101 protein-coding genes and 1 tRNA gene (2 of these 102 running past the window's edge) are annotated in these 115,343 nt (G+C 48.8%); 61 read left to right on the top strand and 41 right to left on the bottom strand.

Annotation, left to right across the window (positions count from 1 at the left end; translation table 11 throughout):
- On the bottom strand, positions 1 to 557 hold the 5' portion of the coding sequence (ruvA, locus tag B7991_RS01015) for a Holliday junction branch migration protein RuvA (protein WP_088629194.1). 52 nt of this gene lie to the left of the window's left edge; 557 of the gene's 609 nt are visible here — the first part of the coding sequence; the start codon lies at positions 555 to 557; its stop codon lies beyond the left edge, outside the window.
- A 324-nt stretch (positions 558 to 881) separates the two neighbouring features.
- Between ruvA and B7991_RS01005 the strand changes: the two genes are divergently transcribed.
- From B7991_RS01005 to B7991_RS00990, 4 genes are all read left to right on the top strand, one after another.
- Positions 882 to 1,073: a hypothetical protein gene (locus B7991_RS01005; RefSeq protein WP_088629192.1), complete on the top strand. Its 192-nt coding sequence runs from the start codon at positions 882 to 884 to the stop codon at positions 1,071 to 1,073.
- Positions 1,074 to 1,204: 131 nt separating this feature from the next.
- On the top strand, positions 1,205 to 1,390 hold the full coding sequence (locus B7991_RS01000) for a hypothetical protein (RefSeq protein WP_254917791.1): 186 nt from the start codon (positions 1,205 to 1,207) through the stop codon (positions 1,388 to 1,390).
- Positions 1,391 to 1,463: 73 nt separating this feature from the next.
- The gene (locus tag B7991_RS00995) at positions 1,464 to 2,174 is read left to right on the top strand and encodes a type 1 glutamine amidotransferase (protein ID WP_072830128.1); all 711 of its coding nucleotides are present in this window, start codon (positions 1,464 to 1,466) and stop codon (positions 2,172 to 2,174) included.
- A gap of 285 nt (positions 2,175 to 2,459) precedes the next feature.
- A complete protein-coding gene (locus tag B7991_RS00990) occupies positions 2,460 to 3,002 on the top strand; it encodes a hypothetical protein (protein ID WP_088629191.1) in 543 nt (180 codons plus the stop codon).
- A gap of 824 nt (positions 3,003 to 3,826) precedes the next feature.
- Here B7991_RS00990 and B7991_RS00985 read toward each other — a convergent pair.
- A complete protein-coding gene (locus B7991_RS00985; RefSeq protein ID WP_088629190.1) occupies positions 3,827 to 5,116 on the bottom strand; it encodes an FISUMP domain-containing protein in 1,290 nt (429 codons plus the stop codon).
- A 674-nt stretch (positions 5,117 to 5,790) separates the two neighbouring features.
- Here B7991_RS00985 and B7991_RS00980 point away from each other — a divergent pair.
- On the top strand, positions 5,791 to 7,311 hold the full coding sequence (locus B7991_RS00980; RefSeq protein WP_088629189.1) for a hypothetical protein: 1,521 nt from the start codon (positions 5,791 to 5,793) through the stop codon (positions 7,309 to 7,311).
- Positions 7,312 to 7,403: 92 nt separating this feature from the next.
- Here B7991_RS00980 and B7991_RS14940 read toward each other — a convergent pair whose 3' ends face one another.
- Together B7991_RS14940 and B7991_RS00970 are read right to left on the bottom strand one after the other, a co-directional pair.
- Positions 7,404 to 8,051 carry a hypothetical protein gene (locus tag B7991_RS14940; protein WP_088629188.1) on the bottom strand — a complete coding sequence of 216 codons (648 nt, stop codon included), beginning with the start codon at positions 8,049 to 8,051 and terminating at the stop codon, positions 7,404 to 7,406.
- A 1,095-nt stretch (positions 8,052 to 9,146) separates the two neighbouring features.
- Complete coding sequence (locus tag B7991_RS00970; RefSeq protein WP_217898020.1) at positions 9,147 to 10,805, bottom strand: fibrobacter succinogenes major paralogous domain-containing protein; 1,659 nt, start codon at positions 10,803 to 10,805, stop codon at positions 9,147 to 9,149.
- A gap of 323 nt (positions 10,806 to 11,128) precedes the next feature.
- On the opposite strand from B7991_RS00970, the gene B7991_RS00965 reads away from it, so the two are divergent.
- A complete protein-coding gene (locus B7991_RS00965; RefSeq protein WP_088629186.1) occupies positions 11,129 to 16,264 on the top strand; it encodes an InlB B-repeat-containing protein in 5,136 nt (1,711 codons plus the stop codon).
- A gap of 213 nt (positions 16,265 to 16,477) precedes the next feature.
- Here B7991_RS00965 and B7991_RS00960 read toward each other — a convergent pair whose 3' ends face one another.
- On the bottom strand, positions 16,478 to 18,820 hold the full coding sequence (locus tag B7991_RS00960; RefSeq protein WP_088629185.1) for a DUF748 domain-containing protein: 2,343 nt from the start codon (positions 18,818 to 18,820) through the stop codon (positions 16,478 to 16,480).
- A gap of 108 nt (positions 18,821 to 18,928) precedes the next feature.
- Here B7991_RS00960 and B7991_RS00955 point away from each other — a divergent pair, with 108 nt between their 5' ends.
- Positions 18,929 to 20,596, top strand: a complete 1,668-nt coding sequence (locus B7991_RS00955; protein ID WP_088629184.1) for a glycoside hydrolase family 9 protein — start codon at positions 18,929 to 18,931, stop codon at positions 20,594 to 20,596.
- A 145-nt stretch (positions 20,597 to 20,741) separates the two neighbouring features.
- Here the strand turns inward: B7991_RS00955 and B7991_RS00950 are convergent, their stop codons facing one another.
- The 4 genes from B7991_RS00950 to B7991_RS00935 form a co-directional block, all read right to left on the bottom strand.
- Positions 20,742 to 21,743, bottom strand: a complete 1,002-nt coding sequence (locus tag B7991_RS00950; RefSeq protein WP_159462295.1) for an ElyC/SanA/YdcF family protein — start codon at positions 21,741 to 21,743, stop codon at positions 20,742 to 20,744.
- Positions 21,744 to 21,748: 5 nt separating this feature from the next.
- Positions 21,749 to 22,177 (bottom strand): ribosomal protein S18-alanine N-acetyltransferase, encoded by a 429-nt coding sequence (gene rimI / locus B7991_RS00945; protein ID WP_088629182.1) that lies wholly within the window; start codon positions 22,175 to 22,177, stop codon positions 21,749 to 21,751.
- A gap of 102 nt (positions 22,178 to 22,279) precedes the next feature.
- Entirely contained in the window at positions 22,280 to 22,909 is a 630-nt protein-coding gene (gene tsaB, locus B7991_RS00940; RefSeq protein ID WP_088629181.1) for a tRNA (adenosine(37)-N6)-threonylcarbamoyltransferase complex dimerization subunit type 1 TsaB, read from the bottom strand.
- Between the two features lie 2 nt (positions 22,910 to 22,911).
- Complete coding sequence (locus B7991_RS00935) at positions 22,912 to 23,946, bottom strand: D-alanine--D-alanine ligase (protein WP_073424506.1); 1,035 nt, start codon at positions 23,944 to 23,946, stop codon at positions 22,912 to 22,914.
- Positions 23,947 to 24,173: 227 nt separating this feature from the next.
- On the opposite strand from B7991_RS00935, the gene B7991_RS00930 reads away from it, so the two are divergent.
- Positions 24,174 to 25,094, top strand: a complete 921-nt coding sequence (locus tag B7991_RS00930) for an NAD(P)-dependent oxidoreductase (protein WP_088629180.1) — start codon at positions 24,174 to 24,176, stop codon at positions 25,092 to 25,094.
- A 178-nt stretch (positions 25,095 to 25,272) separates the two neighbouring features.
- Here the strand turns inward: B7991_RS00930 and purF are convergent, their stop codons facing one another.
- Complete coding sequence (gene purF, locus B7991_RS00925) at positions 25,273 to 26,658, bottom strand: amidophosphoribosyltransferase (protein ID WP_088629179.1); 1,386 nt, start codon at positions 26,656 to 26,658, stop codon at positions 25,273 to 25,275.
- A 232-nt stretch (positions 26,659 to 26,890) separates the two neighbouring features.
- Complete coding sequence (locus B7991_RS00920; protein ID WP_088629178.1) at positions 26,891 to 27,856, bottom strand: UbiA family prenyltransferase; 966 nt, start codon at positions 27,854 to 27,856, stop codon at positions 26,891 to 26,893.
- 204 nt (positions 27,857 to 28,060) lie between these two features.
- Here B7991_RS00920 and B7991_RS00915 point away from each other — a divergent pair, with 204 nt between their 5' ends.
- The 15 genes from B7991_RS00915 (at position 28,061) to B7991_RS00845 (ending at position 39,729) form a co-directional block, all read left to right on the top strand.
- Complete coding sequence (locus B7991_RS00915; RefSeq protein ID WP_088629177.1) at positions 28,061 to 28,324, top strand: hypothetical protein; 264 nt, start codon at positions 28,061 to 28,063, stop codon at positions 28,322 to 28,324.
- On the top strand, positions 28,314 to 29,522 hold the full coding sequence (gene rsgA / locus B7991_RS00910; RefSeq protein WP_088629176.1) for a ribosome small subunit-dependent GTPase A: 1,209 nt from the start codon (positions 28,314 to 28,316) through the stop codon (positions 29,520 to 29,522). The genes B7991_RS00915 and rsgA overlap by 11 nt, the downstream gene beginning before the upstream one ends.
- Before the next feature lie 4 nt (positions 29,523 to 29,526).
- The gene (locus B7991_RS00905; RefSeq protein WP_088629175.1) at positions 29,527 to 29,937 is read left to right on the top strand and encodes a hypothetical protein; all 411 of its coding nucleotides are present in this window, start codon (positions 29,527 to 29,529) and stop codon (positions 29,935 to 29,937) included.
- A gap of 1 nt (position 29,938) precedes the next feature.
- On the top strand, positions 29,939 to 30,577 hold the full coding sequence (locus B7991_RS00900; protein ID WP_088629174.1) for a hypothetical protein: 639 nt from the start codon (positions 29,939 to 29,941) through the stop codon (positions 30,575 to 30,577).
- A 21-nt stretch (positions 30,578 to 30,598) separates the two neighbouring features.
- Positions 30,599 to 31,228, top strand: coding sequence for a nicotinate-nicotinamide nucleotide adenylyltransferase (locus tag B7991_RS00895; RefSeq protein WP_088629173.1), 630 nt, complete (start codon positions 30,599 to 30,601; stop codon positions 31,226 to 31,228).
- A 22-nt stretch (positions 31,229 to 31,250) separates the two neighbouring features.
- Complete coding sequence (locus B7991_RS00890; protein WP_254917790.1) at positions 31,251 to 32,195, top strand: RluA family pseudouridine synthase; 945 nt, start codon at positions 31,251 to 31,253, stop codon at positions 32,193 to 32,195.
- Between the two features lie 262 nt (positions 32,196 to 32,457).
- Positions 32,458 to 33,255, top strand: a complete 798-nt coding sequence (locus B7991_RS00885; protein WP_073424496.1) for a DUF3450 family protein — start codon at positions 32,458 to 32,460, stop codon at positions 33,253 to 33,255.
- A complete protein-coding gene (locus B7991_RS00880; protein ID WP_254917789.1) occupies positions 33,255 to 34,814 on the top strand; it encodes a MotA/TolQ/ExbB proton channel family protein in 1,560 nt (519 codons plus the stop codon). The genes B7991_RS00885 and B7991_RS00880 overlap by 1 nt, the downstream gene beginning before the upstream one ends.
- The gene (locus tag B7991_RS00875; protein WP_088629171.1) at positions 34,814 to 35,446 is read left to right on the top strand and encodes a MotA/TolQ/ExbB proton channel family protein; all 633 of its coding nucleotides are present in this window, start codon (positions 34,814 to 34,816) and stop codon (positions 35,444 to 35,446) included. Before B7991_RS00880 ends, B7991_RS00875 begins: the two co-directional genes overlap by 1 nt.
- Positions 35,443 to 35,847 carry a biopolymer transporter ExbD gene (locus B7991_RS00870; RefSeq protein WP_012819885.1) on the top strand — a complete coding sequence of 135 codons (405 nt, stop codon included), beginning with the start codon at positions 35,443 to 35,445 and terminating at the stop codon, positions 35,845 to 35,847. The genes B7991_RS00875 and B7991_RS00870 overlap by 4 nt, the downstream gene beginning before the upstream one ends.
- A gap of 11 nt (positions 35,848 to 35,858) precedes the next feature.
- Positions 35,859 to 36,500 carry an energy transducer TonB gene (locus tag B7991_RS00865; RefSeq protein ID WP_088629170.1) on the top strand — a complete coding sequence of 214 codons (642 nt, stop codon included), beginning with the start codon at positions 35,859 to 35,861 and terminating at the stop codon, positions 36,498 to 36,500.
- Positions 36,501 to 36,636: 136 nt separating this feature from the next.
- On the top strand, positions 36,637 to 37,563 hold the full coding sequence (locus B7991_RS00860; protein WP_254917516.1) for a lipopolysaccharide assembly protein LapB: 927 nt from the start codon (positions 36,637 to 36,639) through the stop codon (positions 37,561 to 37,563).
- Positions 37,564 to 37,619: 56 nt separating this feature from the next.
- Complete coding sequence (locus B7991_RS00855; protein ID WP_088629169.1) at positions 37,620 to 38,378, top strand: hypothetical protein; 759 nt, start codon at positions 37,620 to 37,622, stop codon at positions 38,376 to 38,378.
- An 89-nt stretch (positions 38,379 to 38,467) separates the two neighbouring features.
- On the top strand, positions 38,468 to 39,001 hold the full coding sequence (locus B7991_RS00850) for a hypothetical protein (protein WP_217898019.1): 534 nt from the start codon (positions 38,468 to 38,470) through the stop codon (positions 38,999 to 39,001).
- Positions 38,998 to 39,729 carry a hypothetical protein gene (locus B7991_RS00845; RefSeq protein ID WP_088629167.1) on the top strand — a complete coding sequence of 244 codons (732 nt, stop codon included), beginning with the start codon at positions 38,998 to 39,000 and terminating at the stop codon, positions 39,727 to 39,729. Before B7991_RS00850 ends, B7991_RS00845 begins: the two co-directional genes overlap by 4 nt.
- A gap of 113 nt (positions 39,730 to 39,842) precedes the next feature.
- Here the strand turns inward: B7991_RS00845 and B7991_RS00840 are convergent, their stop codons facing one another.
- Together B7991_RS00840 and B7991_RS00835 are read right to left on the bottom strand one after the other, a co-directional pair.
- A complete protein-coding gene (locus B7991_RS00840) occupies positions 39,843 to 42,488 on the bottom strand; it encodes a U32 family peptidase (protein WP_088629166.1) in 2,646 nt (881 codons plus the stop codon).
- A 145-nt stretch (positions 42,489 to 42,633) separates the two neighbouring features.
- Complete coding sequence (locus B7991_RS00835) at positions 42,634 to 42,981, bottom strand: hypothetical protein (protein WP_088629165.1); 348 nt, start codon at positions 42,979 to 42,981, stop codon at positions 42,634 to 42,636.
- Between the two features lie 32 nt (positions 42,982 to 43,013).
- Between B7991_RS00835 and B7991_RS00830 the strand changes: the two genes are divergently transcribed.
- Complete coding sequence (locus tag B7991_RS00830; RefSeq protein ID WP_012819879.1) at positions 43,014 to 43,232, top strand: hypothetical protein; 219 nt, start codon at positions 43,014 to 43,016, stop codon at positions 43,230 to 43,232.
- A gap of 293 nt (positions 43,233 to 43,525) precedes the next feature.
- Positions 43,526 to 44,152 (top strand): hypothetical protein, encoded by a 627-nt coding sequence (locus B7991_RS00825; protein ID WP_088629164.1) that lies wholly within the window; start codon positions 43,526 to 43,528, stop codon positions 44,150 to 44,152.
- A 58-nt stretch (positions 44,153 to 44,210) separates the two neighbouring features.
- Here the strand turns inward: B7991_RS00825 and B7991_RS00820 are convergent, their stop codons facing one another.
- The 6 genes from B7991_RS00820 to B7991_RS00795 form a co-directional block, all read right to left on the bottom strand.
- Positions 44,211 to 44,474 carry a Txe/YoeB family addiction module toxin gene (locus B7991_RS00820; RefSeq protein WP_088629163.1) on the bottom strand — a complete coding sequence of 88 codons (264 nt, stop codon included), beginning with the start codon at positions 44,472 to 44,474 and terminating at the stop codon, positions 44,211 to 44,213.
- Positions 44,474 to 44,743, bottom strand: a complete 270-nt coding sequence (locus B7991_RS00815) for a type II toxin-antitoxin system RelB/DinJ family antitoxin (protein WP_088629162.1) — start codon at positions 44,741 to 44,743, stop codon at positions 44,474 to 44,476. The genes B7991_RS00820 and B7991_RS00815 overlap by 1 nt, the downstream gene beginning before the upstream one ends.
- Positions 44,744 to 44,914: 171 nt before the next feature.
- Complete coding sequence (locus B7991_RS00810; RefSeq protein ID WP_073424490.1) at positions 44,915 to 46,234, bottom strand: SPFH domain-containing protein; 1,320 nt, start codon at positions 46,232 to 46,234, stop codon at positions 44,915 to 44,917.
- Between the two features lie 36 nt (positions 46,235 to 46,270).
- The gene (locus B7991_RS00805) at positions 46,271 to 47,170 is read right to left on the bottom strand and encodes an alpha/beta hydrolase fold domain-containing protein (protein ID WP_088629161.1); all 900 of its coding nucleotides are present in this window, start codon (positions 47,168 to 47,170) and stop codon (positions 46,271 to 46,273) included.
- A gap of 124 nt (positions 47,171 to 47,294) precedes the next feature.
- A complete protein-coding gene (gene rpiA, locus B7991_RS00800; RefSeq protein ID WP_254917788.1) occupies positions 47,295 to 47,984 on the bottom strand; it encodes a ribose-5-phosphate isomerase RpiA in 690 nt (229 codons plus the stop codon).
- Entirely contained in the window at positions 47,984 to 48,616 is a 633-nt protein-coding gene (locus tag B7991_RS00795; RefSeq protein WP_012819868.1) for a peptidylprolyl isomerase, read from the bottom strand. Before B7991_RS00795 ends, rpiA begins: the two co-directional genes overlap by 1 nt.
- A gap of 69 nt (positions 48,617 to 48,685) precedes the next feature.
- Between B7991_RS00795 and B7991_RS00790 the strand changes: the two genes are divergently transcribed.
- Genes B7991_RS00790 through B7991_RS00765 form a run of 6 tightly spaced genes read left to right on the top strand, consistent with a single transcriptional unit; the run spans position 48,686 to position 54,201 of the window.
- A complete protein-coding gene (locus B7991_RS00790) occupies positions 48,686 to 49,414 on the top strand; it encodes a metallophosphoesterase (RefSeq protein WP_012819867.1) in 729 nt (242 codons plus the stop codon).
- Positions 49,415 to 49,876, top strand: a complete 462-nt coding sequence (locus B7991_RS00785) for a 23S rRNA (pseudouridine(1915)-N(3))-methyltransferase RlmH (RefSeq protein WP_012819866.1) — start codon at positions 49,415 to 49,417, stop codon at positions 49,874 to 49,876.
- Positions 49,877 to 49,891: 15 nt separating this feature from the next.
- On the top strand, positions 49,892 to 50,383 hold the full coding sequence (locus tag B7991_RS00780; RefSeq protein ID WP_088629159.1) for a dihydrofolate reductase: 492 nt from the start codon (positions 49,892 to 49,894) through the stop codon (positions 50,381 to 50,383).
- 39 nt (positions 50,384 to 50,422) lie between these two features.
- A complete protein-coding gene (locus B7991_RS00775) occupies positions 50,423 to 52,114 on the top strand; it encodes a GGDEF domain-containing protein (RefSeq protein WP_088629158.1) in 1,692 nt (563 codons plus the stop codon).
- Between the two features lie 46 nt (positions 52,115 to 52,160).
- The gene (locus B7991_RS00770) at positions 52,161 to 53,447 is read left to right on the top strand and encodes an MgtC/SapB family protein (RefSeq protein ID WP_088629157.1); all 1,287 of its coding nucleotides are present in this window, start codon (positions 52,161 to 52,163) and stop codon (positions 53,445 to 53,447) included.
- A gap of 1 nt (position 53,448) precedes the next feature.
- Complete coding sequence (locus B7991_RS00765; protein ID WP_088629156.1) at positions 53,449 to 54,201, top strand: hydroxymethylpyrimidine/phosphomethylpyrimidine kinase; 753 nt, start codon at positions 53,449 to 53,451, stop codon at positions 54,199 to 54,201.
- A 133-nt stretch (positions 54,202 to 54,334) separates the two neighbouring features.
- On the opposite strand, the gene typA is transcribed toward B7991_RS00765, so the two are convergent.
- Positions 54,335 to 56,170: a translational GTPase TypA gene (gene typA, locus B7991_RS00760; protein ID WP_085490571.1), complete on the bottom strand. Its 1,836-nt coding sequence runs from the start codon at positions 56,168 to 56,170 to the stop codon at positions 54,335 to 54,337.
- Positions 56,171 to 56,261: 91 nt separating this feature from the next.
- Here typA and ruvX point away from each other — a divergent pair, with 91 nt between their 5' ends.
- Both ruvX and B7991_RS00750 read left to right on the top strand, forming a co-directional pair.
- Complete coding sequence (gene ruvX, locus B7991_RS00755; protein WP_074208275.1) at positions 56,262 to 56,675, top strand: Holliday junction resolvase RuvX; 414 nt, start codon at positions 56,262 to 56,264, stop codon at positions 56,673 to 56,675.
- Positions 56,676 to 56,746: 71 nt separating this feature from the next.
- Positions 56,747 to 57,205 (top strand): hypothetical protein, encoded by a 459-nt coding sequence (locus B7991_RS00750; protein WP_088629155.1) that lies wholly within the window; start codon positions 56,747 to 56,749, stop codon positions 57,203 to 57,205.
- A 226-nt stretch (positions 57,206 to 57,431) separates the two neighbouring features.
- Here the strand turns inward: B7991_RS00750 and B7991_RS00745 are convergent, their stop codons facing one another.
- Both B7991_RS00745 and B7991_RS00740 read right to left on the bottom strand, forming a co-directional pair.
- Positions 57,432 to 58,679: a lamin tail domain-containing protein gene (locus B7991_RS00745; RefSeq protein WP_088629154.1), complete on the bottom strand. Its 1,248-nt coding sequence runs from the start codon at positions 58,677 to 58,679 to the stop codon at positions 57,432 to 57,434.
- A 163-nt stretch (positions 58,680 to 58,842) separates the two neighbouring features.
- Entirely contained in the window at positions 58,843 to 59,334 is a 492-nt protein-coding gene (locus B7991_RS00740) for a peptide chain release factor-like protein (protein WP_073423952.1), read from the bottom strand.
- On the opposite strand from B7991_RS00740, the gene B7991_RS00735 reads away from it, so the two are divergent.
- The 4 genes from B7991_RS00735 (at position 59,329) to B7991_RS00720 (ending at position 66,074) form a co-directional block, all read left to right on the top strand.
- Complete coding sequence (locus B7991_RS00735; RefSeq protein WP_088629153.1) at positions 59,329 to 60,048, top strand: hypothetical protein; 720 nt, start codon at positions 59,329 to 59,331, stop codon at positions 60,046 to 60,048. The genes B7991_RS00740 and B7991_RS00735 overlap by 6 nt on opposite strands.
- A gap of 35 nt (positions 60,049 to 60,083) precedes the next feature.
- The gene (locus B7991_RS00730) at positions 60,084 to 60,965 is read left to right on the top strand and encodes a hypothetical protein (protein WP_088629152.1); all 882 of its coding nucleotides are present in this window, start codon (positions 60,084 to 60,086) and stop codon (positions 60,963 to 60,965) included.
- 112 nt (positions 60,966 to 61,077) lie between these two features.
- On the top strand, positions 61,078 to 65,202 hold the full coding sequence (locus B7991_RS00725; RefSeq protein ID WP_088629151.1) for a C25 family cysteine peptidase: 4,125 nt from the start codon (positions 61,078 to 61,080) through the stop codon (positions 65,200 to 65,202).
- A 2-nt stretch (positions 65,203 to 65,204) separates the two neighbouring features.
- Positions 65,205 to 66,074, top strand: a complete 870-nt coding sequence (locus tag B7991_RS00720) for a hypothetical protein (protein ID WP_088629150.1) — start codon at positions 65,205 to 65,207, stop codon at positions 66,072 to 66,074.
- 418 nt (positions 66,075 to 66,492) lie between these two features.
- Here B7991_RS00720 and B7991_RS00715 read toward each other — a convergent pair whose 3' ends face one another.
- Together B7991_RS00715 and B7991_RS00710 are read right to left on the bottom strand one after the other, a co-directional pair.
- The gene (locus B7991_RS00715; RefSeq protein WP_088629149.1) at positions 66,493 to 67,374 is read right to left on the bottom strand and encodes a YicC/YloC family endoribonuclease; all 882 of its coding nucleotides are present in this window, start codon (positions 67,372 to 67,374) and stop codon (positions 66,493 to 66,495) included.
- Position 67,375: 1 nt separating this feature from the next.
- Positions 67,376 to 69,160: a homoserine O-acetyltransferase gene (locus tag B7991_RS00710; protein WP_254917787.1), complete on the bottom strand. Its 1,785-nt coding sequence runs from the start codon at positions 69,158 to 69,160 to the stop codon at positions 67,376 to 67,378.
- A gap of 696 nt (positions 69,161 to 69,856) precedes the next feature.
- Between B7991_RS00710 and B7991_RS00700 the strand changes: the two genes are divergently transcribed.
- The 4 genes from B7991_RS00700 to B7991_RS00685 all read left to right on the top strand — a co-directional run bounded on the left by B7991_RS00700 (position 69,857) and on the right by B7991_RS00685 (position 75,983).
- Complete coding sequence (locus tag B7991_RS00700) at positions 69,857 to 70,591, top strand: thioredoxin domain-containing protein (RefSeq protein ID WP_088629147.1); 735 nt, start codon at positions 69,857 to 69,859, stop codon at positions 70,589 to 70,591.
- A 98-nt stretch (positions 70,592 to 70,689) separates the two neighbouring features.
- Positions 70,690 to 73,851: a carbohydrate binding domain-containing protein gene (locus B7991_RS00695; RefSeq protein ID WP_088629446.1), complete on the top strand. Its 3,162-nt coding sequence runs from the start codon at positions 70,690 to 70,692 to the stop codon at positions 73,849 to 73,851.
- Positions 73,852 to 74,039: 188 nt separating this feature from the next.
- Positions 74,040 to 75,359 (top strand): hypothetical protein, encoded by a 1,320-nt coding sequence (locus B7991_RS00690; protein ID WP_088629146.1) that lies wholly within the window; start codon positions 74,040 to 74,042, stop codon positions 75,357 to 75,359.
- A gap of 30 nt (positions 75,360 to 75,389) precedes the next feature.
- Positions 75,390 to 75,983, top strand: a complete 594-nt coding sequence (locus tag B7991_RS00685) for an outer membrane beta-barrel protein (RefSeq protein ID WP_088629145.1) — start codon at positions 75,390 to 75,392, stop codon at positions 75,981 to 75,983.
- Between the two features lie 30 nt (positions 75,984 to 76,013).
- On the opposite strand, the gene glgB is transcribed toward B7991_RS00685, so the two are convergent.
- Positions 76,014 to 78,230, bottom strand: a complete 2,217-nt coding sequence (gene glgB, locus B7991_RS00680) for a 1,4-alpha-glucan branching protein GlgB (protein WP_088629144.1) — start codon at positions 78,228 to 78,230, stop codon at positions 76,014 to 76,016.
- 262 nt (positions 78,231 to 78,492) lie between these two features.
- Between glgB and B7991_RS00675 the strand changes: the two genes are divergently transcribed.
- Entirely contained in the window at positions 78,493 to 78,924 is a 432-nt protein-coding gene (locus B7991_RS00675; RefSeq protein WP_015732505.1) for a thioesterase family protein, read from the top strand.
- A 77-nt stretch (positions 78,925 to 79,001) separates the two neighbouring features.
- Here B7991_RS00675 and B7991_RS00670 read toward each other — a convergent pair whose 3' ends face one another.
- On the bottom strand, positions 79,002 to 80,222 hold the full coding sequence (locus tag B7991_RS00670; RefSeq protein ID WP_088629143.1) for an iron-containing alcohol dehydrogenase: 1,221 nt from the start codon (positions 80,220 to 80,222) through the stop codon (positions 79,002 to 79,004).
- Positions 80,223 to 80,232: 10 nt separating this feature from the next.
- The gene (locus B7991_RS00665; RefSeq protein ID WP_088629142.1) at positions 80,233 to 81,684 is read right to left on the bottom strand and encodes an aldehyde dehydrogenase family protein; all 1,452 of its coding nucleotides are present in this window, start codon (positions 81,682 to 81,684) and stop codon (positions 80,233 to 80,235) included.
- A gap of 113 nt (positions 81,685 to 81,797) precedes the next feature.
- Here B7991_RS00665 and B7991_RS00660 point away from each other — a divergent pair, with 113 nt between their 5' ends.
- From B7991_RS00660 to B7991_RS00630, 7 genes are read left to right on the top strand one after another with little or no spacing between them, the layout of a single operon-like run.
- Complete coding sequence (locus tag B7991_RS00660; RefSeq protein WP_088629141.1) at positions 81,798 to 82,313, top strand: gamma carbonic anhydrase family protein; 516 nt, start codon at positions 81,798 to 81,800, stop codon at positions 82,311 to 82,313.
- Positions 82,306 to 83,271, top strand: a complete 966-nt coding sequence (locus B7991_RS00655; RefSeq protein WP_088629140.1) for a diacylglycerol kinase family protein — start codon at positions 82,306 to 82,308, stop codon at positions 83,269 to 83,271. Before B7991_RS00660 ends, B7991_RS00655 begins: the two co-directional genes overlap by 8 nt.
- Positions 83,268 to 84,290, top strand: coding sequence for a UDP-3-O-(3-hydroxymyristoyl)glucosamine N-acyltransferase (locus tag B7991_RS00650; RefSeq protein WP_254917786.1), 1,023 nt, complete (start codon positions 83,268 to 83,270; stop codon positions 84,288 to 84,290). The genes B7991_RS00655 and B7991_RS00650 overlap by 4 nt, the downstream gene beginning before the upstream one ends.
- A gap of 23 nt (positions 84,291 to 84,313) precedes the next feature.
- Positions 84,314 to 85,246 (top strand): UDP-3-O-acyl-N-acetylglucosamine deacetylase, encoded by a 933-nt coding sequence (locus B7991_RS00645; RefSeq protein WP_088629138.1) that lies wholly within the window; start codon positions 84,314 to 84,316, stop codon positions 85,244 to 85,246.
- The gene (fabZ, locus tag B7991_RS00640; protein ID WP_014545193.1) at positions 85,233 to 85,670 is read left to right on the top strand and encodes a 3-hydroxyacyl-ACP dehydratase FabZ; all 438 of its coding nucleotides are present in this window, start codon (positions 85,233 to 85,235) and stop codon (positions 85,668 to 85,670) included. The genes B7991_RS00645 and fabZ overlap by 14 nt, the downstream gene beginning before the upstream one ends.
- Before the next feature lie 13 nt (positions 85,671 to 85,683).
- On the top strand, positions 85,684 to 86,544 hold the full coding sequence (locus tag B7991_RS00635) for a sugar phosphate nucleotidyltransferase (protein ID WP_088629137.1): 861 nt from the start codon (positions 85,684 to 85,686) through the stop codon (positions 86,542 to 86,544).
- A 3-nt stretch (positions 86,545 to 86,547) separates the two neighbouring features.
- A complete protein-coding gene (locus B7991_RS00630; RefSeq protein WP_088629136.1) occupies positions 86,548 to 87,339 on the top strand; it encodes an RNA methyltransferase in 792 nt (263 codons plus the stop codon).
- Positions 87,340 to 87,396: 57 nt separating this feature from the next.
- Here B7991_RS00630 and B7991_RS00625 read toward each other — a convergent pair whose 3' ends face one another.
- The 3 genes from B7991_RS00625 to B7991_RS00615 all read right to left on the bottom strand — a co-directional run bounded on the left by B7991_RS00625 (position 87,397) and on the right by B7991_RS00615 (position 89,486).
- Positions 87,397 to 87,828 carry an FdtA/QdtA family cupin domain-containing protein gene (locus B7991_RS00625; RefSeq protein WP_088629135.1) on the bottom strand — a complete coding sequence of 144 codons (432 nt, stop codon included), beginning with the start codon at positions 87,826 to 87,828 and terminating at the stop codon, positions 87,397 to 87,399.
- Between the two features lie 98 nt (positions 87,829 to 87,926).
- On the bottom strand, positions 87,927 to 89,015 hold the full coding sequence (locus B7991_RS00620) for a hypothetical protein (RefSeq protein WP_088629134.1): 1,089 nt from the start codon (positions 89,013 to 89,015) through the stop codon (positions 87,927 to 87,929).
- Positions 89,016 to 89,378: 363 nt separating this feature from the next.
- Positions 89,379 to 89,486 (bottom strand): zinc ribbon domain-containing protein, encoded by a 108-nt coding sequence (locus tag B7991_RS00615; protein ID WP_235002952.1) that lies wholly within the window; start codon positions 89,484 to 89,486, stop codon positions 89,379 to 89,381.
- 132 nt (positions 89,487 to 89,618) lie between these two features.
- Here B7991_RS00615 and B7991_RS00610 point away from each other — a divergent pair, with 132 nt between their 5' ends.
- Positions 89,619 to 90,053 carry a dUTP diphosphatase gene (locus B7991_RS00610; RefSeq protein ID WP_088629133.1) on the top strand — a complete coding sequence of 145 codons (435 nt, stop codon included), beginning with the start codon at positions 89,619 to 89,621 and terminating at the stop codon, positions 90,051 to 90,053.
- Between the two features lie 3 nt (positions 90,054 to 90,056).
- Here B7991_RS00610 and B7991_RS00605 read toward each other — a convergent pair whose 3' ends face one another.
- From B7991_RS00605 to B7991_RS00590, 4 genes are all read right to left on the bottom strand, one after another.
- Complete coding sequence (locus B7991_RS00605) at positions 90,057 to 90,905, bottom strand: hypothetical protein (protein ID WP_088629132.1); 849 nt, start codon at positions 90,903 to 90,905, stop codon at positions 90,057 to 90,059.
- A gap of 141 nt (positions 90,906 to 91,046) precedes the next feature.
- On the bottom strand, positions 91,047 to 92,435 hold the full coding sequence (locus B7991_RS00600) for a DUF1302 family protein (RefSeq protein WP_088629131.1): 1,389 nt from the start codon (positions 92,433 to 92,435) through the stop codon (positions 91,047 to 91,049).
- Positions 92,432 to 94,831 (bottom strand): RND family transporter, encoded by a 2,400-nt coding sequence (locus B7991_RS00595; protein ID WP_088629130.1) that lies wholly within the window; start codon positions 94,829 to 94,831, stop codon positions 92,432 to 92,434. Before B7991_RS00595 ends, B7991_RS00600 begins: the two co-directional genes overlap by 4 nt.
- A 20-nt stretch (positions 94,832 to 94,851) precedes the next feature.
- Positions 94,852 to 95,640, bottom strand: a complete 789-nt coding sequence (locus B7991_RS00590; protein WP_088629129.1) for an outer membrane lipoprotein-sorting protein — start codon at positions 95,638 to 95,640, stop codon at positions 94,852 to 94,854.
- Between the two features lie 261 nt (positions 95,641 to 95,901).
- Between B7991_RS00590 and B7991_RS00585 the strand changes: the two genes are divergently transcribed.
- Positions 95,902 to 96,885 carry a diaminopimelate dehydrogenase gene (locus B7991_RS00585; protein WP_073423980.1) on the top strand — a complete coding sequence of 328 codons (984 nt, stop codon included), beginning with the start codon at positions 95,902 to 95,904 and terminating at the stop codon, positions 96,883 to 96,885.
- 186 nt (positions 96,886 to 97,071) lie between these two features.
- Here the strand turns inward: B7991_RS00585 and dnaA are convergent, their stop codons facing one another.
- The gene (gene dnaA / locus B7991_RS00580; protein WP_088629128.1) at positions 97,072 to 98,397 is read right to left on the bottom strand and encodes a chromosomal replication initiator protein DnaA; all 1,326 of its coding nucleotides are present in this window, start codon (positions 98,395 to 98,397) and stop codon (positions 97,072 to 97,074) included.
- A 198-nt stretch (positions 98,398 to 98,595) separates the two neighbouring features.
- Between dnaA and B7991_RS00575 the strand changes: the two genes are divergently transcribed.
- The 6 genes from B7991_RS00575 to B7991_RS00550 all read left to right on the top strand — a co-directional run bounded on the left by B7991_RS00575 (position 98,596) and on the right by B7991_RS00550 (position 105,323).
- Positions 98,596 to 99,174, top strand: a complete 579-nt coding sequence (locus tag B7991_RS00575; protein ID WP_254917785.1) for a hypothetical protein — start codon at positions 98,596 to 98,598, stop codon at positions 99,172 to 99,174.
- Positions 99,175 to 99,179: 5 nt separating this feature from the next.
- Positions 99,180 to 100,268 (top strand): squalene/phytoene synthase family protein, encoded by a 1,089-nt coding sequence (locus B7991_RS00570; protein WP_088629127.1) that lies wholly within the window; start codon positions 99,180 to 99,182, stop codon positions 100,266 to 100,268.
- Between the two features lie 96 nt (positions 100,269 to 100,364).
- The gene (lspA, locus tag B7991_RS00565; RefSeq protein ID WP_088629126.1) at positions 100,365 to 100,937 is read left to right on the top strand and encodes a signal peptidase II; all 573 of its coding nucleotides are present in this window, start codon (positions 100,365 to 100,367) and stop codon (positions 100,935 to 100,937) included.
- A gap of 218 nt (positions 100,938 to 101,155) precedes the next feature.
- Positions 101,156 to 102,433, top strand: coding sequence for an RluA family pseudouridine synthase (locus B7991_RS00560; protein WP_088629125.1), 1,278 nt, complete (start codon positions 101,156 to 101,158; stop codon positions 102,431 to 102,433).
- A 140-nt stretch (positions 102,434 to 102,573) separates the two neighbouring features.
- Complete coding sequence (murC, locus tag B7991_RS00555; RefSeq protein ID WP_088629124.1) at positions 102,574 to 104,001, top strand: UDP-N-acetylmuramate--L-alanine ligase; 1,428 nt, start codon at positions 102,574 to 102,576, stop codon at positions 103,999 to 104,001.
- A 65-nt stretch (positions 104,002 to 104,066) separates the two neighbouring features.
- The gene (locus B7991_RS00550) at positions 104,067 to 105,323 is read left to right on the top strand and encodes an amidohydrolase (RefSeq protein ID WP_088629123.1); all 1,257 of its coding nucleotides are present in this window, start codon (positions 104,067 to 104,069) and stop codon (positions 105,321 to 105,323) included.
- 161 nt (positions 105,324 to 105,484) lie between these two features.
- Here B7991_RS00550 and B7991_RS00545 read toward each other — a convergent pair whose 3' ends face one another.
- The 3 genes from B7991_RS00545 to nadB are packed head-to-tail and all read right to left on the bottom strand — an operon-like array spanning position 105,485 to position 108,884.
- A complete protein-coding gene (locus B7991_RS00545) occupies positions 105,485 to 106,219 on the bottom strand; it encodes a CvpA family protein (protein ID WP_088629122.1) in 735 nt (244 codons plus the stop codon).
- Positions 106,220 to 106,231: 12 nt separating this feature from the next.
- Positions 106,232 to 107,281, bottom strand: a complete 1,050-nt coding sequence (locus B7991_RS00540; protein WP_088629121.1) for a serine/threonine-protein kinase — start codon at positions 107,279 to 107,281, stop codon at positions 106,232 to 106,234.
- A 22-nt stretch (positions 107,282 to 107,303) separates the two neighbouring features.
- The gene (gene nadB / locus B7991_RS00535; RefSeq protein ID WP_088629120.1) at positions 107,304 to 108,884 is read right to left on the bottom strand and encodes an L-aspartate oxidase; all 1,581 of its coding nucleotides are present in this window, start codon (positions 108,882 to 108,884) and stop codon (positions 107,304 to 107,306) included.
- Positions 108,885 to 109,041: 157 nt separating this feature from the next.
- Between nadB and B7991_RS00530 the strand changes: the two genes are divergently transcribed.
- Together B7991_RS00530 and B7991_RS00525 are read left to right on the top strand one after the other, a co-directional pair.
- A complete protein-coding gene (locus B7991_RS00530; protein WP_088629119.1) occupies positions 109,042 to 110,973 on the top strand; it encodes a peptidylprolyl isomerase in 1,932 nt (643 codons plus the stop codon).
- Between the two features lie 107 nt (positions 110,974 to 111,080).
- Positions 111,081 to 111,153, top strand: a tRNA-Glu gene (locus tag B7991_RS00525).
- Between the two features lie 282 nt (positions 111,154 to 111,435).
- Here the strand turns inward: B7991_RS00525 and B7991_RS00520 are convergent.
- Positions 111,436 to 112,488: a hypothetical protein gene (locus tag B7991_RS00520; protein WP_088629118.1), complete on the bottom strand. Its 1,053-nt coding sequence runs from the start codon at positions 112,486 to 112,488 to the stop codon at positions 111,436 to 111,438.
- A gap of 123 nt (positions 112,489 to 112,611) precedes the next feature.
- Between B7991_RS00520 and B7991_RS00515 the strand changes: the two genes are divergently transcribed.
- The gene (locus B7991_RS00515) at positions 112,612 to 113,310 is read left to right on the top strand and encodes an OmpA family protein (protein ID WP_088629117.1); all 699 of its coding nucleotides are present in this window, start codon (positions 112,612 to 112,614) and stop codon (positions 113,308 to 113,310) included.
- A gap of 126 nt (positions 113,311 to 113,436) precedes the next feature.
- Here B7991_RS00515 and B7991_RS00510 read toward each other — a convergent pair whose 3' ends face one another.
- The gene (locus tag B7991_RS00510; protein ID WP_014544884.1) at positions 113,437 to 114,270 is read right to left on the bottom strand and encodes a S1 RNA-binding domain-containing protein; all 834 of its coding nucleotides are present in this window, start codon (positions 114,268 to 114,270) and stop codon (positions 113,437 to 113,439) included.
- Between the two features lie 204 nt (positions 114,271 to 114,474).
- Positions 114,475 to 115,011 carry a DUF5662 family protein gene (locus B7991_RS00505; protein WP_088629116.1) on the bottom strand — a complete coding sequence of 179 codons (537 nt, stop codon included), beginning with the start codon at positions 115,009 to 115,011 and terminating at the stop codon, positions 114,475 to 114,477.
- 268 nt (positions 115,012 to 115,279) lie between these two features.
- Here B7991_RS00505 and B7991_RS14730 point away from each other — a divergent pair, with 268 nt between their 5' ends.
- Positions 115,280 to 115,343 carry the 5' portion of a hypothetical protein gene (locus B7991_RS14730; protein ID WP_176421732.1) on the top strand. The gene runs 77 nt beyond the window's last position, so only the first 64 of its 141 coding nucleotides appear in the window; its start codon is at positions 115,280 to 115,282; the stop codon falls past the right edge of the window.

Raw genomic sequence — 115,343 nt, 5'->3', positions numbered from 1 at the left:
CCAAGAACCTCGACGGCCTTCACGACGGCCTTTTCTGCTGTTGGGTCCTTCACCCCGAGCGTATGCAGAGCCAAAACCGCTTCCATCTTTGCGCCCGTCAAAGCGCCGACACTTGTAATGCCGCTGCCTTCGACATCGCCGAGGGCCTGCAGCATGTTTGAAGCCTTTTCCTTGAGCGTAAGCGTCATCTGTTCGCAAGTCTTTTTGCCGAGCCCCTTGATTTTCCCGAGTGCCGCTTTGTTATCGCTGGCAATCATGTTCAAAAGGTCTGCCGGTGTGCTCCCGCTTAAAATGCGCTGGGCGAGTTTTGGGCCGACACCGTTTACATCCAAAAGCATCAGGAACAGGTTCTTTTCGGTCGTGTCAGCAAAGCCAAACAGCGTCATGGAATCCTCGCGTACCACGAGATTCGTGTGCAATGTGACCTCGGCCCCTTCTTCGGGCAGCTTGCCTGCAGTAAATGCCGAAATATTGATGCCGTAACCGACACCGGCGCATTCTACAACGACAAATGTGGGCGTTTTCTGCACCAGAATTCCACGGATTCGCTCAATCATAAAATCTCCAAATATGCACTTTTGTGCTACTGCACAAATATACAGTTTTTAAAGGGCTCTGTCAAGCCATTTTATACATCTAGGCGGGCTTAGCAAACATTTTCCATTTTGTCAGCCCATCGAAAACTGTATTTTCGCTTCAAAATCGCCGTTTTTAGTCTGTTTTGGCCATTTTTGGTTTCCGCAGCGTTTCCGTAGCCATACGATTTGGTGTGACAGAGCCGTGGTGATTTTTGCAGCCTAAAAACAGTTGGAATGCAGTGACCATGCAATTTTGTAAAAAAATACAGTTTGGCTTGACAGAGCCCCACAAGGAAGTGCAACATGAAAAATTCCGAAGTAATCAAGGTCACCAAGGGCCGCCAAAGAGAAGCCCTCAAAATCGTCAAGAGAATCGAAGCCAGGCTGATGGCATTCCAGACAAACAAAAAAAACAACTGGGGCCACGCCGGTTCCATGGGCGCTCTCTGGGATAAACTCATTGAAACCGAAACCTTCACCGACTTTCTCAAGTAATAGGAGCGACGCCATGACCCTCGAACAAAAGATGGATTTCCTCATTGAGAACGGAATCGCCACCGAAGAAGAAATCAAGCTCGTGACCTGCATCAACGGCTGGAACGACGAAACGTTTGACGACATCTACTATGCCCGCGCCGGCCCACTGCAAGGTCAGCCATTGCTTGCCCGCTCACCGCGGCGAAGAAATCACGGACTCCGTGATGGACAATCTCGACGTGAACATGAGCTTCGAAGAAGCAGAAAACCGCTTGCATGCACACAAGGCTGTGCTGTGGCAGGTCATGAAGCCGACTAGCGAATTCGGTAAGTAATTTTCGGCAGGCAAACCGCCCGCTCAAAAAATTAGCCCGCGAGAAATCGCGGGTCTTTTTTATATTTGCGGTTATGGAAACCTATATTTTTCAGCATGTTGAATACGAAGGTCCGGGAGCGATTCTCCCCTACCTGCAGGCCAAGGGGCACAACGTTCATATCGTGCGCCTTTACGCCGGCGACCCCATTCCTCATGAAGACGACGTGGACTTCGCCATCTTGATGGGTGGGCCCATGAGCGTTCTGGACGAAACAAAGTACCCTCATTTTGTTCGCGAAAAAGAACTTTGCTGCGACATGGTGCAGCTGGGCAAGCCCCTTCTGGGAATCTGCCTCGGTGCCCAGATGATCGCAAGCGCCTTTGGCGCGGCCATCAAGAAAAATCCCGAAAAGGAAATCGGCTGGTTCCCCGTCACCTTCACCGGCGATGCAGTCGAAGAAATGAATTTGCCCGAAAGCCTGGACGTTTTCCATTGGCATGGCGAAACCTTTGACATTCCAGAACTACCGGGCATTGCAGAACCATTCGCCTTTAGTGAAGCCTGCCAGAATCAGGCATTCAAAATCGGCAGCGGAATCGCATTGCAGTTCCATCTAGAAGCCACGCCCGAATCCATGGAAAGCATGTTAAAGAACGGCGACGACGAAATCAAGGCAGGCATTGCCGCAGGTTTTGACTACGTTCAAAACCCGAAGGACATCCGCATTGCCGGTAAGACCGCCATGGGCCCCGCCAACGAATTGCTGGTAAAAATCTTGGATTACCTGTTGGAAGAAAAATAAGCAGGATGATTTTGAATAAAGGCAAATAGGTTCTGTGACCGTTGGCTCTGTCAGGCTAATTCGTACTTTTTTACAAAGACTGCCAAAACGCTGCGAAAATGACCTGACAAAGCCTAACTACCAAGGCCAGTAGAAGAGTGCGACAAGGAAAATGACTCCGATTTTGCCTCATGATGTTCACTTTCTGCAAACACATGCACTCAGCTGCCGTTTAGACGCTCCGCCCGGACCACAACCGCTAGCACCACCAACAAAATAGACGGTCAGATTGCTATTTTATTGAATATGTCAAAGCAATTTATCGTTTCATTTCTTTTTATATGCGCCATCTCAATGGCGTTTGCGCATCCTTACGATGACATAGACTGGGAAAAAGCAAAAGCTCCCAACGGCTGCTTCAACAGTTCAGGAGCATTTTGGTGCGAAGATAAAGCAAAAGGTTTTGTCACAGTCACCATGCCTGCAAAAAGGATGCAATATCTTTATGCAAAGATAGATGGTCATTCAGGGTTCTATGTCAATTATTGTAAAGACCTCATTACCTTGCCGACAAAAACGGACAAACAAGCTGCCGCCGCCCTAAACAAAGGTGATTACGAAAAATTTCATGCCTATCTCACAGAAGCTATGATGACAGGTGATTTTACCTGGACTTGCATGGGTGAGCGAAAAATCAAATCTGTTTTTTGTCTTGGAAATAAAGATTGGAGTGGTAACTATTACATAAAAATTTCCAAGTATGATGAATATGGCATTTTGGACAGCGAAAAAGAAACCAGTACCCCAGAAAAAGATTACTGCAAAAAATTGTTAGACGCTGTTGAATAACTTACGGATTATCTACTGATTGCATACATGCTCACCATTATTTCGAATAATGCAGAATCTCTAAATATGAAAAACTGCTAAAAGCTAAACATCTTCTTTAGATAAAAAATAGGTCGTCAGAATGTGGATTTATAACGTGTGCAAGGTTCGCAAGCCGGAAGGCAACGGATATGAAATCTTGGAAAGGTTCACTGACAGAACCGCGGCGTATATGCTGATGTTCGCCTTGATGAAGGCTGACAAATCAGACTCAGTCTATTTCGTTGAGCGAATCTCGGATAAGAAACTTCGTAAATAGTAGAATAAGTAGTAAGTCATATCATTATATACAATAGTGGACACGAGCTTTTTCCAGGGTTACGAAACGGGTGTAAAAGCCCGTTTTTTCGTTGCTTCTGGCGGTCTTTTTAGGACTATCGAAAGAGACTTTATTTGTGATTCCACGGTGCGATTCTAGGCTGATTTTGGGGCTAAAACCATGTTCAACTATTTGGACTATGTTTCGCGAGTCCAGAAGTGCTCCAAAACGCGAATATGGCGATTCTAGCCTAAAAACGGTGATGGACTATTTTTGACGGGCTAGATATAGTGAACAGAAAGACATTAATAAAAACGGCTCTGTCAAGTCATTTTATACGGTTCCATTGCCATAGCAAAAAATGTCGGTTTCGTAAGCCCCTCCGAAGCTGTTTATTCACTACAGAATTGCAGAATTTAGACTTTTTTGGCCATTTTTGGTTTCCGCAGCGTTTCTACAGCCATACGACCAAGCTTGACAGAGCCCCCAATAAGACTCTGTCGGGTCAGCATTGGATAGGCTTACGCTACTTACAGTACCACATGGCCGCCCAGAACATAGTGTAAAGGTCATCTTCGTTGTTTCCGGCGCTTGTTCTGCTTGTGGATTCTGAATGGGGGTCTTTTATATAAACAGATATTGAGTCACTGTCGTCGATAAAGTACTTGAATTCTTCTTGCTTACTGTTTTTGAAATGCCAGGTGTTTATGTCGTCCATCAGCATTTCGTCGCACTGGTAAATTTTATCTGGATCATGGGGGATGCCTGAATGGGGTGCTTCTTGTTCGGGATAATCCATGAGGCAGCGAATGGAAAAGGCAAATTCCTTATTTCCCATCGACAATGGAAAGACTTTGTCGAGGCTTTGAAATTGTATGGTAGCGATTGATTCCGTTCCCATTTCGTTGGAAGACCAAAAGACTGCATTGTGATCAACCGGATTGAATACATCCGCTCCGTATTTAGGTCCGTTAGGGATCACGCTAAAGCCGTACTTGTCAGTACCTTTTGCTGTGTCGGCCCAAACCTCTGCTGACTTGAGGTCGCGGGCCGCAATGCTTTCACCGCCAACGGCGTTGAAAAGCTTTTGCCATTCCCAGTAAGAGGGTATGTGGAATCCTTCTGGGCAGATGCCTCGCGCTTGGCTTTGTGGCTTGCATAAATAGCCTTGTTGGCAGCTTGTATCAGTCATCGCGATGTCCCAGGTGTACAGGTATCCTCGTTGATTCTGGCTTTGGAATCCTTTTGAGGTGTACCCGTACCATGAATCTTTTGTGTTGGCATATTGGCTAGCTTTGTATCCCAGGTTCTCGGCCATCCAGGTGTAATCGCCGATTTTGACGGTAGCATAGTATTGATTGTCTCTGGAATCCTTGAAACAGCCATACTGAACGTTTGGGTTCAAGTATTTCCAGTTTTCTTTAAGCGCCGGGGCCTCGCTGCAGGGACTGAATAAGCTGGAGGAGGAAACAGTTGCAGACGAAGATTCTTCGGAAGACGATGATTTACCGGAAGAAGACGACTGTGATGACGAAGATATTTTGGAAGATGAAGATTGTCCAGAATGTGAGGATGTTGTTTTTGAACTGCTGCTAGATACAGGACTGCTAGACGTGGGCTTCGTAGAACTGCTACTTTTTGTTGATTGTTCTTTGCGGGAACTTGATACGGCATTGTCTTTGAAAGAGCTGCTACTGGTTTCTTCTGCAGAAGAAAAAGTGGCTATTTGATTGTCCGGTGAAGTAGAAGAATCATCGCCGCAACCCCAAAGGAGGATTGCGCTAGCTGTGTACAAAATGCTCAAAATTTTTTTCATAAGGTTTTCTTTTGTGAGAAAGTTCTTGTTATGTTGTAAAACTAGATAAATTTACTGTTAGCTTAGCCAGTACAACCCGAACTTTTTCCCGAGATTTGCGAAAACACAGCAAAATAGGCCGTTCGGCTCCAGTGAACCCGTAACATTGAAAAAAATACAATTTAGCTTGACAGAGCTCTTTGAAGGGCTCTGTCAAGCCAAATTGTATAAAAAAGCCCCCAAACCGTCATGATTTGGAGGGCTTTCTTGTTTGCCAAGAGCCTATAGCAACCCGCCGCCAGTTGTTGGAGGTTCCGACCCTGATGTTTCCATCAGCTGTGCCTGATGCTTGAGCTCAACCACTTTCACTGTAGGGGTTGAGTATTCCTTTTTCTGGTTACCCAAGCAAGTAAGGCCCGCCCAGTCGCAAGAAGTATATCTGCCAGAGCTGGTTTTGCAAACTCTTTCGCTAGTGCCGTTGATTGTCGCATCACTAAGAGTGACCGTGGCCCCATCGGCGATGGAAATCTTGTAAGGCTGAGATTTTCCTTCAAGCGTTCATACAAATTCTCCCGGTCGTAATGACGCCATTAACGTGTTTCGAGTAAAAAAAAGTTATACAATGAAAAAATAAGTTATTTAAAAGTATTTTGTTTAATACAAACAGACTCACCTAAGAAGGAATCAATTATTTTATGAACAACAAAGGCTTAATCATCACAGCTTCTGACGAACTCTCTTCAGCAAATGGCGATGCTGAAAAAATTAAGAGTTTAAGAAACGAGTACACTCGTCGTGCAGCGAACAGAACAATCATGGAGAACATGTTTAAACGGAACTGCATCACGCCAACTAGCATTCATAACGTAACTCTAGACGTGCTCAAAAGCACCATCAAAGAAACATTTCAAGACGCAACTGATTCAACATACAGTTATATTTACATCAACTGTCATGGATCCACAAATGCTCTGTGGCTATACATGAATGGCGACAGGACGGCCTCTCTTTCTTTTGCAGATTTGCGAGATATTTTGGACGAAATACCAGGAATGAAAGTACTACTTATCGAGTCCTGCCATTCTGGAGCAAGCATCACTCCCAAAAGTACTCTCAGAAAAAAAATCAACATTACCAGAGACGATCTAAGGGCATTCAGTCAATCCATCATTTCTGCATTCAAGCCTCGCGCAAAAGCAGCGATAGCTACAAGATCCGCAACAGTTAAGAAAAGCGCCCTACGATATGGCGAATTCAAAGTAATCACAGCTTGTCAAGCTGCCGAAAGTGCATGGGGTAATTTAAGCGGCAATAGATTCACGAAGCATTGGGCTAAAGGCTGTGGCTGGGACTGGGAAAACAACCGCAGTCAGGACCGTGCCGCAGATACCAACGGCGACAATCTTGTAACCCTCCCAGATTTGGTAGCCTACTCAAGACATGAAGTTATACAACAAAACGAAAACGGAAAAGTCGTAGAATATGATCAAGACGACGCGTGTTATCCAGAAAACGACTTTGAGCCGGTTTTTGGAGACAAACCGCTAAGCGCACGTGACGACGCCATCTACAAATACTACATAAGCCAAGGCGGAGTTGATAGCGTTTACAAGTACCCTATTGGTCCCATAACCAAATCGTCGTCCGGCATTACTTATCAGGAATTCGAAGGCGGTGTTATCGTAGAAAATAAAGATGGTTCCGCAGAAGGATATTCTAAGATTAAATTAGTCCTAAAGCACGTCGCGCAGGCTCACAAAATCAACGACGGCAAAAAGAATACAGATGCCGAATTATTCCTCACGATAAGCATAAAGCAAGATGGCAAAACAATCGTCGATGCTGAACGCTGGCCAAAACTGAGCATAAGAAAACATGGGGGCAAGGCGTTTGACATCGTTTACGAAGGAGCCGGCACTAACGCGCTTCACATTCCTGGTAAGAATGTATTCTATGTTTCTGACATTCTCAACGCCCAAAGCAAAATTGATGTAGAAATTGACGTATGGGATTTTGACTTACACAATCAAGCCGATAAGATCAGTTCTTTCAAGTATTCTCTTGACATGGACAACGGATGGGGATATGGCAAATCTCTAACAACAGATTTCAAAAAAACGGCTTTCAGAGGAGATCGGCGCATTAGAGAATATCTCCGCATGTCAACCGCAAATGATAAAATTCATCTAATTTTTGATATTGAAAAAATAGGCTAATTGATCCAATTAGTATCTCCGAAAATTTATCATACCAAAAAGAGCCGGTGAATGTACATCACCGACTCTTTCTTTAATATAAAACGTTTAATTTACTTCAAAATAACGTTCTTGGCGTTCACCATGCCATTCTGTTCAATTTTCACGACATAGCGGCCGCTCGGCACCATCCCGGCATTCCACTTGATTTGATGGACGCCCGGCTGGAGATTCTTTTCTGTGATGTTTGCGACAACGGCGCCATTGATTCCAGCGATGGAAATCTTCGCGTCACCAGCAGACTGGAGCTCGACTGCCACGGCAGAACGGTTCAAGCCCTTGATTGCCGGAGCGAGCGGAGCAATTGCAACATACGAGCTGTTCACAGAATTGTGCGCGTCGGCAACTTCGGCAGACTTGGCAAGATTCTGTTTTCTAGTAACCAAGTGATAATCTGTATTGTCGTCTCCATCCATAATGATCTTCATTCGGTCTATAATTTTCTTTTCATTGGCTTTATCTTCAGAAAGCTCGTAATAATACCAAGAATCGCTACTTCTCCCACTATCTTCATCATCTACATGAAGAGTACTAACAGCAAGATTTGGTTTGTTCACGTTTGCAAAAACGGATGTATTGTAATCGCTTGTATACGTGCCATCGAGTGGGTACACTCGAGTAGCATTTGGGTCTTTCGGAACAAAGCAGTATTCTAGAGTGACGTCTTTGCCAATGACGTTCGGCCACGCAGGGCCTATCACAGTATTCGAACCATTACTGTTTTCCGTATCATGGGTACGACTAAAAGGGATAGACCCAATGGGGCAGTTTTCGTCTAATCTTAAAACGGCATAATCATAGGAAACCCTAGGAAGTTCGTCAAATTCATAAATACAATATTTGAAATTAACATTGCGTCCCGAAACATAAACACCATTCGGTATCGGACCTGAAATTGCCGAGGTGCAACCAGATTTCTCGGAATTAAGACTTATCATGACATCTTGGAAAACTGTTGTTCCACCAAAAGTATTTCCACCGCTTTTGCATACCGAGCCGTTTTTACTAAGAATTCCAACCCTAGAACGAAGATTCGGATGTTGTCCATCTAAAATTTCTCCGTCCTTCGATTCAACAACGGCATTGTGGAAACCTTTTCCCCAAGGGTAAGGTCTCAGGGCATGATTGTACTTATTTGCTCCATTAATCAACGCCGTAAAGAATACTGTAGGTGATGAAGGATAGTAGCTATTTGAAGGAATATTTGTATTGCTAAAATCTAACATCACTCTCCACACATGCGAAGATACCCTCTGAAGTTCGATTTTTTTTGCATCAGCAGCGTAACCGGTTTTTTCCGGGATGAACAAGGGCATTTCGTTAGCTACATCATTCGAGAAATAAAAATAAACTTTAAATCCGTTCACGCCAAGGCTTCTCTGTGTCGAGATTCTAAAAGACGGTGAGAATATACCACCGCTCGTGCCAACTTGGTCATTAGGGCTGCCAACCACTGTTAACGCAGAGCTCATTGAAACGGCGGCCAATAAGACCGATAAACATAGTTTTTTCATTTTCTTTTCTCCTTGTTAAAGAAAAACTACGTGGTGAAATATAACAAAGACAAATTAAATGTCAATATGTTATCTATAAATTATTACAAATAATTTTATATATATAACGTTTGTTTGAAATAATGGCGTTTGAAAAGTGATATAATACAGTTGTTATACAAAAAGAGCCAAAATTGGTAAATTTTTCAGCAAGTTGCTGAAAAATTAATCCTATTCCCCAAAAAACGCGAAAACCCGCTTAAAAGAGCGGGCCTCGTTGGAATGTCCTTGTAAATTGGATCCTTACGGAATCTTTTTTACCTTGATACAGCGTACGCTAAAGTAATTATTCTTGTACTCATATCCTGTACTTGCGTCAATGCCGTAGTAGCTAGCGAATAGATAGACTCCATTCCAGGAATCGCTTTCAGAGGCGCTCCAAAAATATGTAAAACGGCCTTCGTCGCCCGAGACTCCGTGCATGCTTGTTGCTCCTGCAGCCAAAGCAGTGAAACCGACTGCATCGATACCGTTGCCGGCGTTTTTATAGGGGTCCCAGCCGCTTGTGGATTTCAGTCTGTGACCAGCGAAACCATTTCCGCCTACATCTTCGAGCAGTGTTCTGAATTCGGACGATGTGGGCAGTCTCCATCCATCAGGGCAGATGTCTTTGGCCTTTTCTGTAGAAGTACATTTTTGCTCAAAACCGCAATTGGGGTCGTTTCTAGCGTCCACCCATGTGTAAAGGCGTCCGTACTTATCGCATTTATCCGTTGAATTTTCGTAGCAAATACTTTCCTCTGTCTCGTAATTCAAGTTTTCGGCCATCCAGGTGTAATTGCCGATTTTGATGGTTTTATAGGTTTTTCCATCGCGGGTGTCTTTAAGCGTACCTTCTATAGGCTCTTCTACGAGATCTTTGACGCAGCGGACTGGTTTTGCTGCTTCTCGGGATCTTTCGGTGACATCCCCCCAGTCATCGCCGTCCCTGAAACGCATGGCGTAGACATAGATGTTTGATTCTTCCGTAGAAGACCAGAAATTTAATCCTTCGCTATCGTATGTGCCATCGCTATCCCTATATCCGCTCGGAATTGCGGAAAAACCGTAATCATTCGTGCCTTTTATGCCACCAAAGCCGACCCAGGCTTCCGATTTTAGTTTTGTACTAGCGTAGTCTTCGCCGCCAATATAACTTATTAGTCTTTCCCAGTCGTTTTTGCTGGGTAAACGCCAACTTTCCGGACAGATGCCTTGTACTGGTGCTATAATTTTGCATTCCTTTCCGGCTCCACAATCAATGCCTTTGTCGGAGTACGTCCCGGTAGAATCCATAGCTGCGCCCCATGTGTAGAGCCTTCCTGTGGTATCGCAATTTGCAGGTTCGTCATTTAAGCAGAAGCTGCCACCGCCATCCAGGTATTTGAGGTTTAGGTTTTGCGCAAACCAAATCTGGTCGCCAATGACAACCGTCTTGTAAATTTGCTTGTCTCTGGGGTCCTTGAATTCTCCATAGCTTATGGCCGGATTCAGGAATTTAGAGATGATTGAAGGCTCGGAACTCGAGCTACTCGACTTTTCTGAGCTGCTGGAGCTTGATTTTGCAGAGCTACTAGAACTCGACTTTGTAGAACTGCTGGACTTGTCCGATTTTTTTGAACTGCTAGACTTATCGCTCTTTTCTGAGCTGCTAGAACTCGATTTTTTCGAGCTACTGGACTTGTCCACCTTTTTCGAACTGCTTGATTTTTCGGTTTTCTTGGAACTGCTTGACTTGACGGAAGAAGAACTCTTCACCGGTTCCCTGTCAACAGTCCATTCTCCATCGACGCACGTGTAAACGACGTCATCGACTTCGGCTTCTTCCTTAGAGTCGCAGGAATCTGGGAGTTTCTTGTATTTGGGAATTTCATCCTTGGCGCTGTTGGAACTGTCGTCCCCGCAAGCGATTAGGGTTGCCATAAACAAAACTGCGGAAAAGGAGCAAAGATAAAACTTTGACATAATTCCTCCTTGAATTTTTGTTTGGGATGATACCTTTTTATTAATATATCTTTTTTATTACAAAAATGATAAAAATATATTCCAGTTTGGTATGGCTGCAATACTCCCTTATAGACATTAAATACGTAGGCACAACGCTTTAGCGATCTTATGGCGTTTTAAAACGGCATTTTGGCTGAAAAAAAGAGAGCCAAAATAAAAAACAAAATGCTGTTTTTTTTTATATCTTTCACTTTTTTTTATAAAAAAGCCCCTAAAAAAGACGAAAAAATGGAGTAAATATGGTTGAGAGAAAATGCTCACTTTGGATACTTGTCCTGGTTGTAGCGAACGTTTGGGCCGCTAATGTTTGGGATGGCTCGGTTGCAACAAGCTTTGCTGCCGGTGAAGGAACGGCTGCATCGCCTTATCAGATTTCGAATGGAGCGGAACTAGCGCTTTTCGCTCAGAAAGTCACAGCTGGCGCGACGACTTTGTGCGCTGTGCTTACTGACGATATTTACTTGAATGAAAATAGTGAAAACTATGCGGAATGGGGCGAAAAGCCGCCGGTGAACCACTGGAGTACACCGATTGGTCTTGCTCAAAAACAATATCAAGGTGTCTTTGATGGCAAGGGCCATAAAGTTTATGGTGCGTATTTGGACACGGGCTTTGTGGCTGGATACAACGGTATTGGTTTCTTTGGCACCATCGGTGCTTCGGCAACGGTGAAAAATTTAAGTGTTGAACAGTCCTATTTTGCCGTTCAAGGGGAAATTAATAATAATCCTCATATCGGTATTTTTGTTGGCGTTTTGTCGGGTGGTAAATTGGAAAATGTCAGCGCTAATGGCTTTGTTTATTCCAATGTTAATAACACTACGACTTCAGCTATGTATTCTGAAGTTGGATGCCTTATTGGCTATGCAACAGGCAGTTCCGCTGCGCATTCGGCTGTGAAAAATGCAATCGCAAATTGTAAGATTGTCGCTGCTATTGAAAAGGGCTCGACGGGAGGTAACTATCACAGTATTGGTGGCCTCATTGGTAAGATGGGTGAATTGACCCGCGTCGAGAATGTCTATTCTCGCAGTTCTCTAAAGCATGCTTCGAAAACAGCTGTTGCAGGTTTGTATTATGGTGGAATTGTTGGTAATATGGCCTTGAATACGGACACGCTGTACAATGCTTATTACAACATTAGTGAAGTGGGGGAGACTAATGCCCCGCAGGCTGCAGTTGGTTCAACGGGTGGCGTGAGGAGTAATGTCCTTGGCAAGTTGACGGTTAACATGAAGTCCGAGGATTTCGCGAATGTCTTGGGTACTTCGTTTACCTACACCGCAAAGCAGAATGATGGCTATCCGCAGTTGGTTGTTTTTGAAGGTGATTCTGCATTTGAAGGCGGTGATGGTTCGGAAGATAAACCCTTCCTGGTTGGTTCTGCAAAATCTTTGCGTGCTGTTTCTGGTCTTGTGAATGGCATGAATGATGTGTATGCTTCCAAGAGCTACCGAATGGTTGATGATGTTGTTTTGAATGAAGGCGATGATGCCTCGACAATGACCTATTTATGGGAACCTGTGGGTGTGTCTGATAAAATTACTTTTGAGGGCCGATTTGATGGTGCTGGCAAAAGCATATACGGATTGATTGTCCCGGGAAAATACATTTATGCAGGTTTGTTTGGCGTAATTGGGGCTAATGGCATTGTCGAAAATCTTTCTATCAGGGATTCCAAGATTAGTGGAATTGCTGTTGCTGGTGCCTTTGCGGGTTGGAATATTGGTTTAATTCGTTACTGCTCGAACTACTCCCTCGTTGATTCATATTCTACTACCAGAAGTGTCTATGCGGCAGGGATTGTCGCTGGGATACGTCAAGGTGGGCGCGTAGAGTATTGCTCAAATTATGGAAAAATTCACGCGGATGCGGCTGGGGCAACCTTGCATGGTTATGCTGGTGGTATCGCTTCGGAGAATATAGGGCTTATTTCTCGGAGTATAAATGAAGGCGAAATTGCTTGCGATGCTTATGCTGGCGGTATTGCATCTTACAATTATTTAGGAACCATCGAAAACAGTATTAATACGGGTAAGGTTGATTCTCAAAATAAGGCTTTAGCGGCTAAGTATAATGATTCGAATATGGCAAAGTATTCTTCTGCAGGTGGTATATGTGCCATAAATAAAGCCAATTCCACGGTTGTAAATTCGTACAGCATTTCTAATGCCGTGATTGGATCCAAAATTGCACAAATCGTTGCAGAAAACTCTGGTACAATTGATAATTGCTACTTCGCTTCGGGCAAGGTTTCTGGTGCAAATGTGTATTCTGCTAATTCCGGAACGGTGACCAATAGTGCTGCAGAGCTTGTAGGCCGAATGAAAACGGGAGCATTTGCTTTGGTTCTTGGCAACGCTTATAAACAAGACGATGCCGTTAATGATGGTTACCCGACATTCCTTGCCGAAGGCGAAACGTTTGGCTCTGCAAATCTGTTTGAAGGTGGCGATGGCTCCGAAGGTAAGCCTTTCCTGATTGCCACTGCAACGCAGCTCCGCAATATGGAATACTTGGTGAACAAGAAAAACAAGGAATACGGTGCAAGCCATTATAAGTTAATTGCTGATATTTCTTTGAATGAAAATAGCGAAAACTACATTAATTGGCATAAGGTGGCTCCGGCCAATTCTTGGACTCCGATGGGATCCGATACGACCGTTGGTTTTAAGGGTGTATTTGATGGTAATGAATTTAGCATTGGCGGTATTTATGCAAATGCTAAGTTCAGCGGCCTTTTCGGTGTCATTGATACTGGAGCCGTTGTAAAGAATTTGACCATTAAGGAATCGTATATTACGACGACGAACCGTTCGGGCATGGTGGGAAGTGTTGCTGGCTATGGCAAAGAAGCAACTTTGGAAAATGTTGTCAACGAAGGTGATGTGTTGGGCCTGTATGCTGCAAATGTGGGCTATGATACGTTGAGTTCGGTTGGTGGTATTATTGGACGTATGCATGGTGGCATTATCAAGAATGTTTCTAATAAGGGTAATGTAAAAGGAATGGGAACTGCTTTGAAGTCCAAAGTAAGCAAGGCTCTTTCTAATGTCGGTGGAATCAATGTCGGTGGAATTACAGGCATTGAATATAAAGGTGTGATTGAGAATGCTTCGAATTTCGGAAGTGTTTTAGGCAGAAACTATTCCATGGATACGGTATGCTCGAAGGTTGCAGTAGGCGGTATTACGGGTGGCTTGTACGAAGCTACTTTGAATAATGTTCAAAATTCCGGGGAGCTTTCTATTCAAGGCGCAGATTCTGCTAAAGCTGCTTTGTCTTGGCCTCGCATGGGTGGAATTGCAGGATGTGCATATTCCTCAAAAATAACGAAATGCCTTAATAGCGGAAATATGACAGGCTATGTTTCGACTGCTTTTACGACTTCGGGTACATCGATTGCTTTGGGTGGAATTATTGGTCGTGCTAATAGTGGTGAAAAAGATCTTGTTGTAAGACAGTGCAAAAACGAAGGCGATATCAATTCAACTAGTAAGTATGCATATTCTGCAAACTATGCGGGAGGCCTTGTGGGATTTATTGATAATGCGAAAATTTCAATTGAAAATTCCTATGCGACTGGAAAGTTGAACTTGCAGACAACTGAAACTTCGAATCCTAAAACGGCGGTTGTTTATGCGGGAGGTCTCGTTGGTAATCTTAATAAAGATGGCTACATAAAGGGTTCTTATTTCAGCGGAACCATTTTGAATACTGTCTCTGCATCGACAAAGGATATTCGTGTGGGCGGTGTTGCTGGTACAAATGCTGGCACAATCATTGGCTCTTACTTCGACAAGACCGTTGCTGGAATTACTAATGTGGCAGGAACGAATGCTGGTACGCTTACAAAGGTTCTCGCCCTTACTACAGAAGAAATGCAGACAAACGAGTTTGCTTGGAAGCTCAATACTCTTGGCGGTGATGCAGAAAATGCAGGCGTATTTACTCGCTACAATGATTATCCGGTATTTGCTGATGAATCTTATTTGCCGATTTACCGAGTTGTCTTTGATGATGAGGTGAAAATTTATAACCATTATACGAGTCATAAGGGCTATGTTGATGCCCCTGCTGAACCTGAACCGGCTCCAGGTGAACAGTTCGTGGGCTGGACTGATGGTGACAAGTATATGCTCCAGAACCGTCAAGTCATTAGCAAGGATATGACGCTTTATGCCTTGTTTACCTTGGTGACTGAGCCTGTTTATTTTATCACGTTTGTCGATGGTAGCGATGTCTATGTGAAGGCTACTGAAAATACGGGAATGATCAAGACTTTGCCGACTGCAAAGAACATTCCGATGGGCCATCATTTTGATGGTTGGTTTGATAACGTGACGAATAAGGAAGTGACTACGGAAACAATCTTTACAGGGATTGCGACTGTCGTTGCCAAGTATTCGGCAAACCTTTACAAGATCATGTTCCTTGATTACGATGGCTCTGAAATTTCTAGCCTTGAAGAACCTTATGGCAAGATGCCGACTGTGCCTAAGGCTCCTGTTCGCGAACCTGTCGATGGAACTGGTTACAAGTTTACCGGTTGGGATAGCGAAGTGGCTATTGTGACGGGTGAGGCTTCTTATAAGGCTGTTTATGAGTCTTATGAAATCGTCTCCAGCAGCTCGGCGAAATCTAGCAGTAGCTCGGAAAAGTCGAGTTCTAGCTCTAGCGACGCTAAGTCCAGCAGCAGTTCTGCAAATTCTAGCAGTAGTTCCGAAAAGTCGAGCTCTAGCGACGCTAAGTCCAGTAGCTCAAGCGTTGAATCGAGTAGCAGCGAAACGGTTGTTTCGAGTTCTTCTAGCTCTCGCAAAGACGAAAGCTCTAGTAGCTCGGCGAAATCTAGCAGTTCGAGTGTTGTATCGAGCAGCAGTTCTGAAAAGTTGAGTTCCAGCTCTAGCGAAGCTAAGTCTAGCAGCAGCTCCGTAAAGTCCAGCTCCAGCACGGCCAAGTCTAGCAGCAGCTCCGTAAAGTCCAGTTCCAGCACGGCCAAGTCTAGCAGCAGCTCAGTAAAGTCTAGCTCCAGCTCCAGCACGGCGAAGTCTAGCAGTAGTTCTGTGAAGTCAAGCTCTAGCTCCAGTAAGGCGAAATCTAGTTCTAGCTCTAACAAGGCAAAGTCCAGCTCTAGTAAGAGTAAGAGTGCTTTGCCGGTTATTGCCCAGATGCCGCACCTCAAAATTACAACTCTCGGTCGCGATGTTCAGATATCCGGTGCCAGCGAAGGTGTCGCCTATGATGTACTTGACTTGCAAGGCCGTGTTGTAATGCAGGGCAGCGCCAATGCCGCGAACTTCAACCTCTCCATGCCACGCGCTGGCCACTACTTGGTACGTGTTGGAGCTCGTCAAAAGCTGGTTGCTGTAAAGTAATCCTTAGCGATTTCCATTGAACTCAAAAAAGGTCCCGGCTGATTGCCGAGACCTATTTTGTATAGATTCTACAGTTTTTTAATTTGTTATTTAATTGAAAATTAATCCAAAATTTGGGATTACTTTGACCATATTCTGTTGCGTACAAATACAACAAAAAATGGCGGACAAAAGTCCGCCATGATGCTTTTTATAGCCTTGTGTCTGCGTTTTTTACTGCACGTCTACAGTGACTTTGTACATCGGCTTGCCCTTGTAGCCGCGGAGGCCATCTCTCGGGGCTGTGATGACTTTCAGGTTCTTCTTTGTGATTCCCGGCTGTGCACGCAAGACCTTGAGCAAGTCTGCATTGCGCTGGGCAGCCATCTTGGGGAGGACCTTCATCATGTAATTCTTGTCGATTTCTGCGGAGTGTTCCTTGACGTATGCCTTGAAATCCTTGTCGCTTTCGTCCATCTCGTCGATGGCTCTGTGATCAAGTTCATTCAGTTCAGTCTTGTTGTTCTTTTGCTTGTAGAAATCAATCTTGAGCTGCTTGATCTTGTATTCCCTGGCCGTCTTTCTCGGGTTGTAGTATTGCGTGAATGTGAGAATGAGGTTCGGATCTTTCTTGATCATTTCCGTCATCTTGATGGCTTTGGCGTATTGTTCGCTTGTGAACGTTTCTGTGTTTGCATCGATTATCACTTCATCGTTCTTGCCGAGGTCAAAGCCGAGAGCGTTGGCGCCTGCCATGGCAAGGTTCCCAACGAGTCTGAACGGAGAGATGGCGACCTTCACGAGTAGGTTCACGACGGTCTTCCAAATGATCTTGCCGTAAGAGAATTCCGGGTCGTCCAAGTTGCCCTTGACCGGCACATCGAACTGAATCTTGTCATCCTTGTCCTTCAAGATGTAGAGACCAATCTTCATCGGAACAGTGTATTCCGGGTCGATGTCGTCTACCTTGTCGCCGACGGTGATGTTGTAGATGTCGATTGTGTTTTTGCTATCGAGGTTGCGGTCTACAATCTTGTTCTCGCTAGCGAAGGCGAGCGTACCAGCCTTAAGCGGATAGGCTGTGTAATGCAGAGAATAGTTCGAGAAGTGCTTGAGGGCAAGGTTCTTGATGCTGATGTAAATGTCCATTGTCTTGAGGTTGCTGAGGGCGCCGTGGTACTTGAGCGAGAGGCTGCCACCTTCCGGGAATGCTGCCGTGACGGTCACATTACAAGGCGTGTCGTAGTTGATGTTCTGGCCGCTAACGGTAATGGCGCTCACCTTGTAGTTGAACGGACGGATGATGGTGTGGTCCGTTGCGGTAACGACGGTGTTCTTCACGAGCAACTTGTTAATCTTGGCCTTGAGCTTCTTTGCGGCTGCCGGCTTTTCTGCAGTAGCTGCTGTGCTTGCCGAGTCAGCTACGGCCTTTGTCGTGTCGGCAGATTCTTGCTTTGCAGTTTCTGCGGCCGGTTCTGCTTGCGTAAAGTCGACTGCGGCTGAATCCGTGGTGTTTGCCTGTCCCTTGTTCATCGGGGCGAGGAGCACGTCGAAGTTCGTCTTGCCGTCCTTGTACAAATCGATATGGGCAAATGCTCCATCGACAATGACGGAATCGATGAGGAATTCGTTATCGGTCAAGTTGGCCTTGCCTATGCCGACGGTGACGTTTTCGGCACCGAGCTTGCTTCCGCTTTTTTCGGTGAGGTCCACCTTGTCAAGCTGGACTTGGCCCTTGACGTTAGAAGAAAGGATGCTGTTCAGGTTGCCGCTGATGGCGATGTTTGCAGAGAGGAAACCGGAGAAGTCCTTATAGCTGATGTAGTCGTTCAGGTAGGGTTTGATGCAGGCGAGTGCAAAGCGGTTCAGGTTCAGGTAAATGTTGAAATCGTAAGTCGCCATGTTGGCATCGACCTTCACGTTCAGGTCGCCACCGTCTGCAAACTTGAAGCTCACATCCACGCCGGTTGCGTTATCTTCGAGGTAGATTGCCGGAATGTTGATGGAGAAGTCCTTGAGGTGGAACTTCGAGCCCACTTTTGTGTCTTGGTAAATAATGTTGCCCTTTTCAAAGACGATATTGCGGAGGCTGAGCTTGACCGGGAGCCCGGCTGCGATTTCTGCAGCGCTCTTGCTTGTACTGTCCTGGACCTTCTTTTCGTCCGGGTGTTCGGCGTAATAGAGGCTGTCTTTTGTGGCGAGGTGCTCCAGAATGCTGGAGAAGTTGAATCGCTCACCATGCTGCTTGACGCGCACGTAAAGCGCCTTCATGTAGATGTCGCTAATGTCGAGTGTCCTCGTAAAGAGCTGCATCGGGTTGATGTTGACGCTGAACTTCTCGAATGCGACAAAGGGCGTCTTGTCGTCCGATTCCATGACCGCGAGCGTGTCTACGTCCAAGACGTAGGTGAACGGGTTCAGGCTGATGTCCTTGATGGTGATGCTTCGGCCAATCATTTCCTTGGAGTGCTCTTCGATGTAGCTACGTGCAATCTTGGGCGCTACGAGTAGTGTGACGAAGTAGAGGAGGATCAAAGATCCTATAACGATAAGGGTAATTTTGAGTGGCTTTTTCATAGTATAAAATCTAAATATAATTGTGATAAAAATGTTATGTTCCCTGTAGTAAACACGTCTGTCGAGATTTGTTTTCCGTCTTTGTCCGAAAAAAGTTATTCTTAGGGTATGAACGCGAAAATCCATTATTGTCATCCCGGTTACGTTCCCTCGGCTTCCAAGATTTTTTTAGTGGCTTTTTCGGAGGACGTTTCTTTGTCTTCGGTCAAGTTCAAGATTTTGAACAGCGATTCTCGAGAAGTCTATAAGGGTGCAACCGAAAAAATCTGCCGTTGTGCATATACGGGCGAGTTCTTGTATAAGGGCTTTTTTACAGCCGTTACTGCACCGGGGCGTTACCAGATTGTCCTGGATGACTTTGATGTCAAGTCGCATTGGTTTGAAGTTTCGGATGAATGGCTTGTTCGCGAACTCAAGGCGAATATCAAGTCGTTCTATTACCAAAGGAGCGGTGTCGAATTGCCGGAGCGCTTGGCGGGGATTTGGGCCCGCCCTGCGGCACATTTGGACGATAAGCTGGAATTCCACCCGACGATGGAACGTGCGGGGCTTTGGAACGCTCATGGCGGCTGGTACGATGCGGGCGATTATGGCAAGTACATTGTGAATGGTGGCGTGAGTGTATCGACGCTGATGCTTGGCTGCGAGCTCATGCAGGCTCATTCTCAAAAGTCCTCGATTGTTGGCGGTGCTGCTTTCAAGGAAACGTACGAGCTGCCGGTAAGCTTGCTCGATGAAATCCGTTTTGAACTGGAATTTTTCTTGCGCATGCAAGACGAAGATGGGGGAGTGTTCTTCAAGGTGACGCCATACCGTTGGGATGGCTTTGTAACGCCGTCGGAATCGGATGCTTCACAAAAGCGCTATATCCTTGGCAAGTCTACGTCTTCGGCATTGAATTTTGCGGGTGCACTTGCTCAGGCGCATCACGTTTACGCGAATGTCGATCGCGAATTTGCTGAAAAATGTTTGTTCGCTAGTATCCGTGCTTTCCTATGGGCCGAGAAAAATCCCGAAGTCGATTGGCCGCACAACACCGAAGGCAGTGGTGGCTATGGCGATTCGGATTTAGGCGATGACTTTTTCTGGGCGCGGGCCATGCTGTATCGCGAACTGAAAAATGTTGAAAGTATCGCAGACGTGGGCGTTGCGGGTATGCTCGAACGCATGGAAAGTCAATTGTTGGTGGATATGGATACGTACTTGCCGACGTACGGTTTGCAATGGCGCTCGACGCAGAACTTGGCTTGGTTTGCTTTGGCTACGACGGATTGCAAGTGGAAAGACCGCGCTCGAATGGCGTTCAAGTACACGGCTGATGAAATTTTGCATTTGCAAAATGAAGACCCGTATGGACTTTCGATCCGCAAGTTTATTTGGGGTAGCAATGGTGATATTGCAAACCATGCGCTGACTTTGTATTTGGCGTATGAATGGCTTGATGATTTGAAGTACCGCAATGCGGCAATGGAACAAATTGAATTTATTTATGGCAGGAATCCTGTGGACGTGAGCTTTGTGACGGGCTCGGCCTGGAGTTCTCCGAAGTTCCCGCATCACCGCATTAGCCATTCCGATGGAGTTGAGGCTCCGGTGCCAGGGCTTGTCGTTGGTGGCATTAACGAAGACCGTCAGGATACGCACAGAAACCCGCATTACATGGGCGAATCTCGCGGCATGTCCTATGCTGACGAACAATGCTCTTTTGCAAGCAACGAAGTCGCTATCAATTGGAGCGCGCCTCTCACCGCAGCACTGTTGCTCCTAAGCGTTTAATCCACCGCTTCTTCGTCATCCTGAAGCCGCTTCTCCGTCATGGGGCTTTGCCCCATCCAGTCAATTCTTGTCGTTGCATCGCTAGATTTTACTGGGTTCTTCCACCTTCGGTGTCAGAACGACGTAATAGGGGGTGTCTCTCTAGTTATTTCTTGCCTTGCTTCGCAGGCGTCTTGTTTGGCGCTTTAGCATCAGTTTTCTTTTCCGCAGCCTTGTCCTTCGGCGTTTCTTTAACTGTAGCTTTGGGCGCGTCTTTAGGCTGCTCCTTGACTTTTGCCGGAGCTTTTTCCTGCGCCTTACTTGAATCTTTCACAGCTTCTTTTACAGTCGCTTTTGTACTTGTTGCGACAGAATCCTTGAGGTCTTCTTTCTCCGATTCAACCTTTATCTTTTCTTCGATCTTCGGGAGAATCTTTTGCAAGTTCACCTTGGGGCGCATTTCTTTCTTGTATTCGGCGTAAGAACGGATGGGCTTGTAGTAAGAAGAATCACCTGCGCTAAGCGTATCGATATTGAACAAGTCAAAGTACGAAGCGAATAAAGCAGCCCAGCTACGGAGCCAGTCTTTACGGGATTCTCGGTTGTTGTACCAGCAGGCCGGATTGAAAGTAATGTGTTGAATATTCGTTGTCAGAAATACAGGGCCGTTTCCAGAAAGCTTTTGGAAAATTCTTTTGACGCGGTATGTAGATGTTGCGCTTGTGATGAGAAGAACCGTATCAATATTACGTGCTTTTAACCATGGAATTAATGTGTAAGCTTCGCTGATGGTGGAGGGGTCGTTGTGCGGAACGAGAAAAACGGCATTGCTATCAAATGATCCGAGTTTCATGAAATCGTCCGCGTAAAATTCAGAATTGCTGCGGTCTCTGAAAACGCGACGGCCTAAAAGCAGCACGGAATCCGCTTTGCCTTCTTTTAAAAGATTGGCGGCAAAGTCGCTGCGTTCCAAATCCGATGTCTGACCGTCCAAAACGGCAACCCATTTGACATGCTCAAAGTCGTCATCTTCAACAAGCCACAGGCCACTTTTCTCGAAGATGACATAAGTCAATACTGCGATGACAAGCAAAATGAGCAGCGCTATGCCCACGCTGAAGTTCTTTTTCTTACGATCGTTCTTGTCGGATTTTCGAATTATTGACAAAATAATTACCTGCTGAATTTGTACAATGCGGCGTCTTCGCCATCGGAATAATATTTTTTGCGGACGCTATACAACTTGAATCCGTGCTTCTCGTAAAATGCTCGAGCCTTGGCGTTCCCGTTGCGGACTTCCAAAAAGCATTGATCGCCGCTTTCGGTGAGTTTGTCTAAACCCGCTTTCAAAAGTTGACTGCCGATGCCCTTTCTCTGTTCAGATGAACGAGTCGCAATGCTCAACAGTTCGGAATCAGGTCCGAGCAAATGGAATATGGCATAACCTAAAAGCTTGGCTTCATCTTCACAAACAACGCAGTATGCGTAACTTGCGCGGATTTCCGACAGAAACTGCTTCTCATTCCAATCCTGAAACGCAAGTTCCCGTTGCAATTCGAGAACTTGTGGCAAATCGGATTCTGTCATATTTCGCAGTTTCATTATTGCAATCTCAAGACTTTACTGGATCCTTCGTCGCTTCGCTTCTCAGGATGACGCTTTCATCCTACAGCAAACATTCTTCTGCCTACTGTCTACTTCCTACTACACCTTCAACTTCTCGAAGTACGAGGGCTGGATGTAGTTCGCTTCTTGAATGAGCGAAGGCTTCACTGTATCAAAAAGCGGAGCCCACATGTTGAGCTTCTTGTCGGTGTCGAGAACCGTTGCGATTCCCTTGTCCTTGAACACGGCGACGAGTGCTTCGTCTGCAAGTGCGGCTGCATCGACGACGGCGTTCTTCACAGAACTTGCCTGGAGTCGTGCTACAACGTCTGCGGTTTCGATAAAGCTCTCTTCGTTGTTCAAACGCAAGTACCAGAATCCATTGCGTGCGCGAATTACGACCGCAACAGATTCATCGGGAGCGCCGGCGAAGCAGGCAAGTGCTTGCAATGTCGTCACACCATACAAATTGCGTTTGCCACTAAAGCAAAGTCCCTGGCAGAATGCAACGCCCGTACGCAGTCCGCTGAACGAGCCCGGCCCGACAGTCACCATGACGCGCTTCACGTCATCGAGAGTGGCGCCGACCTTAGCCAAAAGGTTATCCAAGCTTGCGCTCAGGATTTCGCCCTTGGCAGATGGATCGACCATTTCTTCGTACACGGAGTCCGCGCACAGCGCCATTGCAATACCCTTTCGGGATGTGTCTACAAAAAGATCGTAGTTCATGACTAACGCTTAATCTCCAAGCTCTTGTCGATGATGAGGTCGATGAGCTGGCTGTAGGTGATGCCAACGCAAGCTGCCTGTTGCGGCAACAGCGATGTCGGGGTCATGCCCGGGAGCGTGTTCGTTTCAATTGCAAAGAGTTCTCCGTCCTTCGTGATGCGGACGTCCGTGCGGCTGTAGCCTGCGCCGCCCAAAGCGTAGTGGGCATTCTTCACAAGTTCCTGAATGCGTGCGGTGAGTTCCGGTGCAAATTCAGCCGGAGTGACTTCCTGGCATTCGCCGTTGTACTTCGCTTCGAAGTCGAAGTATTCGCGGGTCGTCATGCGCATTTCAGTCGGCGGGAGCGGCTTTTCACCTTCGATGTAGCCGCAGCTAGCTTCGCCACCGGCGATGAACTTTTCGCAGAGCAAACGGTTAGAATCCTTGAACAAGTCCTGTGCAATCTTGCCGGCTTCGTCGAGATTCTTGGCGATACCAATGCCGATGGAAGAGCCTCCCAGCGGGTCCTTGATCACAAGCGGGTATCCGAGTTCGTCGGCAACGCTTACGAGTGTGTCACCGGTAAAGTCGTGCTTCCAGATCACGCGGTAAGGCGGAGTCGGGATGCCGTTTGCACGGTAAATTTCTTTGGACTTGATCTTGTCCATGGCGAGTGCCGATGCCAAAAGGCCGCAACCCGTGTACGGGATGTTCCAGTTTTCGAGCATGGCCTGGATGTGACCGTCTTCGCCCCACTTGCCGTGGAGGGCGAGGAATGCGATGTCAGCCGACGGGAGTTCCGAAAGTGCCGGAGACTTCTTCTTGTTGGCGGCTGAACCTTCGAGGCTGTGGAAATAGTTTGCCGAGAAATTTGCTTTCTGGTACGGAGAAAGTTCACGGGAAGACCAGTGCCAGGTGCCGTCCTTGTCAATGAGCACCGGGTGGATGTTGTACTTTTCCGGATCCATGGCGCGCACAACGCCAGTACCGCTAACGACAGAAACATCATGTTCAGTAGATGGACCGCCCATCAATACCAAAACGCGTAAACGGGACATAAAAACCTCACTAGAATTTTTCCGTGATTTAATCTAGTAAATTAGTTATTGGTCAATAGTTGCTGGTCAATAGTTATTAGTTGATAGCTGGTAGAAATCGCAATGTTAAAATCCCTAAAAACTACCTGAAAAGCTCCCTAAATCAGCAAATAAATTTTTATGAATCTTGCCGGATTGAACTGACATAATCTATATTGAAAAAGATAGGTGTTGAAAAAGGAGTTCTTATGCGAGTTTTTGTAACGGGTGGAACTGGTTTTATTGGCCATTACGTGGTCAAGGCGCTTTTGGAGAAAGGTCACGAAGTTGTTGTCGCAACGCGCCACCCGAACAAGGTGCCGACATTAAGAGCTAATCCGAATGTCTCGTTTGTCGAGGCTGCTCTTACGGATTTTGAAAAAATGGGCGAAGGCCTGATTGGTTGCGACGCCTGCATTCATGTGGCTCTTGGCTGGGGCGATACCCCGAGTGCCATGCTCATGAACGATACGCGTGCAACGGTGGCTCTCCTTGAAATGTCTGCTAGGGCTGGTTGCGACAAGTTTATTATGACGAGTAGCACTTCGGCAATGGGTCGTGTGCGTTCCGAAATGCGTGAAACCACGAGCAATTTGCCGATTGATCTGTACGGTGCAACAAAGGCTGCGGGTGAAGCTTACGTGCTTGGCTTTAGCCACGGTTACGGAAGCCAGTTCCCTGAAGTCAAGATGAAACGCAATATCATTCGTCCGGGCTATACGTTCGGTAATCCGGCGTTCCCCGATGGTTGCTCGCAGCCGGACCGCCGCTTCTTTGAAATGGCTTACGCCGTCAAGGAAAACCGCGATATCAACATCATCAAGAACGACGGTACGCAGTTTATCCATGCTTCCCAGCAAGCTGAAATTTATATGAAATTGCTGGAATCCGACTACAACGAAGAAATCTTCTTGGGGCTCGGTTCCGAATGGATCAGCTGGAAGGAAATCGCACAGAAGATGATTGCTCTCAAGCCGGGCTGCACTTCCAAGATTGTGGAAACCGACATGGGCTGGGGCGATGAACCGATGCTCTATGACGTCCAGAAAATCAGGGATTGTTTCGGTCTTGCGTTTGACGCTCACGATTACTTAGACGAACACATCCGCTGGACTTTCGAAAACGCATAAAAAAAACGCCCCGCTGGGGCGTTTTTTTGTTACTGTCATGCCGGATTTATTCTCTTTGACCACTTAGAACTTTAGTTCTTACGTGGTCATGATCCGCGAATGGGGACGGCATCTCCTTTTACAGTCATCCTGAACCAGCATTTTCGTCACCCTGAGCAACGCGAAGGGTCCAGTTAAATTACCCGCATCTCGTTTTTTCGGCGTGCGCCCCGATGTAGTCGGGGTAGCAGTTGTCAAAGCATGCGGCGCAGTAGTTTTCACCTTCGCCGGTGCAGTTCTTCATGCCTTCGACGCTCAGGTAGCCGAGGCTTTCGACACCGAGCATCTTGGCGATTTCGTCGGGAGTCATGGAGCTTGCGGCAAGTTCGCCCTGGCTCGGGAAGTCCATCCCGAAGAAGCACGGGTGGGCGACCGGAGGTGATGCAATGCGGATGTGCACTTCGAGGGCACCCGCATCGCGCAGCATTCTGGAGAGAATGCGGAGCGTTGTTCCGCGAACGATGGAGTCTTCGACAACACAAACGCGTTTGTTCTTAAGCACACCTTCAATCGGGTTGAACTTTAAGCGGACTTTCTGTTCGCGCACGTTTTGCGTCGGGTCAATGAATGTACGGCCCACGTAATGGTTTCTCAAAAGTCCGATTTCAAAACGGATGCCGCTAGCTTGTGCGTAGCCGAGTGCTGCTGTGGTGGCGCTGTCCGGCACGGAAATAACGATGTCGGCATCGACCGGGCATTCCTTGGCGAGCTGCTTGCCCATCTTGCGGCGAATCTTGTCGCAACTCTGTTCGAAAATCTTGGAGTCCGGGCGGCTAAAGTAGATGTATTCGAAAATGCAGTGGGCGAGGCGGTCTTTTTGCGTAAAGCGTTCGGAATGGAGACCGTTCTTGGTGATGGTCAAGAATTCGCCGGGCTGGATGTCACGAACGTAGTTCGCGCCGAGCAAGTCGAATGCGCAAGTTTCGCTAGCGACGCACCAAGATTTTCCCATGCGGGCAATCGAGAGCGGTCTAAAACCGTAACCGTCGCGGGCGACGTACATCGTGTCTTTGCTTAAGAATACGAGGCAGAAGCTGCCGGTAAATTTGCTGATGGCAATCTTGATGGCTTCGCCTAAAGTGTCCGCCTTGGTGCGGGCGATTTCGTGCAGGAGAATTTCAGAATCGGATGTGGTCTGGAAAATGTGACCGTCGGCTTCCATCTCGGCGCGGAGTTCGGGAGCGTTTGTGATGTTCCCGTTGTGGGCGACTGCGATTTGCCCCCATTTGCAGCTGATCAAAATCGGCTGAGCGTTCGCGAGGGTCGAGGCTCCGGTCGTGCTGTAACGCACGTGTCCAATGCCTGCAAAACCTTGCAGTTCGTCGATATTGTAATCTCTTAAAAGGGTGGAAACCAGACCCATGGACTTGCGGACTCGGACTTTGTCTCCGTCAGAAACAGCGAACCCGGCACTTTCTTGACCGCGGTGCTGCAATGCGTAAAGTCCCATGGCTACATTGCGGGCAACATTATCACCGTTATAGATACCGATGACGCCGCATTCTTCATGCAATTCTTCGAGCATAACGCCTCTTTGAAGTGGAGCCTCCCTTGCCTCGAGGGCCTTAGCTCACCCAAACGGGTGCAAGCGGGGAAGCGGACGCCGCGGATTAGCAAAATACGTGCCATAAACGTAAATCTCGCTTTTTGAGAACTGCGTTACAAAAATTGTAAAACATAAAATGTAAAACATTACATAAAATGAAAAACTCCTCGAAAATGAGGAGTTTCATGGAAATCGTTAATAGCGCGGATTGTTATTGGACTATTGAGCAAAATAGGAGTGAAATGAGCCCGAGTAACATTGCAAATTTTGTGAATGTCTGTGCACGACGGTAATTTTGGCTGCTTGCACTCATGATGACGATGAAGAAACAAGGGGTTAGTGTCGCTGCTGTCATGGCGAGGAAAATCGGCGGATAATTGTGGTTGAAAAGTTTGTCTAAAAAGAAAACCGGGACTGGGAGCGAAATCCACGTGAAAATGATGATATCGCCAGCAAGTCTTCTTGCTACTTTGTCTCCAACAACGAGCGGGAATGTCATAATGCCAGCCTTGAGGTCTCCCGTTTTGTCTTCCAAGTCCTTGTAGATTTCACGGGCGATGGTCAGCAAAAACGCAAATGGAATCGCGGGGATGATGGCCCACATGTGTTCTTCAGGAAAGTCGTGGTTCGAAAAGTTAAAGAAATGTTGAACGGCATACAGTAGCGGAGTTGTGCAAAGGAACGCGACTGTGATGTTCTTGAGTGCTGGAGAACGCTTGAGCGTGCGGTTGTATGCAACGAGTAGTGCGCAAAGCAATGCAAAGAACCACATCGGGAAAGACAAGATGAGTGCGCCCATCCAGCCGAAATCAAGAGCGTGTTCTGGGTCTTTAACAATATCAATGAATCTGATATTTTGTATGACGCTATCGCCAATTCCGCAAAGAAGTGTTATGGCTGCCAAGGTATAGCATGTTATGCGGGCTGCCTTGACCGAAACTTCGCCGGTTGCAAGGGGGCGTTCCGGGTGGCTCAGCTTGTCGCACTCCAAATCGAGAATGTCGTTTTGGATGTTTGCAAATCCAATGGCGGTGGCAAAACCGAGCATTTGCAGGATTAAAACAGGGAGGGTGGGGTTGTGCTGTAGTAAAGTGTAGCCCACGAGAAGTGTGATTATGGCAATCACGATATTCACGGGACGAGTCATCTTAAAAAGCTTATAGATCGTAGAAATCATTGATTTTCCCTTCGATTATAGCAGAATAATAGACAAAAAATACCTCTGTGAAAAGAGTCATGTCTTTAAAATTGCCTTAAATGTGCGAAAAAGTACATCTGTTGGTTCCATCCCTTGCCGATATCTTTCTTCTTCCTACTTCTAACTTTCTACCGTCTACTGATTAACTATCTTTACACTATGCCTTTTTTTACGAAGAGTAATTTGGAAGATTTGAGAAAGGAAGCGGAACAGCTTTCTATTTGTGTCGAGCATTTTCTGTACGCCTCGGAACATATTCCCGAAAGTGACTGGAAAACGAAAGGTTTTTATGACAATTGCATCGAAAAGTGCAATGGCCGCCTGAAGGCGATTCATTTTTTGATGGAATCAATTCGCCGTGGACGCCCGGTGACTGAAGAGGAATTGGAAGAAGCGCGGGAGCTCGAAGACGAAAAACTTTCTAAATTGAAGAAAGATGCGAAATAACGATTTTGATTCCGACGAAAATGAAGCTCCATTGAAGAGTGTTCGCACGTCCAGACGCGAACACAGAAGCCGCCGTATCGACGTGATGCGAGAATTGGAATCGGGAGTCGTTGATGAACGTCCGATCAAGGAGCGTTTCAGCCGCGAATTTAAAAAGGCGAAAATCAAGCGCATCAAGAATCCGGTCGAAAACATCGGTGAAGAAAATTGCGTGGAAGGGCTTGTGCTCGAAGTCCACCGCCGCACCTGCGAAGTGAGATTAAACGAGAAGGAGGTGCCCGCTCAAGGCGGGCATGACAACCTTCCTACTTCCGACTTCCTACCGTCTACTGTTACCGCCATGTACCGTGCGACCACGTCCAAGACGCTCGGGGAATTCCCTGCCGTGGGCGACCGCGTTTTGCTCGGACTCGTGAACGATGCTGATGACGAAGGCGATGGTGTCGGTTCGCAGAAGTATTGCGTTGTGCGAGTGCTCCCGCGAAAGAGCGAACTCAAGCGCCCGGGTCCGCGCGATAGCTTCTACAAGCAGCAGACGCTTGCCGCGAATATCGACCAGGTCGTGATTGTCGCGAGTGTGACGCTGCCGGAATTCAACTACGGGTTCATGGACCGCTTTTTGCTTGCCGCAAACTTGAACGATTTGCCGTTTGTGCTGGTGCTTACCAAGATGGATTTGCTGCCGAATGGCGAAGCGGACCTATCGACGGATATTCGCGACTTTATGAAAATCGTGGACAAGGTGATTCCCGTGAGCGTTAAAAGTGGGGATGGTCTCGAAGTCCTGCGCAATGAACTCGTCGGTAAATCTTCGGTCTTTAGTGGCATGAGCGGTGTCGGCAAGTCTACGCTCATCAATGAGCTTGTTCCGCACGCCGAACTGCGCACGGGAGATGTCCGCGAACGCGACGGCAAGGGTCGTCATACGACGACCTCTTCGAGCTTGTTCGATTTCCCGGGTGGCGGTTACGTGATTGACACGCCGGGTATCCGTAGCATTGGCCTTATGGACATGGAACCCGAAACGCTCGCCAAAATTTTCCCGGGATTTTTTGAAAATGACTTGTTTACATGCAAGTTTAGCAACTGCAAGCATCTCAAGGAACCGGGCTGTGCCGTGCGTGCAGCCGTCGAATCGGGTAAAATCTCCGAAGCCCGTTATGCAAGCTATGTACGAATTTTGAATTCAGGAAAGTAATTCAATGTCTGATTATGTTGTAAAAATTGCGCTCATCGCTTCGATTATTCTGATGGGCTATAATATTTCGGAATTTGTGGCTAGCTATAAGGTCGTTTCTGAAAAAGCAAGCCAGTTCTTGCAAATGGCGAAAGACTCTACGGCTACGGATTTTGAATTACGTCGGTCAAATTTTCTGTTGACTGCAGGCTTGTCTACAGTCTATTGCGTGCTGATTTTCTTTTCAGGTGTGGTCTCCTGGCTTGTTGTTTTGCTGGTCGCTAAATTGCTTCTTTCGGTTTTTATTTCAGATTGGTCCTTGGTTAACGTTTGCCACGAAAGAACGCTTTCGCGTAAGAACTATCTTGTGTCAAAATTCGATGCGCTTTTTAACGCCTTGATGGGCCTTGCTTTTGCCTTGATTTTGGTTTTGTAATATGAAAAATTTATCGACTTTGTTTAAACTCTTCATGAGTATAGCGGTGCTTGCTCTTGTGGGGGCAACGTCTTCTTTTGCGCAGGGACTTCCGATGGGGGGCTCTTCTGCCACAAATCCGCTTGGAGCTTCGGCTCCCGCTAGTGCAGGTGCAGGGACGAATATGCGCTGGCCGTTGATTTTGGGAGGCTCTTTTGGAATTGGCTCTGGAACGGGCGTGGGCGATGGCCACGGTGTCGGTCTTTGCCAAATCAAGCCGATGATTGGTGCCTGGATGCCTGGGCTTGCCTTTATTCGCTTGGGTTACGGCTTTTCGGGCTATCAAGAAAAGGATGATGACGGCAAAAAAAATGAAGTTGAAACTTCGGACTTTAACGTAGACTTGGGTGTTCATTTATTTAGCGAATTTTATGTAATGGGCTCGTATTCTAGATCGAGCGCGCTCAGTGAAAATGGTGACATTGCTTGGAATGAATGGAGCGCAGGCTTTGGTACGTTCTGGATTGTTTTCTCGAGAACGTTCCTGACGCTCGACATTGGTTACCATTGGGTACTTGAACATTACGACCCGATTGTCGATAAAGATGTCTCGGGTGGCCGCTGGCAGATGAATCTCGGATTCTCCGTGTTTGTCTATTAATAAATACTGACGAGTTGTGTTATGAAGAATGTTGCTGTTTTGGGTGGTGCTTTTGATCCGGTCCATAAAGATCACATGCGTGTGGCGCGAACTTGTTTGGACCGAGGTTTTTGTGATGAAGTCTGGTTTATGCCGAGTCCCGACCGTTGGGATAAGCAGCTGAACGCTTCGCCAGAAGACCGCTTTGCAATGCTCGAACTTGCATTCTCGGGCGATAAGCGCTTGTTCCTTTCGAACCTAGAAATCCAGCAGGGCGATTATCGCGGCTCGTACGTGTTCTTGATGAGCCTCAAGGAAAAATTCCCGGATATCAATTTCCGCTTGCTCACAGGTGCCGATACTTACGAAGGTATCCCGCATTGGCGCGACCCCCTGAATTTTTACGGTACGAACTACAACGGCCATTTGCTGCTTCGCGATATTGAACTGATTGTCTTTGCTCGCAATGGTTACCCACAACCGGATATGGAACAACATAAGCGCAATGGTTACGCTCCGCTTTACTGGCTTGGGCCGGAACAGGGCTTTAACGGCGTTTATTCAAGTACCGCCATCCGCAGGTCGCTTTTGCTGAATCGGGGAGTGTGCCCGCAGGGGTTGGAACAGTCCGTTTACGATTACATCATCAAGCACGATTTGTACAGGGAATAAAATGGGCAAGGCTCCGTCAGATATGTTCTTTGAAAGTGAAGTGCGCCCGGAATACGAAGGCCGCCTTTTGCTCGATTCCCTTTGCGACCGTTTCACGTACCACAGCCGTGAAGACTGGGTGGACCGTCTGACGCGCGGACTCGTGACGATTAATGGTGCAACAGCCAATGTTGAGACTGTAGCGCATCGCGGCGACAAGGTCGTTTACCACGTCGAAAACTACAGCGAGCCCGAAGTCCCGACTGATTTTGAAACAGTCTTTGAAGATGATGAATTTATTCTAGTCGCAAAGCCGGCTGGCGTGCCTGTACACCATACGGGTCGCATTTTCTACAACACGTTTGCAGCGATCATCCGCCGTGAATTCGATTCCGAGACGGCAACGCCGATGCACCGCTTGGATCGCGATACGGGTGGACTTATCTTGTTTGCAAGGTATGGCGAAACGGCCGCACGCTTCCAGAAAAATCTGGACCGCATTTTGCTCCGCAAGTTCTACCTCGCTGTCGTGCGTGGAAAGTTCCCGGAAGGCGAAGTGGAATGCCACATGCCTTTGCGTGAAGACCCGGAAGACCCGATTCGCTTGCGCATGCACCACCGCGAAGATGGCAAGGAATGCTTTACGCGCTTTAAGCTCGTGCGCCATTTGGATTGCCCAGAAATTGCGCCGGAGCTTTCGCTTGTCGAGGCGGAGCTCATTACGGGACGTAAGCACCAGATTCGCGCGCACCTCGCTGAGATGGGTTACCCGATTGTGGGGGACCGCCTGTATTACCGCGATGGTGAATTTTACCAGAAGCTCGCGCAGGGCGGTGAACTCACCGACGAAGATATCAAGGTGCTTGGCGCCCACAACCAGATGCTTTTTGCGTACAAGGTTGAACTCCAGCTCCCGTACTGGAAAGAACCCCGCACCTTCGAAAGCCACGCGTACCCTGCTGACATGAAACGACTGCTGGAAAAATAAGACTCCCTACAGCGTCATCCTGCTGCCTTCCTATTACGTCATCCTGCTGCCTTCCTATTACGTCATCCTGACGCCTTCCTATTACGTCATCCTTACCCTTTCTTTTAACGTCATCTTGAGCGAAGCGAAAGATCCAGTTAAGTCTAAAACATAATTGACTGGATTTTTCACCCCTATAAGGGGTTCAAAATGACGAGAAATCTCGATTTTACGTTATTTTTGTAGAAATTCTAAATTTTTTAGGCTAACTTCTTTGTATTTTATGCACATGAAATTTTCATTCCTTCCTAAAGTATTGTTGTGTCTGGGGCTTTCTGGCGTTTTTGCCATGGCCCAAGAAACGGTAGAAAGCGTTCGTCGCCAAATCAAGTCGGTCGAAGCCGAAACCGCTCGCGAAAAATCCATGCACGAAGCCGAAAAAAAGCGCCATGCTGAATTCGTTGAAGTCGGTCGCAAAAAGGTGCAGAACCTCTCGGCCCAGAACAAGTCCTTGAAAGCCGAAATTGATTCGCTCAATGTAGAACTCAAGAAAATTTCTGCTGCTCGCGCCAAAACGAATGGCTCGATTCGCTATTTCGAAAACCGCAAGACGAAGTACGCCGATTCTCTTGCAACGGTCATCGATTCTCTCGTGCCGTTCTTTGAATCGGATTTCCCGTACCGCACGGACGAAGCCGTCAAGAACATCCAGGAAATTGCAAGCATGTTGCACAAGGGCTTGATCGAAACGGACGACGCCTTGAACCGCACGATGGAAGTCTTTTACGACCGCATTCGCCTGGGTTACACCACCGAAGTTTGGAAGGGCTTTTTGCAGGTGGACGCTCGCAACGTGGCCGGAACGTATTTGCGCTACGGTGCAGTCGCTTCGATCTTTGTCAGCAATGACGGTAACGATGTTCTGTTCCTCACTCGTAACGGCCTCGGCTACTCCTGGAAGAACGTTTCTGAAGACCTCACGATGCGCACCATTCTCAAGGACGTGATGAAGGTCGCCGAAGGCAAGACCGCACCAAGACTTGTGACTATCCCAGTATCTTTCCCGAAGGAGGCTAACTAATGAAATTCGAAATTCGGAATTCGGAATTAGGAATTAGCCTCAACCGTCATCCTGAGCGAAGCGAAGGATCCAGTGCACGTTTCTTATTGCCTCTTGTTGTAGCAGCTTTCGCAATTTTTGCACCTGCTTCTCATGCTCAGCAGAACACGACTGTCGATGCCGTCAAGAAGCGCGCCGAACTCAACAGCGCGAAGGCCGACCTCGAAGAAGCTCGCCGCAAGCGCGACATGGCTGTCGCCGCCCGCTGGAAGGACCGCGAAACGTTCAACAAGGAACGTGAACTCTTCAATGAAAAGTATCAGCTCGGCAAGGAGCGCGTGGACGCTTTGATGTCCGAACGCACCCGCTTGCTCGAAGATGTGCGCGTGGCTCGCGAAGACTTGGCACAGGTCAAGCTCCAGGCCGAAAAGGCCCGTGCCGAATACCTCTCGCTCGCTGCAGGTCCGGAACGCTTGGAAATGCTTGCCAAGTTCCAGGAACAGGGTGTGCCGTTCAAGGTTGCCGATCGCGTCGAAGCGCAGAACAAGGTCAAGAAAGAGATGGGGCTCTACCGCGATGACCCGCTCCGCATTGCCCGCTCGATGCTCGACGTTGCCAAGAAAGAAATGAAGTTTACGCGTGAAGTCCGCACTGAAAAGGCGGACCTCATGTTCGGTAGCTCGGTTGCCGAAGGCGACCGCATGCGCTTGGGCGGCCTCTTTGCCATGCAGATGGCGAAGGTCACCGATATCAACGGTTTCCATCCGTCGGCTTTGATGCTCCCGGTGGCAGGCGAAAAGAAGCGTGTCTATAGCTGGCAAGAAAATCTCTCTCCCGAAACGCGCAAGGACGTGGCAAAGGCTTTTGCTGGTGCGAATGATTCCGCTTTCGTGATGGTGCCGGTCGATGTGCTCCTCAGTACTGAACTTTCGAGCGAACTGGCAAATCACCAGGAAACCACGTGGAAAGAAGACTTTGCTGAATTTTTCCATAACGGCGGCATCCTGATGTACCCGATTGCAACGCTCTTTATCCTCGGTCTTATCATCTTCCTAGTGCGCCTCGTTTGGCTCCTCGTCCTTGGCTTTGGTGGTCGTGGTGCCCGCAATGCGGCAAAGGCTCTCGCGAATCGCGACTTGAAACTTGCAACCGCTGAATCTGAAAAGGCTCATGGCGAAGTGGGCAAGGTGTTGCGCTCCGTGCTTGGCAAAAATTTCAAGGACCGCGCGAGTGCCGAAAAGTCTCTCGAAGTCCTGTTCGCTGGCGAAGTGCCGAAGCTCGAAATGGGTCTCAGCTGGATTTCCGTGTTTGCCTCGACGGCGCCGCTCCTCGGTCTTTTGGGTACCGTTATGGGTATGATTGAACTTTTCAATGTCATCACTATGCACGGCACGAGCGACCCGAAACTTTTGGCAGGCGGCATTTCCATCGCCCTCGTGACGACGGAAGCAGGCCTTATCGTGGCTATCCCGCTCCAGCTCTTGCACACGCTCCTCGTGAACATCTCGGATTCTGTCCGTACACGCATGGAAAAGACGGGCCTTGCCGTCCTCAACGCTATCTGGATTAAGGAAAAGTAATGGACGAATATTCCGTCATCGAAGCGACCATGAGCATCCTGCTGCGCGGCGGCTGGGTGTTGCTCCCGCTATTCCTGATTGGGTGGCTGGGCTGGTTCTTGATGTTTGAACGATACGGCTATTATTTTATGCTGAAGGGCACTTCGACCTCGAAGTTCTTCAAGGATTTGGACACGGTGGGCGAGGAGGCTGCTTTTGCAAAACTCCGCAAGCGCCGTTTTGGCTACTTCTTGGCTCTGGTCGAAAACGTGCGGAAGTACCGTAAAGATGGTCCTGTGGCTGTGCGCAATGCGATGCTCGCGACGCGTCACGAACTAGACGTGAGCCTTTCAAAGTCGCTCAAGACGATTGTGACTTGTGCCTCGATTGCTCCGCTCCTTGGACTTTTGGGAACGGTATCTGGCATGGTGCATACGTTCGAGACGATTAAGCAATTTGGTTTTGGAAACCCGGTGCTATTGGCTGACGGCATTTCCGAAGCGCTCCTCACGACGCAGGCGGGCTTGCTTGTCGCGTTCCCGTTGATGCTCGTTTATAACTATCTCGAAAGACGAGTGGATTCTATTGGTGATTTTGCCTGGAGCGAAGCGCTCAAGTTCGAAGAACGCTGCTTTGCCAAGGAGGTTGAATGAGTTTTATCCGTAAACGTTCGAGAAGCGGTGGTGGCATTGATGTCTCTCCGATGCTCGATATGGTGTTCATCCTTTTGATCTTCTTCATCGTGACTTCGACATTCACGCGTGAAACCGGCGTGGATGTGACGAAGCCGAAGGCGAGTACCGCAAAGGAACTTGCGAAGGAAAGCATTTTGATTGGAGTCACCCGTCAGGGGACCATCCACATCAACGAGACGCAGGTGAACCTCTCGACTTTGCAGACCGTGCTCCGCCAGATGATGGCCGAAGCGCCGGACCGTCCGGTGATTATCGTGAGCGACCGTGACGCCCCCAACGGAGTCGTGGTCGACATCCTTGATGAATGTAATTTGGCGAAGGTGAGAAAAGTCTCCATTTCCGCGAATAAGGAGGAGTAGCTCTCGCTCTCATGCTTGACTTTTGTGCGAAATATTTCCGATTCCCGGTGGCGTTTGTGCTCTCGTTTGTCGTGGGCGCAGTGTTCTTTCTTGCGATCCCGGTCATCAACGTTCTGTTCTTCGATAAAGGCGTGAAGTCCGAAAAAGTTCTCGAAGAAGTGACCGAAGTTGAAGTTCTCGTGAGTGAGAAAAAGCCCGAAGTGAAGCAGAAGGTCATCCGTACGGTGGCAACTCCGAATACGTTCAAGGTTTCGGCGCACATGGGCGTTTCTCGTAGCCAGAATTTCCAGATGGATTTGTCGCTTGCCCGTGGTGCCGCTGGCGATGGCGTTGCCGTGGATGTAGGTACGATGGAAAACGTAATTTACGAGGCTGGCGAAGTGGATGAACAGGCGCAAGTGTTGCGTGAAATCCAGCCGAAGTTCCCGGACCGCGCCAAGAAAATGGGCGTTTCGGGTTACGTGAAAGTATTTATTGTGATTGATGTGAACGGTGACGTGGCTCAGGCGCAGGTGCTGACGCAGGACCCGGCTGGCTATGGCTTTGATATCGAAGCGCTCAAGGCTATTCGCCAGTGGAAGTTCTCTCCGGCGCAGTTACGCGGCTTCCCAGTAGCACAAAAAGCTACAAAGGAGTTCCGTTTTGTTAAGTAATTTTAATTACAAATTTGGGAACTCTTTGTGTGGCTGCCATTCCCGACTCGATCGGGAATCTCCTATTTCTTTCGCAAAGAAACGCTTCCGACTTCCTACAGTCTACTTCCTACTGCTCTTTTTTCTTGCACTCCCGTTGCATGCTGCGGATGATTTCTTCTTCAAGGCGAATGAGCTTTACGACCAGGGGCGTTACAAGGAATCGGTGAAGTATTACCGTGCGGCGATTGACGACGGCCGTTATGAGCCGTTTGCTTGGTTCAACTTGGGCAATGCCCTTGTGCAGCTTGGCAAAAAAGAAGTCGCGATGGTTGCTTACAAGCGTACTGTCGAACTCCTTCCGGACTTTGTGAAGGCCTGGATGCTTTTGGGCGATTTGTACTACCTCGCTGAATCTCCGAGCGATGCGATTGTCGCCTACAACCGTGCGATTGAACTCGGGACGGAAACGGACCACATCCATTTTGCCCTTGCGGAATGTTATATGAAGGGTAGCGATTGGACGCTTGCGCAAAAGCATTTTGAACGTGCGCTGGCGTTAAACCCGGACCGCATGGATGCTTGGTATGGCCTTGCCGAAGTCTATGAAAAGCTTGGCGATTATGAGTATGCTGTGAAGACGCTCAAGAATGCGCTCCAGATGACAGCGACCGCTGGCGCCGATGTGCATTACACGCTTTCGTATTACTACCGCAGCATGGATTCGACGCGGCTCGCTCTCAATGAAATGGAAAACGGCATCATGATGGATCCCGAAAACGTTTCCGCTCGCCGCTATCTCGCACAGATGTACGTCAAGAATGAATCCCCGTGGATGGCGATTTTCACGCTCGAAGAAGGCCTCCGCCACAAGAAAGGGATTGCTGATTTGAACCTTGATTTAGGGCAAATTTATTTTACGCAAAAGCGCTACGATGAAGCATTTGAATGTTACATGAAGGCTTGGCGTGCCGGCAATTCTCAGGGCCGCATCGGTGCTGAAAACGTTGGCCACATCTTCTCGAACGCTGGCGACACCGAAAAAGCCGAGGCCCTCTACGCCCGCATCCGTGATAAGAAATAAATGAAGAAAAAAGAATGCATCACTAGGTTTCTGTTTTTTTTGAATTTATTAGCGGTATGTTAAAGATGAATTGGTTACCACTAAGATTATTTTTATTTAGCATATTCTTTGTCTCACTTTCTGTTTTTGCGACAGAATCGTGTGATTATTTTGTAAATGAAGTGAATTCTTTAAAGCCTGAAGATACTCAGGCTTTTTTTAAGGGAAAAATTGATTATTCAAAAGCTTATATAGAGGTCCCTTTTTTAGAAAAAATGGAACCGGGGATATATTTACATGTTAGAGAACGTGTTGTTGTAAATGCTTATATTCCCAAAGAATCGAAAAAAATGTGGATATATAAAGAACCGCTTTTGTATCGTTCTGAAATAGAACGGTTTACTCCTTGTATTGATAAACATGTGAAGGCGAATATGGATTATTTCCTAAAAACATGCCTTTATGATAAAATTCTCTCTCATGAAGATGTATTTGATCAACTTGCTTCATTTATGAGAGAAAAATATGAAGAATTAAGTAATTACTGTAATCGAGAAGATAAAATAAAAGTTGCAATTGTTTATGTGATGGATGATCGAAGTGTTCGAATGAAACAGTTCGACAGTCCGACTTGTTTAGATGATTCCTTCGATGTTGATCCAGTTGTTCGAGAATGGCGTGCTGTAGATTCTCTAGTCAAGGAACTTGTCGAGCCTTTCGATGATAAGTGTGATTGGCGGAATTTAGTTCCGAACCCTAAACAATTTTCGGATGAAAAATATAAACGGGATGGTTGGTCGCTTGTTTTAACAGAAAAGGATTGCCCAGAATTATGAAACATCTAATAGTTTATTTGTTGCTGGCCTGTTCATCTGTCTTGGCTTATAATGATAGTCTTGTTTATTCGTTTTATTCATTAAAGAATATGGTAGCTCCGAATGAATACCGTAAAAACGACTTTTCTGCAGTATTTGGAAATACTGTATTTGAACAAAATGGTTTGTTCATTTTTTACGAACGTTTAGGAATTCAACGTCTGTATGTTAGAAGTGATGAAAATCGTGAAAGGGAATGGAATGTTTATCAGTTGCCTGAAACACATATGCTACCGTGGCTTCATCCTGAAAAATACATGGAAAAAAGAAGTCAATTGCTAAAAGAAAATTTTTTTGTTGAAAAATGTAAGACGCAAATACCTTCAGATGAACTTCTGCTTGCTGATTTAGATTCTTTACATATTGATATGCATCTCTATGTTGTGCCAGGAAAATCGTATAACCGAAATTTAGATTATGTAATAATGGGCTTTTCACAAAAAAACGGGAAACGACGTTATTTTTATTATGTCAAATATAATGACTTTTGGGAAAAGAAAGAAAAACGTTTTGCAGTGTATGCGAATGTGTTCAAAATTATGGAAAATATAGACGAAAAGATTGTTTTCCCGGAGTGTCGATGAAAATATTTTGTTTTGTGCTCTTTGTTTTTTTAATGGCTTCGTGCAGTTTGTTGCCAATTAATACTTACAAAGGCGATTTGTATGAACGAAAATTTTTTGTTGAAAAATTGAAAACAGATTATTTTGAAGAATGGGGTTTAATCCGTACAACAGGATATGGCGTTAATGTGAAATGGAATAAAAAAGTTGTTCCCAATGATTCTTCTGTTAAATTTGTATGTCGAGATGTTTCTGGCATTAAAGGTTTCTTTGCTGGAAGATTGATTCATGATGAAAAAAAAGAAAAAATAATAGTGGAGTGTTTCAGTCAGCCGGAGAAACCTATAAATTCTTATTCTTTTAATGATTTGTTGATAAAAAGAATGTTGAACCAGCATCGTCTCGTATGGACTCTTAAGGATTCGGTTTTCAAGATTCTTTATGGTGGTGATAGTATTCAAATTCTTTCTGGAGAGTATTACAACCATAGATTAGTTTGCTCTGAAAAAGACCCCCAAGAATGTATGTTTGATTCTGATTTTGAAAAAAAGAAAGATGAAATATATTTTGATGGTCCTTTCTACGAAATTTCTTTACCCACAAAAGGTCGTGTTCGTTCTTTGAAAATTCTGAAAGATTTTAAGAATTCTTCCGCTTACGAGCACCTAAAACTCGACCCATCTATTCTCCCGCTCGAAAGCCCTGGCTATAAGAAACTCCGCGAACAGGAAAATGCGTTAATCAAGTAAAAACTTGCGAGATAAAATAAGCGAATAAAATGAGAGCGCACAGCAATTTTTCGATGTTGATGAATATTGTATATTCATTTAGAAAATATTTACTGTCTACTTCCTACTAATCTCTAAACACAACCTTTCTTTCGGTCTTGCCAGACGCTTTGATTGAACAGCTGACCTTCGGAGAGTCCGTACTTTTCTTCGACGCCTGCTTTTGAAATGGCGGTATCAATGTCGAGCTTGCCGCGGATGGCTTGCGTATAAATGTCGATCTTGCGGCGGACGGATTCGGGCTCTTCATCCAAGAGTTCCAAACGGTAGCTGCTCACGTTTTGTGCGATGAGCCTTGGCAAAAGCTTGAGGGCGGATTGCGGCTTGCCGACAAAGAGCGTGTTGCGGCATTCGGCATCGGATTGCAAGAAGTGGCGTTCGCCCTTGTGGTCGAGAATTTCGACTTTGTGCTGTGTGCAAATCTTTTTGCATTCGGGGAAGCGGCGGCCGGTCGTGAGGGCGCGTGCAAAGGCGCAGTATTCCGAGTGGAATGCGGGCATGTACTGGTGCAGAGCGAGTTCGAGCTTGCTTCCGTCAATGTTCTTGAGCAAGTCAAAAAGCTGGGTGCTGTTGAGGTCCCACGACGGGTGCAATTTTTCAAGTCCTTGTGCCAAAAGCCAATCGTAGCTTGCGCTGTTAGTGGCATTTAAGCTGTAGTCGCCGACCATCGGGATTCCGGAATCCTTGAGGAGCGCGAGCGAACCGAGGTTACGCACCAGAGCAAATTCCGGCATGAGCGTAAGAATTTGTTTGATGTAATGGTTTTCGCTTGGCTTGTGGATGCGGAGCGTGGCGATGCCTGCTTCAAAGCCGAGTTTGTGGATGTGTTCGAGCGGTTCGTCGTATTTCACGCCCCAGTCAAAATCCATGACGACTTTGTCGATGTCGAGGCCTTGCAATGCGTCAATTTGTTCGGGACGGCGGACGAGAACGGTTATCGTGCGACGATTCTTGGAAGTGCTCGTAGTGCTGCCGGGAGTGCCCGCGACCATGCTTGTACTGCGTGCGACGCTGTGTAGGAATGCGCGACCATTGTCTGCAGATGGTGCAAGTTCTTTCCACTGCAAGCGTTTTTCGTCAAATGCTTGTACGGCTTCTTGACGGAGTGTGCGCAAAACTTTGCCGGGGAGGAATGCGTTTGCTGGCAACTTAATTTCGAGTTTGTCGAGAACGTAAGCGGTCGCGCTCAATCCTGAAAGTTCTTTCTTGGCGATGGCTTGGAGTGCATCGGGAGCGACTTCGTTGCGGGAGGCATCGAGGATGGCGCCTTCGATGGTGACCGCGCGAGTCTCGTTTGCGGCGGATGCTGCGTTTTCGCAAATCGTGAGCTTGAGCGGTTCGCCAATTTTCCCTTCGAGCGTTATGCAAACAGGAATGTGCTTGGCGAAACTCTTGTCTGTAAAAGTCTTGTGGAGTTCTTTTTCGAGAGCAGGGGAGTCATTGCGGTACACCTTCATGCCGTAGCTGACTTTGTGCAAGTTGAATTCTCGACCGAATTCCAGACGAACTTGTGCACTTGTCACCCCGGCCTTTGTGCCGGGGTCGGTATTTGCGCTTTTTCCTCGTCGTCCAACTTGTTGAAATGTAGCTTTGTACAGTCGACTTCCCGTTTGGCGCGGCTCCGGCTCTGCCCTATATTCCTCAAATAAAATCCCGTCGCCAGGCAATAAAGTACATGAAACAGGCTTGTCTTCAAGTTCTACAATCACGCCGTTGCGGTCTACTTGAACAACGGTTCCGATAAATTCACCGTGATGGTTCGAGAACGATCCATCGACGAGTTCCTGGTGGTTCACTCCATCGAGCCAGCCTGTATTGAGTCCGCGAGAGAACAGGACTTCCAGCGGTTCCAAGTCCTGTGCGGTAAGCTCGGCGGCATTTCCATTCGCACACTCGGCATTTGCTTTATAACCTTTCTCGCTCAGAATTTCCAATGCCTTGCGATACGCGTGCGAAACGGCGGCCACATATTCCGGGCTTTTCAAACGCCCTTCGACCTTGAGCGATTCCACGCCGATTTCCTTGAGCTCTTCAAGCTTCGGGAGCGCACACAGGTCTCGCGTGCTGAACAAGTAGCGAGCCTTCGGGTCCTTCCATTCCTTGCCATCGACGAAAATGCGGTAGGGAAGGCGGCAGCTTTGGGCGCACTGCCCGCGGTTTGCCGAGCGCCCGCCAAAGTTTTCGCTGGTAAGGCACTGGCCCGAGTACGAAACGCAAAGCGCCCCGTGAATGAAAACTTCCAGTTCCAAGTCGGTGAGGCTCTTGATTTGTGCAATCTGCTTAGCCGAAAGTTCGCGTGCCAAAACTGCTCTTGAAAATCCGATGTCCTTGACCAAGTTCACGGCTTCGGAACTCGCGAGCGTCATCTGCGTGCTCGCGTGGATTTCCTGTTCTGGGCTGATGGCCTTGATGAGCCTTGCAAGCCCGATGTCCTGGATGATGAATGCGTCCGGCTTTAACGCAATCAAGCGTTCCAAAAATTCTGGCAATTCCTGAATTTCGCGCTCGAAGATGAGAATGTTCATCGCAAGGTACGTCTTTACACCGCGAAGCCTTGCGTAGCGTATCATTTCTTCGACATCTTCAAATGAAAAATCTTCGGTTCTACCGCGTGCGTTCCAATGGGGCACACCATAGTAAACCGCGTCCGCCCCGTTGTTGATAGCGGATTCCAGCATGTCGCGCGTACCGACAGGCAAAAGAAGTTCAGGATTGTTCATACCCGCAAAAATAGAATTAATTACCTACGAGAAGGAGATTCCCGGTCAAGCCGGGAATGACAATTAAGGCGAGAGACGCGACAGACTGCTTGCAGACTGTCATGTCTGAGCCGTCTGTCATGCGCGAAGCGCAATGACAATGTGATTATACTTCGTCTAAATTGTAGCCGAATTGCACAATGGCGCCGGTATTGGCTTCACGGAAAATGCGCAAGTGGGCAAGCCCTTCGAGGATGGCGTTGTCGAGCGTGTCCTGATTTTGTGCCGCATCGTTCCCAAGTTCAATAGTAGGTATGTCCTGTGAACCCTTGTAACCCTCGTGGATGACTTTCACGTAAGCGTATTCAGGATCCATCTCAAGGATGGCTTCGTGGATATGCTTGTCGTTATAGCCCGGATCGCTCTCGAATGATTGCTCGGAACGGTTACGGATCGTAAGAGAACCGCAATAGCCATCCTGTTTAAATTTCAACCATTTTTGTCCGACTGTCATAATTCCCTCAAAAAATAATCTAATTTTGCGTTATGTTCAAGAAATCCCTTATTTTGTCGTCTTTAGTTTGCATTTCAATGTTTGGATTCTCGGGCTGCTCCAACCAGGAGGCTGAGTACAAAATTGCAACTCTTACCGAAGAAAATGCCCGTCTGGCACGTCAAGTCCTTGTTCTCAAGGCTACTTTGGATTCATTGAACGCCCACAACAAGGCTGTGGATCACTCGCTCAAGTCCCTGGACATGAAATAAGAGAAACTTTGGGCGCATGTGCTCAAAAAAACATACAATTTTCTCTCATTTTCTTACAATAAACCGATTTTCTGCACGAAAAATTTGTTAAATTTGCGCTCGTGACTGGCCCCGGTTTGTCGCCACGGCGAAAACCATTTTTGCTTCCCACGTGAAGCCCCCGCGACCGTCAAGTCTCCAAGGAGGCGCTAGTAAGATGGTCTTTAATTAACCCACACATTCCAGTCACCCCGCTTGCAGGTTATTTTCCAGCCTGCTCGTGTGGTTCAACCCTTACTTTATGAGGTGCCCACATGGAAATAATCGCTCTCGCACTTTCACTCCTCGCAGTGATTCTGTGCATTGTTATCCTTGTTAAGGTTAATAAGCTTCTCACGATGCTTCGTACCCCGATTTTCAAGAAGCTCACCCCGGACATGAACTTGAAGCCGTCCGCCCGTCGCCCGATCAGCGCACAGGAAATGGCTCAGCGTGGTGGCAACAATAAGGAAAATCGCCAGAACAAGGAACGTCCGAACAACAATAATAAGGACAACCGCAATCAGCAGCAGGCTCAGGCTCATGCCCCTGCAACGCGTGATCGCAATGAACAACAACAGCGTCCGGAACGTGGCCCGCGCCGCGAACGCCGCCCGGAACGCCCGCATCGTGAAGCTAACGCTGAAGCTCCTGTTGCTGCTGAACAGGCCGCTCCGGTTGCACCGGCTGCTGAAGCTCCGGTCGCCGAAGCTCGTCGCCCGCTTGCTCCGCGCATTCCGGTTGAAACTCCGGCCGCTCCGGCTGTCGAAGCTGCCCCGGTCGCTCCGGTTGCTGAAGCCCCGGCTGAAGCTGCTGCAGAAACCGCTTTTGATCCGTCCAAGGTCCGCTATGGCCGTCGCAACGTGATCAAGAAGGCTCCGGAACTCTCCGAAGAAGCTTAATTCTCACGAGAATTTGCAAAAAATCCCAGTCCAACCGGACTGGGATTTTTTTTGTATGCTAAACGTTTTCGTAGTGACCTTTGCAAGAAAGAATGTCGATAAATTCACCATTAATTCTGTAGATTAGCCGATTGCCATCGTCAATTCGTCGACTCCAAAATCCGCTGAGGTTTCCTTTCAATGCTTCAGGCTTGCCTAAGCCTTCGAAATGGTTTCGCTCGATGTCTTTTACAAGTTGGTTAACTCTTTTGAGCGTTTTTTTATCTTGGGCTTGCCAATAGAGGTAGTCGTCCCAAGCTTTATCGGACCAAATTTTCTTCATTAGTCGTCAACCTCAATGAGTTCATGTTCAACACCCTTCCCGGCGTTAAGCTGCTCGATGCCTTTCTTAAGAGCTTCGATGTCGTTTGCTTTGGCGTTGTAACGGGCAGAAGGTTCACGGACTTCAAAGGGAATGCGATGCTCATTGATGACGTTCTTGATGAACATGTAGATGGCTGCAGAGGTGGACAGCCCTACGTTATTGCAGAACTCGTCAAAACGTTCTTTGTCTTTGCTGTCGATTCGTGCGGAAACTGTTGCCTGTGCCATAAAATGCTCCTTTTTTATATTACTCAATTTACAAAAATGTAGTGCAAAGTGCAATAGATTGAATTTGATGCTCTGCAAAATAATGCAAATTGCGTGATTTTGCAGAGCTTTCTGCGGCAAAAAATCCCGCCTCGTTGGGCGGGACCTTTGCTTTTTAAACCTTTTCAGCACTTACTTCGAGAGCTTTTCAGTAAGTCCCATAAGCATGTTCAAGCCTACTGCGTCCATGGCTGTGCTTGCGCCGCCCTTGGAGTCGCCGGTCATCATGATTTCCGGAACGAGCGGATGTGCGGACTTGGCGAGTGCTTCAGCAACACCGACCTTGGTCTTGTAATCCCATTCGGCGCGTTCTTGCGGAGTCAAACCGGCGCTGACGAGAGCTCTGTTGGCGGCAGCTTCAGCTTCCTTTTCAGCCTTGATTTTCTTAGCGACTTCGAGAGCTCTCAGAGCTTCGAGGCGGGCGACTTCTTGTTCTTTTTGCGCCTGGAGAACGGCCACGTCGCGTTCCTTTTCGGCCTGCGTCACAGCCTTGATTTTTTCCACTTCCTGGTCGGCCTTGGCCTGGGCGATGCGAGCCTTACCTTCGGCTTCGGCGGTGATGGCGGCCTGCTTTGCGGTTTCAGCGGCGGTGGCGTTAGAGACGCGCTTCATTTCGCGGTCCTTCACGATGTCGAGCTGCTGTTGAGCTTTCTGATCGAGGCGGACGTTCTGGATTTCGAACTGCACCACTCTGATGCCGTAAAGACGGAGTGCCGAGGGCTTTGTCAAGATGCGGTTGCCGTTCTTGTCGAGTTTCAGCTTTGTGACCTTGTATTCTTGCGTTTCGGCTTTCTTGATGATTTTGCCTTCGGAATCGTATTCGTCTTCGCCGGCCTTTTCGGTAAGCACTTCGATTGTGGTGAGGTATTCGCCTTCGGTGAGCTGGTCTTCGGCGATTCTTCTGAATTCAGCAATCTTTGTCACCTTGGCTTCTTCAGCGGTAAAGAGCGGAGCGGTCTTTCTAACGGCGGAGAGCACGGAGTTACGGACAAGGTCATGCTTGAGCTTCTTGTCGGAGCGCTGTTCGCGGTGGATTTTTACGAGGTCTTCGCAGTCCGTGGGGAGTTGGTATTTGAGGTAGCCGCTGATTTCGGCGTTTGCATTTCGGGACAAGGTAACGGAAATATCGTCCTCGTCGTCGTCGCCGCCTTCCCAGCCTTCGCCCTTTACCTTATCGGTAGAGGAGTTGAAGTAGAAGTCCTTGGTTCTGTCGTAAGAGTAGATGCTTGCAAATCCCTTGAAGTAAAAACCGGCGTGGTCGATGCAGGAGAGGGTACCAAACGGAGACTGCTTCACAAGAAGCTGCGTTGCACTATTGTAACCGATATTGCACTTGAGCAAAATAAGAGCGATAACAACGATGACCGCGACAATGATTGCTTTTGTGTAATTCTTTTTGGGAAGCTGTATTTTGGGTTGCACTTTGGGCTGTAATTTGGATTCTGTTTCCATTGTTTTTTCCTTCTTTAGTTTATGCAATAAATATAGTTATTGCATAAGGCTTGTCAGGGAGAACGCCGTCGTTCTTTCGGTGCTGCTCTTGACAATGTCCGCAATCGTCTGGCGGGCTTCCTCGCCTTCGGGGGCGGGGTAGAGGGGGAACACGTGTCCCAGTTCTTCTCCGACGTGGAGCGTGACGGATACGCCTGCAGCCTTCATTTTTTCACCGCAATTGACGATGTCGGGGTAGAATACTTCCCAGGTGCCGACGAAAATGTCGGTGGGCGGGAGCCCTTGCATGTTGCCGTAGATTGGCGAAACCATCGGGTCGTGCGCATCCATGCCGTTAGCCCAAGATAGACCAAATTGATGTAGTTCGTCGATATGAAGCCAGTTGTCGTATTCTGCAATGGTTTCGTCGCCACCCGTGATGTCGACCCAGGGTGAAATTAAGATGAGGTGCATGGGCGAGGGGAGCGATTGCTCTAGGATTTCTTCGGCGAGCGCAAGCGAGAATCCGCCACCGGCACTGTCACCCATGATGATGATTTTGCTGGCGGGGAAGCGTTTCAAGAGTTCGCTGTAGAGCTTTAATACGAGTGTATGGGCTTCGAGCGCCGTATGTTCCGGCAAAAGGGGGTAGTCCGGCATCACCAAGCCGCAACCAGTTGCTTTGGAGAGATCGGCTAGCATTTTCCAATGGAAAAGTTGAAAGCCTTGCCTGTAGCCACCGCCGTGGAGGTAGAGAATGACGGGCTTGGTTTCGTCTGCGGCCGCCATCTCAAGAACTTGCATGCCCTCGATTTGGTATTCTTTTAAGGGGCGCTTGAACTTGACTTGTTTTGGAATTAGCGGATTGCTTTCGCCAAAGTCATAGACGTCCACTAATGAGACGAAAGCTACGAGCGCGAGCAGTAAACAGGGCAAGAATATCTTTGCAAATTTCATACGAGGGGGCAATTACACCAGAGTTCTCGACAATATACTTTTTCCGTCGTGTAAACTCAAGTAAAAAAAAGAAGACCCCGCAACAGTGTGCGGGGCGACAATTCTAATAACTATTGACTAATGACTAGAATTCAATCAAGCCCTTGGCTTCGTCAGCGAGGATGACCTTCGTTGCCATGTTGATGAACAGGCCGTGTCCGACGATACCCACGATGTGTTCCAGATCACGGGCGAGCTTGTCCGGGTCTGCGATGGGGGCGAACTTCGCGTCGGCGATGAGGTTACCGCTGTCGCTAATCACCGGACCGTCCTTGCCAGGAGCGCCCATGCGAACCTTGACTTCGCCACCGAGCTTTTTCACGCGTTCGGTCACGACCGCGATAGCGCCCGGGATGATTTCAAGAGGGACGGCGAACTTGGTGCCGAGCTGCTGCACGGCCTTGCCGGAGTCTGCGATAATCACGTAGTTATCCGTCATAGAGGCGACAATCTTTTCGAGGAGGTGTGCGGCCCCGCGTCCCTTGATGAGGTTGCGGTTCGGGTCAATTTCGTCTGCACCGTCAATCACCATGTCGAGGTGGCTCACTTCACCCATTTCCTTGAGCGGGATGCCGAGGCTACGGCATTGGAGTGTGGTGCTCCAGCTGGTCGAAACGCCCGTCACATGGATGCCTTCGGTCTTGATGCGTTCGGCAAGGCGGTTCACCATGTGAGCTGCCGTGCTGCCTGTGCCGAGACCGACAATCATTCCATCCTTGATCATGTCTGCGGCACGAACGCCTGCAGTCTTCTTGAGTTCATCCATCGATGCCATTAGCGCCATCTCCTTTCGTTTGAGTCAAAATTGTCGTCGCCCATGCGATTGTCGTAACTGTCGTAGTTATCGTATCCATCGTTAAATTCGTCTTCATCCGGGAATCCGGATTCCTGTTCGGTGAAGCTTGCCTCGACGATGTCTACAACTTCGACGTTAAAAATCAAATCCTTGCCTGCAAACGGGTGGTTCCCGTCCACAATCACGGTGTCTTCGAGAATTTCCTTGATGGTGTAAATGCCGTCGCACTGGTCGTCATCGCCATCCAAGTTCAAGTCGTTTACAAATTCCTCGGCGGTGTCCGGCAACTGGAATTCACGCATGTCGTTATCCTGGTACATTTCAAGTTCCATGCCGAGCCAGAGCTCTCCGACGTCGCGGAGTTCTTCTTTCGGGACCGTGAGGATAAGGTCCTTGCGGTATTCGCCATAACCGAGATTTGCCGGAATGCTCACCGTAAACTTTTCGCCCAGACGACGCCCCGTCAATGCGTCTTCGAGTCCGGGAATGATATTGTTGTATCCGTGGATGTACACGAACGGTTGGGAGGCGGGAACTTCTTCAAGAATTCGCTTGCCTTCTCTGAGGGTGTAGGCTATGCTCACCTTCATCTTGTCTTGAATGACTACCATACATGCCCAAATGTAGTAAAATTGGTCAATTTCACCACTTATATTAAATTGTTTTTCTAAATTACGGACATGCTTTACGGTATTTGTTCAGATATCCATTCCAATGCCACCGCTTTCGAGGCTGTGCTCCAGTCCATGCGCGAAAATGGCGTGGAACGGAGAGTATGCCTTGGTGATATTGTGGGATATGGCGTCGATACCGATGAGTGCGTCAATTTGGTTAAAGAGAACATGGATGTGTGCCTGATCGGAAACCACGACAGCGTGGCGGTCCGGTACGAATCCAGCGCCGGGTTCAACCCGTACGCGAAGCAGGCGATTGAATGGACCCAGAAGAACCTTTCCAAGGAGTCCGTGACGTATATCCGCTCGCTCCCGTACATCCAGGAAGAAAACGATATCTGCTTTGTGCATGCGTCGCCCTTGTCTCCGGCAGATTGGGTCTATGTGACCGATCTCGAGGATGCGCTGAACGCTTTTGACCATTTTTCGGAGCGCTACTGCTTTGTGGGGCATACGCATAGCCCGGTCATCATTGCTAGCCGCCCTTTGGCGATCCCGAAGATTCTGGACGAGTACGAGTACGTGATTGCGAATACCGAACGTTTGCTGGTGAACGTCGGCAGTGTGGGGCAGCCCCGCGACCGCGACCCGAGAGCCTGCTGGTGTCTGCTCGATACCGAGACCAAGTGCGTGCGGCTCATTCGAGTGGAATACGACATTCGTGAGACGCAGAACCGCATGAAAAAGCAGGGGATGCCCTCGTTTTTGATTGACCGACTATCGGTGGGGCGTTAGATGAAGTGGGTGTTGGCGGTGTTTGGTAAGGCTGGTTCCCCGTTCATTGCGGACGAGGTGGAAAAGTATGTGAAGCGTTTGCGCGGTTCCGCGATGCCACTGGAAGTGGTGGAGCTCAAGGAATCGAAAATTGACGACCACGCCCAGGCGCTTGCTCAGGAAGCCGCTCTTTTCGAGAAAAAATTCCCGCGTAACGAGTTCCGCCGAGTGATCCTCTCCGAAGAGGGCAAGCTCATGACGACGGTTAAGCTCGCCGATACGTTACAGGCCCGCTTTACGGGAAATATTGTGTTTTTGATTGGCTCCGCGTACGGCATCGACGAGAACTTGAAAAAGTCCGCCGACTTGCTCTTGAGCCTTTCTCCATTGACTTTTACCCACGACCACGCCAGGATTATTACGGTAGAACAGCTCTACCGCGTCCAGATGGTCATGCAAAACCACCCATATCATCACCGATGAGACGAGAGACGAAAGATGTTAATTTCTGCAATTGTAGCGGTTTCTGAAAACAATGTCATCGGGCGTGACGGTCACTTGCCGTGGCACCTGTCTGCCGATCTCAAGCGCTTCAAGGCGATTACCTCGGGGCATGCCATCATCCTCGGTCGCAAGAATTATGACGATATCGGACGCCCGCTCCCGAACCGCACGAACTACGTGCTCACCCGCAACAGGGATTTCCAGGCCCCGGGCTGCATTGTCTGCTCTTCGCTCGGTGAGGCTATTGAGGCCGCTCGCGCTGCAGGCGAGACGGAATGCTTTATTATTGGTGGTGCTGCCGTGTATCGTGAGGCGATGCCGCTGGTCGAAAAGCTCTATTTGACGAGAGTTTTGTCGCACGTGGAAGGCGATGTTTTCTTCCCGGAGTGGAACGATAAGTTCCAGAAAGAAAGCGAAGAATCTTTCCCGGCAGACGAAAAAAACGACTTCCCGACAACCTTTGAAATTTGGGTACGAAAAAAATAAGGTTCTATTGCCCTTAGAATTACTTATTATATACTAGAGATGTTGTTGAGGAATGGAAAGAAAATACTTAGACTTCTCATTGCAGTGGTTGCCGCTGTAATTGTTGTTCTATTTGTCGTCAGTTTTAACGGCATGTGCCGTCATGGTTCGTGCAACAATGTCATCGCCCTTAACGATGGCTGGTCCATTTCTTTTGGCGGCATTCATCTTCCGCCGATGGAACATGTCTCCGATTTCCGAGTTCCCTCAAATATTCAGCCCGGCGATACGATTATCTACGAGCGCGACATGCGGAATGATTCAATTCCCTTGCCGACAACGCTCCGTTTCCATGCGTATCACGTTGCTGTAGCTGTCTATGTTGACAGTGTTTGCTATTACCGTTATGGTTTTGAACGCTTTAAAGAGGGTAAACTGGTCGGTAGCGGCATCCACCTTGTGAATATGCCGGAATTTCTTGACGACCATGTCATTCGCGTGGTGACGATTGTGACCGAAAAAGCGGCCGCAAAATCTGTGGCGCAGATTGAACTTTTGCGTTCAAATAGCATGACAGACTATTTTTCGCAAAATTCTGATTCCATTACCATTGGCATATTCCTGATGTTCTTTGGGGCCATTGCCTTTATTACGGGCTGCTGTGCCGTCGGCTTTGACAGGGCTTATTACCGCCTTGTTCTGATTGGCTTGTTTGCTGGTTTGATGGGACTTTGGACGCTGAATTACGCGAAGGGTATCCAGATTGTTTCCACGAACTATGCGCTGGATACGACGTTGGAATACGTTTCGCTTTACCTTGCAGCAATCCCGTTTGGCCTTTTGATTATCAATATGCGTGCGGGCAAGATTTCGACCTGGAAGTTGAACGTGCTGAAAGTCATTGTCGGCTTTGGTGTGCTGTTCTTCTTGGTGACGACGATTTTGCATGTGACCGATATTGCGCATTACCCGACATTCTTGCTCGTTTACCATTGCTATATCTTTGTATCGTTCCTGTTCATGGTCATTTTCAAGGTGCTTTACGATCGTGGTGCCGGAATGCAAGAAAAGATTCTTGCGTCGGGAACGGTGGTGTTTGTGCTGTTTGGCATTGCCGATTTGTTCCGCTACAATGTGCAGAATTTGTTCGGCTTGGAAAAATCCTTCTTGGATGCGACTTGCCTTCCTGTGGGGACGCTCCTGTTCATCTTGTTCTTGATGGTGGGCTATCTCGTCTACATGTACGAGGAACTCATGGACAAGACTGAGAAAGAAGTGCTCCGCCAGATTGCCTATCGTGATGCCTTGACGGGCATTTACAACCGCGCCAAGTGCGAACGCATTTTTGAAGTGCTCAACCGCGATGATAGTGACTACGCGATTGTGAGTATCGACGTGAATGGACTTAAGTACGTAAACGACCACTTTGGGCATTCCATGGGCGATAAGCTTTTGTGCGCCTTTGCCGATGTGTTCAAGAATGCGTTTAATGGCATCGGGACGACTATTCGCATGGGTGGTGACGAGTTTGTGGCGATTGTTCGTGCCGAACACCTTTCTGATTTGAGCACGGCGTTAAAGACGATGGTGCTTCTGGAAAAAGAGGCCAAGTTGCCGATTGCTCTGAACGTTGCTTATGGCTACTCCGTACGCCGTCGCGGTGATGCCGTGACAGCAATGGATGTTTACCGCATGGCGGATGCAAACATGTACGCCATGAAGCTCGCTTCTAAGCAACAGCGAATGGCGTAATTTCACAAAAAAATTCATTCTCCGCAATTTTTTGATTAGATTTTGAATGATGATTGAGTTCAATATCTTTTATAAGCTTGCGGCTGCGCTGGGTATCGGTTTTATTATCGGTATGCAGCGTGAAAACTCGTATTCCCGCAATAATTCTAGGCACCCCGCTGGGTTGTGCTCGTTTTCAATTGTAAGCCTTTGTGGCGCCTTGTCTTGCTACCTGGGCGACCTGATGGGCTCCATTGTTCCCTTTGTCGTTGGCCTTGTGATCGTTGGGCTTTTGCTTGTGGCAAGCCATATTGCGTACGGCCTTTCGAACCAGAATAATGGCGGGCCTGCGGGCGTCACGACTAGTGCGGCACTTATCATGATTTATTTCTTGGGGGCGCTTTGCTGGTTCAACCGGCTCTTGGAAGCGTGTATCCTCATGATTGTGCTTTTGTGGCTGTTGGCGGTCAAGCGGCAGCTTCACGATTTTGCGAAAAAGATCTCGACCGAAGACATTATCGCGACAGTCAAGTTCGCGGTGATTTCTCTCATGATTTTGCCGTTCCTCCCAAACCATGCTTATGGCCCGGCGGGGCTTGAAGTCTTGAATCCGCATACGATTTGGCTTTTTGTCGTGTTCATTTGCGGCATCGGCTTTGTGGGCTATGTGCTCATCAAGCTTGTCGGTCCGGGTAAAGGCATTTGGCTCACGGGACTTTTGGGCGGGCTTGCGAGCAGTACCGCACTCACGCTGAACTTGGCGGGCCGTAGCGTTGATAACGAACAGTATGCGGCGGACTTTACGCTAGGCATTGTGCTTAGCTGGTCGGTGATGTATGCGCGACTCTATCTCATTTGCGTATTCCTGATGCCGTCACTTGCGCTCCCGTTGTTGGCGCCTTTGCTTGTGCCTGTGGTGCCGGGGCTTGGCTATGCGGCGTACCTGAAACTCCGTGAATCTAAGGATCATCGCCAGAAGACAACTGATTTTAACAACCCGTTCAAGCTGTTGCCTGCAATTAAGTTTGGCTTGGTCTTTACGGTGGTCATGTTCATCGCGAATGCGGCTCACGCTTATTTTGGCTCAGGTGCGTTGATGATTTGTAGCTTCTTGGGCGGTGCGGCTGAAATGGATGCCGTGGCGTTTTCGCTCATCGACATGTGCCGAAAGGCTACTCTTGAACACCACAACTTGATCTTGGCGCTCCTTTTTGCGAGCCTTGCCAATACGCTTACCAAGGGCTGCATGGTGTATTTCCTTGGGGCGAAGTCCATGCGCCGCCCGATTCTCCCGGCGGTGGGGCTTATCTGCGGCGTGTCCGTAGTGATGATTGGAATTTATTCGGTGGTATAAAATGTCTGAAAAAATGAAATTTGCATTGACTATCGCTGGCTTCGATGGCTCTGCGGGCGCTGGAATTTTAGCGGATGTTAAGGCGATGGCGCATTTTGGCGTGTTCTGTGAATCTGTATGTACCGCACTCACGCAACAGAACGAAGATGAATTTGTGGCGCCTGGATGGGTTATCTGGGAACGCATCGAAGCGCAACTTGAAACGTTGTTTGCCAAGCGCCAGTTCAAATTCGTGAAAATCGGGCTTGTCGAAAAAGCGAAGGTCCTACAGCGAATTGTTGAATTTGTCCGTGAAAAGTCTCCGGATGCTTACATTGTCTGGGATCCGATTGCAAGTGCTTCGGCGGGTTTCCATTTTATGCGCTCGGCAGAACGCGATGAATTTATGCCGGTGATGAAGAAGATTGATTTGGTCACGCCGAATCTGGACGAGTTCGGATTCCTGGGATTTGAACAGGCCGCTTCTCGCGGAAAGTTTGAATTCGGGAAGGATTTCGCCTTGCTTTTGAAGGGCGGGCATTCGACGGATGACGAAGCCGTTGATACCTTGTGGGACAAGGACGGTAAACAGTACAAGTTCACGAGTCCGCGAATCCCGGGGAATGGCAAACATGGTACTGGCTGCCATCTGTCATCGGCTATTTTAGCGAACTTGGCGCTTGGACATACGCTCCCTGGAGCTTGCCAAATGGCAAAGAATTACCTCACCGAGCTATTGCAAAGTGGCGAGGGGCGATTAGCTAAAGACTTTTAACAAGGTTAAATCTCGATTTTTTCGCTTCGTCATCCCGAACGAAGTGAGGGATCCAGTAACATTAATCCAGTAACATTAAAAAAAAGCACCCCGAAGGGTGCTTCTTTTAATGTCTGTAGATTGGAGCGACTGTTTAATCGTCGTCTTCAGCCGGCTTCTTGGACATCTGCTTACGCTTGATCGGATCGAGTTCGGTCTTGCGGATGCGGAGCACTTCCGGAGTGACTTCGATGCATTCGTCTTCGTTGATGAAGGTGACGCATTCTTCCAAAGTCATACGGCGGTACGGCGTGAGCTGGATCATGTCGTCAGCGGACTTCGAACGCATGTTGGTGAGGTGCTTGCCCTTCGTGACGTTCACGGTGATATCGACGTCGCGGTTGTGTTCACCCACGATCATGCCCGGATAAACTTCGGCACCCGGACCGATGATGAGGTAGCCACGATCTTCCAAGTTAGAGAGAGCATAGCTTGCAGCTTCGCCCGGTTCCTTGGCGATGAGTACACCGTTGATACGAGACGGAATTTCTCCCTTGTACGGCTGGTATTCCTTGAAGAAGGACTGCGTCACAGCGTAACCCTTGGAAAGGGAGAGGAGCTTCGGACGGATACCGATAAGGCCACGGGAGGGAACGATAAATTCGAGAGAAACGCGGTCGTTTTCGTCGGTGGTCATGTTGACCATTTCGCCCTTGCGCTGCTGGATTTCCTGGATGCAGGCGCCGCTGAATTCGTTCGGAACTTCGACCTTGAAGTCTTCGACCGGTTCCAAAAGCTTGCCGCTTTCGTCTTTCTGGAAAATGACCTGCGGAGAACCGATGGTGAATTCATAAAGTTCACGGCGCATGTTTTCGACGAGAATCGTGAGGTGCAAAATGCCACGGCCAGAAACCTTGAATGTAGATGCGCCTTCTGCCTTTTCGACGAGGAGGGCCGGGTCTGCCATGTGGGCGCGTTCCAAGCGTTCTTGGAGCTGGTTACCCGTCATGAACTTTCCACCGTATTTGCCGGCGAGCGGCGAAGTGTTCACGGTGAAGAGCATGGAGATTGTCGGCGGGTCAATGTGAATACGCGGCAAGTGAACTGGATTGTTCGTAGAAGAAAGCGTATCACCGATATCGAAGTAGTCAAGACCTGCGATGAGGATGATTTCGCCCGGACCAGCTTCTTCGATCGGCTTCGGGGTGAGGCCTTCGTAGCGGAGGATCTTTTGCGGACGGACGTTCTTGACGGTTCCGTCGGGGAATGCCTGAGCGTAGGTCTGGTTCGGCTTGAACACGCCCTGCTGCACGCGGCCCACAGCCAAACGGCCGAGGAAGCTGGAGTATTCGAGGGAGGCAATCTGGAGGAGCGGTTCGCCGTTCGGATCGCCCTTCGGAGCCGGGATGCGTTCGATGATCTTGTCCATCAAGATGCTGAAGTCGCCATCCGGGTCTTCAAGTTCGGCGCGGCAAATGCCCTTACGGCCACTGCCAAAAACTCTGTCGAAATCGAGCTGTTCTTCGGTTGCATCGAGTTCGCAGAACAAGTCAAAGACCTTGTCCAAGGCGAGGAGCGGGTTACAACCGTCACGGTCGATCTTGTTCACGACGATGATCGGGGTAAGGCCGAGTTCCAAAGCCTTCTTCGTCACGAAGCGGGTCTGGGCCATGGGGCCTTCGAATGCGTCAACGACCAGAAGAACGCCATCGACTGTACCCAAAACGCGTTCCACCTGGCCACCGAAGTCAGCGTGCCCCGGGGTATCGACGATGTTCACGCGGTATCCCTTGTACATCACGCTCGTGTTCTTGGAGAGGATGGTAATGCCGCGTTCGCGTTCAAGGTTGTCGGAGTCCATCACGCGGTCCACGATTTCTTCACCTTCATGGAAGGTTCCGCACTGTTTGAGGAGCTGGTTCACCAGGGTAGTTTTACCGTGGTCAACGTGGGCGATGATGGCAACGTTTCTGATTTTTGATTGATCCATATTTTACCGTTTGGCTTTAATTTTCGGCGCAAAGATAGAAAAATGAGTGGAAAAATGCAATATTTAGCGTTCGTATTCTATATTTAGGGGCGTGAATTACTTGGCTTTGGATTACGGAGAGCATCGTGTCGGGGTCGCTTTTGGCGATTCCGAACTCAAAATGGCGTTTTCGCGCGAGACGATTGACCAGAAGACGACGAACCTGTTCGAGCGCCTGGATCAGCTCGTGCGCCTCAACAAGATTGACGAATTTGTCGTCGGGATGCCTTACCACCCAGATGGCCGCAAGGATGGCAAAAACGTGGTGGTGGAGGCTTTTATCAAGGACTTGGCGCTCCGCTTCCCAGGGATGAAAATCCACACGCAGGACGAATCGTACTCCAGCGTGCAGGCGCAGGAGTTTACCTCGTACATGAGCAAAAAGAAAAAGCAGAAAAACAAGGCCATTATCGACCGCACTGCTGCCGCTATCATACTCCAGCGCTGGTTCGACGAAAACCCATAACCACTTCGCTTTTTCGTCATTCTGAGCGTAGCGAAGAATCCAGTTAAGTTTCTTTTTACTATATTTACAGCATGGCTAAAGAAATCGATAATTTTGATGATGAAGAAATGGACGAAGCTAACGGTGCGATGCTCGATGCATTGAACGCCGAAGAAAACTTTGTCCCGCAAGTCCGTGACTACAGCGACCGCCGCATCCTTATTTGGGAAGAAGACGATGTCCGCCGTGAAGCCTGCCTCGAAGTCCTTTCGGACTTGCTCGTGGGCGCTTACTTCAAGGCCGTAAGGACCGAAGAAGAAGCTCTGCAGCAGCTCGAAGAAGACGACTGGGATACGTTCGTCGTGGACTTCTACACCGAAGGTGTTTCCGTCAGCGATTTCATCAAGCGCGTGAACAACTATCCGGGGTCCATCCTCGTGGCTATCAACATGGGTCCCTTGACGCTCCCTGAAGAACGTGAACCGGCCAAGGCCGAAAACTTGCGCCGCCTGTTCGATATCGAGCGCGCCAGCTCCCAGATCCACGCGTAAGCATTGTCTCCTGACGCTTCACTCTCGTCATCCTGAGCGAAGCGAAGGACCCAGTAAAATCTTGTTTATGCTGTCATGCCGCACTTAGTTGTCTTTGACCACTTAGAGCTTTAGCTCTTATGTGGTCATGATCCGCGAATGGGGACGGCATCGTCATCTTGTAAAAGGTCGCCCCAAACGGGACGACCTTGTTTGTCATGCCGGATTTATTCCGGCATCGGCGTTTTTAATTCCCGCAGGCGGAAATCACGCCCGGCGTAGGCGTGTCCGTGCACCAGGAATCAGGCTCGGCTCGCTTATCCCAAAAACCGATATTCAGTTGCAGGCTTTTCGGGGCCGTAGGGGAGGTGGTGCCAACAGGCAACGGCGATACGTGTATGGAATCGGCTTTGCCATAGTACAGCGAATCGATTACGGATCCATTGCACTGCAGCACAAGCGAACCCGCGTTTTTGACGAATGCAGGCATGTTTTCGACGGACTTGTAGATGCCCGCCGTATTTGCTTTGTCGCGGTTGCCTACAACGAGAATTTCGTTTGGCGGCAAAGAAACGGTTTCGAATTCGGCAGAACCGCTCACGTTTGATGTTTTGCCGATTGTGCATTTGTCCAAAATGAGCGTGTCTGTACTGCCGTTGTACAGTTCAACGAAGCTGTATTGCGTTGTGTCCTTTGTACTTGTCCATATGAAAAACTCGCTTATCACAATGTCGTCTACGGCTGGAGCGCGTTTCATTGCGGGGAGCGTGAGCGACACTTGCAGATTTACGTCTTTCGCAAGGTCGATGGCGAGCGCAATCTTGCTGCGGAGCGATTCAATCTGAAAGCTTGGTACAGGCGTGTTTTCGTCAAGCATAAAGTCGTCTTCCAAACTGAAAATGGCCTTTCCGTTTTTGTCTTCCATCGAAATTGTAATGTGGTATTCGCGGTCGAGCTTGAGCTCGTCACTTGTAAAGGTGACATAGTCTGATTCAAACTCCATGGGGAAGGTGAACGATTCTCCTTTGCTTGTGAGTTTCATTTCGCCTTTCTTGATTCCGGCGGGGTTTCCAAATCCAATGGGAACTTTGACGTAGACAAAGCCGATAAGCGCATGCATCGGAATTTTCAGATTCACGGCAGAGCCCGCTTCTAGCGAGGTCGTGACTTCTCCTTGTTGCATCAGAGTGCCGTTTGCGTAGAGCTTGGCGTTGAAAATCCAATCTTCGCCAGGGAAAAGGTCTAGATTGAACGAATTGTTTTCTGCAGAATGCACAAGGTGGATTGTGTCCGTTCCATAGCAGTCCAGAACAATGCTGTCAAGCAGGGGTGTTTCTGCGTAATCGAGCTGGAATGCTACATTGGCTGTTTCGCCAAGCAAGATGGCGTGGTCTGAATCGCTTGCGTGAGAATCTTCGGAGCAGTTCCACAAGGCAAGAGCGGTGAGTGTTGTAGCCGCACAACGGCAGACGTGTTTTTTGAAAGTAGGACTCATATAACCTCCTGTTTTTAGGGTGGGTCCCACTTATTTAACACGCAAGTAAACGCCAAATTTTTCGCTAGAAATTTGTAAATTTTTCTAAATACAGGCGTGACTCGTCATCCCGCTTTTGCTGTCATGCCCGTCTCCGAACGGGCATCTCCCTCTCGCCTTTTCTTTACAAATGCAATTTGCTTTTCCCGTTCTCGACGCGATTTCCTTGCAACTTCGCCGCGCAGGCTTTGTCTTGCCGTAAAATCTTCACGAGCGCGCTCGGGCTAAGCCCGAATGCGGCGGCCGCCGCTTTCGTATCCCCGTTCTTGGTCGCCATGATATCAAAGACATGGGCCACAAATAGCGGAAACTGCGGATTGCTCGGCTGGATGTGTCCGTTGCTACCCGGAAATTTCATCTCGACGGCGGGAGGTTCTTCGCGTACATTCAATGCAAGCGCCATTTGCATGCGGTGGAGGGCATGAATTTTGTTCTCTTTTGCGCTTCTGCTTTCGGAAGACTTAATTTCTAAATTATATTGTTGTAACGAAAGATGAACGCCGGTATTGGTCTTGTTCCTATGCTGGCCACCGGGCCCGCTGCCCTGATAACCTTTCAGGGAGCAGGCGCGTAACAGTTCATCAAGATTCATTTTCAGGTAGGTATCGCGATGCATGTTCTGAAAAATAAAATAGTTCTAGCGCTTTTGGTGGGCGTATTTGCAATTGTGGCTGGTTGTGCCGGTTCTTCTCAGGGCTCTGCGGGTGAACCTGCCGAGACGGCTGCTGTCCGCGACGCAAAGGTCAAGGCCCAGGAATCCCAAAAGCTTGTCATGCTCGAAGAGATGTATGAACTCTTCAAGTCTTCGGTAAGGAATCGCGCCCCGTCCGATATCTTGCTCGATTTCTTGACGGATCCTTCGGAAGATTGGCTTAATGAACTTGAAAGCCACGCCAAGACCTACGATGCCGCCGCCATGGATACCTGCCAGTTCTACGAAGCTTATGCCATCGTGCTTTACAGGCTCTATGAACGTGAACACTTGTGGACCGTGCCGGATTACCGCATGCTTTACTTGCTGCTTTACGATAGCGGCTTTTTGGACTTGGCCGATCATGTGAAAATGGGCCCGTTCGAGGTCAAGAACGACCGTGGCAGTGTTGGCCTTGCCTCTAGCCCGAAAGTCCCCATTATGCTGTTTACCTGGGATGATACCAAGTGGAAACTGGACCTTATTGAAACGCTCCCGCTCATTACGAAGGGGGTCGAAGCGACGGCCGCAAAGAAAAACTGGACCGGTGCTAAACTTGCGCTCTATTGGCTTGACAAGAAGTACCACTTGCAGTATTCGCGCTTGGACGACTCTCTCTTGGAACCGATTGGTTTCTAGTCATTTAAAGGATCCCAAATCAGGGTATAGAATTTATGCGTAAGTTTCTTGCTGTTTGTGCGCTTTTATCTGTTTTTTCGACTTCTGTATTGGCGGCCCCAGCTTCTTCGAAAGCAAAGCCGGCGGGCTCGACTAAAATCTATGGAGCTGTCGAAGCGAAGGAAGGCTTTTTAGGCGGTCGCCTCTTTGACGTGCTCGATTCTGTCGGTGGCACGGGAACGTGGATGGAATGGGACGTAAATGGCGTCCGTGACCCGTCTGTTGCAAAAATTCTAGACCCGCTTTTGAATTCCTCGAACAAGCCCAAGATGATCTGGGCGATTACCGAACGTGAAAAGCCTTTGCTCTCGGTGCTTTTGCCTAAGGGCTCCGGTGAGGTGATTGTCTTTTACGAACTTGGGGCGCTTGACGCGAAGCCTGTCCAGCTCAAGCTCAACAAGGTCCTTACACCCGACGTCGTGTTTCGAGATTACAAACAAATTTCAGAAAAGGAATTTGTGCATCTGGACCGCTCGAACTTGAAAATTACTGTTACAGATAAGCGAATTCATTTTACGTATGATAACCCCGATAAGACGCCGCTCCGTTACGATCCTGATTTTGCGACGAAAACGCTCGTCGATAAACATGCCGAAGTGAATGATTACCTCGGGTTCCTAAAATACGAATATTCCATGATGCTCCGTGCATTTGTCCAGTCGACTCGTGGCATATTCAATTGGCAGCCATGGCACTGGTACATGGAAAAATGGAACTCCAAGTACATGATTTCTCCCAAGGATATCGAAATGATTCTTGCCAAGGGTGTGCGTCCCGACTACATTACGGTCTTCAAGGCGAAAGCCGCAGGGGGCGAAATGATCGAAATGCGTACAACTGGCAACGGATTCCTCGAAATGGTCATTACAAGACCCTAATATTCAGCCAGTCATTCCCGCCACCGAGCGGGAATCTCCGTTTATCGTTCTGCCTGTCATGCCCGCCGCTGAGCGGGCATCTCTATTTCTGTTTTTTACTATTTTAGAATTCGTGAAATCTATCATCAAAAAATTTCAGATTCTTCTTGTTGCCTGTGCAACTGTTTCTAGCTTGGCTTCTTCTGTCATAGAAGATTCCAGGAAACATTTTATTTTGGACGACGAGGTCTTGGATTCTTCCAGGGAGTCTTGTGAAGATGGCTCGGGAAAGCGTTTTCATCCCGAACGTGTCGTTTACATGGATTCTGTTCCGTTCCGCCATTATCGCGTGGCTTTGCCGTCGAGCGAAAAGCCTTCGGTTTCTGTGACGAACAGTAAGCTTGTTCCACTTGGTTCTTCGCCTTGCAAGTCGACTCCTGCAAAGGTCCAGTCGGTATCTGTTTCGACTCCGTATATCAAAGATGGCGTGTGGGTGACCGATGTCCTTGTCCCGCTTTACTTAAAACAGGGCGGTTCTGTTGCGCTTCGCAAGGAATTCCGCCTGAATGTCGATTTTGCAACGGCTTCGGCTAGTGGCCGTAATCCTGGCGCACGTGCATTGATGCATGTGGTGAACAAGCAGGCTGCCTCCCAATTTGGTCTGGCTTCGTCCCGTTCCGTATTGCGCCGTGAAGCAAGTTCCGAAGTTGACAAAGTTGTCCAGTTGGTCGAACTGGTTGTGGGCGACAAGAATATTGCGACATTTAGCGAAGATGGCGTGTACGCCATTGGGTTCAATGCCATCCGTAGTGCGCTCAGCAAGATTAACCGTCAGGAGCTTGTGTATGGCATTCCTATAGAAAAGCTTTGCATTTTTGCGGCTTCTCCAGATACACTCCCTGACATGGGCCCTGGTGCAAAACTCCGCAACCCGAACCAGCTTTTTGAACTGCCTATCAAAGTTGTGGACCAGAACTCCAATGGTATTTTTGACGATGCCAGCTCCAGTCGTGGAGACTCCATCTATTTTGTGGGGTATGGCAACGCTTTCTGGAAACGTATCGATGCCGAACCGTATGATGCTCCTAGAACGAGCATGAGCTATTTCCATTCGTATTCGCCCTATTCCTACTATCAGCACTTTATTCTTGGGTATAAGGAATCTGGGACTGGCCTTCGCTTGGAAACTCTGGAACCGCCGAAGTCGACTCCGAAGACGATTGACTGGTATAGATATTTGCGTGCCGAAAAGGACGTGTACTTGCGCGACACCTATTATGGTATGGTGCAGGACTGGGAACATACGACTGGTAAGGAATGGTTCTGGGAATGGCACGCCCGAAACGAAGAAACTGTTGTGCCGGCAAGTAAGCTTGGCGCTCAGCAGCCAACCGTAGACTTGCCTGGTCTTATCGAAGGCAAGGCTGGCTACGCTGCCGTTTCGTTCTTCCCTTACAGGTCTATCAGTGGCGTGGAATCCAGTATTTCTGAATACCAGAGCTCGGGCGTTTTTTCTACGGAATCCTATAAGAATAGGATGAAGCATATTCATTTCAAGTTTGACGTTAATGGCGAAACGCATTCGAAGACCGATGGTCAAGAAGATATCTGGTATGATGGGACTCTTCTGCCGGGCGGCAACTTTGCGATGACGTTTGAGTCGTTCCAGAAGACGGGAAACCAATATGAACTGACTATCCTTCCCAATAATTATCAGTATGACCGCTTTGACGGGTATTCTGTCGCTTATCCCTGGGATCCGTCGTCTGTTTCAGTAGATTCTGCGGAATGGCTGTTGCCGGGTTTTGTTTCGGGCGTCATCCGCATTCCTGTGGGCGAGGATGAAAACTTGAACTTGATGAAGTTCAAGAACATGGAGCCTGTCGGTCTTTTGAAAATTGCAAATGGGGTAGCTCTTGATAGCATTGGCTATAACGATGATGTGCGTTATATGCTCTATCGCAGTAGCGACCGTCGCAAGGCTATTAGTATCAACGCCATTCCGGAGCCTTCTAAAAATGTGGTGCAGAATCTTGCCAATATATCGCAGAAGACGGAATACCTGATTATCACGCCCGAAGAATTTTTGGCACCCGCAGAGTCTTTGGCTGTATTCCGTTCGAGTGACAAGTCGGCAAGTCAATTTGTAACGGCGGTTGTCGCTGCTGAAAATATCTATAGGCATTACACAGGTGGCGCCGCGTCTCCGATTGCCATCAGAAACTATATCGCCTATGCTCGTAGCGTTTGCCCGGACTTGCGTTTTGTCTTGCTTGCGGGGTCGGGCCATTATGACTATCGCGGCATCGATGGACATGGCAAGAACTATATGCCGCCGTTTGAAAAGGAATCATCGGTAACCGAAGACTTCTTTGCCGTGCTCGATTCTGGAGAGGTTGTTCGTGGCGCTGTTGCGTACGATGTTGATTTGGCAGTGGGTCGCTTGCCTGTTTCGAGCGAAAGCGAATTTGCCAATTATGTCGATAAGGCCAAACGATACGATCAGATTGGTGTGTTTGACCATGGCGAATGGAAGTCTACGTTACTGATGGCGGCAGATGATGCCCGCAATGGTACTGTCGCTGACGATGCAAAGCATACTGAAGACCAGGAAGAACTTGCCTCCTTGATTGATTCCGTTTCGAACAAGCTTGGCTTTAGAATGAACTTGAAAAAGGTCTATCTGCTGGATTACGAGTATGATGCTGCAGGGCAGAAACAGGAAGCCACAAATGATTTCTTGAATATCATGAGTCAGGGCGCCTTGATGACCATGTACTTTGGTCATGGTTCTAAGGTGGCGTGGGCTTCGGAAGGCTTGCTGAAACCGGCATACTTGTCAAAGCTGACAAATGAAAAGGCTTTCACGATTTTGAATTCCTTCTCGTGTACGGTCGGACGTTTCGATGAAGGCGATACGAAATCCATGTCTGAAGCGTTTGTTCTGGACCCGGATGTCGGAGCTATTGCAGCAATTGGTGCCTCTCGTGAAACGTTTGAAAGTTCGAACAAGATTTTTGCTAGAAATTTTGTAAGCCGCGCTGTTCTTGAAAACGGTATTTATCTCGGTGAAGCCTACATGCTTGCCAAGGACAATGTGGTTAAGCAGAGTAAAAATATGACCGGCGATGTGTATAACTCGGAACACTATGTATTTGTCGGTGAACCTGTGATTCGCATGCCTTATGCTACGTTGAAAATTTCATTGGATAATCCGGTGGATTCCATTCAGGCTCTGGATAAAATGAAGTTGTCTGGAAAGGTGTCTGGAATTTCGTCGGGAAGTATCGCCTTGACCTTGAGGGAAGGCCGTATTCAAAAGCGCCTTGCAATGCAGAATCGCCTTAACGATACCATCAACGTCAAGTACGATGGACCGCTAATTTATTCGGAAGTTCTTCCTGTGAAGAATGGACGTTTCGAGACGGAATTTGTGACGCCGAAAAAACTGAATATCGGGGATTCTCTTGCTGAATTGCGTGCATGGGCATATTCTTCAAATGACATTGCCGTTGGTCGCTATCTCGATACGAATATTGTGATTTCGGGTGTCTCGAAATATGCCGATTCCTTGAATGACAAGACTCCACCTGTGATTACGATCCAATCGTGCAATGCGGGTGCTTCGTCATCCTTTGCCGATGGCCAGCTTGTCAAGCTTTGGACTCCAGCTTGCCTGCAAGTGATTGTCGAAGACGAAACCGCTCTGGATTATCGCGAACAGGCCGATGAAGGCATTACATTTGAAATGGTGGGGCTTGAAAATCCGTACCATCCTGCTCCGTTCCTGGAACAGGCATCTAAGCGTGCCGTTGCTCGCAAGTCGATGACGACCGAAAACTATCCTCCGGGAAATTACGTGTTCCGCGTCCGCGCTTTGGACGTCCTTGGAAATGTCGCTGTAAAGACTATCAATATCGAGATTACGGAATCGATGCAGACCGGACTTTCGGACGTGTTCAACATCCCGAATCCGATGGGCAAGAAGGGCACGACATTCTACTTCAAGGATCTCGCTGCCGGATCGGGCTCAGTAGTGACGATATTCATTTATAACCAGCATGGCCGTCTTGTCAAGGTTATCAAAGATGCCAAATCGGGCTTGACCCATTGGGATGGCAAGGATAATTACGGGCGCCTGCTCGCTAATGGATTGTACCACTATGTTGTTCGAAGCAAAGCTAAGGTCAGCGTTTCGGACTCTAAGACAAAAACTCAAACTTGGACTAAAAAACAAAAACTGTTGATTTCGAGGTAAATATGGAATTACGTGAAAAACCGGGCAAAGTGCAAAAGCTTTTGGAACTTTCTCTCCGCTTTCGCCTGATTTTTGTTCTGTTGATGATTGGCTTTTCTGTGGCGTTCCTCGCTACGGGTTGGCAACAGATGGCTTCGCTCCCGTTGGGCGCATCCGAAGCGCTTGGCATGTGGATTGCAAAATTTACGAATGTTATGTCGGCATGGAACTCTTCGCAGTACATTTTTGTGGCCGCACTTTCGATGATTGTGCTGTATTTCGTTTTTGGCGGTGTCCGTGGCGGTTTCGGTGGCTTGCTTGCACTAGCGGCTTTTGTGGGCTCGCTTTTTGCCTTGGGCGGCGATGAAGATATGTTGCTCATGTTCTTTGGCGTGTTTGCTGGCCTTGCACTTTTGCTGGTGCTCTTTGCCAAGTGGAGTGTCGCCTGTGCGCTGTTCCCGTTTGCCCTTTCATGGCTTTTGCTCACGGGATTTGTAAGCTGGTTCCCGTTGATGATTGGCAAGGCCTGGCTCATGTGGGCTGTGCTTAGCGCAATCGCTTTCTCGGGCGTTGTTGCCTTTGCCTTGATTGCCGGCAAGGAACTCGGCGAAGGTGCGCCTCAGGCTGGCGCTCTCGTAAAGGCTGGCAAGAAAATGCTTGCCCCAGTGATTATTGCCTCGCTTTTGGCCCTTTCGGCACTTGTCATTGACATGAGCGTCGTTGTGGACTGGAGAAGAATCGGTATTGCAGCCCTTCTTTGGGTGTCGTTTAACGTGTGGTTCTTCGGTTTTATGTTCGGGACGATGTCTTTTGCCCCGTGGGAACGTATCCGCTCCGGCTCTCGCCGCGTCAAAATGAACGACAAGAAAAAGAAATCTTCAAAGAAAAAATAAAGTTTGTCATGCCCGCCGGAGCCTGTCCTGAGCGTAGCCGAAGGATGCGGGCACCTCCCTCTCGTCACCCATACGCACTCTCGTCACCCTGACGCGCCAGCGGAAGGGGACAGTCAATTCTCGCTATCGCAATACAAGAAATGACTGGATGTTTCAGGGCTTCGCCCCTCAACATGACGAAGACGCAGGTCGCACTCGTCACCCATACGCACGCTTGTCACCCTGAACGAAGTGAAGGGTCCAGTTAAGTCTTGCTTTACGCAAAAGCGTCCCGTGCGATTTGCACGAGACGCTTGTTGTTGGAGTGTGGATGTTTTATTCTTTCTATTTATAAGTTAGATTGTTTTGAAACAAAAAGCCCTACTTTCGTAGGGCTTTTCATGGATAAAAAATCCATGTTGAGAAATGGTGTTGAGAATTATGCCACGTTCATCGATTGTTCTCTAATGCACTCAATCTCGTTCTTGAGCTCGATGGCAAGTGCTGCGATGTCGGCGTTCTGGCACTTGGTGCCAAGCGTATTCGCTTCACGACCCATTTCCTGGAGAATGAATCCGAGGTTCTTGCCCTGGGCGCCACCCTTGGCGAGCGCGTCGAGGAACAGCTTGTTGTGGCTCCTGAATCTCGTGATTTCTTCGTGGATGTCGAGCTTGTCGGCCATGATGCAAGCTTCTTGCAAAAGGCGCACTTCGTCGATTTCGGAATCCTTCATGAGCGTGTTGATGCGTTCGCGGAATTTGACTTTCCACGTTTCAATGCGCTGCGGATCGAGGACTTCGACCTTGTCGATGACTTCGTTCAGGTGGATCACACGGCGGGTGAGGTCTACGGCGAGGTTTGCACCTTCCTTTTCGCGCATGGCGATGACGCCGTCCAAAGCCTTGTCGAGTTCAGCCTTCAGGTGCTTTTCCCAGACTTCGTTGTCGCCGTTGCCGTCGGTGAACTGCAAAACTTCGGGGATGGCAAGCACATGTTCGAGCTTGATGTCGCCTGCAATGCCGTACTTCTTCTGCATTGCCTTCGTGATTTCTACGAACTTTTCCACGGCGGCTTCGTTGTAGCAAACGGGAATGTTCCCGGCATTGCCTGCACCAAGCGTAATCGAAAAGTTCACGGAACCGCGAACAAGCTTGTCCTTAATTTGAGCCTTGAAGTCGTTTTCGAGGTAGGCGAAGTTCTTCGGAATCTTGCTCGAGATTTCGAGGAAACGGCTGTTCACGCTGCGCACTTCGATAACGCATGTGATTCCTTGCAATGTGGATTCGCTCTTGCCGAATCCGGTCATGGAGATAATAGACATTCTAAACCTTTTTCGAAATTGTCGCAATCACATGTTCGGCGCCAAAGTTCGCGAGCCCAATGGCGGTCAGGAACTTGCTTATCTTGTGTTCATTCTGGAAGTGCAAGTTTTCAATCTTGAAACCTTCCTTGTTGCACAACGTATAGAAGTCCTTGAGCGTAAGCACGCGGATGTTTGGCGTGTCGTACCATTCGTAGGGGAGTTCCTTCGAAATCGGCATGCGACCGTGGAGCATGAGGCTTCCGCGGGCCGACCAGTGGCCGAAATTCGGGAACGTCACGATGACTTGCTTTGCCACGCGCAAAAGTTCGTTCAAGAGGGCAACCGGGTCGCGGATTTCCTGAATTGTGCGGTTGATTATCGCGTAGTCGAAACTTCCGTCCTTGATGTCCGTGAGACCGCTTTCATCCAAGTCGCGCTGGATAACTTGTACGTCTTTTTCGAGGCAGTCGAGAATTCCCTTGATGTTCTTTTCGATGCCAAAGCCCGTGACGTTTTTCTTGCGGATAAGGTAATCTAGCAAGTCGCCACTGCCACAACCGAGGTCGAGTACATGGCTACCTTCCTTCACGAGCTTGCTGATGCGCTGGAAGTCGCTCTGGTCGTGGAATACTGGCAATGCTTGCGTTCCGTTCTGCGGGATAATCTTGGAATCGAGGAAACGGCCCACAGCCTTACCGAGTTCGCCAACTTCAATCAAAAATCCGTCATGGCCAAACTGCGTGTCGAGTTCGAGGCTCGTCACGGTCTTGCCGACGTTCAAAAGGGCGCTTGTGATGCGGCGGCTCTCGTGCGGCGGGAAAAGCCAGTCGGTCGAAAGGTTTACGTTCAAAACTTCGGCCTTGATGTCCTTGAAGGCGTTTTCGATGCTGCCGTATTCCGTTTCGAGGTCGAATGCGTCTGTCGCATGGGCGATGTGCAAGTAGCTGTTGGCGTCAAAGCGGTCAACAAACTTTGTTCCCTGATAACGTAAGTAGCTTTCGATCGGCAAGTCCAGGTCGTACGGCGTCGAGTAAGTGACGGCGTGGCTTCTGTTCTCCTGGTCCTGGGCGCGCTTGAACTTTTTCTCCATGCCCACGGCAGAGAGGTAGGTGATGTGCGCAAGCTTGCGGGCGTTTGCAAGGCCAATGTCCGGTCTCGTTTGGCCTTCTTCGTAATAGTCGCCACCGTGGAAGTTCGGGTCCTGCGTGATGACATCGCGGGCCACAACTTCAAAGCCGAGTGCCTGGCTCGAGAATCTGGGCGAGCTTGCAATCACGATGATGCGCTTCACCTGTTCCGGGTAGTAGATGGCCCACTTCATCGCCTGGAATCCACCCATGGATCCGCCGATGACACTGTAGAATTCCTTGATGCCAAGTGCGTTCGCGAGTTCCTTCTGGGCGTGCACCATATCTCCTATCGTAATGGTAGGGAATGTGCTGCCGTAGGGCTTGCCCGTACGCGGATTGATCGTTGCTGGGCCCGTGGAGCCTTTGCATCCACCGAGGATGTTGCTGCAAACCACGAAGAATCTGTCGGTATCAATAGCTTTGCCTGGTCCGATGAGTTCGTCCCACCAGCCGGGTTTCTTGTCATTTTCGGTGTACCAGCCGGCGGCGTGCGCATCGGCGGTTAACGGCGAACAAACCCACACGGCGTTATCGCCGGCGTCGTTCAAAGAGCCGTAGGTCTCGTAACGGATGGTCAGGGCCGGGAGAGTTTTACCATTCTCCAGCAAAAAGCCCTGTTCACCATAATCCTTGTTGAAGTCTTTCGGGACTACGGGACCAAATGATTTATGCAAATATTCACTCATATGCATAAAAAATAGTAAAATGTTTGGTTCTTGGTCGTTAGACTTTAGCCTTTAGTTAAAAGTCTCTCGCAGATTGCTGCTAGGCGATAGGGATTTGTTATCGGAAGGGAGCTGTTTTTTAACCTCATGCATATAAAAATGCGAGAAACACCATTTTATATGCATCATTTTGTGATGAACGTCTAAAAATAAAAGTGTGAATTTATACGAATACATATAAAAAGTGAGAAATGCTGTTTTTATATGCATTTTTATTGTGCTAAAAACTTTAAAGTTGGTTAATTTGTTGAAAACGTGCATATAAATCTTTGTCAATAAGCCTTCTTATATGCATACCCTCTTTTTTACCTCTGCTCATTGCGCATTGACCAATTACTATTGACCACTGACCATTGACCAATGACTATTGGCCAAAGACTGTTTTGTAAATTCTTTTCGTGCGATTTTAGTCACGTTTTTTACCCCTCTCATTTTTGTAACTTATTGAATTGCTTATAGTTACGGATTACGATTTGCGGAAAATGGTCAAAATTTCGGAATTTACAATCGATTTTATTGGATACAGATGAGACGATTGTGTATGCTTTTTTGATGTTTTTCCCAAATCAAAGTAAGTTTTCGTTATTATATTTCTCACACATCGTGGGCTGATTGTGCCCTCAAGTTTTAACTCAAAGGACAAAAATGAAACGTCTCTCTCTCTTTGCTATGGCTCTTGTAGTCTCCGGCCTCGTTGCTTGCAACCAAGCTTCCGCTGGCGGTTCGTTCAACCAGCAGGCTCGCCTCGACTCCCTTGAAAAGGATTTCAAGCAGGTCAAGGAAGAATTCGAAATCTTCAAGTACGCTCTTGAAAAGCGCGGCATCTCGCTTGAACAGGCCCGTGCTGAAATGGAAGCCGACAACAAGGTCTGGGACATCCCTGACGAAGACAGCCCGGTCTTTGGCAACACCAAGAACCCGAAGCTCACGATTGTCGAATTCACCGAATTCCAGTGCCCGTACTGCTCTCGCATTGCTCCGGTGATGCAGGACCTCAACAAGAAGTACCCGGACCAGATCAAGTTCGTCTACAAGCACTTCCCGCTCAGCTTCCACTCCAATGCTAAGGCTGCTGCAGCATCCGCTATTGCAGCTCAGAAGCAGGGCAAGTTCTGGGAATACCGTTATGCTCTCGCACCGCACTCTCGCGAACTCGGCGATTCCATCTACCTCGCTGTTGCTAAGGAAGTTGGCCTCAACGTCGAACAGTTCAAGAAGGACATGGTTCTCGATTCTGCTATGAGCGCACGCATCGACAAGGACTTCCAGTTGGGCGTCAAGGTCGGCGTTCAGGGCACCCCGAACTTCTACATCAACGGCAAGCGTCAGGACCGTTTCAGCCCGGATCTCGTCGAAAAGATGTTGAAGGAAGCCAAGTAATTACGTTTTCAGGCGTGCACGTTAAATCGATTGACGTGTGCGCTTTTTAATTATCAAGTTTGTAATTTAAAATCAAAAACAACAAAAGGATGCACATTATGATTAAGCAATCATTGAAAGTTGCCTCGCTCGCCGTCCTCGGCTTGAGCGTTACAGCTGCAATGGCTCAGCCGAAAAAGCCGCATCTGGCCGTTTACAAGTTCTTCGATGAACAGTATCGTCCGGGTGGATACGACTACTCTTACGGTGGCACGAGCAAGGGCGTTACCATCACCAAGTCTGGTGGTTACAAGTCCAAGGCCGCCCTCAACATCAAGTTGGACCCGAAGGAATACTCCGGTGCTTCCATCTGCCTTTACAACGAATTCTTCGACTTGAACAAGTACATGCTCGACTCCAAGGTCGAATTCATGATCAAGGGCAAGCATGGTGGCGAAGCCGTTAAGGTTGGCCTCCTCGACGAAGAAGTTTCTGATGGCAAGAAGACTCAGGTCGTGCTTCCGATGAACAAGTACATCGAAGGCGGCGCTGTGACGACGGATTGGAAGAAGGTTTCCATTCCTCTCGTGGACTTCCCGGACCGTGGTCTCTACTGGGACAACACCCGCAAGTCCGAATTCCCGTCTCGTATCGACTGGGACAAGATTGCTGAAATCCGTTTCTCCATTGACAAGAGCGCTGCAAGCGAATTCGAAGTCTGGATCGACAACATCGAAATCGTGAAGGGCAACAAGAAGGCTGCTCCGAAGAAGCAGATGGTCTACTGGGACGAAAACAATGATATCATTGACGGCCCAAAGAACCCGGAAAAGCTCGACGGCAAGGCCAAGACTCTCGCTACGTTCTATGACAACCAGGTCAAGGGCTTCTCTTACAGCTACGGTGGTCTCACTGCTCAGCGTGAAGCTCAGTCCAAGACTCCGGGCAACAAGAACGTGCTCGCCATGTACATCGATAACAACGACTGGTCTGGCGTGACCTACTCTCTCGGTGAAGGCAAGTTCATTGACCTCTCCAAGGTTCGCGACAAGGGCGGTCTCTACTTCTGGATCAAGGGTAAGCTCGGCGGCGAAAAGCTCTACGTCGGTATCCTCGACAACCAGGGCAACGACATCAAGAGCCAGACCAAGGTCGGCCTCAACGACTGGATCAAGGTCTCCAAGGATTGGCAGCTCGCCAAGATTCCTCTCAAGCGCTTCACCGACAAGGGTAAGGCTTGGGACGCTAACAAGTCCGCTGAAGTCGCTAAGGACATCAAGTGGGACAAGATTCAGGAAATCCGCTTCTCTGTTGGCAAGGGCGAAAACGCAGGCGAACCGGGCAAGCCGGCTCCTGTGACGGTCTTCGTGGACCAGATCACCTTCACGTCCAACATCGACTGGGTGGACCCGGATCTCAAGTGGGATTCCTTCAAGTCCAACGCTCCGGACTACGTGATTTCCGACTTCGAAGGCAAGTTTGCTAAGGACAAGTGGGAACCGTCCACCGGTCCGAAGTCTCAGCTCAAGTTCAAGGTTGAAAACTGCGCCGAATTCAAGAGCAACTGCTTGAATATCGAACACTACCTCCTTGCTGACTGGGTTGACGTTGTGCTCGACATGCAGAAGTCTGGCCGTCCGGCTGCTGACCGCGACTGGACCAAGCACTGGGGCCTCATGTTCGACGTCTATTCTGAAAAGGCTTGGCAGTCCATCACCGTTCAGGTTCAGGATGCTGGCAACGAAATCTTCGTTTCCAACGTCGGTGCTCCGAAGGGCAAGACCACGATCCTCGTTCCGTTCCGTACGTTCGGCAAGTTCCCGTACTATCAACCGCCTAACGCTGTTGAAAACGGTCTCTTCGACCTCAAGGGTGTAACTGCTCTCGACTTCAAGCCGAGTGGTGAAGGTACTGCCGGTGGCTTCAAGATCGACAACATCCGCCTCACCAACCAGCGCGAAGTCAAGGCTAAGGAACGTCCGGCTGTCATCAAGGTCTTGGTGAAGGGCGAAAAGGATGTCCTCAACCCGGATATCTCTGGTGGCTTGTTCGGTATCAACGCTGCCCTCTGGGACGGCGACATGCTCGACAACAAGAACTTCAAGGTTCAGACTCGCGAATTTGCAAAGCGCATCAACCACGGCATTATCCGTTATCCGGGTGGTCTCCGTGCTGATGACGACCACTGGAAGGAAATCCTCGACAACCACGACTGGATGGTCGACACAGACGAATTCCTCGAATGGTTGAAGAAGACTGGCTCTAACGCTATGTTCACTGTGAACTTCGGTTCCGGCACTGAAAAGGAAGCCGCTGACTGGGTCAAGCACACGAACATCGACAAGAAGGCAGGCATCCTCTACTGGGAAATCGGTAACGAAATCTACGGTAACTGGCATCCGTATTACGAAAAGTATGGTAAGGACGGCGGTACCATCTATGGTAAGCGCGCTCGTAAGTTCATCGAAGCCATGAAGAAAGTTGACCCGACCATCAAGGTGGCTGTGCTCGGCGTTCTCGAAGGCGACTGGAACGAAAAGGTCCTTGCTGAAACGGGTGACATTGCTGACGGTCTTATCGTCCACCACTACCCGCAGCACTTCGGTGAAGAAAACGACTTTGCTATGCTCTCTGCTCCGCAGACACTCACTGCAATCTACGAACGTTTGCACAAGGTCGTGGACAAGTGGACTGCAAAGTTCAACAAGAGCAAGAAGATCGAACTCTGGCTCACCGAATGGAACTCTGTTGACTTCAACCCGGGTCCGCAGACATTGTCTGTCGAAAACGGCTTGTTCGTCGCTGACTACCTCGGTATGCTCGCTACTGAAAACGTCGACAACGCTCAGTACTGGGATATCCACAACGACATCACTCCGGAAGGCGGTGACTACGGTTACTTGACCCGTTCTGGTGAAGAATGCATGAACTGCCCGCGCCCGAGCTACTGGGCATTCCAGATGGCTTCCGACGCTCTCCGTGGCAAGCTCATGAAGACCACCATCAAGGGTGACGAAGACGCTCTCCTCACCGCTTACTACACTGTAAACGGCAACAAGAAGCAGCTCCTCCTCGTGAACAAGAGCCCGTACAGCGAATTCGACATCAAGCTTGACATTCCGGGCTTCAAGGGCAAGGCCAAGGTCCAGACTTTGGACAAGACCTCCGAAAAGCTTAAGGAAGGCTGGGCAAATGACCCGTCCAAGAAGGCTAAGACTGTCGATATCTCTAAGGGTATCAAGGTCGGCAAGCGCACCCTTACCCTCATCACTTTGGAATAAGGTGTTGAGCTAAGGCTCGCAAACTAGATTCTCGAAATCTTGAAAAGGACTCCGTCGGAAACGGCGGGGTTCCTTTTTTTGTGTGTAAATGGCGTGGTTTTCAAAACCACCCTTTGTGTATATTAATCCCAAAAGTCTATTGAATTCGAACTTTCAATAAAACCTTCAATAAAAGGAGAATCGTGAAAATGATAATGCGTAGCCTTGTACTCCTTTTAATTGCTATTTCGGTTTCCTTTGCGGATTGGAACATTGCTGATTGGCGTGTATCGTTTAGTTCTGTTATAGACAAGTTCTCTAAAATGCAAACTGTGGCCGAAAAGCTGGAAACCGCTCCGGTCGCCTATTATGGCAAGCTTATCCAAAGAGAATATCTGCAACGTGAATATTTTGATGTGTACAATCCAGAATTCGAAAAGAACTTTCCGGAAGTGTACCAGTCATTTATGGGATGGTCTGACTACAAGCTGAAACGGCAAAATGACTTGTTGACGCAGGCGCCTGAAAAATTGCAACAGGTATTTGAACAACGTTATTCCGCAATGAATGTGAAGGGGTTCTTCTTGATCCACGATGAAATTCGTGTAGACAAAGTTTATGACAAAGAAACAAAAACGTGGGTGACGCCCAAGCCTGGCGAAGAGAAAAAGGAACTCTTTTCTTTTGCGTATGTGGGGCCGGATATATCGCAGGATACGTCGTGGAAAATTTCTCAGCGGATGATGAGTCATTTGAATGAACCAGAAGAAAAGCTTATGCCAGTCAGGAGAATCTTCTTTATGGATGGTTATTCTGAAGAATGCTATTCTCTAGTCGATACATCTATTTTTGAAAATCTGCAGTACTTTCCACATCGCTTGAAATATGATGTTGATTTGAATGCGGTGTACGCCCAAACATCAACTCTTACAAGTGCTGAAATGTTGAAGAAAAATTCGCAAAAGCTTGTTAAAGATGTTGGACCTATTCGGTTCAACGCGTATGCCGATTTTGGGCGGCCGTTCTTGGTTGGCGATTTTCCGAACTTTGACCCTGTATTTTATTTGGATTTTGGTTTTAATGTTTACTTGGGTGACTTTTTTGGAGGGCTTGGGGTTAGCATTCGCACACTTGATGCTAAATGCGATTCATGTGGTACGGGCGATTTTGGTGCGCACGTGGAGCTTGGCTTTTTATGGCTGAAAACGGATTATATTGAGAGCGGAGTCTGGGGAAATCTTGGATTCGCGGCAATCGAAATCTCGCCAGAACGGGGAAAAGATGATTCAGAGTACCAGCATGAACGCTACTTCCGCTATGGCTTTGGTGTTCATGTCGAAGCTCTGTTCCCGAAGCTGATCGGGAAGCCTGTCGATAGTTTCTTCGAGCCGGGGATAGGGAACCGATTCGGCGTGCGGCTAAAGCTTGGGATGCAGAATGTCAATGCTCCTGAATTCGGGCTTGCAAAAGGATATTCACCATTCATTTCATTAGGTTTTACTTGGCATGTAATGAGAGTGTGGTATTGAATTTTCTAATTTAGTCACTAGAATTAGATTATGAAACGTATCCTCTCTTTGTTGCTGCTTGTGTCGACCGTCGCTTTTGCTGCGCCGTTTACGCATGACGGTATTTTTGCAAATGCATCTGCTGGAATTGGCTACGCTTCATTTGAAAACGCTGATGGTGAAAAATCTATAATAGCGAATGGTTTTGGCGCAAAGCTCCATGGAAAACTGGGCTATTATGTGATGCAAGACTTGGCGCTGCATGTGAATTTGGGATATGTGATGTATTCCAACTTTCGTGAGGCTTGGTATGGCGTTTCCAGATATACGGACCATGAATTCAATATTCTGAGTTCTGTGTACTTGGGTGGTGGCGCTACATATTATGTGCCTGAATGGAATAACGTCTTTTTCAGTGGCTCGCTTGGCGTGACCGGTTACGATTTGGATTGCCGCAGGTATAATGGCAATACGGGGCTCAAGGCGTTCAGTTTTGACGTCGGAGTGGGCAAGGACTGGTGGGTAAGTGAACACTTTGCCGTGGGCGCATCTGTCGAGTTCAATTCTGCGGAGTATTGGTCCGATGACGATGGCGTGTTCCGCTCGTCTTCCATAATGCTCCTGCTTTCGGTGACGCTCAATTAAAAAATGCCGGCTTTACAGCCGGCGTGTAATCTATCTCTCGAGCTTGAAGTAAACTGCTGCAAGAGGCGGAAGCTTGATGTTCAAGCTGCACTGGCGATTCTGCCACGGAATGTCTTGCGTCCAGACTTCACCGAGATTGCCCACGTTAGAGCCGCCGAACATGGCTGCATCGGTGTTGAAAATTTCTTTCCAAGCACCGCGAGCAGGAGCGCCCAGGCGGTAATCGTTACGGACAACTGGCGTGAAGTTGAACACGCAGAGAATCATGTTGCCGTGGTCATCTTTACGGACAAAGCTTACGATGGAATTGTCGGCATCGTCGCACCAGATCCATTCAAAGCCGGTGTAGTAATGGTCGATTTCCCACAGCGGAGAATTTTCCTTATAGATGTGGTTCAAGACCTTCATCATTTCGAGGAGCTTGCCGTGGCTATCCCAGCTGACCAAGTGCCAGTCGAGTGAACGCTTTTCGTTCCATTCGCGGAACTGACCGAATTCGTTGCCCATGAAGTTGAGCTTTTTGCCCGGGTGTGCGTACTGGAAAGCGTAGGTGAGGCGGAGGTTTGCAAACTTCTGCCAGTTGTCGCCAGGCATCTTGCCGAGCATGGAGCCCTTGCCGTGTACCACTTCGTCATGGCTGAAAACTTGTATGAAGTTTTCAGAATAAGCATAGACCATGCTGAATGTAAGCTGGTTGTGGTGGTACTTGCGGTGGATCGGTTCGTGCTGGATGTAGGAGAGGAAGTCGTTCATCCAGCCCATGTTCCACTTGTAGTGGAAGCCGAGACCGCCCTGCTCTGGCGGGCGAGTGATGCTCGGGAAGCTTGTCGATTCTTCGGCGATGAGGATGGCATGCGGGGTCAGGCGGCCCATGATGCTGTTCAAGTGCTTGAGGAATTCGAGCGTATCGTAGTTGATGTTGCCGCCGTCCTTGTTTGGCACCCATTCGCCCGGACCCTTACCGTAGTCGAGGTAAAGCATGGAGGCTACAGCGTCGACGCGGAGACCGTCGCAGTGGAATTCCTTGAGCCAGTACATCGCGTTTGCAATGAGGAAGTTCTTGACTTCGTTACGGCCAAGGTTAAAGATGTATGTGCCCCAGTGCGGGTGTTCGCCCTGTCGCGGGTCGGCGTGCTCGTAGCAGGCTGTGCCGTCGAAACGTCCGAGTGCGTGTGCATCCTTCGGAAAGTGGGCCGGAACCCAGTCCAAAATCACGCCGATTTCGTTCTGGTGGCAAAGGTCCACAAAGTGGCGGAACTGGTCCGGTGTGCCGTAGCGGCTCGTGGGGGAGTAGTAACCGGTAACCTGGTAGCCCCAGGATTCATCGAGCGGGTGTTCGGCGAGCGGCAAGAATTCCACGTGCGTGTATCCCATTTCCTTGAGGTACGGGATGAGGCGTTCGGAGAGTTCGTCCCAGTTGAGGAAACGGTCCGGATTAGCCGGGTCGCGACGCCAGGAACCGGCGTGGACTTCGTAAATGTTCATCGGAGCGCCAAAGACCTTTGTGGCCCAGTGCGTCTTCATGTAAAGATCGTCGCCCCATTCGTAACCGTCGAGGTGGGTCGTGATGGATGCGGTTGCCGGGCGGACTTCGGCGAGCTTTGCAAGCGGGTCTACCTTCACATGGAGGTTCCCGTCGGCACCGTGAATTTCAAAACGGTAAAGTTCGTTTTCACCAAGATTCGGAATGAAGATTTCCCAAATGCCACTTGCACCGAGCATGCGCATCTGGTGACGGCGACCGTCCCAGCTGTTGAAGTTGCCGACTACAGAAACGGCGTGTGCGTTCGGAGCCCAGACGGCGAAGTGTACGCCTTTGAAACCCTGGTGTTCGATGAGGTTGGCGCCGAGCTTGCGGTAAAGTTCGTAGTGCGTGCCTGTTGCAATCAGGTGGCGGTCAAAGTCGCTGAGGACCGGCAAGAAAGCATACGGATCGACGAGCGTGTATTCGATGCCGTCGCCCTGCTTGATGATGAGCTTGTAGAAGAACGGCTTGTATTCCAAGTCGAGGATGGCTTCGAAAAATCCTGTGTCGCCAAGCTTCACAAAATCAAATTCTTCAGTGCCGTCGCACGATTCACCGCGGACAAAGCTGGCCTGCGGCTGGTAGGTGCGGATGACGGTCTTGATCCCGCGATCGGTTTCGAGCGGGTGGATACCTAAAATTGAAAATGGGTCTTTAGTCTTGAAGTCCCAAATTGCCTGCATGTTTTCTGCGGTCAGGCTCGTGAAATCGTTCCATTCCATAGATTTTCTCACTTAATGTTTTAACGCAAAGAAAAATAACATAAAATGGGAATGTTATGCGAATAATTGCAATAAAAACCGTAATATTTTGATAATTAATTAGACGAGAGACCGCTTTGCTGGTAGACGAGTGACGAGAGAGGCGAATGCAATGGATACGCTTGAGAATGCAACATCTTTCGTCTCTCGTCTGTAGCTTGCTTTGCAAGCGTTCTTTCGTCTTGAATTATTTTGTTACATTTATTTACAATGGAGGCTTATAATGGCTGTAGTGATGGAAGAAAATGCAAATCCGATGAAGTTTGAAAAGCTTTTTAAGGTGACGCCCGAGATGATTGATGAAAACAAGCACATGAACAATGTTTGGGCGGTGCAGTGGGTCCAGGATATTTCGATTGCTCATTCGGATTCCGTTGGTGCGACCGATGTTATGTACCAGTTCGGTTGCGGCTGGATGATCCATACGCAGTTTGTGGAATACAAGAACCAGGCGTTCTTGGGCGATGAAATCCGTGGTACGACTTGGGTCGCTGGCTACAGCAAGGTCGCGAGCGTACGCAAGTGCCGCTTTGAACGCGTTTCCGATGGCAAGGTCGTGTTTGAATCCGAAACGCAGTGGGTTTTGATGGATATGAAAAAGGGAAGGCCGTTTGCCATCCCTCAAGAAATTAAAGACCGCTTTCAAGTAAAGTAAGGAATGTCATGCCTGCCTCTTGGGGCTTGGCTTCCATTTTGTCATGCCGGCCACCGAGCTGGCATCGCCATCTTGGATTACATTTTTGTTCCTTTGACAATCTTATAGAGCGTTTCGAGCTCTTTCGCATTTAATATTTTCGGCACAGGGTAAAGCGGGTTCGCTTCCTTGCTTGCCGACTTCGCGAGTCTTGGAATGTCCTCGGTTTGGATAAATTCCAAGTGCTCAGGAATGTCCATAGAGCGGTTCAGCTCGCGGATTTGCATAATGAAAACCTTGGAAGCTTCATGGTTGTCGAGCTCTGCCGGGACGGCGCCGATGGCTTTTGCAAAGAATCCAAGGCGGGCTTCGCAGGATTCTCCGTAAAATTCCAGAACATGCGGTAGAATTACGGCGTTTGCAAGTCCGTGTGGCGTGTGGTACGTGCCGCCTAAGCTATGGGCAATGGCGTGCACATAACCGACATAGGCGCGCGTAAAGGCAAATCCTGCGAGATATGCTGCTTTTTGCAGGTTTTCTCTTGCTTTGATGTTGTGCCCATCGCGATAAGCGTCTTGAATGTTTTCGATAATCAGTCGACCGGCGAGAATTGCGGCTTCGGCACTGCCATTGAAATTGCTGTAGCCAATGTAAGCTTCAATTGCATGCGTGAGCGCATCCATGCCCGTTGTCGCTGTAAGATTCGGAGGCAAGTCGAGCGTGATGTTGGCATCGAGAATCGCAAGGCTTGGAATCAAGACAAAATCGTTAATCGGATACTTCTCATGTGTCTGCGGATTAGAAATCACGGCGGCCACAGTCGCTTCGCTCCCTGTCCCCGCTGTCGTCGGGATGGCCACGAGATACGGAATCTTGCGAAGAACGCGGAGCGTCCCTCGCATAAAAGTAATTGGCGTCCAGCGCCTTGCTATGCGGATGCCTACGCCTTTTGCACAGTCGATTGCAGAACCTCCACCAAAGGCAACGAGCCCCTTGCATTTGTTCTTGCGATAAATGCGAGCCGCTTCGTTGATGTTGTCTATGGACGGGTTGGGGATGGTCTTGTCGTAAATAGCGTAATGGATTCCTGCTTCATCCAAGTACTTCTTGATGTTTTGGAAATGCTCAGTCTTGGCCAGGAATTCGTCTGTAACGAGCAAAACTTTTTCGATGTCGTTTGCCTTGAGGTGCTTAGGGAGTTCTTTTAAGCTCCCTGCGCCGTGAATGAGCTGCGGCTCGCGCCATGGCATAAAGTGAACGCCGACAAAGAACGCTTTTTGGAAAGCGCGGCAGGCGAATCTGTAAAGGAAAGATGCCATAAGTGACCTCCTACATCGACTTTAAAAAGCGTAATGCTTTTTCTGCAAAGTTTTGAATTTTGGAACGCAAACTGCCCGGAACAATTCCATAAGGCGGGTGGAAAAATGTCACTGCATCGAACCCTTTCTGTTCCATGATATTGCGCTCGTGGCTAAACGTCTTGAATCCGAAAAATCCGTGGTAATTGCCGGTACCGCTCATGCCCACACCGCCAAAGGGAACATCAAGATTCTCGATTTGGATAATGGTGTTGTTCACGCAAGTGGAACCCGATGTGGTATGGCTCAGAACGTAATTGATATCGCGTTTGTTTGTACCGAAAATGTACAGCGCAAGCGGTTTTGGGCGGCTTTGTACAAATGCGATTGCTTCGTCGAGAGTCTTGTAGGCGATAATCGGCATAATCGGTCCGAAAATTTCGGACTTCATGATTTCCATGTCGGGCGTGACGTTGGTAAGCACTGTAACTGGCGTGTAGCAATTTTCGATATCGCTCACTCCGCCGATGACTTGCTTAGCGCCTTTGGCAATTGCATCCTTGATGAGTGCGGCATGGCGCTCTGTGGCGCGTTTGTCGACGATGTGTACAAAGTCTTTGCATTCATGGCGCTTGGCTTCGGTATCGCCGAATCTGCGCTTGATATCTTCGGCAAATGCTGCTGCAAATTCCTGAACTTTGTCTTCAGGGCAAAGGGCGTAATCAGGTGCAATGCAGGTCTGCCCACCATTTAGCGTCTTGCCCCAGGCTATTTGTTTGATATGCTTCTTGACGTTAACGCCGGGGAGTAGAATCGTGGGCGACTTTCCGCCAAGTTCAAGCGTGATGCTCGCGTGGTGCTTGGCTGCCATTTCTGCAATGTGTGCGCCGACCTTCGGACTCCCTGTAAAGAATACATGGTCGAACGTAAGCTCTAGTAACTTGTCTCCAATTTCAGCTCCTTCGCCTTCGATCAGTGCAATTTCATTTTCAGGGAAAAGTCCATTAAACATTTTCACGAGAACTTCGCTTACGTGCGGCGTCTTGTGTGAAGGCTTCGCCATAATCACGTTGCCTGCCGCAATTGCCGAAATAATCGGGTTCACGAGTAGCAAGAACGGATAGTTCCACGGCGAAAAAATAAGCACGCGGCCTTTGGGCTCGTAGTGGAGGCGGCTCTTGGACGTGGGCAAAAAGAACACGCGACTTGCGCTTTTGTCCTTCATCCACTTTTTTAGGTGGCTGATGGTGTGGTCGATTTCTTCGATGGTTGGGAAAATTTCACTGAGCCAAGCTTCGAAACGGGGCTTGTGGAAGTCCTGCCAAACCGCTTCGTAAAACTCTTCTTGGTGCTTCACGACGGCTTCACGAAGCTTTTTCAGCTTCTGGATACGCTCCTTGGCGCTCGTCTGGGCTATTTTCCAGCGATTTTCCCCTTGAGCCTCAAAAATATTTTTGATATCGATCCCATGTATTTCGTTCATACACAATAAGATAGAACAAATTGAGCAAAAACGGCGTTTTTGGTATTGAAAAACAAAGCATTTTTAAAAAATATTCTGTTTCATCTATTCATGTATTTTTGTAAATTGAAACTATGGGTTCCATAATTAAGTATAAAGGCAAAGCCCCGCAGGTGGGGCAGCGCGTATTTATCGCCGAAGGTGCATGCCTTGTGGGCGATGTGAGCATCGGCGATGATTCGTCTGTGTTTTACAATGCCGTGTTGCGTGCCGATTTGGCAGAAATCAAGATTGGCAAGCGTACCAATATCCAGGATAATGTGAGTGTTCATGTTTCGACGGGTGTTGGCGTAAACATTGGAGACGAGGTGACTGTTGGTCACGGTGCTGTGCTTCATGGCTGTACGATTGAAGACAATGTTCTTGTGGGCATGGGTGCAATTATCATGGATGGAGCCCTTATCATGAAAAATTGCATTGTCGGTGCAGGCGCTCTTGTGACGGCTGGAAAAAATTTCCCCGAAAATTCTTTGATCGTGGGATCTCCGGCGCACATCGCTAGAACACTGACTGCAGACGAAATTAAAAACGTAAAGATTGGCGTAGAACACTACTTGGACGCAAAGGATGAACTTCTAAAAGATGTATAAGTTCTTTTTCCTAATAAATCCGGTGAGTGGAGGTGGACAAGGTAAGGTCATCCATAAGTTTCTTCCTGAAATTATGGAGTCGATGGATTTTAAATCAGACGAGTGGAAGTCTGAATTTACGCGCAAGGAAGGAATGGATGAACAAATCCTGACGGCGCTTTCCTCGACAGAAACGCTTGTGGCAGTTGGCGGCGATGGAACGGTATCGTCGGTGCTTTCGATTATGCTTGAGTCCAGGTTTGCGGACAAGGTTCAGATCGGACTTATCCCGCTTGGTACTGGCAACGACCTGGCCCGCGTGCTTGGACTTTACAAGCCGTTTGTGGATAAGGGACTTCTATATCTGGTGCGTAGGCTCCTCATGGCGAAGTCTAGGCCGTTTGATATTTGGACCGTGAACGGCAAGTATGCGCTTGCAAACTATTTCTCGGCAGGTATTGATGCGCGTATTGCGCACGATTTTAACCAGGACCGTGCAACAGGCGTTATTTCTTCGAATTCCGTAGTTGCAAATAAATTGCATTACGTTAAGCGATTCTTTGCCGATAGGGCGTATTACTTGAAGCGTGGTCGGATTTCTATGAAAGTGCAAAATTCAGATCATGAGGAATGTGTTGATTTGACGGGCCACAAGACCGTCATTGTTGGGAATATCCCGAGCTTTGCCAGTGGCGCCAACCCGTTCTTTAAATCCAACATGGCTGATGGCTATTTGGAAGTGGTCTGCGTGCCGAATATGCTGAATTTCTTGCTTGCGATTGCGGTTGGAAACATTCCGGTCGTTGGCTATATCATGAAAAAGTATTTGCTCAAGTCGCATAAGGTGCGTTCTCTGCAACTTGATCTTGCAGATGACGAATACATCCAGCTGGATGGTGAAGACTTGAGTGGTAAAGTGGGCGAACATGTTACCATCGCTTTTGCAAGCCAGGTGCGCATGCTCACGTTAGAGGAATGATGTTTTCGGTTTCTTTATCTGAAATTCTTGAAACAATGAATCTTAAAATGCCTTCGAACGAGGGCGTTTTAAATTTTGAACTGACTGGATTTTCTTCGCTGGATCAGGCGGGAATGCACGATGTCTCGTTCTGGACTGGCGATGCCAAAACAGAAACGGGGCTTGCAGGGAATGCCGGTGGCGTGAGCGCAAGTGCTTTTGCGGGCGTTACGGCGGGGCTCCTCTTTGTACCGAGTTTGTACGAAAAATATTGCGTGGATGGTCATTCGGAACTTTTGCCGAATGTGCATTTTGTATGCCCGGTTGAAAGTCCGTACCATGCGATGGTGGCGTTCATGAAGGAATTTGTGGAACGTCGTGAAGTTTTTGAAGAAACGAAAATAGCAGCATCTGCACAAGTTCATGCTTCGGCGGTTGTCGAGGGCGTGGTGGGCGAGAATGCTGTCATCGGCCCGAATTGCGTAGTGATGAAGGGCGCTACGATTGGCGCAGGCACGATTCTTGAAGCGAATGTAACTGTTTACCCGCGTGTGACGATTGGCGAAGATTGCGTGTTTCAGGCGGGCGTTGTCGTGGGTCCTCGCGGTTTTGGGTTTTACGAGTACGAAGGCAAGCGCCGTATGGTGCCGCATTTGGCGGGTGTCCGTATCGGGAACCGCTGTAGCTTTAGCGCAAATGACGTGGTTGCTGCGGGCTTTGTCTCTCCGACGGTGATTGGCGATGATTGCCATTTCGATACGTTCGTGCAAGTGGCGCATAACTGCCGTCTTGGAAACAACATCATGATGGCGTCGCAGTCTGGCGTGGCGGGCTCCGTGATTATGGAAGATGACGTGGAATTCGCTGGTGGCGTGCAGTCGGCGGGGCATTTGACGATTGGTAAGGGTGTGAAAGTCGCAGCCAAGGCGGGCGTGACCAAGAGCCTCAAGGCGGGCAAGGTTTACGCGGGCTACCCGGCCGAAGAAATTGACGTTTGGCGCCGCTCCGTCGTGAAACTCCGAATGATGGGTAAGAAATAATTTTATAAATTCCCGTTATCTAAATGAAAAAAGATTCTCGTAAAAGCCCGCGTGAGTGGGAATTTAGTTCTGCGTCTTTGTCTTATGGCAAAGCGAACGTAAAAATTGAAGTCCAGGAGTACAATCCGCAACTGGAGCCTCGCGTCGAATGGCGCGTGGGCGGTCGTTCTTTTTACAGTACCGATTGCGCAAAGTGCTTCACGGATTTGAAGTTCAGTGTGGCTCGTACTGCAATTTATGAATCGGGCGAAGGCGCTCATGCATTGACGCTTGCGTCCCCGGAACACCTTGCACCAGTATTCTTGATGTGGCCGTCTCGCCGCTTTGTGGTCGATGTCGCCTGCAACGAAGAAAGTGACAAGGGTTGTGTTGCTGAAGTTCCGCTGATGGACGGCAGTGCGCTTCCGTTCTTTAGCGAATTTCGCAGAAATGTGGGTGCGCCCGAAGAACTCGCTTTTTACGATGTTCCCGTGCATGCTTCGTGGAATTTGTTCCGCACGGATGTCGCTGATGATGCTCAAGCTCAAAAGCCTTACGGTTCCGTGAAAATCACGCCGAGCGAAGCGTTTGAGGTGGAATACATCCTGGAACGAAACGAAAACGGTCGCGTCTTTAAGTCGGCGGCGAATGTTTCTATTTACTCGGCAGAAGACTTGTATAACGTCTTTGCCGCGAGAACTTTCATTTTAAAAAACGAATTTGACGAAGCCCGCAAGGCAGGTTTGCTTGGCGGGGTGGATGAATCCTGTGGGCTCTTGCTTGACAATTCTCCGGAGGATGTAGCCCCCGTGTTTAGAGTTGCCGATGAACCCGCTCGTCATAAAATCCTCGACCTGTTGGGAGACCTTTGTTTTGCAAAGCCTGCACTCCCGAAAGTTCGTCTGGAAATCATCAACGGTGGTCACTTGAGCCACAGAACAATCTTAGAAAAGGTGTTGCCCTATGCTTTACAATGAAGAACAAGTACATGCCCTCCTCCCTCAGAAGGCTCCGTTTGCTTTCGTGGACGAAATTCAGGAAATCACCGAAGGTGACCAGCCGTCTATCGTTGCTGTTTGGCACGTGACGGGCAAGGAAAAGTTCTTTGACGGTCATTTCCCGAACAATCCGGTGCTCCCGGGCGTGATTCAGATCGAATCCATGGCTCAGGCTGCAACGCTCTTGACGATGATTGCCAAGAAGGCCGATGTCGAAGGCAAGCGCCCGGCATTCATGGGTGTCGAAAACTGCCGTTTCCGCGCTCCGGTGATTCCGCCGCAGGACTTGACGCTCAAGGCTACGCTCGTGATGGCTCGCCATGGCATTTACAAGTACACGGGCGAAATCTGGCAGGGCGAAACGCTTATCTGCAACGCCTCCTTTAGCGCTGCAATGGTCTAATTAAGGCTGTGTTATGACGCGAGCTGACGATAAATTGAACGTGTTGATTCTAGCGGCGGGGCTTGGCACAAGGCTAAGACCTTTGACGTCGGAAATCCCGAAGCCGTTGGTTCGCGTTTATGACAAGAGCATTCTCGAAATCCAGATGGAGCGGGCGAAGTCGCTTGGCGATGTCCGCTTGCATGCGAATGCGCATTACCTGGCTGACCAGATTGTAAGTGAAGGCGAACGCCTTGGCTTTGAAAAAGTCTGGGTCGAAACGCCTGAAATCCTCGGGACTGCAGGCCCATTGCGCCGGATTTATGCGGCCGGGTATCGCGGTGGTCTCTTGATTATGAATGGCGACGCGTACTGCAATTTTGACTTGGGTGCGTTTGTGCGGAATGCACGAAACCGCTGTGATGTTGCACTCCTGGCGGTCAATTTCCCGAAGGTAAACACGTTCCGCGTGGGGGCGGATGGCCGTCTTGCAGGCGTTGTCGGTCGTTTCGGTGCTACGGAAGGCGTGTCTGCGACGTTCTCTGGAATTTCGTGGTACAGCGATGAAGCGCTTGCGAGAATCCGCGACGGTGAGTTCGATATTCGTGAATTCTGGAAACAGGAAATTGCGGCTGGCCGTGCGCCGTTTGTCGATATGTCGCAGTTGCATGCCACGTGGATTGATATGGGTTCGCCTGAAGGTCTCATGGCTGCTGTGGAAGCGCGTTTGGCGGAATGTGGTCGCGACAAGAATGAAGCGGTTGTGGAACCCGGCGTTGTCATTCCTGACGGTGTGAAAATTGCGCATTCCGTGATTTTTAAAGGTGCCGAAATTCAACCTGGCGAGACCATCGAAAACGAGATCCGTGGTCGCGGTTTTGTTTGGAAAGTTTAAAATATGAGAAAGTTTAGAGTAGTACTTGTTGAACCGGAACACCCGCACAATGTGGGTTTTGTCGCACGAGCCATGCATTGCTATGCATTGCCGGAACTTTATATTGTCTATCCGAAGCGCGACAAAGTCTTGGACAAATCTTACCATACGGCCGCCAATAGCCATGATATTCTGGATAACGCAAAAGTAGTCCACAAGTTTGAAGATGCCATTGGCGATTGCTCTTGCGCTGTCGCTTACAGCCGCCGTATTTTTGCAAGTTCTATCAAGCATACGATGGTGCAGAACTTGTCTGACATGCTTCCCGAAGACGGAACGATTGCTCTCGTGTTCGGTCGTGAATCTTGCGGGCTTGCGCTTGAAGAAGTGAACGCTTGCACGTACCAGTGCGAAATTCCGGTGCCGGGACTCATGAGTTTGAATCTTGGACAAGCGGTCTCGATTAGCTTGTACGAACTTTGCCGTTCCGGGGCACTCGCCAACGGCGAGGGCCGCGCGAAGCGCACAACGCGAGGCGTTGCCGAAACGGGTCCTGCAACCATTCAGCAGATTGACGGCTTCAAGAAGTTCCTCGACCGCTATCTCACGGGCCAGTATCACGATCAGGCATGGCGCGATAGCTTCCTTAACACGCTCTTGCAGCGCTTGCACCCGACACGTAACGAACTCTCAGCTTTGTTCGGTTTGCTCCGCAATTTGGCTGGCAAGCCCGCTCGCTTAGAGCACGCCGCTGAAAAAGAAGCAAAAAAAGCAGCACAAGAAGCCGCTCAAAAAGCGTCTGAAAAATCGGAATAAGTGTTCTGAATTTTTTAGAGAATCTTTTGCCATCTTGGAATTGTTCCGGGATGGTTTTTAGTCTTTATGCTCTAAACTTTCGCGTTTGAAATCTTCATACTCGTAAATGTAATCGGATTCATCGTAATGCTCGGAGGCGAGCACCATGCAGACAGCGCCCGAGGAAAAATTCTCGATTTCGCGCCAGTGCATTGTCGGGATGTAAAGACCGTGATAGGAACGGTTCAGGGAATATTTGGAACGCGTCTTGCCATCGTCCAGAATCACGTCGAAGCTGCCGCTAGCAGCAATGATCAACTGACGGAGCTTGCGATGGGCATGGCCCCCGCGGGTTGTTCCGCCCGGGACGTCGTACAGGTAGTACACGCGCTTGATATCAAACGGGATGAGTTCGCCGCCTTCGACAACGCTCAAGTTGCCTCGCTGGTCGTGAGCGATAGGGATATCAATTAAACGCGGTTCTTTAAGCTGTTCTTCGTTCCATTCCATGCCCTTAATATAACAAAACCATCTCAAAATGAGATGGCTTGCTTGAAAATTAGTGGCGTAATGAGAGTTCTTTTTGCTGAATTCTGTTAAATTGTAGATTATTCCTCATCATCTAAAATTTGCGGTTTTATGTTGTTAAGGCATTCTTCAAATGCTTTGACGTTGCCTGTTTCGTAGCCTTCTACATAAAGAATCCTGTCCCCTTGAATGGTGTATCCGCGTCCTATTTCAAAATTGTTGATATTTTCGTCTATGCACAAATCTTTGGATATGTTGCTTTTATACTCATAAGTTAAAGAGCAGGTGATGCCTTCAGAAACTACGCTCAAAGCACCTTTTTCTTTTTCAAAAGCGTAGCCTCCATTTCCATGTTGTCGAATGTTTCCTTCGACTTTTCTTTGCGTTACGTTGACTTTGTATGTTCTATCTCCGATGGTAAAGGTTTCTGAATTCTTTGTTTGGTTCTCTATGGTTACACCATAGTTGTATGGGTCAATACTTCCGGAACCCCCATAACGAATAGTTTCGTCAGACCAATCGTATGAATATAAAAGACTTCGTGGGTAAAACGGATCTCTTTGATGTTTTGTTAGAAAATCATACAAATAAAATCTAAAAAGAGATTCAGAATAATCATCGGTTATCGCAAGTTTTTTGAACGTCGCTATAGAATACGTCGTGTCGGTAACGAAACTACTTTTTGTTATAGATAAATAAATTTCAGGCCAGTCAAATTCTAAATCGTCGTCATCTATAAGAGCTCCTCTTGTGGCGTCGTAACAACCGGGAATTGCTTTCCATTCCCCATATAAGGAACCTGTTTTTTGCCCAATATACATTTGACCTTCACATTCTTTGTCAGCAAAACTAGAGGTATATGTGCCGTTTTTAAAATTAAAATACTTTGTGAGAATTGGATAAAGTACTAGAGTGTCGTTGTGTAATTCGTAGGCATAAGCATTTGTATCTGGCCAACTTGTTATTTTTTGCCATTCGGCTGTTTTATTGGTTGTATCTACCACACACGTGTTCTGAGCATGGGTTGTGATTGTGACAAATGTTTTTTGATCGGGAAATGCTTGGAAAAAGTTTATTTCCTCATCGTCTGATGGACCTGTGCTGGAGTTGTCCCCGCAAGCAAAAAATACTGTAGATGAGGCGATTAAAGCCAATAGATGTTTTTTCATTGGAAAAGTTCCTTTTAAAATGCTTTATACGGGCTGAGTTGTTTTCCATTCCATGCCCTTAATATAACAAAACCTTTTTGAAATGAAATTGCATAAAAATTATTATTGCAATTTTTATGAGAATAAGCGAGATTGTTGGTTTTGAAATAATGGTGTAGAGAAAGTTCGTTGTGATAGTGGTTGCGTCGGCCAAGGTATTTTCTTCGCAGTAGCGCGCAAAACGAGTGTTGCGACGGGCTGCTTGCAGACCGGCATAACCGAGTGAAGCCGCTGACGCCGTAGGCGTCAACTCCGAGCTGGGGCCCCGCCCGCATGATGTACATTTTGCATCTTGCAAAGATGTACCTTTGGCGGTGAGCCTGCTTATCTCCAATGCTTTAACTGCGAGAGGTACGAATCGAAGGTCTTGCGGCGTTCTGCATCGGGCGTGTTGTCGGGATTCGGCATGTGCGTGAGCAAAAAGTCGAGCAACGTGTTGATGGAAACTCCTTTGTTCGATTACAGAGTCAAATATATCAACGCTCTAATGCAAAATCAAGAAACAGGCTGTTGCTTTCTGTAAAATGTAGTGCGGTAGGCAATTGGGAATGTTATATTTGCATCATGACCACAAAGACCATTAAAATTCAGTACCTAGACGATTCCATCCCGAAACTCACTTACGTTGGCGGCAAGTCCGACTGGATTGACCTTGCTGCTGCTGAGACGGTAGTGCTCAAGGCTGGTGAATTTCGCCTGATTCATTTGGGTGTTGCCATGAAATTGCCTGAAGGCTACGAGGCGCATATCGCTCCACGCAGTTCTACGTTCAAAAATTTCGGCATTTTGCAGGCGAATTCTGTGGGCGTGGTCGATTCTAGTTACTGTGGAGCAAATGACTGGTGGAAAATGCCTGTTTATGCCACCCGCGATGTTACCATTGAAAAAGGGAGCCGCATTGCGCAGTTCCGCATCATGGAAATTCAGCCGACGCTCACGTTTGTGGATGGCGCGCTTGATGGCGCTGACCGCGGTGGCTTTGGCTCTACCGGAATTTAATTTTTAGAACGTATGTTTCCACTGGGCTGCAATGGAATAGAATAACCATTCGCGGCCTGTTTTTGTCATGAACGGCTCGTGCGCATCATCATCGTATTTTTCACGGAAACTGCGGCGAGCTCTGAAGTCGGTAAGCACGTATAGCAGGTCTTTCTTGCTAATCTTGATTTCTACCATAGGCCAGATGTCGATGGTCATAAAGTCGCCATCGTAATTGCCCGAGAATTTGCCGTAATCGCTGCTCTGGTAATTTCCCCAAAGAGTTGCTCCAATGCCAGCCATAGAGACCTTGAGTGGCATTTGGTATCCCAGGAAATATTCCTGTTCGTACACCCATCCGTTTGCAAAACCGTAGGAATTTCGCCAACCCCAGACGGTTGATTTGGTGCCCGTCATTTTTTGGTAGCCTGCTTTGTATGTAGCGGTCGTGACGACATGATGCCAATCGCCTTCCCATATTGCAGCCAAGTCAAACATGAAATAGCCGCTTGCCCATGTGTAAAAGTACCAGTTTGCAAATGGCGTCAGGTTTTTATACTTTGGCTTAGATTCATCAAGCTTGGCAAGACCTTGTATGTCGTCGGTGAGTGGCCAGCCTGTGCCAATGGTTCCGCCGATAGCAAATTCGAGGAACGCTATCGGTGAAAATGTCACGGAGGCTACAGGCGCAATGGTGACAGGAGATAGTTCTAGCCCGAGCTTGAATGCCAAATGGTTGTCCACGGTAAGTTCGTCTGAACCGTTCAAAAATGGCATGGTGTAGGTGGCGTCAAATTCAGTAACAGCTTCGACACCATCGTAAGCACCGCTAATCCCTGAAAAGTGCGAGGAACCTGTTTTATGGTCGACCATTGGGTAATACGCTGCCGATGTTGTGAGTGTAAACTCCAGAGGGGATTTTTTTTGTGGAGTAGGCTCTTCGGCAAAAAGCGCAGAACAAACTATTAATAGTAAAACTAAAATAAACCTATTCATAAAACATCCCACATGAAATTAGAACGAAACTTTACCCTTGAACGTAACACTGCTGAAATCGCGGTATTGGCCGTACATTCCATCCTTGCCGTCTGGGCCTTCCAAATATAAATCGCCGATAAGGCTGAGGGTAATGGCGTCTGTTAGTTTGTAGTCGAATTCGAGTTCGCTTGCTGTAGAGTAGTTGCATAAATCAAGTGCCCCAGAAGCAGAAATGGTGAGAGTCTCGTTTAGGAGAGTCTTTTCTATGCTGAGGGTTGCTTGGTGTTCGTACTGCTTGCGGTCCAAGTATTTTCTGTACTTGAAAACAACATCTGAAATGTATTGTGCGGTAATCATCCAGCCGTCGCTCAATGTCCAATCGAAACCGACAAGGCTTACAAGCTGGTGCCTTTTCTTGCTTGATGTAACGTTCTCTTCGTAAAAGAATTGCTCAATTTGGTAATCTGCGGTTGTCTGAATATGCCGCATTAGAAAAAACGCCGTTTCTAGACGGAATACAAAATCGCCTGCAGGGATTGCTGCATCGGCACCAATCATGGCCATGCGTTTGTATTTGCCTGTAACATCAATCATGCCGACATCCTCTGGGGATTCCGGGTACACGTAAAAGTAGGGCGAGTATTTAATAAATGGCGTGTCATCCCAGCCATAGAATCCGTACAAAGACAGGTCTGCTACAGATGTGTAGAAACTTGCACGAATGGCGTATTCGCTATTGTAAATGTCTTTGTGGGGAAGCTCAAAATCGTCATAGAAATATGGGCAAAAAATTTGAATTCCGTCCATTTGGTCTGGGAACATGCGGGCACGGAGTGGGTTCCCGGCTGAGAGCGGAAGAATGCTCGGCGTAAAGAACGGAATGTAGTATGCATCGACTTGGGCTTTGTCTGTCAAGAGAGACAAACGTACTGCATCGATTCCGAGTTTGGATTCGTTATAATCGCTTGCGACTACTCTTGATTCATCAAAGGGACTCACGACATCGGTAATTTGGATGTCGTCGGCTTTTCCCCATGAGACTATCTGGCGACCGATACGGAGTGCGAATATTCCGCTTTTCCAGTCGATATAGGCTTCTCTCAGCTTTAATGCGAAAGATCCGTCTTCGTCAGCGAATCCAGACATTCCATTAGAAGACTGGCTCCCAACGGCATCGTGGATTAATTGGCCGTTTACATAAATCATGGCTTCGTCGTAGAATGCCTTGACGGAGCCATCGAAAATTGTCTGGCCGAGCAAAAAATCGCCTTTCTGCTTGTGGGCGTTGGGGAGGCCTATGCCCGCTTGGGTTGTGAGGCTTCCGCTAAATGCGATTTCTTGTGCGTGAAGCGTTGGGACCGAAACGTGAGCCATTGTTGCGAATGCTATGGCTGGGATTGCTTTGAAAAAGGAATGCCTATTCATACTTCCTCCTTTTCTTTGCCAAAGGGTTTTGCCACATGTAAAAGGGCGGGGGTAATCGTGTAGTCGGCAATCAATGCGCTTGAAAGACCGACGATAATGAGTACACCAAGAACCGCCAAGAAATGCATGGGGCTGAACAGATAAACGCTGAACATGGAACACAGAATAACGGTCGTCAGGAACATCGTAGCGCCAATTTCGCGGAAGGTCGCTTCCATGGCCTTTTCGCTAGAACCCATTTGTTCATGCTTCATTTTCAGGTGCGTCGTCAAATGGATGGTGTCGTCAACGGCAATGCCTAAAACCATGGGCATCACGGTGATGGTGCTGAAGTCAAGGGCGTAATTGAAATAGCCCATGACGCCGCCCACAAGAATGACCGGAGCCACGTTCGGAATCATGCCGATAAGACCAAGCTTAAGGCTAGAGAATGCGAAAACGAGCATAATGGCGATGATGACAAGTGAGAATCCGAAGGATTTCAGGCCGCCAAAGATAATGCGGTTGCTCATTTCGGAATAGCGAATCATGTCGCCAAGCAAGGTGCATTTGGCGCCAGGGAAAAGCTCGGTGAGTTTTGCCTTCAACGCTTCCATATTGGCAAGAGCTTCTTCTGTGGCGAACTGCGTCATGTCCACGCTGACCACGGTTGTCTTGAAATCGTCATCCATGACATCGCTGAAGTCGTTATGCATTTCGATAGAAGAAAGTTCCATCAGCTGTGCAAGTACGTATTCGTCTTCAGGGACGATGTACATCGAATCCTTGCCCTCATTGAGGGCGCGGTTCATTTCTTTCAGGATGCTTGTTGCCGAGGTTATGCGGGCCTTCCCGCCAGACCATTTGGTGAGCGAGAGCGTGCCGAGATAATCTTCAAGCTGCACAAGCGCTTTCATGTTTTCGGGCTTCTTGAATGCACCTTCTTCATCGTAAGAAATCATGACCGTGTAACTGTACTGGTTGCCGAGCTTTTGCGCCAACATTTTTTTGACTTCTTGAATGTATGGCATCTTGTCGCCCGTGATGGTCAGGTAATCGAGCTGTGCCGTGATTTTGAACATCCCCGGAATGAATGCGGCGATAACCAATGCGCTAATGACAATGAACGATTTCTTTCTGTCGTGGACAAACTTAGACCATCTCGAAAAAGAGAGATCCAGTTTTGTAGCTCCGTTCACTTGAGTAGCTCTGGGTGCGCGGTCCTTGCCGAACGAGAGCAGAATCGGGATGAGCACGGTAACGTAGATGTAAATCGCGAGCACGATAAAAGCGGATGTTTTACCCATCCATTCTAGGGGTTTCATGTTCACGAACAGGAAACTGATAAACGAAGCCATGGTCGTAAGAACTGTGAACAGTACTGGCCAGCCGCATTCCTCGATGCACTTGATGGCAGATTCCTTGCGCTTGCCCGTGCGTCTAAAATGCAACTTGAACATCTTGATGTAGTGTACGGAATAGCCGACTGCAAGTGCCATGCCAAGGACAACCGGTAAAGTCACAAGAGCGGAGTCGGCTTTTTCACCAAAGAACGACATCGCTCCAAAAACCGTGGCGATAGCGCTGATTGTTGCCACTGCTGGAACAATCACGCCAAAGACGTTGCGCAGGCAAATCGCTAAGAACAAGAGCATCACGACAATGCTGCAGAGGACTCTTACACCGTATTCGGGAACTTCGTAACGGTCTTCGTTAGCGCTGTCGTATGGCATACCACCACCGTAAAGCTTGAATCCTTTGTTCTGGAATTCTTCGCTTTCGATGATGTTCATCAGCTTGTAGCCGATGTCTGTTGAAACTTCGGTGTTGTCCCCACCGTACTTTTCTTCGAGCTCTTTTCCTGTGAATGGATGGAGTGAAAGGGAAATCCACGTTTCTTTGCCATCATCGCTGACAAGCGAATTGATGAGCGCATTTGTCTTTTCGCTCCCGCGCATCACGAGATCACGTGCTTTTGCAAGCCCTTCGGAATCCGAAGGAATACCGTTTTCATAGGGCTTTACAATCGAAAATCCTTCGTCATTGCCGACTGGAATATCGACTTCGACGATGGAGGTCAATCGGTCTGCAAACGGAATTTCATTATGCATGCGGTTGCCGATTTTTTCGATGACCTTCAGCATGTCTTCGCTAAAGACATCGCCTTCGCCTTGCTTTACGACAAGGACGCCAATCCCGTTCAGGTTTCCGAAGGTTTCTTCGTATTTTTTTGTGTTGATGGTGATTTCATCTGAGTTGCCGAACCAGCCTTCTTCGCCAAGCGCTAGCGAAAAATTGCTCAAGCCTAAACAGCAAATGACCGTGACAATAAGCAATCCGGCAAGAATCTTCCAGCGGTTGCGAATTTGCGCCTGTCCGACCTTGCCGAAAAATTTGTTGAATTTTTCGACTTTCATATTTTGCCGTCCTTTTCTATCTACTTAATCTGTTCACGTTCAAGAGCGCTTACTGTGAAGTAGCTCTCGTTGACCTTTTCATCGTATTTGAGGTTCTTGACTTCGTAGATGGTCTTGTGGTTGGTCTGGACGTTAGTCATTGTCTGCTTGAGCGTGGTCCAGTAGCCGTTCACCTGTTTGATATCGTCTGCGGTAAGCGTTTTTTGCAGGCGGTTCTGCTTGTCGTAGTATTCGCCTTTCTGGACGACGAAGGTCTTCTTGTTCACCCAAGTGACGCGGCGGCTCACTTTTGCCTTTGAGTCTTTTGCCTTGGCTTCCAAAATCCAGCAGTCGGTGCCGTTTACTTTTTCTTCGCCAAGGAGGGCGAAGTTGTCCTTGGAGAGGCTGCGGGTGCCGAGATCGTCGTACGTGAAGTCGGTTCCTTGGAAATCGTCGTCCTTGTTGGAGCCAGAAACGCGGCGTACCTTTTTCATGGCTGGGATATAAATCCAGCTGTCGCTGTCGACGGTGGAGCCGTCGGCTTTGTCGGGGTAGTCATAGGTGAGGTAGCTGATGCCAGCCACGTCGCGCGGTGTTTTAAACATTAGAACAGTCTTGTCGGTTGTGCCGTCCTTCATGGTGTAAGAAACCAATTCGCGGTTACGTGTCTTGCCGTTTTTATCAATCAAAGTTACAGATACAAGTCCGGAAGATGTTTTCCCGGAAGGTAAGTCGTGGACTTTTTTGGCAATTTCATTTGCAGACTGTGCGAAACATGTTGTGAAAAGCAGAAAACCAGCGCTAAGAGCGCTCAAAAAATGATTTTTCATATTTTTCTCCTTCAAAAAATTTAAAGGCGGTTTATGAAAATCGCCCAGGGCCCTTTGTAAGAAAATTATATCGATTTACGCCGTCGCGGGACATTTTCTGTAAAAAAATACTCCGAATTGTATTATATGGGCGCTTTTTGTGTTCTAGAGCACGTTTTTCATACCTACTATTTTTACATGAATTTCTCTCGTCTTTCGTCTCTCGTCTCTCGTCTAATTCCTATATTTCCCACGCAAAAATTTTTAACAAGGATTATTCTTATGGCAAAGATTGCTATTCTCGGTTACGGTAACCTCGGTCGCGGTGTTGAATGCGCCGTGAAGCAGGCTCCGGATATGGAACTTGTCGCCGTTTTCACTCGTCGCGATCCGTCGACGGTCAAGATCCAGACGGCTGGCGTTCCGGTGTTGAACGTTTCTGAAATGGAAGCATGGAAGGACAAGGTTGACGTGCTCATCATCTGCGGTGGCTCTGCTACGGACCTGCCGGTGCTCACCCCGAAGTACGCTTCTATGTTCAACGTGATCGACTCCTTCGACACGCACGCCAAGATTCCGCAGCACTTTGCTGCCGTTGACGCTGCTGCCAAGGGCGCAAACAAGATTGCCATGATCTCTGTCGGTTGGGATCCGGGTATGTTCAGCCTGAACCGCGTGTACGCTCAGTCTATCCTTCCGGAAGGCAAGGACTACACGTTCTGGGGCAAGGGCGTTTCTCAGGGCCACAGCGATGCTGTCCGCCGCATCAAGGGTGTGAAGAATGCTAAGCAGTACACCTGCCCGGTGGAATCTGCTCTTGAAGCTGTGCGTAGCGGTTCTATGCCGGAACTCACCACTCGTCAGAAGCACACTCGTCTCGTTTACGTGGTTGCCGAAGAAGGTGCAGACAAGGCCTACATCGAAAACGCTATCAAGACGATGCCGAACTACTTCGATGAATACGACACTACGGTCAACTTCATCAGCGAAGAAGAATTCAACAAGAACCACAGCGGCCTCGCTCACGGTGGTTTCGTGATCCGTACCGGCAAGACCGGCATGAACAAGGAACACACGCACGTAATCGAATACAGCCTCAAGCTCGATTCCAACCCGGAATTCACGACGAGCGTTCTCGTGGCTTACGCACGCGCTGCTCTCCGCATGAAGGCTAACGGCCAGACTGGTTGCAAGACTGTTCTCGACGTTCCGCCTGCATACCTCAGCACGCTTAGCGACGAAGATTTGAGAGCTCATTGCTTGTAGTCGCCTATGGCTCACGGCTTGTAATAAGAATGTATATGCCGACCCCGTCCCGGCACAGAGGCCGGGATGACAATTTTGGGTGACATTGCAAAAGAAATTGCCTCGGGTTTAACCCGAGGCTTTTTGTATAAAGGAGATGCCCGTTCGGAGACGGGCATGACAATTAAGAACTGCGCCGAAGGCGTATTAATCGTGAATGGTATTCTTGAGGCTTTCGATCAAGCGGGCAAAGCTCGGGTCGGTTTCCATTTCTTTCTTGACGCTCTTGATGGCGTGCACGACGGTGGAGTGGTCCTTACCACCAAAACGGGAGCCGATGCTCTGCAAGCTGATGGGGGAGAGTTCGCGCATGAGGAACATGGCGACTTGGCGAGCCTTCGAGATTTCTTTGGTGCCGCGGCCCGGTTCGATGAGCTTGGTTTCGGGAACTTCGTAATGCTGCGATACGGCATGGAGCACGGCGTCAAGGCTTACGCGGCGACGGAGCGTCGGGGCGATTTCGGTGACGACCTTCTGTGCGATGTTCATGTCGATGTCGTGGCTCATGAGGCTCGATTGGAGCGTGAGCTTGATGATGGCGCTTTCGAGGCAACGCACGTTGCTTGCAATATTTTCAGCAAGGTAACGGATGACTTCGTCGCTGATTTCGAGATGGCGTTCTTCGGCCTTCTTGTGAAGGATGGCTTCGCGGGTTTCTACGTCAGGCGGCTGGATGTCAACAGTTAAGCCCCAGGAGAAGCGGCTCACGAGGCGGTCGGAGAGGTTCTTGACTTCGGCAGCGGGAGCGTCAGACGTAAGCACAATCTGCTTGCCTGCCTGGTGCAATGCGTTAAAGATCAAGAAAAATTCGTTTTGCGTTTCGTACTTGCCTGTCCAGTTCTGGATGTCATCGATCAAGAGAATGTCTACTTCGTTGCGGTAGAAGTCCGACATTTCGGTGATGCGCTTTTCTTGCAGGCATTTCATGTACTGCTGCGAGAAGTCTTCGGATGTGAGGTAAATCACACGCTTGGTCGGGTCTTCTTCGAGAATGTAGTTACCGATGGACTGGAGCAAGTGCGTCTTGCCAAGACCGGAAGAACCATAAATAAATAGCGGGTTGTACTGCGTTCCATCCGGATTCCTGGCGACGGCGAGAGCGGCGTTGAAGGCGAGCTGGGCCTTGTCACCCGGGACGAAGTTTTCGAAACGGAAGCTGCCAGAAAGCGGAACGCTCGGCTTGATAAATTCGCGGAAAGAGTTGTCGGAGGTGCTTACTTGCGGCTGGTAAACGTCTTGCGGCTGGAATTCAAATTCTACCGGAGCATCGTCGTGGGAGACGTCTTTCCAGGCGAGGCGGATCAGGTCCTTGTAAGCGGCATAGACTTTGACGTCAAGTCCGGGGGGCACTGCGATAACGGCGTGTCCTGGGGTTTGGCTTACAAGCTTGGTCTGTGCAAAATATGTCTTGAATACCGTATCCGACAGCATTCCGTGGAGGTAGTTCAAGCATCTTTCCCATTCAACCTGCATCTTCAATCCTCATCCGATTAATAATCTATCAACAACTAGGCGTTATAATTTAGCTAATTCTTTGGGATGTTGATAGATTGTGAGTGAAATAAACCTAAAAATTTTCTTACTTCTTTGTAAATGAAAATTAACGTGCGCGTTTGGGCCTTCGTGCGTTGGCGAAAATCGCTTAAATTTTACAAATTTTCTAATTTTGCTATGATGGTAATAAATACGCTTGTGGAATACAGTTTTTGGACGCCCGTTTTGCTCTGGGTCGGTCTCCATTTTTGGTTTAGGAATGTCTCGTACGTCGTTTTTTTGAAAAACCAGCTCGATCGGGGCGAAAAATGGGCTTACGTGTTGAGCGGATTTGTGAAAAATCCGGGGCGCGTGAGTTTTTTGCGTTTCTGCGATTATCTGTTTACGGCGATAACGTCGGTGGCGACCTCTGCCACGGTGGTGTGGACTCTCCAAAAGATTGGGCTTGGCACTAACGCCTATTATGGATTTGTGTCCGTACTTATTTTTGTCTGGATCGCTTATTTGATGAAGCGCAGGACGGAACTCAAGCTCACGGATTTGTTCCAGTCGGCTTTTTATCTGGAATATCGTTGGGTCAATTATGGGATCCAACGCAAGGGTATTACGATGTCGGATGAAAACGTGCGTGACCGTGCGGGACTCAGCTATGCGCATAAGCTCCGCAATGCCGAAGACCATGGCCGTTTTTGGAAGTACGTAAAGTCGATGGCCGCGTCTAAAAAGGTGCCGCCGGAAATGTTTGAGGTGTACTAGCTCATATGATTGATAAATTGGATTCTTTAGATGTGGGCGAGAAGGTGCTCGAAGGCAAGGCGGCGTGGAAGTATGCCGAAGATATCTTGCAGTTGGTGTCGCGTACGTTTGCGCTGAACATCCAGGTTTTGCGTGGCAAGTTGCACCGCAGTATTTTGCTTGCGTACCTTTATTTGCGCATTGCCGATACGGTCGAAGATGACCCGGACATGATAGCGACCGAAAAGGACCGCGTGCTTGCGCTGTTTGCCGATGTGTTCAAGACGGGCGAACTCGAGACTGAGAAAATCCGCACGTTCGTAGCTGCGCTCCCAGAATCTTGGCATGGCTCCGAAGACCCGAACAAGGATCTTTGCTCGAAGTCCGAAGTCGTGGTGCCACTTTTGAAGTCGCTCCCTAAGAACTACCAGAAGCCGGTTTGCGACGTGGTGATTGAAATGTGCGGTGGCATGGCGAAGTTTGCACTCCGTCAGGAGGCTGCGCTTTCGGCGGGCTGGTTCACGCTTGCGAACGTGGGCGAACTCGATGAATACTGTTACTATGTGGCTGGCATTGTCGGGAAGCTCTTGACCAAGCTTTTCTCGGCGGACACGTGCTTTATCAGTGCGGAACGTGAAGCGGAACTTTCGAAGCTGGACGTGAGCTTTGGGCTTGCCTTGCAGGTCGTGAACATCGTGAAGGACTGCGTCGAGGATTCTGGACGCCGAGTTTGCTTTATCCCTGAAGAGATTTGCAAGCGTCATGGCTTTGCGCACCCGAGCGAACTTTTTGCTGCAGGAGCTGACGCTCAAAAATGCGGCGCAGTGCTTTCGAAACTTGTCGAGAAGGCTTGGCATCATTTGGACGATGCGATAGCCTACACGAAGCTCATCCCGAACATCAAGATGCGCACAAGGCTCTTCTGCCTCTGGCCGCTCTTTATGGCGGCGGAGAACTTGAGCTTGATCGGGAATGGCGTGTCGGTGTTCACGTCGGACAAGAAGGTGAAAATCACGCGCGATACCGTGAAGCGGATTGTCAAGGAAACATCGATGCACTTCTATTCGGACAAGTGGATTGATGAGGCGTACGCGAAAATTAAGAGGAACATTTAGACGAAAGACGAGAGACTAGAGACGAGAGTCTTGTCATCCTGAGCGGAGCGCGTAGCGCGAAGTCGAAGGATCCAGTGCTTTTTAAAGGAAATCGTAATGGAGAATAATTCGAAGTTTTATAATAAGTGGCCGTTCCATGTGGCGGTGATTGTTTTTAGCATTATTTCTGACCAGTTGACGAAACTGTGGGCGGTGGCGCGTTTTACGGACGAAGCAGGGAATTTTACGTACGAGAAAATTCCTGTGATTGGTGAACTTGTGCGCTTCCAGCTTGTGTACAACAAGGGTGCTGCGTTCAGCAGCCGTCCGCAAGACTTGATGCCGTTCTTGCCGCCTTGGCTGTTCTTTCTGTTGATTTCGATTGTCGCCGCTTTTGCACTCGCTTGGTTCTATAAGTCCATCGACAAGCGTGATTACTTGAGCCGCTTGGGTGTCGTGATGATTCTCGGCGGTGCTGTCGGAAACTTCATTGACCGCATGCGCATGCAGATGGTTGTGGACTTTATCGACTGCGATTTCCCAGATTTTATCATGACTCGATTCCCGACGTTTAACGTGGCGGACTCGTTTGTGACTGTCGGCGTTGCCCTCGTGATTTTATCTCCCGTGATTTTACGTAAGTTGCATAAGCAAATAAAAGAAGAGAAAGACGCTGCTGAAAAAAAATAAGAATTAGCTGTCATTCCCGGCTTAGACCGGGAATCTCCATCGAGCTGAATGTCGCAAAATATACTTGTATATTTTATGACTGAAGCGAGGGGAGATGAGCTTTGCTCAATCCCCTTCTTGAAAAAATAGAAGAGGAGATGCCCGCTCGGAGGCGGGCATGACATGAAAAAAATTAACACAACCCCATACCTCAAAGCGGCGAAGCCGCGACCCGAAAAATGAATTACATCGTAGAAGAAAAGCATAATGGTGAACGTATCGACAAGTTCCTTGTCGGCGTTATGGAAAATGTCTCCCGCACAGACGTGCAGAAGCTGATTGAAGCGGGCGAAGTCAAGGTCGGCGGTGGCAAAGTCTCCAAGAACTTCCGCGTAGAAACGGGGATGGCGGTTGTCGTTGAAAAGATGATTGAGAAGGAATCTTCGACGCTTGAACCCGAAGATATTCCGCTGAACATCGTTTACGAAGATGACGATATTGTGGTCATCAACAAGCCGCGCAATTTGGTGGTGCATCCGGGTAATGGCGTGAGCAAAGGAACGCTTGCTGCAGCACTCTTGTACCATTTCAAGGAAAATCTTTCGACCGTGAACGGTCCGCTCCGTCCGGGTATTGTCCACCGTTTGGATAAGGATACGCCGGGGCTTATGGTGGTCGCGAAAAACGATGCCGCTCATAGGCATTTGGCGCATCAGCTTGAAACGCGCACGCTCCATCGCACGTACAATGCGCTTGTATGGGGTTGCCCGCGTGACCTCGAAGGAACGATTGACGCTCCGATTGGCCGTAACCCGAAGAACCGTCTCAAGATGGCGGTGGTGAAGGGCGGTAAGGAAAGCCGTACGCATTACGTTGCGAAGCAGTTCTTTGCGATTGCGACGCTCTTAGAATTGCAGTTGGAATCTGGCCGTACGCACCAGATTCGCGTGCATAGCCGTTACACGGGCCATCCGGTTGTAGGCGATCCGCTTTATGATGGTCGCGACGAAAGCTTGAACCGCGTGCCGCCTCTGATGAAGCCGGTGGCCGAGAAGGTTCTTGAAATTGCTCCGGCGCAGCTTTTGCAGGCTGTGAAAATCGAACTCATCCATCCGCGCACAAACAAGAAGCTTACGTTCAAGGTTCCGATGGAAGAGCCGTTTGCAAATGTGCTCAAGCTCTTGAAGAAGGAATGCCCGGCATCGGCGCCTGTGTATGACGAAGAAGAAGGTTTCCGCGATTTCGATGCGCAGATTCGCTTTGACGAAGATGATGAATTTGACGAATACGCAGAACCGCTGGAAATCTCGCCGGATGAAGCCGCTCCTGTGAAGGAACGCAAGACGCGTGCTCAGCGCCTCGCCGAGAAGAAGGCGACTGCCGCCAAGCGTCGCGCCGTTGCTGCCGAACGCAAGCTCATCAAGCAGATGAAGGCCGCTCGTCGCAAGGGTATTGCCCCGGAAGATTTCGTGGAACCAGGTTACGAACCCACAATCGATCCTGAGCTGTTGGAATAGACGAAAGAACGCCACTGCGTGGCTACAGACGACAAATGCCAAAGGCGAAAGATGTGTCATTCTGAGCGGAGCGTAGCGGAGTCGAAGAATCCAGTAAAGTCTCGAATTGCTAATAACTATTGACTAAAGACTAGTGACCAATGACTAATTCTTACTTCTTTATCGGTGTTGCTGGCGTGGGCATGAGTGCCATCGCGCAGTATTTGGTGGGCAAGGGCGTTGCTGTGAGCGGTAGCGACCGCCAGTTCGGCGAGTTCCTGAACGGGAAAGCCGAGAAGCCACTTGTCATGAGCCAACTCGAAGATTGCGGAATCAAGTGCTTTGCGCAGGATGGTTCCGGCGTTGTCGAAGGTCTTACCGCAGTCGTGGTGAGCACCGCTATCGAAGATACGAATCCCGATTTGAAGCGAGCCAAGGAACTTGGCGTTCCGGTGATGCACCGCAGTGAAATGCTCGCAAAGATTTCCAAGGAAGCGCGCACGATTGCTGTCTCAGGCACGAGCGGAAAATCGACCGTGACCGCGATGATTTACCACATTCTCGACTACGCAGGACTCCAGCCGTCTGTGATGACGGGGGCTGGTCTTGTGAATTTGCAGGCTCAGGGCAAGATTGGTAACGCCGTGAGTGGCAAGGGCGAATGGCTCGTTGCCGAAGTCGATGAAAGCGATGGAACGCTTGTTCGCTATGAACCGGAAATCGGCGTCATTTTGAACATCGACAAAGACCACAAGGAAATCTCCGAGCTCGAACAAATTTTCTTGAAGTTCAGCCAGAACGTCTTGAGCGCAGGTCACATTCTGATTGTGAACGATGCGCATCCGCTTGCAAAGAAGTTTAGCGCCGGTCGCGAATTTGACTTTGGCTATGAAAGCTATGTGAGCGTCCAGGGAATTGATTTCAAGTCGGTCGGGACTCACATCCAGTTCCGCGTGCGCCATGGCAATGAACTTGTGAAGTTCGAAATTCCGCTGCCAGGCAAGCACAATATGGAAAATGCTTTGGCTGCCACTGCCGCCGCACTTCGCGCGGGCGTTTCGCTCCACACATGTGCCGATGCGCTTTCGACGTTCCCGGGCGTGTTCCGCCGTCACCAGATTCTCGGAACGTTTAACGGCATTACGCTTGTCGATGACTTTGCTCACAATCCGGCAAAAATTGCTGCAAGCATCAAGAGTGCTCAGGACTTTACCGAAGGCCGCGTGATTGCTTGGTTCCAGCCGCATGGCTTTGGCCCCACGCGATTCTTGCGCAAGGACTTGGTGGACTTTATCGCCAAAACGCTCCGCCCGATGGACATGGATTTTGACCGCAAGAACGATGTAATGTTCTTCAGTGAAATCTATTACGCTGGCGGAACCGTGACGCGAGACATCAGTGCAGGTGACCTTGCAGATGACTTGATTCTCAAGGGTTGTGAGGCTATTTACATTGCTGACCGCAACGAGTGCGCCAAGAAAATGCTAGAATATGCAGAACCAGGCGACACGATTTTGCTGATGGGCGCAAGAGATCCGAGCTTGCAAGAGTTCGCTCGCTCGGTAAAGCAACTTTTGGAAAATCGTTAAGCGCATCAGTATCGTGCGGTCGTGTTAGGATTGCGCGGTCTTTTCGAAAATAGGGGAAAATTGCAATGGACAAAAAGACTGTTCTAAAAAATGTTTTTTTTGATGGCGCCAAGCGCGACATCTTGATCGTCGGTAATCTCTTTGAAAAGGTGACGCGTCCGCTGGAACCCGCTGATTACGAAGGCGCTGAAATCGTTGATTGTTCACATTTCGCGATTATGCCTGCTTTCTATAACGGCCATACGCATGCATCAATGTCGCTGTTGCGCGGTTTTGCTGACGACATGGAACTCGGCAAGTGGCTCAACGAATACATTTGGCCGACAGAAGCGAAACTCACGGATGAGGATATTGCAATTGGTAGCCGCTTGGCGATTCTCGAAATGATCAAGTCGGGAACGGTTTTCTTTGCGGACATGTACTGGCATCGTGAACAGACGATGTGCGTTGTCGAAGAGATGGGAATCCGTGCGGCAATTGGCGTTACGTTTGCAGAACCGCTGATGTCGCCGGAAGCCTGGGCTGCAAATGTCGACTTTTTGAAGAATCACACGGGCGAATCGGAACGTGTGCAGCTTGTGGTGATGCCGCACGCCGTTTATACGGTGGGTGAGGAGAAAACTGCAGAACTCATTGAACTTGCTCATGCCGAGAATTACAAGATTCACACGCATTTGTCCGAAACGATGACCGAAATTAAGAATTGCATGGAACAGTTCGGCTGTACTCCTGTGGAATTTTGGAAGCGCCTTGGCGGCTTGAATTCAAATTTCTCGGCGGCGCACTGCACGCATTTCACGGCGTCTGACCGCAAGATTTTTGCGGAATCAGGTGCAACTGCCATTTTGAATCCGTGCTCCAACATGAAGCTGAACAGCGGCATTCCGCAGGTTGCCGAAATGATTAAGGACGGCATGAAGCTTGGTCTTGGCACGGATGGCGATTCGTCGAACAACAACCTCGACATGCAAGAAGAAATGAAGACGGTTGCACTCTTGGCGAAGTATCTCGGAACCGCAGAAACGCTTCCTGCCGAAGATGCTCTCAAGATGGCTACATGCAATGTTGCGCAGTTCTTTGGAATCAATGTCGGCCGCATTGCAGAAGGCTATCTCGCAGATTGCTTGCTGATTGACTTGAACAATGAACGCATGGTGCCGTGCTACAACATTTATAGCAACTGGGTCTATTCTGCAAATTCAAGTGCAATTGATTCTGTGATGTGCAATGGCAAGTTCGTGATGCGTGGCCGCCACGTCGATGGGGAGGAAGAAATCCTCCGCGATGCTCGCGAATGCGCTACCCGCCTCGCTTCTAAATAAAGAGGCGGCATTCTGCCGCCGCTTTGTCATGCCCGCCACTGTGCGGGCATCTCCTTTTTGTCATCCCGGACTTGTTCTCTTTGACCACTTAGAGCTTTAGCTCTTACGTGGTCATGATCCGCGTATGGGGACGGGATCGCCATCTTGTAAAAGAAGGTATTTTATTTTTTAGCGGCGCTTGAAGACGAATTCTTTCCGTTTTCAAACGTCTTTACGGCAGCGTCCTTGGCGGCGATGGCGGCGTCTTTAGCCTTCTCGGCAGTCTCGGTGACTTTGGTCGCTACACTGTCTGCGGCGTTCTTGACGGCAGCCTTAGCGCTGTCGGCAGCTTCTTCTGCGGTGTCTTTAGCCTTGTCGATTGTTTTATCTGTAATCGATTTGGTGAGTTCGCTTGCTTTTTCCTTAGCCATCTTGCGGAGATTGACTTCGTCCGAGGAATAGCCCATGGCTTCAAGGGAAGATTTGTAAATGCTATAGGCAATGGCATCATTTCTCACGTTCTTGAGGTTCCCTTCGACAGGGAGCAAATGCATAATGGTGAGAAATACAAAACAAATTAGCGATGCTTTGATAATGCCGAACAACAACCCTAAAATACGGTTTGTTTTACCGACAATTGTATCCTTGATGGAATCGCCGACAATATGCCCAATAAACGAAAATAGCAGGAACGGTATTAAGAAACCGATACAGGTACAGATGAGATGGGCGGCGAAATCACCGAAGGCGAAATTCCGTACAAAAAAATCGCCTAAAAGGTCTTGGGCAAAGTAAGCGCCAAAAATAGCGGCAATCCACCCGCACAGCTTGAACACGCTGCTCAAAAGTCCGCGCCATAACCCAATAACGCTAAACACAAGCAGACAAGCTGCGCATGCTATATCTATCCAATTCATTGGACAAATCCTCTAGATAGCCAACTGCACACCGATAAATGCGATGGCGGCAACTATCACTCCTAGTATAAATCCTATTCCGTACTTAAATGTAGTTTTTTGCGGCTTCGGAGATATCACGGAATCGATCGGTTGGTCTTCGTTTACCGTATCTGCCCATTCGGCGATGTAGGGTGTCATGTCGCGCGGGTATTCTCTCATGAGGTCGGCTAGCTCATTGGCTGCATCGCAGGCCGAAGAGGGGCGCTTGCTGGCACGCTTGTTGAGCAATTTCAACACGAACTTGCGGAGCGGCTTCGGAACATCGTTTGGAAAAACTTCCAATTTGAACTTCATCTTGAGGATGTTTTCGCGTGTTTCTTCGAAGTCCTTGCCTCGGAAAAGATTCTCGCCAATGAGCATTTCGCTTGCGATGATGCCTACGCTAAAAAGGTCGCTTGCGTAATTGACCTTTTGTCCCATGATCTGTTCGGGGCTCATGTAGGCGGCGGTGCCGATGATGCAACCGGTCTGCGTGAGTTCCTTGCCAATTTCGAGCGGGGTATCCGTGTGGGCAATGCCGAAGTCCAGTAGGCGAACGCGTCCGTCTTTGTCGATCATCATGTTGGCGGGCTTCAAGTCACGGTGGGTCACGCCGTTTCTGTGGGCGTGGCTGAGTGCATTCAAAAGTTCGTACAAAATGGTCTCGACAACCCAGACTGGCGGTCGCTTGTTTCTCAGAAGCAAGTCCTTGAGACTTGAACCTTGTACGTATTCCATCGACATCGTGTAGTTGCCGTCGCTGTCTTTCCAGAGGGCATACGGCTGGATGATGCTTGGATGGTTCAGGTGGGCGAGGATGCTCCCTTCTTGCAGGAATCTCTTGATGTAGATGTCCTGCTGGTTCAAGTTTGTATTGAGCCTCTTGGCAACAACGAGCCTGTCGAGAGACGGGTCTCTACAAAGCCACAGACTACCCATGGCTCCGCTATTGAGAGCTTGTATAGGTTTGTATCCGCCGATTTTTGACGGAAGCTGATCTTTAACTTTTTTCCTAGACTGTGTTGCCTTGACCTCTTCCATGCTGCCCTATATAGAAAAAGATTTATTTCTTGTCGCTCAGGTAAATGCTCTGGTGCTTCGTCTTCGGGTCCTGATTGGGGTAATCGAGGATGTAGTGAAGCCCGCGAGATTCCTTGCGACGGAGGGCGGCAATGAGGATCATCTTGGAAACCTGAAGGGCGTTCAGGAATTCCAGGAAGTGCAAGTTTTCAGTTTCTTTGTTCTTGATAGCGGCTGCAACGTCGGCTTCGAGGCTTTCGATAACCTTGAGACCTTGGTTGAGGCCTGCTACGGTACGGACAATACCGCAGTGCGTCCACATCATGTCCTGGAGCATCTTCTTGCGCTTGCGCCAGTAGGCCGCCTTTGCAAAACTGACGGTCTCTTTCTTGGACTTGGGTGCGGTGAATTTATCCTTAGTGATGCCGCTCTTTTCGATATCATCGACAGCGCGGATGGCAAACACTACGCTTTCCAAAAGCGAGTTCGAGGCAAGACGGTTTGCTCCGTGAACGCCCGTTGCTGCAACTTCGCCGCAGGCGTAGAGTCCCTTGATTTCGGTACGGGACCAGGTGTCAACGAGAACACCGCCACACATGTAGTGGGCTGCCGGAACGACCGGAATCCATTCCTTCGTAATGTCAATGCCTGCATCCATGCACTTAGAATAAATGTGCGGGAAGTGGCTCTTGATGTCCTTCGGGGTACGGCCAGAAAGGTCAATGAACATGTGGTCCTTGCCAAGACGCTGCATTTCGCTGTGGATAGCGCGAGCGACAATATCACGCGGGGCGAGGGAGTGCAGCGGGTGCACCTGGTTCATGAATTCTTCGCCCTTGTCGTTCTTGAGAATGCCGCCGAAACCGCGCACAGCTTCGGAGATGAGGAACGGCTTCTTGAACTTCGGTGCGTACAAGCTAGTGGGGTGGAACTGCATGAACTCGATGTCCTGGAGGGCGGCACCTGCGCGGGCTGCAATCGCCATGCCGTCGCCACAGCTATCGGGCGGGCAGACGGTGTACTGCCAAATGCGGCCTGCACCACCTGTCGAAAGGATGGTGGCCTTGGCGTAGATGCTTTCGACTTCACCGGACTTCTGGTGAATAATCTTTGCGCCGATGCAGCGCTTGTTCTTGCCTTCGCCTTCGCAAATCAAGTCCTTGATGTAGCAGTTTTCAAGGTAATCGATGTTCTTTTGCTTGTGGAGTTCGCAGAGGAGGGCGCGCATGATCTCTTTACCGGTGAGGTCTGCGGCGTGCAAAATGCGGTGGTGGCTGTGTCCGCCTTCGAGGTGAAGGTCGAACTGCGACTTGTCTTCGGGCGACGGTGTGAACTGGACGCCCCACTTGACGAGCTGCTTGATGGTCGTGGGACCGTTCTTCACGAGAATTTTCACGGAGTCCTTTTTGCAAAGACCTGCACCTGCTTCGAGGGTGTCTGCCACATGGAATTCAAATTTGTCTGTTTTTTCGGTGACAGAGCAGATACCGCCTTGAGCGTAGTTCGATGAGCCGTCCGGCTTTGCACCTTTGGTTAAAATGACAACGTGGAACCCTTTTTCTGCCGCGTGGAGGGCGGCGCTCAATCCAGAAATGCCGGCACCCAGAACCAAAATATCGTACATGAGATACTCCAAAGGAATTGTTGTATTTTTATATCCCATAAATAGAAAAAATAGGGCTTTTCGGCATTATATTTGGCTTGTAATTTCGATAAAATAAAATGCAAACATTTTTTTTTGCTATTTTTCGGTGCGACAAAATTTTAATGGAGTTGTCTCTATGTTAACGTGGATTAATGAAAAAGCCAAGTGGGTAATTGTGATCTTTGCCGCCGGTATCGCCATCGGTCTTCTCGCCATGGACCGTGTTCCGGATCAGGGACGTAGCTATCCTATCGGCGTTGTCAACGATACCAAGATTTCCTATACGGATTTTGATTCTCGCGTGAAGATGATCGTGCAGAACCAGTATCAGAACCAGCACTTGGACGATGAACAGTACTCTCAGCTCCGCGCTCAGGTGTTCTCTAGCTTCGTTCGCCAGGCTCTTTTTGCCGAACAGTACGAAAAGGCCGAACTGAGTGCCTCGGTCGCCGAACTCAAGAACGAATTCAAGCGTAATTCCGACGCCGTTCGTGCACGCTTGGTCCAGGAAGCTCAGGCTCGCCTCTATGCTATTCAGCAGCAGGCTACTTCTCAGGAAGACTTGATCCAGCGTTCTCAGGCTTACCTCAGCTCTTTGCCGAAGTTCCTCACGGACACGACTTTCAACAAGGCTGATTACGATGCTTGGATTGAAACTCCGGCTGCATACCGCTGGAGCGCCATGCTCATGCTCGAAGACGAAATGAAGAACAACACCATCCCGGCTCGTCAACTTCAGACCTTGGTCGGTGCTTCTGTCCATCCGACATCTCTCGAAGCCAAGTGGAATGTTGAACGTCGCATGACGGACTACGAACTGCAGGTGGCGGTTGCACCGAATTCTGCATTTGTTGTGGATAGCAACTCTGTGGATAGCGTGATGGTCGCTGGCTATTTCAACGCTCATATTGATAGTTTCTTTGTCCAGAAGGATGCTGCTCAATTCCAGTATGTTTCCCTCCCGGTCGAAGCAACGGCTGCTGATGACGCTAGCATCCGTGAATATGCAATGACGCTTTACTACCAGCTTACGGATTCCTCTTCTACGACAACGTTCGAAGACATGGCTCGTGTTTCTTCTGAAGATCCGGGCAGCGCCGAAAAGGGTGGCATCTTGAGCGATGATTTTGTTGGTCGTGGCACTTACGTGAAGCCGTTCGAAGAAGCTGCTTTCGCTCTTGACTCTGGCAAGATTTCTGAACCGATCCGTTCTCAGTTCGGTTACCACATCATCAAGTCTTACGGTAATGTGAAAAATGACAAGGGTGAAGTTGAAAAGGTCAAGGTTGGCCATATCCTCCTCACTGTCACTGCTTCTTCTAATACTATTGATAGCCTCGAAAAGATCCTCACCAACATCAAGAAGGATGTCGATGCTGGTTCTGACTTGCTCACCGAAGCTCAGGCTCGCGGTCTTGAAGTCAAGACTTCTGAATGGGTTTCTCGTGATGGCAACATCGGTGCATTTGGCTACCTCAAGGGGCTTGCTTCTTTCGCATGGCCGAACGAAAACCTCCCGAAGGAAGAAAGCGAAATTTCTGGCGTGCTCAGAAACAACAAGTGGGTTGTCATTGCTAAGAAGATCGGTGCTTACAAGGCTGGCGAACGTAGCCTTCCGCTTTACTACAATGATATCAAGGCAACGCTCCTCAAGCAGAAGGCTGGCAAGGCTGCCGAAACCTACTTGAACTCTGTTGCAGCTCAGGTGAAGGCTTGGAACCCGGCTGATACGGCTGCCAAGATTGAAAAGGTCGAACTTGAATCCAAGAACGCTTCTGTCGACGGCTTTGTTCCGGGCTTCGGCTACGGCAGCGCCCAGACTGCAAAGGTTGTTGGCAAGGCTACGGCTGGCGAATGGACTGCTCCGGTTGTCGCTGATAACGGCGCCGTGATGGTCAAGGTCATTTCCAAGAAGACTCCGAAGCTCGAAGAAGTCGAAGAAGCCATCAAGCAGGATGTAGACAACTCCTATCGCTTTGGTGTGATGACAGCTTTCAACGACTACGTTTCGACTCTCGAAGCTTCTACGCCGGTTCAGAGCAACCTCGATCTCTTCTACAGAGACTAAGGGCTTTCGCGAGAGCTATGCTCTCGAGTTCGCACAAAACCCGTCAACAAATAAACTCAATTATTGGTTGACGGATAAAGCTTAAATTGCTATAATGTGCCGCACTCGCCCCCATCGTCTAGTGGCCCAGGACTCGGGATTCTCATTCCCGCAACAGCGGTTCGAGTCCGCTTGGGGGTATAAAAAAGTCTAACCGAAATGGTTAGGCTTTTTTTGTAATATGAAAGTCTTGCGGGCGGGGCCCCAGCTCGGAGTTGCGAAGGCCGCACGGGCCCCTCCCTGCACCCTCCCCATCCTTGGCCGACGCTCCATTCTCACAACGATAAAACTTTTCTTAAAGTAATTGGTATTCTCGCTTTTTCACTTATTAATGTAAAAAGCCAGGGTTTGTACCCTGGCTTTTCATATGCTTTAAGCGAGTTTTGCGCGGTTTAGTTAATGCCCGCGCATTTTAGCTTTCAATTACTTGATTGTGCTGGTCAAGCGGAATGCGAAACCGACATCGCTGATTTCGTTGCCGCTGTAGACGCTGAACTGGAGCTTGGAATTGGCAATCTTCTTAGCCCATGCCACTGTCCATGCCCAGTCATCAATTTTCTTACCACCGGTAAGGTCTGCACGGTCATTGATGTGTTCCCATTCAACGTAGAGGCTGCTCATGAGCGTGCTCATGAAGCAATCCTTTTTCGGAGAGTATTCAGCACCCAGGTAGAACGGATGGTAAGCGTCACCCGGTTTCATGTACTTGTATTCCGGAGCAACGTAGTTGGGGGCTGTCGTTTTGACTTCATCATCTTGTGTGACGATAAAGCCGTATTCACCATAAACGCGCAAGAAATCGAGCGGCTTGTAGCTCAGGTAGGTTGCGAGGCGGTGGGTGATGGCTACGGTATTTTGAACCGGATCAATTGCGTTCACGCGGTAGGCAAACTTTGCTTCGAGCGGGAAGTCGAACTTGAGATCTTCTTCAATGCGGACATAGCCCGTATTGAACTTGTTGTCTCTTGTGGCGACCATGGCGGTGAAGTTCGAGTAACCGGTCTGCCAGCCGAATTCAACAGCGTTGTGGCTGTAATCGCGCATCCAGAGACCGCGGGCAGTGAGGTCCTTATCGATGTAAGTACCGAAGTGGGTAGACTGAGACCAGTCCGTCTTCCAGTGACCGATTTTGAGGTTGAGTTTGTAGGTGTCAAAATTCCACTTGTAGTTTGCCCAGTAGAGGTCTGCGAGAATCTTGTCGTAGCTAGTGGTCTTGCCGTCGCCGTCCTTAATCTTGTTGCCGAACTGCGGGGCGAAAATGCGAAGCATCACCTGTGCATCGAAGTTATCGCTCTTGTAAAGACCGCCAACGTTGGCGCGGATCCAGAAAGAACTCAGGTTGTTGTCGTCATCGGCAATCATCTTGGTGGCCTGAGTCTGGACGTTGCCCTTGAGGCTGAATTCGCCATCGGCTGCAAAGGCTGCAGAGCACATGCCTGCAACCAAAAGTGCGCTTGTCATTGTTTTAAAGTTCATGATTTCTCCGTATAAGATTTTCGTGCGCAAATCTAGAAATTTCAAAAATTATTTAAAGATAATTTGAAACTAGCCTGTTCAATTTTTATTTTTGCCTCACAAAATATCCATTGGAGTACAAGAATGAGAATGATTTCCCGTATTGCATTTTCGGCAATAGTGGCCGTTTCTTTTGCATCTGCAGGCAAACTTGCGCCGAACAAGACGCACGCCGTGCTGAACGTGACTTACACGAACGAAGAAAACGTTCCGCATGCCAAGAAAAAGCTCACGTTTTTGGGGCAGAACAAGGGAAAAAAGGTGGTTATCACGACGGACGTGTATGGCGAAGCTAGCTTCCATATCCCGCGTGAAGATTCTTACACGATTCTCTGCGAAAGCTTGACGGGACCGTTCGAATGCGGCGAAACTCCGTATGTTTCTCGCACGGCAAGCACGGGTGGAATTTCGGTCGTTTTTGACGATACTCGTTCCGAACTTACGGGTGTGACGTTTAAGGCGGGCAGTGCAGAACTTGTGCCGAGCTCCTTGAAGACTCTCAATGCCGCGATTGCAGGGCTCAAGCGCAATCCGAAGGCCAAGATTGAAGTGGAAGGCCATACAAGTAGCGATGGCTCCGCAGAACTCAACCAGCAGCTTTCTGAAGATCGCGCAAACAGTGTCCGCAATTATATGATTGAACAGGGCATTGATGCTGACCGTGTGACTGCTGTGGGTTATGGCCCGAGCCGCCCGAAGGGTGACAACTCGACAGAAGCGGGTCGCCGTGCCAACCGTCGCATTGAGCTTAAAGTGCTCAACGCCGATGAAGTGAATTTCTAAAAACGAGATCAAAAAAACGAAATGCGCGGCCGATGAGCCGCGTGAATCTTGAAAACGCAAAAAGCCGCAATCGCGGCTTTTCAGCTGTCATTCCCGCCTCTGAGCGGGAATCTCCTTTTTAGGGGATTAAACTGCGCGAATTCCGTCTTCGGTAATCACAATTTTTTCTTCGCGGAAAAGCGTCCCGATAATCTTCTTGAACGTCTTCTTGGACATTCCGAATTCACGACGGATAGTTTCCGGGTCGGTGTGGTCGCCGTAGGGGAGGAATCCGCCCGCAGCTTCGAGCTTTTGCATGACCGCATTGGGACTTTCGCTCTTCATTACTCCCTTGTAACCGATCGGCGTCAAGTTGAGCGTAATCTTTCCGTCGCTCGTGAAACGCTGGATAAATCCGGGCATCGTATCGCCGATGTAGATGCGTTCCATGCCGGGCGTCATCATGAGGCGACCCGTGTAACGGTAATCCACGAGGCAATCGACGTAGTCGGGTGTGACTTCGTAAGCGGCGAGTTCTACGCGCTGGCCGATATGCAAGTCGTTCGTGTCCGGATCGATAAAGCTCTTGATCTTTTCTGTGGCGATGATGCGTCCGCTCTTTTCGTCTTCGAGTACAAAGACTACGCAACGGTCGCCTTTCTGCAATTCGCCAAGCTGCTGCTTAAAGGGGAGGAACAAATCCTTGTTGAGCCCCCAATCCAAGAATGCGCCAACGCGGTTGACTTCCTTGACGGTGAGTACTGCAAATTCGCCTACCTGGGCGAGCGGCTTGTCAAGTGTTGCAATCGGGCGGTCTTCGGAATCCGTGTAAACGAACACGTCAATGATTTCGCCTTCGACAAGCGTGAATTTGTTGCGGTTGCCGGGGAGGAGCACGCTTCCTCCAGTTTCGAGTTCCAGGTAATAACCCTGTGGCGTGATTGATTCGACGCGTGCGCGGTTAATTCTTCCAAGTTCCATAATTTGCCTTTCCGTTCAAGTGTTGCCGCGAACAATCGCGGTTCATTAATGTCATGCCCGCCTTCGAACGGGCATCTCCTTTAAATATACTTTTTCTCTGGATTTGTCATCCTGACACCATAGGTGGAAGGATCCAGTGATTTCTACAAATATACTTTTTTGCGCTAGTTGTCGCAAGGGCTCTCGTAGTTCGAATGCTTTGCTTTACTCCGTCGGCAGTTCCTTGCAATGTCGCATAAACCTAAGCGTTTCTTTTTCGCCATCCTTTGCGAGTTTCTTGAGCAAGAAAAGCAACTTCTTGTAAGTCGTTTCCGTCATTTTCTCGTGCGCGGTGCTTTTCGTCAAATACTGGAGCGGAGCTTCTTGCGTGTAGGTTTTCTTGTTGTACGTCTTGGAGGCAGCCACGCGGTCGCAGAACATCTCCTTGATGTAGCGGTCCGGCATGTCCATCGGCACGATTTTCTTTGTTTTCATGTCGTAATCGTACCAAAATTCAAAATGGTGCTTGTTGCGCCCCTTGTGGTGCATCCATGCAAGACTGTAGCCCGTGTCGCGGCGTTCGCCGTTGTTTGGCGATTCCTTGCCCGTGTAATACTTGGCTCCAGGAATAAATTCGGTAGGGCTGTACTTCGATAAATCGTGGAATAGTCCCTGTAACCCGATACCGGCCTTGAAGCAAAGGCGAATCACTTCGTTCCTGTGCTTGGTAATCGTAATGAAATGACGAATCGGATGGAACATGCTCGAAAAATAGAAAAAAAAGATAAGGTTTTCTGTATTTTTGTAATAAAAAATTATACAACTTGAGCCTTTTTCAAAAAATTAATGTTATCTTTCTAATCGTAAAATAGAGTTTTTGCTCTTGTTCTCATTTCTTTTGCAAAGCTGGGGGTAACTCCGGATTTTTGATTGAATCTGGCAAAAGCTTTTGAAAAACGCATTGTGTCGAAATCCGCATGACATGGTGTGTAACGAAGTGCGGGTGGTTCTCTAGAGGTATAATAAGAATGTGGAACAAGAAATTCGGGACTTGAAAGAAAAAGTTGCGGAATTGAAGAAACGCCTTGATGACC

The sequence above is a fragment of the Fibrobacter sp. UWB3 genome (assembly GCF_002210405.1).
GTDB lineage: Bacteria > Fibrobacterota > Fibrobacteria > Fibrobacterales > Fibrobacteraceae > Fibrobacter.
This window is presented reverse-complemented; position numbering and strand designations above follow the sequence as displayed.

Excerpts from the sequence above, each read along its gene's own strand:
- B7991_RS01005 (WP_088629192.1), top strand. The coding sequence starts at position 882 with ATGAAAAATTCCGAAGTAATCAAGGTCACCAAGGGCCGCCAAAGAGAA.
- B7991_RS01000 (WP_254917791.1), top strand. The coding sequence starts at position 1,205 with ATGCCCGCGCCGGCCCACTGCAAGGTCAGCCATTGCTTGCCCGCTCAC.
- B7991_RS00995 (WP_072830128.1), top strand. The coding sequence starts at position 1,464 with ATGGAAACCTATATTTTTCAGCATGTTGAATACGAAGGTCCGGGAGCG.
- B7991_RS00990 (WP_088629191.1), top strand. The coding sequence starts at position 2,460 with ATGTCAAAGCAATTTATCGTTTCATTTCTTTTTATATGCGCCATCTCA.
- B7991_RS00985 (WP_088629190.1), bottom strand. The coding sequence starts at position 5,116 with ATGAAAAAAATTTTGAGCATTTTGTACACAGCTAGCGCAATCCTCCTT.
- B7991_RS00980 (WP_088629189.1), top strand. The coding sequence starts at position 5,791 with ATGAACAACAAAGGCTTAATCATCACAGCTTCTGACGAACTCTCTTCA.
- B7991_RS00970 (WP_217898020.1), bottom strand. The coding sequence starts at position 10,805 with ATGGCAACCCTAATCGCTTGCGGGGACGACAGTTCCAACAGCGCCAAG.
- B7991_RS00965 (WP_088629186.1), top strand. The coding sequence starts at position 11,129 with ATGGTTGAGAGAAAATGCTCACTTTGGATACTTGTCCTGGTTGTAGCG.
- B7991_RS00960 (WP_088629185.1), bottom strand. The coding sequence starts at position 18,820 with ATGAAAAAGCCACTCAAAATTACCCTTATCGTTATAGGATCTTTGATC.
- B7991_RS00955 (WP_088629184.1), top strand. The coding sequence starts at position 18,929 with ATGAACGCGAAAATCCATTATTGTCATCCCGGTTACGTTCCCTCGGCT.
- rimI (WP_088629182.1), bottom strand. The coding sequence starts at position 22,177 with ATGAAACTGCGAAATATGACAGAATCCGATTTGCCACAAGTTCTCGAA.
- tsaB (WP_088629181.1), bottom strand. The coding sequence starts at position 22,909 with ATGAACTACGATCTTTTTGTAGACACATCCCGAAAGGGTATTGCAATG.
- B7991_RS00935 (WP_073424506.1), bottom strand. The coding sequence starts at position 23,946 with ATGTCCCGTTTACGCGTTTTGGTATTGATGGGCGGTCCATCTACTGAA.
- B7991_RS00930 (WP_088629180.1), top strand. The coding sequence starts at position 24,174 with ATGCGAGTTTTTGTAACGGGTGGAACTGGTTTTATTGGCCATTACGTG.
- purF (WP_088629179.1), bottom strand. The coding sequence starts at position 26,658 with ATGCTCGAAGAATTGCATGAAGAATGCGGCGTCATCGGTATCTATAAC.
- B7991_RS00920 (WP_088629178.1), bottom strand. The coding sequence starts at position 27,856 with ATGATTTCTACGATCTATAAGCTTTTTAAGATGACTCGTCCCGTGAAT.
- rsgA (WP_088629176.1), top strand. The coding sequence starts at position 28,314 with ATGCGAAATAACGATTTTGATTCCGACGAAAATGAAGCTCCATTGAAG.
- B7991_RS00905 (WP_088629175.1), top strand. The coding sequence starts at position 29,527 with ATGTCTGATTATGTTGTAAAAATTGCGCTCATCGCTTCGATTATTCTG.
- B7991_RS00900 (WP_088629174.1), top strand. The coding sequence starts at position 29,939 with ATGAAAAATTTATCGACTTTGTTTAAACTCTTCATGAGTATAGCGGTG.
- B7991_RS00895 (WP_088629173.1), top strand. The coding sequence starts at position 30,599 with ATGAAGAATGTTGCTGTTTTGGGTGGTGCTTTTGATCCGGTCCATAAA.
- B7991_RS00890 (WP_254917790.1), top strand. The coding sequence starts at position 31,251 with ATGTTCTTTGAAAGTGAAGTGCGCCCGGAATACGAAGGCCGCCTTTTG.
- B7991_RS00885 (WP_073424496.1), top strand. The coding sequence starts at position 32,458 with ATGCACATGAAATTTTCATTCCTTCCTAAAGTATTGTTGTGTCTGGGG.
- B7991_RS00880 (WP_254917789.1), top strand. The coding sequence starts at position 33,255 with ATGAAATTCGAAATTCGGAATTCGGAATTAGGAATTAGCCTCAACCGT.
- B7991_RS00875 (WP_088629171.1), top strand. The coding sequence starts at position 34,814 with ATGGACGAATATTCCGTCATCGAAGCGACCATGAGCATCCTGCTGCGC.
- B7991_RS00870 (WP_012819885.1), top strand. The coding sequence starts at position 35,443 with ATGAGTTTTATCCGTAAACGTTCGAGAAGCGGTGGTGGCATTGATGTC.
- B7991_RS00865 (WP_088629170.1), top strand. The coding sequence starts at position 35,859 with ATGCTTGACTTTTGTGCGAAATATTTCCGATTCCCGGTGGCGTTTGTG.
- B7991_RS00855 (WP_088629169.1), top strand. The coding sequence starts at position 37,620 with ATGTTAAAGATGAATTGGTTACCACTAAGATTATTTTTATTTAGCATA.
- B7991_RS00850 (WP_217898019.1), top strand. The coding sequence starts at position 38,468 with ATGGTAGCTCCGAATGAATACCGTAAAAACGACTTTTCTGCAGTATTT.
- B7991_RS00845 (WP_088629167.1), top strand. The coding sequence starts at position 38,998 with ATGAAAATATTTTGTTTTGTGCTCTTTGTTTTTTTAATGGCTTCGTGC.
- B7991_RS00840 (WP_088629166.1), bottom strand. The coding sequence starts at position 42,488 with ATGAACAATCCTGAACTTCTTTTGCCTGTCGGTACGCGCGACATGCTG.
- B7991_RS00835 (WP_088629165.1), bottom strand. The coding sequence starts at position 42,981 with ATGACAGTCGGACAAAAATGGTTGAAATTTAAACAGGATGGCTATTGC.
- B7991_RS00830 (WP_012819879.1), top strand. The coding sequence starts at position 43,014 with ATGTTCAAGAAATCCCTTATTTTGTCGTCTTTAGTTTGCATTTCAATG.
- B7991_RS00825 (WP_088629164.1), top strand. The coding sequence starts at position 43,526 with ATGGAAATAATCGCTCTCGCACTTTCACTCCTCGCAGTGATTCTGTGC.
- B7991_RS00820 (WP_088629163.1), bottom strand. The coding sequence starts at position 44,474 with ATGAAGAAAATTTGGTCCGATAAAGCTTGGGACGACTACCTCTATTGG.
- B7991_RS00815 (WP_088629162.1), bottom strand. The coding sequence starts at position 44,743 with ATGGCACAGGCAACAGTTTCCGCACGAATCGACAGCAAAGACAAAGAA.
- B7991_RS00810 (WP_073424490.1), bottom strand. The coding sequence starts at position 46,234 with ATGGAAACAGAATCCAAATTACAGCCCAAAGTGCAACCCAAAATACAG.
- B7991_RS00805 (WP_088629161.1), bottom strand. The coding sequence starts at position 47,170 with ATGAAATTTGCAAAGATATTCTTGCCCTGTTTACTGCTCGCGCTCGTA.
- rpiA (WP_254917788.1), bottom strand. The coding sequence starts at position 47,984 with ATGGCATCGATGGATGAACTCAAGAAGACTGCAGGCGTTCGTGCCGCA.
- B7991_RS00795 (WP_012819868.1), bottom strand. The coding sequence starts at position 48,616 with ATGGTAGTCATTCAAGACAAGATGAAGGTGAGCATAGCCTACACCCTC.
- B7991_RS00790 (WP_012819867.1), top strand. The coding sequence starts at position 48,686 with ATGCTTTACGGTATTTGTTCAGATATCCATTCCAATGCCACCGCTTTC.
- B7991_RS00785 (WP_012819866.1), top strand. The coding sequence starts at position 49,415 with ATGAAGTGGGTGTTGGCGGTGTTTGGTAAGGCTGGTTCCCCGTTCATT.
- B7991_RS00780 (WP_088629159.1), top strand. The coding sequence starts at position 49,892 with ATGTTAATTTCTGCAATTGTAGCGGTTTCTGAAAACAATGTCATCGGG.
- B7991_RS00775 (WP_088629158.1), top strand. The coding sequence starts at position 50,423 with ATGTTGTTGAGGAATGGAAAGAAAATACTTAGACTTCTCATTGCAGTG.
- B7991_RS00770 (WP_088629157.1), top strand. The coding sequence starts at position 52,161 with ATGATGATTGAGTTCAATATCTTTTATAAGCTTGCGGCTGCGCTGGGT.
- B7991_RS00765 (WP_088629156.1), top strand. The coding sequence starts at position 53,449 with ATGTCTGAAAAAATGAAATTTGCATTGACTATCGCTGGCTTCGATGGC.
- typA (WP_085490571.1), bottom strand. The coding sequence starts at position 56,170 with ATGGATCAATCAAAAATCAGAAACGTTGCCATCATCGCCCACGTTGAC.
- B7991_RS00750 (WP_088629155.1), top strand. The coding sequence starts at position 56,747 with ATGGCTAAAGAAATCGATAATTTTGATGATGAAGAAATGGACGAAGCT.
- B7991_RS00745 (WP_088629154.1), bottom strand. The coding sequence starts at position 58,679 with ATGAGTCCTACTTTCAAAAAACACGTCTGCCGTTGTGCGGCTACAACA.
- B7991_RS00735 (WP_088629153.1), top strand. The coding sequence starts at position 59,329 with ATGCATGTTCTGAAAAATAAAATAGTTCTAGCGCTTTTGGTGGGCGTA.
- B7991_RS00740 (WP_073423952.1), bottom strand. The coding sequence starts at position 59,334 with ATGCATCGCGATACCTACCTGAAAATGAATCTTGATGAACTGTTACGC.
- B7991_RS00730 (WP_088629152.1), top strand. The coding sequence starts at position 60,084 with ATGCGTAAGTTTCTTGCTGTTTGTGCGCTTTTATCTGTTTTTTCGACT.
- B7991_RS00720 (WP_088629150.1), top strand. The coding sequence starts at position 65,205 with ATGGAATTACGTGAAAAACCGGGCAAAGTGCAAAAGCTTTTGGAACTT.
- B7991_RS00715 (WP_088629149.1), bottom strand. The coding sequence starts at position 67,374 with ATGTCTATTATCTCCATGACCGGATTCGGCAAGAGCGAATCCACATTG.
- B7991_RS00700 (WP_088629147.1), top strand. The coding sequence starts at position 69,857 with ATGAAACGTCTCTCTCTCTTTGCTATGGCTCTTGTAGTCTCCGGCCTC.
- B7991_RS00695 (WP_088629446.1), top strand. The coding sequence starts at position 70,690 with ATGATTAAGCAATCATTGAAAGTTGCCTCGCTCGCCGTCCTCGGCTTG.
- B7991_RS00690 (WP_088629146.1), top strand. The coding sequence starts at position 74,040 with ATGATAATGCGTAGCCTTGTACTCCTTTTAATTGCTATTTCGGTTTCC.
- B7991_RS00685 (WP_088629145.1), top strand. The coding sequence starts at position 75,390 with ATGAAACGTATCCTCTCTTTGTTGCTGCTTGTGTCGACCGTCGCTTTT.
- glgB (WP_088629144.1), bottom strand. The coding sequence starts at position 78,230 with ATGGAATGGAACGATTTCACGAGCCTGACCGCAGAAAACATGCAGGCA.
- B7991_RS00675 (WP_015732505.1), top strand. The coding sequence starts at position 78,493 with ATGGCTGTAGTGATGGAAGAAAATGCAAATCCGATGAAGTTTGAAAAG.
- B7991_RS00670 (WP_088629143.1), bottom strand. The coding sequence starts at position 80,222 with ATGGCATCTTTCCTTTACAGATTCGCCTGCCGCGCTTTCCAAAAAGCG.
- B7991_RS00665 (WP_088629142.1), bottom strand. The coding sequence starts at position 81,684 with ATGAACGAAATACATGGGATCGATATCAAAAATATTTTTGAGGCTCAA.
- B7991_RS00660 (WP_088629141.1), top strand. The coding sequence starts at position 81,798 with ATGGGTTCCATAATTAAGTATAAAGGCAAAGCCCCGCAGGTGGGGCAG.
- B7991_RS00655 (WP_088629140.1), top strand. The coding sequence starts at position 82,306 with ATGTATAAGTTCTTTTTCCTAATAAATCCGGTGAGTGGAGGTGGACAA.
- B7991_RS00650 (WP_254917786.1), top strand. The coding sequence starts at position 83,268 with ATGATGTTTTCGGTTTCTTTATCTGAAATTCTTGAAACAATGAATCTT.
- B7991_RS00645 (WP_088629138.1), top strand. The coding sequence starts at position 84,314 with ATGAAAAAAGATTCTCGTAAAAGCCCGCGTGAGTGGGAATTTAGTTCT.
- fabZ (WP_014545193.1), top strand. The coding sequence starts at position 85,233 with ATGCTTTACAATGAAGAACAAGTACATGCCCTCCTCCCTCAGAAGGCT.
- B7991_RS00635 (WP_088629137.1), top strand. The coding sequence starts at position 85,684 with ATGACGCGAGCTGACGATAAATTGAACGTGTTGATTCTAGCGGCGGGG.
- B7991_RS00630 (WP_088629136.1), top strand. The coding sequence starts at position 86,548 with ATGAGAAAGTTTAGAGTAGTACTTGTTGAACCGGAACACCCGCACAAT.
- B7991_RS00625 (WP_088629135.1), bottom strand. The coding sequence starts at position 87,828 with ATGGAATGGAACGAAGAACAGCTTAAAGAACCGCGTTTAATTGATATC.
- B7991_RS00620 (WP_088629134.1), bottom strand. The coding sequence starts at position 89,015 with ATGAAAAAACATCTATTGGCTTTAATCGCCTCATCTACAGTATTTTTT.
- B7991_RS00610 (WP_088629133.1), top strand. The coding sequence starts at position 89,619 with ATGACCACAAAGACCATTAAAATTCAGTACCTAGACGATTCCATCCCG.
- B7991_RS00605 (WP_088629132.1), bottom strand. The coding sequence starts at position 90,905 with ATGGTCGACCATAAAACAGGTTCCTCGCACTTTTCAGGGATTAGCGGT.
- B7991_RS00600 (WP_088629131.1), bottom strand. The coding sequence starts at position 92,435 with ATGAATAGGCATTCCTTTTTCAAAGCAATCCCAGCCATAGCATTCGCA.
- B7991_RS00595 (WP_088629130.1), bottom strand. The coding sequence starts at position 94,831 with ATGAAAGTCGAAAAATTCAACAAATTTTTCGGCAAGGTCGGACAGGCG.
- B7991_RS00590 (WP_088629129.1), bottom strand. The coding sequence starts at position 95,640 with ATGAAAAATCATTTTTTGAGCGCTCTTAGCGCTGGTTTTCTGCTTTTC.
- B7991_RS00585 (WP_073423980.1), top strand. The coding sequence starts at position 95,902 with ATGGCAAAGATTGCTATTCTCGGTTACGGTAACCTCGGTCGCGGTGTT.
- dnaA (WP_088629128.1), bottom strand. The coding sequence starts at position 98,397 with ATGCAGGTTGAATGGGAAAGATGCTTGAACTACCTCCACGGAATGCTG.
- B7991_RS00575 (WP_254917785.1), top strand. The coding sequence starts at position 98,596 with ATGATGGTAATAAATACGCTTGTGGAATACAGTTTTTGGACGCCCGTT.
- B7991_RS00570 (WP_088629127.1), top strand. The coding sequence starts at position 99,180 with ATGATTGATAAATTGGATTCTTTAGATGTGGGCGAGAAGGTGCTCGAA.
- lspA (WP_088629126.1), top strand. The coding sequence starts at position 100,365 with ATGGAGAATAATTCGAAGTTTTATAATAAGTGGCCGTTCCATGTGGCG.
- B7991_RS00560 (WP_088629125.1), top strand. The coding sequence starts at position 101,156 with ATGAATTACATCGTAGAAGAAAAGCATAATGGTGAACGTATCGACAAG.
- murC (WP_088629124.1), top strand. The coding sequence starts at position 102,574 with ATGACTAATTCTTACTTCTTTATCGGTGTTGCTGGCGTGGGCATGAGT.
- B7991_RS00550 (WP_088629123.1), top strand. The coding sequence starts at position 104,067 with ATGGACAAAAAGACTGTTCTAAAAAATGTTTTTTTTGATGGCGCCAAG.
- B7991_RS00545 (WP_088629122.1), bottom strand. The coding sequence starts at position 106,219 with ATGAATTGGATAGATATAGCATGCGCAGCTTGTCTGCTTGTGTTTAGC.
- B7991_RS00540 (WP_088629121.1), bottom strand. The coding sequence starts at position 107,281 with ATGGAAGAGGTCAAGGCAACACAGTCTAGGAAAAAAGTTAAAGATCAG.
- nadB (WP_088629120.1), bottom strand. The coding sequence starts at position 108,884 with ATGTACGATATTTTGGTTCTGGGTGCCGGCATTTCTGGATTGAGCGCC.
- B7991_RS00530 (WP_088629119.1), top strand. The coding sequence starts at position 109,042 with ATGTTAACGTGGATTAATGAAAAAGCCAAGTGGGTAATTGTGATCTTT.
- B7991_RS00520 (WP_088629118.1), bottom strand. The coding sequence starts at position 112,488 with ATGAACTTTAAAACAATGACAAGCGCACTTTTGGTTGCAGGCATGTGC.
- B7991_RS00515 (WP_088629117.1), top strand. The coding sequence starts at position 112,612 with ATGAGAATGATTTCCCGTATTGCATTTTCGGCAATAGTGGCCGTTTCT.
- B7991_RS00510 (WP_014544884.1), bottom strand. The coding sequence starts at position 114,270 with ATGGAACTTGGAAGAATTAACCGCGCACGCGTCGAATCAATCACGCCA.
- B7991_RS00505 (WP_088629116.1), bottom strand. The coding sequence starts at position 115,011 with ATGTTCCATCCGATTCGTCATTTCATTACGATTACCAAGCACAGGAAC.